The organism is Pseudomonas sp. R11F, assembly GCF_050312575.1.
Classification (GTDB): Bacteria; Pseudomonadota; Gammaproteobacteria; order Pseudomonadales; family Pseudomonadaceae; genus Aquipseudomonas; species Aquipseudomonas palleroniana.
Genome location: NZ_JBNPJU010000046.1, coordinates 227,334 through 342,335, shown reverse-complemented (window position 1 = coordinate 342,335; position 115,002 = coordinate 227,334). Strand labels below are relative to the sequence as shown.

Sequence of the window (115,002 nt, the reverse complement as noted above, 5' to 3'; positions counted from 1 at the left end):
CGGCAAAGGCGATCAGCAGCGCACCGACCAAGGCCCACAACGGGCCGGTGCTGGCTCTTTTGACATTGACCACCTTGGTGTTGCGCGAGCGCACGGAGGTGGCGGGAGTCGGCACGAAATCATCGTCATCCCCTTGATCGGCCCGCAGGGTGGGAACGTTGTCGAATTCGTCGTTGGCGTCGTTACGCATGAATCTACCTTGAATCAATGAGATGGCTAGCTGGAAGACCGAGCGCCGGGATTATAAACCGCGTTCCCCGCGCACTGGTCGACCCGGAACCACGAATTCGGTTCCCGATGTGTCGCTGCTGGTGAAACTACTTGAGGCCGGGGTCCTGGGCCTTCCACCAAGCGCAGAACTCGTCGAGCGCGGTCCACAGGCTGACCTTGGGCTCGTAGTCCAGATAATGCCTCGCCTGACTGATGTCGAGGGTGAAATCTTTGTTCATCACCTGCATGCCCAGGCGTGACAGCGCCGGCTCCGGACGACCCGGCCACATCGCGCAAAACGCTTCGTTCAACGCCGCCACGCTGTAGGACAAGCCGTAAGACCGATAACGGGTGACCTGCGGCAGGTCCATCTGGCGCATCACGTAGTTCACCACGTCCCACACCGGCACCGGCGTGCCGTTGCTGATGTTGTAGGCCCGGCCCAACGCCGAACCTGGGGCCAGCAAGCTGCTGAGGAGAGCTTCGTTCAGGTTGTGCACGCTGGTGAAGTCGACCTTGTTCAGCCCGTCGCCGACAATGGCCAGGCGATTCTTGCGCTGCATCTTCAGCAAACGCGGGAAGATGCTCATATCGCCGGCGCCGGTCACAAATCGAGGGCGCAAAGCCAGCACTTCCAGGCCGAACTCCTGGGCGCCGAAGACTTTCTGTTCCGCCAGGTATTTGGTGGCGGCATAGGGGTGCTTGAAACGCTTGGGCACCTGTTCTTCGGTCAACCCCAGATGATCGCGCCCGTCAAAGTAGATCGACGGTGACGACAAGTGCACCAGGCGCCCGACCCGTTGCTTGAGGCAGGCTTCAACGACATTTTCGGTGACCAGCACATTACCCTGATGAAAATCCTGGTACTTGCCCCACAGCCCGACAGCGCCGGCGCAGTGCACCACGGCTTCGACGTCGCGGCACAGCTCGCGCACCAGGTCGGCATCATTCAAATCACCCTGGATAAACTCGGCACCGCGCCTGACAAGGTGCTCGACCCCCTCGGCACGTCGCCCGTTGACCCGCACGTCCAGGCCCTGCTCCAGGGCGAAACGCGCAAAACGCCCGCCGATGAAGCCGCTTGCGCCGGTGACCAGAATTTTCATGAAGCCTCCTACGGATGCAGCTGCCAGCGTCAAGCCTCAAGCTACAAGTTAAAAACGATCCGCAAGCTTTTCTTGCAGCTTGCAGCTTGACGCTTGTTACTGCTGATAGGGCACCAACCATTGGCCACAGGCCTGGGCCAGATGGTCGGTCAACAGCCCCAACAACTGCCCGCCACTGCGCCAATGATGCCAGTACAGCGGCACATCGATGGGCTTATCTGGCAACAACTCGACCAGTACGCCTTTCTCCAATTGATCACGCACCTGTAATTCGGGCACCAGGCCCCAGCCCAGGCCGGCCTCTGTCAGGCGAATAAAACCTTCGGACGAGGGGCACAAATGGTGCTCAAAACCACCGTCCACACCGAGGGATGCCAGGTATCGGTGTTGCAGGAAATCATCCGGACCGAACACCAAAGCCGGCGTACGCGCCAGTTGTTCGGCCCGCACGCCCTCGGGAAAGTGCCTGGCAATAAAGGCCGGACTGGCCAGCGCGCGATAACGCATGGCGCCGAGCAACAGGCTGCGCGCTCCCGCCACAGGGCGTTCGCTGGCGCAGATACAGGCCGCCACTTCGCCGGCCCGCATGCGCTTGAGGCCCACGGTCTGGTCCTCCACCACCAAGTCCAGCAACAAATGCTGCTCGGCGCAGAAATCGCTGACCGCCTGCGCCCACCATGTGGCGAGGCTGTCGGCATTCAGGGCGATGCGCAGCCGCTCAGGCATACCTTCCTCGTCCAGTGCGGGCACCTGGCTTTGCAGGTCACGCTCCAGCAACCGCACTTGTTGGACGTGGTTGAGCAGCCGCCGGCCGATATCCGTAGGCGTCGGCGGCGTAGCCCGCACCAGCACCGGTTGGCCGATGCGCGCCTCGAGCAACTTGATACGCTGGGAAATCGCCGACTGCGACAACCCCAACACCTGCGCACCGCGCTCAAAGCCCGCCTGTTCCACCACCGCCGCCAGGGCGGAGAGCAATTTATAGTCGAACATCAGTTTCTCTAATGAGCGATCAGCAATATTGGTTTTTCTTATACAGCCTACCCGATGAAAATGACCAGCATTGCTTCGTCGTATTTCACCTCTTCACGTTCGAAAGGAACCTTCACATGGCTGGCGAAACCGCCCTGGCAACCCTGCTGCGCAGCATGAGCCCGCAGTTGCATGAGGGTGACTACGTGTTCTGCACCCTGCCCGACCGACGTATTCCCGAAGGCTGCGAGATCATCGGCAGCTTTCGCGAGCAGGAAGGCCTGACCCTGATCCTCGAGCGCCAACAAGCGCAACAAGCCGGCTTGGCTTTCGAGTATGTCGCGGCCTGGATCACCTTGAACGTGCATTCGGCCCTGGAAGCCGTGGGCCTGACCGCCGCTTTCGCCAGTGCGCTGGGCAAGGCCGGCATCAGTTGCAACGTGATCGCCGGCTACTACCACGACCACCTGTTTGTCGGCCGCGCCGACGCCGAGCGCGCGCTGGGGGTTTTACGGCAATTGGCAGCGGACGCGGACGCGGACGCGGAGTAAACCCTATGTGGCAAAGTTATGTGAACGGACTGCTGGTGGCGCTTGGCCTGATCATGGCGATCGGCACGCAGAACGCCTTTGTATTGGCGCAAAGCCTGCGCCGTGAGCATCACCTGCCGGTGGCGGCCCTGTGCATCGTGTGCGATGCCATCCTGGTGGCCGCCGGGGTGTTCGGCCTGGCCACGGTGCTGGCCCAGAACCCACTGCTGCTGGCGATTGCCCGCTGGGGCGGCGCGGCGTTCCTGTTGTGGTATGGCACCTCGGCGCTACGTCGGGCGTTTTCAAAGCAAAGCCTGGAACACGGCGACGCCTTCAAGGCGCGTTCACTGCGCGCTGTCTTGCTCAGTGCCTTGGCGGTGACGCTGCTCAACCCCCATGTGTATCTGGACACCGTGCTGTTGATAGGCTCCCTGGGCGCTCAGCAAACCGAACCGGGCGCCTATGTGGCCGGTGCGGCCAGCGCCTCGTTCCTGTGGTTCGCCAGCCTGGCGCTGGGCGCGGCGTGGCTGGCGCCCTGGTTGGCACGCCCGGCAACCTGGCGCCTGCTGGACCTTTTGGTCGCTGTGATGATGTTCAGCGTGGCCTATCAATTGATCAGCGCCTGACGAATATTCCAAAACGCTCTGGAACCTCTATCCCACACAGTTGTTGCGTGGTTTTGCCACACCCCCGGTGCTATGATCCGGACCCTGCGCCGCAAAGAGTTCAAACTCCCCGGCGCTTGTTTGGCCGCCCGTGATCGGCCTTGCGCTCACCGCAACTGACCTGATTAGGAGAATCATCATGGCTTTCGAATTGCCGCCGCTGCCGTACGCACACGATGCCCTGCAGCCGCACATTTCCAAGGAAACCTTGGAATACCACCACGACAAGCACCACAACACCTATGTCGTGAACCTGAACAACCTGGTGCCTGGCACCGAGTTCGAAGGCAAGACCCTGGAAGAGATCGTCAAATCCTCTTCGGGCGGCATCTTCAACAACGCCGCTCAGGTCTGGAACCACACCTTCTACTGGAACTGCCTGGCGCCAAACGCCGGCGGCCAACCGACCGGCGCCCTGGCTGAAGCCATCAACGCTGCGTTCGGTTCGTTCGACAAGTTCAAGGAAGAGTTCACCAAGACTTCCGTCGGCACCTTCGGTTCCGGTTGGGGCTGGCTGGTGAAAAAGGCTGACGGTTCCCTGGCCCTGGCCAGCACCATCGGCGCCGGCAACCCGCTGACCAGCGGCGACACCCCGCTGCTGACCTGCGACGTGTGGGAACACGCTTACTACATCGACTACCGCAACGTGCGTCCAAAGTATGTGGAAGCGTTCTGGAACCTGGTCAACTGGAAGTTCGTGGCTGAGCAGTTCGAAGGCAAGACCTTCACTGCCTAAGCAACACTTGCAGTAGAAAAAGCCCGGCGAATGCCGGGCTTTTTCATGGGCGACGGAACTGAGCGAACCGGCAACGCCACCCAGGCATGCAGAGGAATTCGCCTCTCATACCTGTCGGAGAATTAACTATGTCTATTGGAGCACTCGCCGCGCTGCCCCTCATCGGCGACGTCGCCAAAGCCGCTGGAGATATCACCAGCGCCGTCACCCCGCTTGTCCAACCCTTCGCCGATGTACTGGCCAAGGCGCTGGGCAACGCTCTGGAGCCTCAAAACAAAAACCTGGATTTTTCGAGTCTTCAAGAAACGACAAAGCGTACGTTGACCTTCTGATACCGACTGCGCCCCTTGCAGGCGGATGCAAATCCGCCCTGCACCACCTGATGACCGACTTCAAACCTGCTTTGCCCCAATGTTCCTTTGACTGACACCCCGAGATTGCCAATACTCATGGCATATTGAGGCTACCCGCATGGAACAAGGAATGACCCTTTGAAGCTGGAACTCAAAAACAGCTTGTCGGTGAAGTTGCTACGGGTTGTGCTGTTGTCGGCATTGATCGTGGGCGTGGCGTTGAGCGTGGCGCAGATCGTTTTCGATGCCTACAAGACACACCAGGCCGTGGCGGGCGATGCCCAACGCATTCTCGACATGTTTCGCGACCCCTCGACCCAGGCCGTCTACAGCCTGGATCGCGAGATGGGTATGCAGGTTATCGAGGGTCTGTTTCAGGACGACGCCGTGCGCATGGCCTCCATTGGCCATCCCAACGAAACCATGCTCGCGGAAAAAAGCCGCGCCTTGCAGCAATCGCCCACCCGTTGGCTGACCGATCTGATTCTGGGCCAGGAACGCACCTTTACCACCGCATTGGTCGGCAAAGGCCCCTACAGCGAATATTACGGCGACCTGAGCATCACCCTGGACACGGCCACCTACGGCAAAGGTTTTATTGTCAGCTCGGTGATCATCTTCGTGTCCGGCGTACTGCGCGCCTTGGCCATGGGCCTGGTGCTGTACCTGGTTTATCACTGGCTGCTGACCAAACCGCTGTCGCGGATTATCGAACATCTGACATCAATCAACCCGGACCGGCCCAGCGAACACAAAATCCCCCAACTCAAGGGCCATGAACGCAATGAGCTGGGGTTGTGGATCAACACGGCCAACCAGTTGCTCGAATCCATCGAGCGCAATACCCACCTGCGCCATGAGGCCGAATCCAGCCTGCTGCGCATGGCCCAGTACGACTTTCTCACCGGCCTGCCGAATCGGCAGAAGCTGCAGGAGCAGTTGGACAAGATCCTGACCGACGCCGGCCGCCGACAACGTCGCGTGGCAGTGCTGTGCGTCGGGCTGGATGACTTCAAGAGCGTCAACGAACAGTTTACCTACCAGGCCGGCGACAAATTGCTGCTGGCACTGGCCGACCGTCTGCGTGCCCACAGCGGCCGCCTCGGCGCCCTGGCCCGCCTGGGGGGCGACCAGTTCGCGCTGGTTCAGGCCGATATCGAGCAGCCTTACGAGGCCGCCGAGCTGGCACAAAGCATCCTGGATGACCTGGAGGAGGCCTTCGCCCTCGACCAGGACCAGATCCGCCTGCGCGCTACCATCGGCATCACGCTGTTTCCGGAAGACGGCGACAGCACTGAGAAGCTGCTGCAAAAAGCCGAACAAACGATGACCCTGGCCAAGAGCCGCTCGCGTAACCGCTATCAGTTCTACATCGCCAGCGTCGACAGCGAAATGCGCCGCCGCCGCGAACTGGAAAAAGACCTGCGCGATGCCCTGAGCCGGGACCAATTCCACTTGGTGTACCAACCCCAGATCAGTTACCGCGACCACCGCGTGGTCGGCGTGGAAGCGCTGATCCGCTGGCAGCATCCGGAACACGGCCTGGTACCACCCGACCTGTTTATCCCCCTGGCGGAACAGAACGGTACGATTATTCCGATTGGCGAGTGGGTACTCGACCAGGCATGCCGACAGTTGCGCGAATGGCACGACCTGGGTTTCACCGAGCTGCGCATGGCGGTCAACCTGTCCACCGTGCAGTTGCACCACACCGAATTGCCGCGGGTGGTCAACAACCTGATGCAGATCTACCGCTTGCCGCCCCGTAGCCTGGAGCTGGAAGTCACCGAGACCGGCCTGATGGAAGACATCAGCACCGCCGCCCAGCACTTATTGAGCCTGCGACGCTCCGGCGCGCTGATCGCCATCGATGACTTCGGTACCGGCTATTCGTCGCTGAGCTACCTGAAAAGCCTGCCTCTGGACAAGATGAAGATCGACAAGAGCTTCGTCCAGGACCTGCTCGATGATGACGACGATGCCACCATCGTGCGCGCCATCATCCAGTTGGGCAAAAGCCTGGGCATGCAGGTGATTGCCGAGGGCGTTGAAACTGCCGAGCAAGAGGCCTACATCATCGCCGAGGGCTGCCATGAGGGGCAGGGTTACTACTACAGCAAACCCCTGCCGGCCCGTGAGTTGGCGGTGTACTTGAAACAATCCGAGCGCAATAACGCGGCGATTCTTTGACCGTGCAAAGCAATACCAAATATTTCCCGCGTATAACGCTTTACACAAAATGCAAATCTTTCGCATTATGTCGCAGTTTTGCGCGCCCTCGCGTGCCCCAACCCCAACCGAAGCAGGATGTTCGCCATGATTCGTATGCCCCTGGCCACCGCCAGTCTGCTGGCCCTTGCCATTTCTCTCGCCGGTTGCGGCGAAGGTAAAGACAAGGCGGCCGCGCCTCAAGCACCCGCAGCCGCCAGCAGCACCGCACCTGCGGCGGCTCCGGCTGGCCAGGTCGACGAGGCAGCCGCCAAGGCCGTGGTCGCGCATTACGCCGACATGGTGTTCGCGGTGTACAGCGACGCCGAATCCACCGCGAAAACCCTGCAGACCGCAATCGACACCTTCCTCGCCAACCCGAACGACGAAACCCTGAAAGCCGCCCGCGCCGCTTGGGTTGCCGCCCGTGTGCCGTACCTGCAGAGCGAAGTGTTCCGTTTCGGCAACACCATCATCGACGACTGGGAAGGCCAAGTGAACGCCTGGCCTCTCGATGAAGGACTGATCGACTACGTCGACAAATCCTACGAGCACGCCTTGGGCAACCCGGGCGCCAACGCCAACATCATCGCCAACACCCAGATCCAGGTGGGCGAAGACAAGGTCGACGTGAAGGACATCACCCCGGAAAAACTCGCCAGCCTCAATGAACTGGGGGGGTCCGAAGCCAACGTCGCCACCGGCTATCACGCGATCGAGTTCCTGCTCTGGGGCCAGGACCTCAACGGCACCGGCCCAGGCGCGGGCAACCGCCCGGCGTCGGACTACATGACCGGCGACGGCGCCACCGGCGGCCACAACGAGCGTCGTCGCACCTACCTGCGCGCCGTGACCCAATTGCTGGTCAGCGACCTGGAAGAAATGGTCGGCAACTGGAAGCCCAACGTCGAAGACAATTACCGCGCCACCCTGGAGTCGGAACCTGCCACCGACGGCCTGCGTAAAATGTTGTTCGGCATGGGCAGCCTGTCCCTGGGTGAGCTGGCCGGTGAGCGCATGAAAGTCTCCCTGGAAGCCAACTCGCCGGAAGACGAGCAGGATTGCTTCAGCGACAACACCCACAACTCGCACTTCTACGATGCCAAAGGCATCCGCAACGTCTACCTGGGCGAGTACACCCGCACCGACGGCACCCAAATGACCGGCGCCAGCCTGTCGTCGCTGGTGGCCAAGGTTGACCCGGCGGCCGACGCTGCGCTGAAGGCTGACCTGGCTGCCACTGAAGCGAAGATCCAAGTCATGGTCGACCACGCCAACAACGGTGAGCACTACGACCAACTGATCGCCGCCGGCAATGACAAAGGCAACCAGATCGTGCGTGACGCGATTGCCGCGCTGGTCAAGCAGACCGGCGCGATCGAAACCGCCGCCGGCAAGCTGGGCATCAGCGACCTGAACCCGGATAACGCGGATCACGAGTTCTGATCCGAGCCGCATTGAACAAGGCGACCTTCGGGTCGCCTTTTTCATACGCCCTATCTACCACCACAAATCCCTTGTGGGAGGGGGCTTGCTCCCACATTTTGACCCGGGTCGCCCTGGCCCCCTCGGTTTACAAGACTCGCACCATGGGTAGAATGGCGCCACTCCCACATCCGAGCTTTCTTCATGGCGTTGCCGACCCTACGCATCATCGGTTTCATCATCGGCATCTTCCTGATCACCCTTGCGATCGCCATGGTCGTCCCGATGGCGACCCTGGTGATCTTCGAACGCACCAGCGACCTGCCCTCGTTCCTGTGGGCCAGCCTGATCACATTTCTCGCGGGCCTGGCCCTGGTCATCCCTGGCCGCCCCGAACACGTCCACCTGCGCCCTCGGGACATGTACCTGCTGACGGTCAGCAGCTGGCTGGTGGTGTGCATCTTCGCCGCGTTGCCGTTTCTGCTGACCCAGCACATCAGCTACACCGACTCGTTTTTTGAAAGCATGTCCGGCATCACCGCCACCGGTTCCACCGTGCTGAGCGGCCTGGACAGCATGTCCCCAGGCATATTGATGTGGCGCTCGCTGCTGCACTGGCTGGGCGGCATCGGCTTTATCGGCATGGCGGTGGCGATTCTGCCGCTGCTGCGCATTGGTGGCATGCGCCTGTTCCAGACCGAATCCTCTGACCGCTCGGAGAAGGTCATGCCGCGCTCGCACATGGTGGCGCGGCTCATCGTGGCCACTTACGTCGGGATCACCATCCTCGGCAGCCTGGCGTTCTGGTGGGCGGGAATGGGCTTGTTCGACGCGATCAACCATGCGATGTCGGCGATTTCGACCGGTGGCTTCTCCACCTCCGACGAATCCCTGGCGCACTGGAAACAACCGGCGGTGCACTGGGTTGCCGTGGCGGTAATGATCCTCGGCAGCTTGCCGTTCACCCTGTACGTGGCCACCTTGCGTGGCAACCGGCGAGCGCTGATCAAGGACCAGCAGGTGCAGGGCTTGCTGGCGTTGCTGGTCGTGACATGGCTGGTGCTGGGTACCTGGTATTGGTGGACCACCGATTTACATTGGTTGGATGCACTGCGCCATGTGGCGGTGAACGTCACCTCGGTGGTCACCACCACCGGCTTTGCGTTGGGGGACTACAGCATCTGGGGCAACTTCTCACTGATGTTGTTCTTCTACCTGGGTTTTATCGGCGGCTGCTCGGGCTCCACGGCCGGCGGGATCAAGATCTTCCGTTTCCAGGTCGCCTACATCCTGCTCAAGGCCAACTTGAACCAACTGATTCACCCGCGGGCGGTGATCAAGCAGAAGTACAACGGCCATCGCCTCGACGAAGAAATCGTGCGTTCGATTCTGACGTTCTCGTTTTTCTTCGCCATCACCATCTGTGCCATCGCCCTGGCCCTGTCGCTGCTGGGCCTGGACTGGATGACCGCATTGACCGGCGCGGCGAGCACGGTATCGGGCGTCGGCCCGGGCCTGGGTGAAACCATCGGCCCGGCCGGCAACTTCGCCAGCCTGCCCGATGCGGCCAAGTGGATCCTGTCGTTCGGCATGCTGCTGGGACGGCTGGAGATTATTACGGTGTTTGTATTGTGTATCCCGGCGTTCTGGCGTCACTGACCTGCGACCTCTGTAGCAGACGCATACGATATTCGCCGGGCGTGGCGTCAAACCAGCGCCGGAATGCGCGAAAGAAATTGCTCGGGTCGGCAAACCCCAGCAGGTAGGCAATTTCCAACAGGGTCATGCTGGGCTGCGCCAGGTATTGCTCGGCCAGTTCACGACGGGTGTCGTCGAGCAACGTCTGGAAACTGGTGCCCTCCTCCTGCAGGCGGCGCTGCAAGGTGCGTTGCGAAAGATGCAGAGTCTGGGCCACCGCTTCACGCTTGGGCTCGCCCTGGGGCAACAGGCGGCACAGCACCTGGCGGGCATTATGGGTCACGCGGCTCTCGGAAAACCGCGCCAGGTACTCACCGGCAAACCGATCGTGCAGCAGCGCCATCGCCTCGTTGGCCGTGGGCAACGGTGCATCCATATCGGCACGCTCGAAAATCAGCGCGTCGTAGGGTGCATTGAACTCCAAGGGCGCATGAAACGCTTGCTTGTAGGGCGCCAGGTCCACTGGCTGGTCGCCTTGCAACATGACTTTACGCGGTTGCAGGGTGCGTCCACTCAACCAGCCGCACAGCGCCAACGCACAGGCCAACGAGGCTTCGGCGCTCTGCCGGGTGGGCGGCAGATGATCACCGTGCACGGTCAGAATCAGTGCATAACCTTCGGACAACAGCCGAAAGCTCAGGTCGGCGCTTTCGGCGATGATGCGCTGGTAACGCACCAGGCGCATGAAGCCTTCAGCCAGCGTGTTGCTGGACATCAGCGCATAACCGGCCACATGAAACGACGCCGGGCGCACCACCTTGCCCATATTCAGGCCGATGGCCGGGTTGCCCGACAACTCCACGGCCCGCTGCCAGAGGCGGGTCATGGAGTCTTGCGTAAAGCGTGCATCAGGGTCACTGAGAGCGCTGTAATCCAGGCCCAACTGCTTGAATAACGCACGGCAATCCAGGCCGTCCATTTCCAATGCCTTGACTATACCCATCGCCCAGCTTGCAGAAGTGGTTCGTTCACTCATGGCGTCGTCTTCTAGAAAGCAGGCTTATCCGGCAACCAGCAAGCCAAGGATACTAAAGTGGCATCTATTGTCACTGGCTGTTACCACTGATCACTCTAGACTCAAATAAGCTACCCACCGAACATCTGCCGAGCGGCATCACCGTCAAAGGCCCGACCAGCATGGAAAACGTCAAGCAATTCAACAGCTTTGCCGAGTTTTACCCTTACTACCTGCGCGAGCACGGCAACAGCACCTGCCGTCGCCTGCATTTTATCGGCACCACCCTGGTGATCGGCATTCTGGCCTATGCCATCGGGCGCGGCTCGCTGGGCCTGCTGCTGGCCTTGCCCGTCGCCGGCTACAGCTTTGCGTGGATCGGCCACTTCTTCTTCGAAAAGAACCGCCCGGCAACCTTCCAACACCCGTTTTACAGCCTGTTGGGCGACTTCGTCATGTACCGCGACATGATTCTGGGCAAGGTGCCGTTCTGACCACGCGACCGTCTGGACGATGAAAGTTCATGCATCCAACGACATTAAAATCTTTTTGTCATTTTCAGTGCTGTATCCTGCCAAGGCTTTTTGAGAGCGCGCAATTACCTGCGATTGAAAACAGACCTTGCGAGGAGCGACCCACATGCACGAGATCCCTAATCTCCCCTTCCCAAGCCTGCACCCGACTGAGCAGCCAACACCGCAGCAGGCCGGCAACAAACAGCCTGAGACCCAACAAGCAAAACCAGCCGACAGCAAACGCCAAGGCTGAAGCCGTACCAGACCGTATGGAAAGCGCAACGTTGAAGCGCTTTCCACACGGCCTGCATCACCCGAGATACCCGCTATGACCGATACCCTCCCTGCTTCCCCCGACGCCGCCGTACTCGACGCTGCCTTGCAGATGGTCGAAGTCTGGAACCGCCTCAGCCCCGAAAAACAAGCCGTGCTGCTCAAGCGTTTCGGCACCCAGGAAAACGCCTTGGCGGCCTTGGTGACCACGCAGTTACTGGCGCCCGCTAAATTCTGATGGGGGCTTGATCCAGCCTTTTTGAGATTAGCCGCCCTGCCCGCCCCCAGCGACAGGTATCATTAGCAGCCTATCTTTACCTGCTGCGACAGTGGATCCCTCTCATGCCAGATACCCAGCGCCCCATGGCGGTCACGCTGCAAGTCGTTTCCATCGTGCTGTTCACCTTTATCGGTTACCTGAATATCGGCATCCCCCTGGCCGTGTTGCCGGGCTATGTGCATAGTCAGTTGGGCTATGGCGCGGTCATCGCTGGTTTGGTGATCAGCGTGCAATACCTGGCCACCCTGTTGAGCCGCCCGTACGCCGGCAAGATCATCGACAACCTGGGCAGCAAGCGCGCCGTGCTGATCGGCCTGGTCGGCTGCGGGCTGAGCGGCGTGTTCATGTTGCTGGCCGCCTGGTTCTCCAGCCTGCCGGCCGTGAGCCTGGGCAGCCTGCTGATCGGCCGACTGGTGCTGGGCAGCGCGGAAAGCCTGGTCGGGTCGGGTGCGATCGGCTGGGGCATCGGCCGGGTCGGCGCCGCGAATACGGCCAAGGTCATTTCATGGAATGGCATCGCCAGTTACGGCGCGCTGGCCGTCGGCGCGCCGCTGGGGGTGTTGCTGGTCAGCCAGTTCGGGCTGTGGAGCATGGGTGTCAGCATCGTCTTGCTGGCGGTGCTGGGCGTGCTGCTGGCCTGGAACAAGGAAGCCGCACCGATCGTGGCCGGTGTGCGCCTGCCGTTCATGAATGTGCTGGGCCGCGTGCTGCCCCACGGCTGCGCATTGGCGCTGGGCTCGATCGGCTTTGGCACCATCGCCACCTTTATCACCCTGTATTACACCACCCAGCACTGGGATAACGCGGTGTGGGCCTTGAGCCTGTTCGGCGCCAGCTTTATCGGCGCGCGCCTGCTGTTCGGTAACCTGATCAACCGTATCGGTGGTTTTCGCGTGGCGATTGCCTGCCTGTCGGTGGAGGTCCTCGGCCTGCTGTTGCTGTGGCTCGCACCGAATGCCCACCTGGCCCTGGCGGGAGCGGCGTTGAGCGGCTTCGGCTTTTCCCTGGTGTTTCCGGCGTTGGGTGTGGAGGCTGTCAACCTGGTGCCCGCGTCCAGCCGCGGTGCGGCGGTGGGGGCTTATTCGCTGTTTATCGACTTGTCGCTGGGCATCACCGGCCCGCTCGCCGGGGCGGTGGCATCAGGCTTCGGCTTTGCATCGATCTTCCTGTTCGCCGCCCTCGCAGCCGCAGGTGGCTTGCTGCTGAGTGTGTACCTGTACCGCCAGGCGCCCAAGGCTCGCGAGACACGGGACGCCTAGAAGTCGACCTTGCCGCGCCCGGCCTTGATACTGCCGCGCTTGGTCTTGGATTCCAGCCTGCGCTTCTTGGAGCCCAGCGTAGGCTTGGTCGGACGGCGCTTCTTCTCGACCTTGGCGGCGCTGAGAATCAGCTCCACCAGACGCTCCAGCGCATCCGCGCGGTTCTGTTCCTGAGTCCGGTATTGCTGGGCCTTGAGCACCAGTACACCTTCGTTGGTGATGCGGCTGTCACGCAGCGCCAGCAAGCGCTCCTTGTAAAACTCCGGCAAGGACGAGGCCGGAATATCAAAGCGCAGGTGCACCGCGCTCGACACCTTGTTGACGTTCTGCCCGCCGGCGCCTTGGGCGCGAATGGCAGTCAGCTCGATCTCGGCGTCGGGCAGGTGGACGGTGTTGGAAACCTTCAGCATTGCATTCTCATGATTGCGAAAACTCTCGATCGCCATAAACCCTGTTTGATCATTTGGGTTCAGGCGTTCTTTGATTGTCTCAGTATTTCACTCCACAACGTGTTTTTTCAGGCAAAACGGGAAAGCCGCCCGAACAATTGGCCTGGCGCTTAAACTCTGTTTTGATGTCGACAGCGCCAGACACAGGCGGGCCGTTGGCATCCAAGGAAAACTGGGACGCAAGGAGCATCAATGTGACGCTCCGTGCGAATCAATCAGGGAGACGTATGATCAACATTCGTGAAGCAACTAAAGCCGACCTCGACGCGCTACGGGAAGTCGGCTGTGCGACCTACCGAGAGCATTTTTCAAGCATCTGGTCGCCTGCCGGCATGCAGGACTTTCTCAATCAAGACTTCTCACCGAGCGCACTCGGCCAATCACTCGAATCCGGCGCGAGTCATTTGTGGCTTATTGCCTCAGACGACAGCGGTAAGGTCGTAGGCTTTTCCAAAGTCAACTGGTCAACACCTGCGCCGTTGACTGGCGAGGTGGGCGCAGAACTGCAAAAAATCTACTTCCTCCAATCCGAAGCAGGACGAGGGTATGGGAAACAGCTGCTGAGCTTCATTTGCAACCGAGCGATAGAACGCGGCGCGCGTTTGCTCTGGCTCGACGTACTCAAGACCAACTCGAATGCGCGCCGCTTCTATGAAGGTTCCGGTTTCCAGGAAATCGGTGAAATCCCTTTCAAAACCGATCTGGCTGAAATCGGCATGGTTGTCATGTGCCGTCGTCTGACAAGTCCCACGGTCAGCCTGGGCTAACGCGCTGATTGTCAGTTACCCCCTTAAACAACAAACCCGGCACATGGCCGGGTTTGCTTGATCACACCTTGCGCTTACTTCGCCACGGACACCGATACTGTCGCGTCCAGCGCCTGCTGCGCTCTGCGTTTGTGCTTGAGGGCGTAGCACGCCGCCATGAACGCCACCCATACCGGGATCGCATACACCGACACCTGGATGCCGGGAGTCAGCAACATGATCACCAGGATAAACGCCACGAACGCCAGGCAGAGGTAGTTGCCGTACGGGTACCACAGCGCCTTGAACAATGGCACCTGGCCGGTGCGGTTCATGTGCTGGCGGAACTTGAAGTGGGAGTAGCTGATCATCGCCCAGTTGATCACCAAGGTGGCCACTACCAGGGACATCAGCAGTTCCAGCGCATGTTGCGGGATCAGGTAGTTCATCAGTACCGCCACCAGGGTGATCGCCGATGAAGCGAGGATCGAACGCACCGGCACGCCGCGCTTGTCGATCTTTGCCAAAGCCCGTGGCGCATCGCCCTGCTCGGCCATGCCCAGCAGCATGCGGCTGTTGCAGTAGGTGCCGCTGTTGTACACCGACAGCGCTGCGGTCAACACCACGAAGTTGAGGATGTGCGCGGCGGTATTGCTGCCCAGCATCGAGAAGACTTGCACGAATGGGCTGCCGCTGTAGGCATCGCCGGAAGCATTGAGGGTTGCCAGCAGGCTGTCCCAGGGCGTCAGCGACAACAGCACCACCAAGGCACCGATGTAGAAAATCAGGATGCGATAGATCACCTGGTTGATCGCCTTGGGGATCACCGTGCGTGGTTTGTCGGCTTCGGCGGCGGTAAAGCCGAGCATTTCCAGGCCGCCGAACGAGAACATGATGATCGCCATGGCCATCACCAGGCCGCTCACGCCGCTGGGGAAAAAGCCACCGTGATCCCACAGGTTGCTGACCGAGGCTTGCGGGCCGCCGTTGCCGCTGACCAGCAGGTAGCTGCCCAGGGCGATCATGCCGACAATGGCCACGACCTTGATGATGGCGAACCAGAACTCCGCTTCACCAAAGACTTTGACGTTCGCCAGGTTGATCAGGTTGATCAGCACGAAAAACACCGCCGCCGAGACCCAGGTCGGGATCTCCGGCCACCAGTAGTGCACGTATTTGCCGACGGCGGTCAGCTCCGACATGCCCACCAGAATGTACAGAATCCAGCAGTTCCAGCCCGACAGGAAGCCGGCGAAACCGCCCCAGTACTTGTGGGCGAAGTGGCTGAAGGAGCCGGCAACCGGCTCTTCGACGATCATTTCGCCGAGCTGGCGCATGATCATGAAGGCGATGAAGCCACAGATGGCATAACCCAGGATCATCGACGGGCCGGCGGACTTGAGCACCCCGGCCGAGCCCAGGAACAGGCCGGTGCCGATGGCGCCCCCGAGGGCGATCAACTGGATATGCCGATTTTTCAGGCCGCGTTTCAGCTCGCCTGAAGAGGAATGGGGTCCACTCATGAAAAGGGTCTCACGCAAGGTTTGATGATGTTGAATGCACGTTGCTGTCTTGAATCTCGACTCAAGCAGCGCCGCTCAAACCCCAGCGCAGGCACCAGGAGTACAGCGTCTTTCTAACGGTCATGCGTCACCTGTTTGTTTTTATCTGTGACGAAATCGAACCCGACCGGCTCGTGGCCGGGCGGAGTGATCAGGGGTGATAACCCTGAGGTCTTGGCCTTTGGCGTGGGTACGCAAGGGAGTCACAGTAAAACGCGGCGCATTGTACACCGCTCGACAGCTTGAGGCCGACCTCTGCAAGCGACCGCGACAATCTGTCAGAGATTCCTTACGGCCAGCCCATGCCCCCCAATACCCGGCACAACCTGTAAATATGTCGTTACAACCCGTAAAACCAGCGTTACAGGCAGCTCAATCTGTCATCTAACGGAAAATTGTCGGTAGGAAAAACCTGATCAATCGGTTCAGCCAGCCTGCTGTTTTTTCAGAAAAAAAATCAACGCCAAAAAAACAGAACAAAAAATTCAAATGAGACCGTGTCAATAAATTTTTTGCATTCTGAAACGCTCTCGCCTAGGTTCTTGAACTTGCCCAGCGAAGCCCGCTGGCATGCCCGTTCTCAAACAACGTCCTCTAGGAGATACACCATGCAAGCACTGGAAAACGACCTGGAAACCGAACTGCAACTCGACGATTGGTTTGAAGCGCCGACCCATGAGGCCGCCGTTGAAATGATGCAAGCCGATGCCGTGGTGCCGTTCGGCACCGCGATGTGGCCTTTCTAAGAAACGGCAGGCATCCGGCAGGTGCTGTGCACGGCACCTGCCCCCCTTACCCAAGGCATCAAAGGACGTACGTCATGGACAAGGCCCGCGCCGTCGAACACTTTCTCTACTACCTCGCTCATCATCCGGCCCTGAACGGCCTGAACCGCCCGACCGTGCTACTCGGCCATACCGACCGCTACGACGCCATCGCCCAGGCAATCATCCAAGGCAGCGCCGCGCGCTTCAACTTCCAGGTACAGCGCCTGGACCTGGCGCCCAGCGAAGCCCTGGCCCAAGCCATCGAGGCCTGTGACCTCTACCTGTTTCTCTACGACTCTTCGACTCTGCCTAACCCACGCGCCGAAGGCCCGGACTTTATCCGCGCCCTGCAAGGCGTGATGGCCGAGCACTGGAAGAAATCCCTGTTGTTCAAGGATTATGGCGACTACTTCTACGACACTTTCAGCGTCGAGCCCCAGCGCATCGCCGACCTCAACGCCACGCTGATCCGGCGCATGTCCGATGCCCGCGTGCTGAGCTTTACCGACAAACACGGCTCACGCCTGGAGGCGCCGCTGAGCAGCATCAAGAAGTGGACCAATATCAACGGCGTGGGCAACCACGACCTGGCCCCCGGCGAAATCGCCACCCACAGCGAGGCCATCAATGGCCAGGTGCGCTTTGTCGGCACCTTCCTCAGCACCATCCCCTTTGCGCGCAAATATGGCGTTCTGCAATCGCCGTTGGAGCTATGGATCGAAAACTCGACCGTTTGCAGCGTGGCCAGTGACGTGCCCGGGCTGGCGGATGACTTCAACAAATACCTGAACGCCAACCCGTCCAACCGTCGTGTGGAGGAGCTGGGAATTGGCACCAATGAAGGGGTCAAGGATTTGTATGCGCGCAACGCCGGCTTCGAAGAGCGCCATTGCGGCTTGCACCTGGGCTTGGGCGGCGGGCAGAAAGGCAGCCATCACCTGGATTTGATCTTCGCCAGCGGGGTGCTGGCGCTGGATGACAAGCCGGTGTTTGACGGCGCCTTCGCCTTCTGAACACCGACTTCAACCTCCACAGAGATCAATTGTGGGAGGGGGCTTGCTCCCGATGGCAGTGGGTCAGTTTATGGAGGTGGTGGCTGGCACACCGCTATCGGGAGCAAGCCCCCTCCCACACTTTTTGACCTGATTCCAAAGCAAAAAAAACGCCATCACTTGGATTGGACGGCGCTTTTGCCTTCTGCACACTGACTTCAACCTCCACAGAGATCAACTGTGGGAGGGGGCTTGCTCCCGATGGCAGTGGGTCTGCTTATGAAGATGGTGCCTGGCGCACCGCTATCGGGAGCAAGCCCTCTCCCACACTTTTTGACCTGATTCCAAGGCAAAAAAAACGCCAACCCCTAGGGTTGGCGTTTTTGTGCAGCACTTACCTTACTGCGGCTTCTTGCGACCAAAACCCGGGCGCTGACCCGAACCGGCCGGTGCGCCACGGCGCTTGCCCGACGGCTCGTCGGCAACCAGTTTAGGGCCGGGGCGCTTGTTCGCCGCCGGCTTGGAAGGACGCTTGGTGTTGGCGCCGTCGGCGGGGCGATCCGCTTCACCACGGTTGCTGCGACCACCGGCCGGAGCCGGACGGGGCGCGCGTGGTGCACGTTCACCTTCCTGACGCGATGGCGCGGTTGGGCGACGCTCGCCTTCGATGTGCGGCTCACGGGAAATACGACCACCGGTTGCCGGCGCATTGAGTGCCGGGCGCAAGGTCCGGGCCACGCGTTCGGTACGGGCCACAGGGCGCGACGATTTACGCTGCATGCGCTCGAGCTTGTCTTTGCTCTTGGCGTTCATCTGTGGCATCGCCACTGGCGTCAGGCCGACTTCGGCACTGAGGATATCGACTTCGTACTGGCTCATTTCGCGCCAGCGCCCCATCGGCAGGTCGGAGTTCAAGAACACCGGGCCGAAACGCACGCGCTTCAGGCGGCTGACCACCAGGCCCTGGGATTCCCACAGGCGACGCACTTCACGGTTACGACCTTCCATCACCACGCAGTGGTACCAGTGGTTGAAACCTTCGCCACCTGGCGCCTGCTTGATGTCGGTGAACTTGGCCGGGCCGTCTTCCAGCACCACGCCCGCCTTGAGACGTTCGATCATCTCGTCATCGACTTCACCGCGTACACGCACCGCGTATTCACGATCCATCTCGTAGGACGGGTGCATCAGGCGGTTGGCCAGCTCACCGTCGGTGGTGAACATCAGCAAACCGGTGGTGTTGATGTCCAGGCGACCGATGTTGATCCAACGGCCTTCCTTCGGCTTGGGCATCTTGTCGAACACGGTCGGACGGCCTTCCGGGTCGTCACGGGTGCAGATCTCGCCATCGGGCTTGTTGTACATGATCACGCGGCGCACCGACTCGGCGGCCTCTTCACGCTTGATGACCTTGCCATCAATGGTGATTGCATCGTGCAGGTCGACGCGCTGGCCGAGAGTGGCCTCGACGCCGTTGACCTTGATGCGCTTCTGGGTGATCCAGGCTTCGACGTCGCGGCGCGAGCCCACGCCGATACGCGCCAGCACCTTTTGCAGTTTTTCGCCTGCTGGGCCGATTTCCTGGCTGTCGTTCTGGTCTTTGTCGTTCATCTTAAGCACCTCCCGGTGGGTCGATTCAGGCGTGGCCTGAAGAGTGTTGAAAGCGGGGCTTTGGCCGAATAGGTCGGCAAAGGGTCGCGAATCATACGCGCATGGCGCGTGTTGCGCACCACAGAGTAGTCGATTAGCGCCAAGTCATTCACTTTTCCGCCGACCGGTGAGGATTGTGGGAGGGGGCTTGCTCCCGATTGCGATGTGTCAGTCTCAATCTCCTTGACTGAGCCACCGCTATCGGGAGCAAGCCCCCTCTCACATAAGGTCCTTGAGTCAGTCTTCGAACTGGCGTCGCTCGGCCTCGATGGCTTCGGCCAGGGCTCGGGCTTCGTCCTCTTCGTCGCTCAGCGGCGGTTGTTCGAGGGCAGCGACGGCGGCCAGGAGCTTTTCCCGGGCCTGGGCAACGCCGAGGATGTCTTCCTCTGACTCTGGCTCTGGTTCTAGCTCTGGCTCAACCTGTTCCTGGGGTTGCGCCTGCACAGTATCCTCGCGCAGCAAATCGTCGAAGTCCGTCTTGATGCCCTGTTCCATGTCGTCCAGTTCCAGCAACAACGTATGGAAACTGGTTTCGTCCTTCGGCTCTTCCGGCTCGGCCGTGGCGTCCGCCAACTCCTGCAGGCCGGGGGGAACCGGGGCATCGTCGAAGTCGAGCACCGGCTCGGCCTCCATCTCGCGCAGTTCGGCCAAGGGCGGCAAGTCGTCGAGATTTTTCAGGTTGAAGTGGTCGAGAAACATCTTGGTGGTCGCGAACATCGCCGGCTTACCGGGTACGTCCCGGTAACCGACGATGCGAATCCACTCGCGCTCAAGCAACGTCTTGACGATATGGCTGTTGACCGCCACGCCCCGCACATCCTCGATCTCGCCCCGCGTGATCGGCTGGCGATAGGCGATCAGCGCCATGGTCTCCAGCATAGCCCGCGAATACCGCTGCGGGCGTTCCTCCCACAAGCGGCCGACCCATGGGGAAAATTTCTCACGGATCTGCAGGCGATAACCCGAAGCCACTTCCAGCAGCTCAAAGGCACGGCCCTCGCAGGACTTGCGCAGAATCTCCAGCGCCTTCTTGAACACCGGCGGCTCGGGGCGCTCGGCTTCTTCAAACAGTTCGAACAGGCGCTCCAGGGATTGCGGCTTGCCCGAGGCCAGGAGAAAAGCTTCCAGCAACGGCGCCAGTTCGCGGGGTTCAGTCAGATTCATCGATTCAGCTCTTTATTCGGCTCGCGCCCGCACGTGGATAGCCGCAAAAGGCTCATTCTGGACCAGCTCGACCAACGATTCCTTGACCAGTTCGAGGATCGCCATAAAGGTCACCACGACTCCCAGGCGCCCTTCTTCAGCGGTGAACAGTTCGACAAAGGGCACAAAACCACCGCCTTTCAGACGTTCAAGCACATCGCTCATGCGTTCGCGCGTCGACAGCGCCTCGCGACTGACCTGATGGCTTTCAAACATGTCGCCACGGCGCAGGACCTCGGCCATGGACATCAATAGCTCTTCCAGACTCACGTCCGGCAACAGCTTGCGCGCCCGTGCCTGCGGGGCATCCAGCTTGGGGACCACCACATCACGACCGACCCGGCTCAAGCCATCAATGCCTTCGGCGGCGGCCTTGAAGCGTTCGTACTCTTGCAGACGGCGGATCAGCTCGGCACGCGGGTCGTCCTCTTCGGCCTCCACCGTCTCCGAGCGCGGCAACAGCATGCGCGACTTGATCTCGGCGAGCATGGCCGCCATCACCAGGTATTCGGCGGCCAGTTCCAGGCGCACCGACTGCATCAGCTCGACATAGCCCATGTATTGGCGGGTGATTTCCGCCACCGGAATATCGAGGATGTTGATGTTCTGCTTGCGGATCAGGTACAGCAGCAAGTCGAGCGGGCCTTCGAAGGCTTCAAGAAAGACTTCCAAGGCGTCCGGCGGGATGTACAGGTCCAGCGGCATTTCCATGACCGCCTGGCCATACACCATGGCGAACGGCAGTTCCTGCTGGGCGCCCGCCTGGGGGTCAACGGTTTCCACGACTGACATTCAGGCCTCGACCATGAACGGCGCCGGGTCGCCACAGCCCACGCGGACCACTTCGGGCTCGCCGTCGGCCAGGTTGATCACGGTGGAGGCCTTGTTGCCGCCGTAGCCGCCGTCGATGATCAGGTCGACATGTTTTTCCAGCAAACGGCGCATCTCGTAGGGGTCATACAAGGGCTCTTCTTCACCCGGCAGGATCAGCGACACACTCATCAATGGCTCGCCCAGCTCAGCCAACAGCGCCAGGGCAATCGGATGCTCCGGCACCCGCAGGCCGATGGTGCGTTTTTTCGGGTGCAGCAACAGGCGCGGCACTTCGCGGGTGGCGTTGAGGATAAAGGTGTAGGGCCCCGGCGTGTGTGCCTTGAGCAGGCGGAAAGTGCCGGTGTCGACCTTGGCGAACAGCCCCAGTTGGGACAGGTCGCTGCAGATCAGTGCAAAGTTGTGGTTCTTGTCCAGATCCCGCAGGCGTCTGACCCGCTCGACCGCACTTTTGTCACCGATCTGGCAACCGATGGCGTAGGACGAGTCCGTGGGGTAGATCACCACACCGCCGGCGCGAATGATCTCCACGGCCTGTTTTATCAGGCGCGCTTGCGGGTTTTCCGGATGAATCTGGAAGAATTGGCTCACGTGTTCTACCTGTTCAGACGGTGGCAGTAATGGGGTCATGCTTGAATCGCCCCCACAGGAGCGGCAGGTCTTCCGGGACTTGGCGATACTCGCCGATCTCGGACCAGCCGCCTGGGCCATGAAAATCACTGCCGGCGCTGACCAGCAGACCAAATTCGCGGGCAAGGATCGCCAGGCTGCCGACTTGTTCGGCGGGCTGATGCCCATTGACCACTTCGATTGCGTGGCCACCCGCTCCAATATAGTCGCCAATCAGCTTGCGGCGCTTGCTGCGGGTGAAATCGTAATGCCAGGGGTGCGCCAGGCTGACCCAGGCACCGGAGGCGCGCAATGTCTCGACGGTGTCTTCCAGGGTCGGCCAATGCAGCTTCACATCGCCCAGCTTGCCGGCGCCCAGCCATTTGCGGAAGGCCTCGGCACGGTCTTTGACAAACCCTTCACGCACCATCCAGTCGGCAAAATGCGGCCGGGCCGGCGCGTTGCCGCTGTCACCCAGCTCCTGCTGGATGGCGCGGGCACCGTCGAGGGCATTGGGCATGCCTTTGAGGCTGAGTTTGCGGCTTATTTCTTCGGACCGCAGCCAGCGGCCGTCGTGCAATTGGGCGATGGCTTTCACCAATGGCGGGGCTGCCTGGTCGAAACCGTAGCCCAGCACATGAATAGTGGCGCCGCCCCAGGTGCAGGACAATTCCACACCGTTGACCAGTTGCATGCCCAGGGCATGAGCAGCTGCGCGGGCTTCATCCAGCCCCTCGAGGGTGTCGTGGTCGGTCAACGACAAGACTCGCACGCCTTTTTCAAACGCTCGCGCAACCAGTGCCGCGGGCGCCAGGGCGCCGTCGGAGGCTGTGCTGTGGCAGTGCAAATCAACATTCACGGGACTGTGTAACCTCAAGTCAGCTGGCGCTTTCGCTACCAAGGATGTTTGTTATTATGCCGCCACATCCAGCTTCTGGCTCTTACTGTGAAACAATTCATCGACTTCATCCCGCTGTTGCTGTTTTTCATCGTTTACAAACTCGACCCCAGGGTCATCGATCTAGCGGGCCACGAGCTGACCGTCGGAGGCATCTACAGCGCCACTGCCGTGCTGATCATCAGCTCCGTGGTGGTCTACGGCGCGATCTTCATTTCCCAGCGCAAACTGGAAAAAAGCCAATGGCTGACCCTGGTCGCCTGCCTGGTCTTCGGCAGCCTGACCCTGGCCTTCCACAGCGAAACCTTCCTCAAGTGGAAAGCCCCGGCGGTGAACTGGCTGTTCGCCCTGGCGTTCATCGGCAGCCACTACGTCGGCGACCGCCTGTTGATCAAGCGGATCATGGGCCATGCACTGACCCTGCCGGAGCCGGTCTGGACACGCCTGAACGTGGCCTGGATCGTGTTTTTCCTGTTCTGCGGCGCCGCCAACCTGTTCGTGGCCTTTACCTTCCAGGACTATTGGGTGGACTTCAAGGTGTTCGGCAGCCTGGCCATGACCGTGCTGTTCCTGGTCGGCCAGGGTATCTACCTGTCCCGTCACCTGCATGACACCGACCCTACCACGCCGAAAACCGAGGACTGACATGCTCTACGCAATCATTGCCACCGACGTCGCCAACTCCCTGGAAAAACGCCTGAGTGTGCGCCCAGCCCACGTGGAGCGCCTGCATGTGCTGCAAGCCGAAGGCCGCCTGGTGCTGGCAGGCCCGCACCCTGCGGTCGACAGCAACGACCCGGGCGCGGCCGGCTTCATTGGCAGCCTGATCGTCGCCGAGTTTGCGTCCCTGGCCGATGCCCAGGCGTGGGCGAAGGCCGATCCGTATGTCGCGGCCGGCGTCTACGCCGATGTGCTGATCAAGCCGTTCAAGCAAGTCCTGCCGTAATGCAAAGAGCGTCGAACCTAATCGGTTCGGCGTACTCCTAATGGCTCATTATTCCCGGTAACCTGCCGACAACGTTCTGAATATTCGTGTGGAATCAGGAGTTCCGATGCGCTTACGTCAGTTGTGTCTGTTGGCAGTGTTAACGATCGGGGCTACGGCCCACGCTGAAGAAACCTCGAGCACCGGCAGTTCCACGCCCCTGTCCTTGAGTGCCGGCAGCCAGATCACCGAGTTGCAGCAACGCTTGCAAGAAAGCGAACGACAACGGGAAGAACTGAGCAAACAACTGCAAAGCGCGGATGCCGCCCGCGAAAGCGCCCAACTGAATCGCTTGCGCCAGGAGAACCAACGCCTGGCCCAGCAACTCAAAGAAACACAGGGTGGCGCCTTGACGCGCTGGCTGACCGAACAACAACAGTGGTTCGTCACGGGTGCGGCCGTCGCGCTGATCGCCTTGCTGTGCGGGATCTTCGCCAGCGGTGGGCACCGTCGCCGTCGACAATGGCTAAATTGAGTAAGTCATGAGCGAGCTGTTACTGATAGATGATGACCAGGAGCTCTGTGAGCTGCTGAGCAGTTGGCTGAGCCAGGAAGGCTTTCACGTACGCGCCTGCCACGATGGCTTGAGCGCCCGCAAAGCCTTGGCCGACGCCGCCCCGGCGGCGGTGGTGCTTGACGTGATGCTGCCCGACGGCAGCGGCCTGGAATTGCTCAAGCAATTGCGCACCGACCATCCGGAGCTACCGGTACTGATGCTTTCGGCCCGTGGCGAACCGCTGGACCGTATCCTCGGCCTGGAACTGGGCGCCGACGATTACCTGGCCAAACCCTGCGACCCTCGGGAACTCACCGCCCGCCTGCGCGCCGTGCTGCGCCGCAGCCACCCTGCGGCCGTATCCACGCAGATGGAACTGGGTGACCTGTGCTTCAGCCCGGTGCGCGGCGTGGTCAGCATCGATGAACAGGAATTCTCTCTCACCGTCTCCGAAAGCCGTCTGCTGGAAGCCTTGCTGCGCCAGCCCGGCGAACCGCTGGACAAGCAGGAACTGGCGCAGATCGCACTGGGCCGCAAGCTGACGCTCTACGACCGCAGCCTGGATATGCACGTCAGCAACCTGCGCAAGAAGATCGGCCCGCACCCGGACGGTCGGCCACGGATCGTGGCACTGCGTAGCCGCGGTTATTATTACAGCCTTTAAGGCAGTTCTAAGTGGCAAGCTGCAAGCGGCAAGTGAAAAGCGCTGACTTGCCGCTTGCAGCTGACAACTTGCAGCTGCGCCTCTCCCTTACCAAACCTTTACCCTCTCCTGACGGCGCCTGACCTTGATCTCCTTAATCTACCCACATCCGGACTCACCGGAATAGAGACAGGAGAATCACCATGCGCAAGACCCTTATCGCTCTGATGTTCGCCGCTGCCCTGCCGACCGTTGCCATGGCCGCCATGCCGGAAGGCCCAGGCCCAGGCCCGATGGGCGGCCCTGAAGGTCATATGATGGGTGGCCCGGGCCACGGCGGTGAACACGGTCCCCGCGGCAGAGGCGGCCCATTCCGCGAGCTGGACCTGAGCAAGGAACAACGCCAGCAAATCGGTAAGTTGATGGGTGAGCAATGGCACGCTCGCAAAGACTTGGTCAAAAAGTACCTGGACAAACTCCCGGCCGCCGACCAGAAAGCCATGCAGGATGAAATCGAGGCGGGCAAGCTGAAAACCCAGGCCGACATCCGCGCCGTGCTGAAACCCGATCAGCAGAAGAAATTCGACGAGATCGTCAAGAAACAAGCCGAGCGCCGTGCCGAATGGAAGGAATTCCAAGCCTGGAAAGCCCAACAGCCGCAAAAAGCGCAATAATGCTCTAGCTTTACTTCCCCAGCCCAGCGGCGCACCCGCTGGGCTTTTCCTGTTTGAGGGTTTCCTGTGCGCTCATTGTTCTGGCGGATCCTGGCAAGTTTCTGGCTGGCCATCGCCTTGGTTGCCGGGTTATCGATCCTGCTTGGGCACATGCTTAATCAAGATGCCTGGATTCTCAGCCGCCACCCCGGCCTCAACAATCTGGCGCAGGAATGGACCCAGCTCTATGAGGCCCAGGGCGAAGACGCCGCGCAGGACTTGCTGCAGCAGCGCAAACGCCAGTACCACATCGATGTGCAAGTGCTGAACGAAAGCGGCGATCCGGTGGTGCGCGGCACCTTCCCGCGCCGCGCCGCCGCTTTCGAAGCCAGACAGAACGACAGCAAGGACGGCCACCTGCCGTGGCGGCGCCTGACCGCCGAGTACACCAGCGAAAAAACCGGTGACACTTACCTGCTGATCTACCGCATCCCCCACCCGGAACTGGACGCCTGGCATCGGGGCAGCCTGATGTGGCCGCTGAGCGCCTTGGCGATTGCCCTGGTGGTGCTGACCCTGTTCAGCCTGCTGGTGACGTTGTCCATCACCCGCCCGCTCAGCCGTCTGCGCGGGGCTGTGCACGATCTTGGCCAGACCACCTACCAGCAGAACAGCCTGGCGAAACTGGCCAACCGCCGCGATGAGTTCGGCGTACTGGCCAACGACTTCAACCGCATGGGCGCACGCCTGCAAAGCCTGATCGGCAGCCAACGCCAGTTGCTGCGCGATGTGTCCCACGAACTGCGTTCACCGTTGGCCCGCCTGCGCATCGCCCTGGCCCTGGCCGAACGCGCCAGCCCCGAAGAGCGCGAGCGCCTGTGGCCGCGCCTGACCCGCGAATGCGACCGCCTGGAAGCACTGATCAGCGAAATCCTGGTGCTTGCCCGCGTCGATGCCGACAACGCGAGTGCCGAAGAAATGGACCTGGTCCCGCTGCTCAAAACCCTGCAAAAGGACGCCCAGCTCGGTGCACCGGAGCAGGTAGTCGCGCTGAACGCCGACGCCGACCTGCACCTCAAAGGCTGGCCGACCATGATCGAACGGGCGGTGGATAACCTGTTGCGCAATGCCCAACGCTTCAACCCACCGGGGCAGCCTATCGAGTTGCAAGCCCAACGCCAGGGTGAGCGCATTCTGATCAGCGTGCGTGACCATGGCCCCGGCGTCGAAGCCGAGCACCTGAGCCAGCTGGGCGAACCGTTTTACCGCGCCCCCGGCCAGACCGCCCAGGGCCACGGTCTTGGCCTGGCCATTGCGCGCCGCGCCGCCGAACGCCATGGCGGCAGCCTGCTCCTGAGCAACCATCCCGACGGCGGTTTTATCGCCAGTATCGACCTGCCGTTGCAACCTGGGGTTGTCACGCCGGTGTGATGATCTTCTATAGTGGCCCTTCTCTTACGGAGGGCCTTTGATGATTGACTTGCTGACACCCATCCAAGCCGCACTCGATTTACCGCCGACCCCACTGGCCAGAACCTCGGCCGGTGCCCTGCCCTCGACCTTCGCCGTCACCGAACTGGCCGTTGCCAGCATCGGCGCCGCCGGCCAGGCCGTCGCGCAACTGGTCCAGCAACAGACCGGGCGCTTGCCTGCGGTCACGGTGGACCAGCGTCTGGCGTCCTTCTGGTTCTCGTCGTCGATTCGCCCGGTTGGCTGGCAGGTACCGCCGCTGTGGGACCCGGTAGCCGGTGACTATGCCAGTGCCGATGGCTGGATTCGTTTACACACCAACGCACCCCATCACCGCGCGGCCGCCGAAAGCATACTGGGCAAAGTCACCGACCGAACCGACATGGCCGGCAAAGTGGCAACCTGGAACGCCGCAGACCTGGAGCAGGCGATCGTCGATGCGGGCGGTTGCGCCGCGCAGATGCGTAGCTGGCAGGCCTGGCAAACCCATCCCCAAGGGTTGGCGGTGAATGCCGAGGCGTTGGTACAGCGACGTACCTTCGACACGGTGACTGAACAACCCTGGCTCGGCTCCGTCGCGCGCCCACTGGCGGGGATCAAGGTGCTGGACCTCACCCGGGTTTTGGCCGGCCCCGTGGCCAGCCGCTTCCTGGCTGGCCTCGGCGCCGATGTGCTGCGTATCGATTCACCCAGCTGGAACGAACCCGGCGTGGTGCCGGAGATGACCCTGGGCAAACGCTGCGCCCGTCTGGACCTGAAAAGCGCCGAAGGCCGGCAGATCTTCGAGACGCTGCTCAAAGACGCGGACATCCTGTTCCACGGCTATCGCGCCGACGCCCTGGAGCACCTGGGCTACAACGCCGAGGAACTGCAACGACTCGCCCCCGGCCTGATCGACGCGAGTCTCAACGCTTACGGCTGGAGCGGGCCGTGGCGCAATCGGCGGGGTTTCGACAGCCTGGTGCAGATGAGCAGCGGGATTGCCGAAGCCGGCATGGCCTGGCAACAGGCGGACAAACCGGTGCCGCTACCGGTACAGGCGCTGGATCATGCTACCGGGTATCTGCTGGCGGCCGGTGCGATTCAAGCCTTGAGTGAGCGCTTGAAAACCGGGCGTGGCGGTTCGGCGCGGTTGTCATTGGCCCGCACGGCGAAGTTGCTGGTGGACGCCGGGCAAGTGCCCGCGCAACCGGCGCTACGCGCTGAAGGGCCGGATGATCAAGGCTTGGTGGTGGAACCGACGGCCTGGGGCCCGGCGCACCGGTTGCTGGCGCCGTTGAGCATCAGCGGGACGCCATTGCAGTGGGAGTTGCCGGCTGGGGAACTGGGTTCGCATCGACCGCAGTGGTGACCTTAAGACTGCTATCGGGAGCAAGCCCCCTCCCACACTCGACTGCATTGCAAATCAAGTGTGGGAAGGGGCTTGCTCCCGATGAGGCCAGTACTGCCACAATCAATCCCCCCGGTTCAGCGACGTCCACAAATGCTGCGCCGCATAGGCCCTCAAAGGCCGCCATGCCTCGGCTCGGGCCAGCAATTGTCGCGCCGAAACCGGCCCGCCCTCTAACGCTGCCAACGCATTGATCAAGCCGACATCGCCGGAGGCAAACGCATCCGGCTCGCGCATCTGACGCATGGCGATGTAGTGCGCGGTCCAGTCGCCGATGCCCGGCAAGGCCACCAACCGCGCCACGCCTTCCTTGAGAGTGGCCTTGGGCTCGAATACTTGCGGATCGTCCAGCCACGCCTGGGCCACTCCCGACAAGGTCCGTCCCCGCGCCTTGGGCATGCCCAGGCTCGCCAGGTCCGCTGCGGCGAGGACCTGGGCCGTGGGGAACGCATGGGTGATGCCCGGGTGCGGTGTTTGCAGCGGCTGCCCATAGTGCGCCACCAACTTGCCTGCCAGGCGGATAGCCGCAACCACTGTGATCTGCTGCCCCAGCACCGCGCGAATCGCCAGCTCCAGCCCATCCCAAGTGCCTGGAACCCGAAGCCCCGGGCGAGCGGCGACCAATGCGGCCATCAGCGGATCGGCAGCCAATTGCGCGCCGATCAACTCGGGCTGGGCATCCAGATCAAACATCGCCCTCAAGCGTCGCTCGATCTCGGGCAGGGCCTGCGCGTCGGGAAACGCCACCTCAACCTCGAGCCAATCGCCCGACCCCGGCGCCACACAGATCCAACCCAACCGCCCATTCACACTGATGCTGCGCCGATACACGCCGTCGACCAGGGTTTCCAGGCCGGTAATTGCACGCATCGTCAGAAAATCCACCATCGCCGCCCAATCATAGGGCGGCTGATACACCAGTCTCACAACGACAACACCCCGCGGTACAAGCCATACGCCGCCAGGCCTGCGCCGGCGATCACGCCGCTGAAAATGCCTTTTTCCATCAGCGTGAACAAGGGGCGGCCCTGTTCGCGCTTGGCCTGGGCGAACAGAATCACCCCCGGTGCGTAAAGCAGTGCTGACAACAACAGGTATTTCAGGCCCGCGGCGTAGAGCAGCCAGAGGGCATAACCGAGGGCGATCAGCCCGACCAGTAAATCCTGCCGGCGTCGGCGCTGGGCGCCTTCATAGGTTTCGCCGCGCCCACTCAGCAACACGGCATAGGCCGCCGACCAGAGATAGGGCACCAGAATCATCGAAGACGCGAGGTAAATCAGGGTGGTGTAGGTGCTTTGGGAAAACAGCGTCACCACCAGAAAAGCCTGGATCATCACGTTGGTCAGCCACAAGGCGTTGACCGGCACCTGGTTGGCGTTTTCCTTTTTCAGGAAGGCCGGCATGGTCTTGTCCTGCGCCGTGGAGTAGAGGATCTCGGCGCAGAGCAACGCCCACGAGAGCAAGGCTCCCAGCAATGACACCGCCAGGCCGAGGCTGATCAGCATCGCGCCCCACGGGCCAACGATATGTTCCAGCACGCCGGCCAGGGACGGGTTTTGCAATTGTGCCAACTCCGGCCGGCTCATGATGCCCAGGGACAACACATTCACCAGCACCAACAGCGCCAGCACGCCAAGAAAGCCGATCACCGTGGCGCGCCCCACATCCACGCGTTTCTCGGCCCGCGCCGAATACACGCTGGCCCCCTCGATGCCGATAAACACAAACACGGTGACCAGCATCATGTGGCGCACCTGGTCGACCACGCTGCCGATCTTCGGGTTGCCCAGGCCCCAGATATCCCGGGTGAAGATATCCGCCTTGAACGCCACGGCGGCGATCACGATAAACATCAGCAGCGGCACGATCTTCGCCACGGTAGTGATCTGGTTGATGAACGCCGCCTCCTTGATCCCGCGCAGTACCAGAAAATGCACCGCCCACAGCAACAGCGACGCACAGCCGATGGCGACCGGCGTATTCCCCTGGCCGAACACCGGAAAAAAGTAGCCGAGGGTGCTGAACAGCAAGACGAAGTAGCCGACGTTGCCCATCCAGGCACTGATCCAATAGCCCCACGCCGATGAGAAGCCCATGTAGTCGCCAAACCCGGCCTTGGCATAGGCATACACTCCGGAATCCAGCTCGGGCTTGCGATTGGCCAGGGTCTGGAACACGAACGCGAGGGTCAGCATGCCGACGGCGGTGATGGCCCAACCAATCAATACGGCACCCACCTCGGCGCGGGCAGCCATGTTTTGCGGCAGAGAAAAGATCCCGCCGCCAATCATCGATCCCACCACCAAGGCAATCAGGGCACTGAGTCGCAGTTTCTGCGGCGATTGGGACATGAACACTCCTGATGAACAACAACTTGAGCTGAAAACTGTGCACTTCGCTCATTGACTCGGCGAGCGCAACGTTTATTAGAAACCGCGATAAAACTTACTTACTCATAACGTAGCGGCATTTCAACTAATCCGATTCGGGTTTATTTAGAATTTAAATACTGCAATCTATGGCCTATCGCCATCTTTCTGTCAAAAGTTTGCACAATCGAGAATACAGACTAGTTTAAAACATCCATACCGCTGCCCACTGATTAAGCACAAAGAAGAGAGCGCTCTAGAAAGCGTTTCTCCGAGGATTTTCATCGCCCGCGAATCGCCACCCTAAGTCATTAATTCACAATGGAATGTGCCAATGAAGTGATCTGAGTCAGCTGTTTGATTAGCGCACAGAATTATTCTGTGGTCTCTCTTCTCCTGCATTGGAGTCATGCAATGTCTGAAACTCCCGGAAAACTTAGGCTGGGTGCACTGGTTGCACTTGTCGTGGGTTCGATGATTGGCGGCGGGATCTTTTCTTTGCCGCAAAACATGGCCGCCAGCGCCGACGTCGGCGCCGTATTGATTGGCTGGTTCATCACCGCCATCGGCATGCTGACCCTCGCATTTGTGTTTCAGACCCTGGCCAATCGCAAGCCCGACCTCGACGGCGGGGTGTATGCCTACGCCAAAGCCGGGTTCGGCGACTACATGGGCTTCTCATCGGCGTGGGGCTATTGGATCAGCGCCTGGCTGGGCAACGTTGGCTACTTCGTCTTGCTGTTCAGTACCCTCGGTTACTTCTTCCCGATCTTCGGCGAGGGCAACACGCCGGCGGCCGTGATCGGCGCCTCGGTGCTGCTGTGGGCCGTGCATTTCCTGGTGCTGCGTGGCATCAAGGAAGCGGCGTTCATCAACCTGGTGACTACCGTCGCCAAGGTGGTGCCGCTGCTGCTGTTCGTGTTGATCGCCCTGTTCGCGTTCAAGCTGGAGATCTTCACCGCTGACATCTGGGGCGTGAAAAACCCCGACCTGGGCAGCGTGGCGAACCAGGTGCGCAACATGATGCTGGTCACCGTGTGGGTGTTCATCGGCATCGAAGGCGCGAGCATCTTCTCGTCCCGTGCGCAAAAGCGCAGTGACGTGGGCAAGGCCACCGTGATCGGCTTTATCACCGTGCTGCTGTTCTTGATGCTGGTGAACGTGCTGTCCCTGGGGATCATGACCCAGCCGGAACTGGCCAAGCTGCAGAACCCGTCGATGGCCGCCGTGCTGGAACATGTGGTGGGCCACTGGGGCGCGATACTGATCAGCGTCGGCTTGATCATCTCGCTGCTGGGAGCATTGCTGTCGTGGGTGCTGCTGTGTGCGGAGATCATGTTCGCCGCGGCCAAGGACCACACCATGCCGGAGTTTTTGCGCCGCGAAAACGCCAACCACGTGCCGGTCAACGCGCTGTGGTTGACCAACGCGATGGTGCAGCTGTTCCTGGTGATCACGCTGTTTTCCGCCAGCACCTACCTGTCGCTGATCTACCTCGCCACCTCGATGATCCTGGTGCCTTACCTGTGGTCGGCGGCCTACGCCCTGTTGCTGGCGGTACGCGGCGAGACCTACGAAAACGCCCTGCGCGAACGCAGGAAAGACCTGTGCATCGGCGCCATCGCCCTGATCTACGCGATCTGGCTGCTCTACGCCGGCGGCACCAAATATCTGTTGCTCTCCGCCCTGCTCTACGCCCCCGGCGCGATCCTGTTCGCCAAGGCCAAGCATGAACTGGGCAAACCGATTTTCACCAACGTCGAGAAGCTGATTTTCGCCGCTGTGGTCATAGGCGCCCTGCTGGCGGCCTACGGCCTCTACGACGGCTTCCTGACCCTATAGCGCTTTATCCAAAAGAAGTGTTTCTACTGGAGGATCTGTAATGACCACCGAAAAAGTGAAGTACGGCGTACATTCCGAAGCCGGCAAACTGCGCAAAGTCATGGTGTGCTCCCCAGGCTTGGCCCACCAGCGGCTGACCCCCAACAACTGCGATGAACTGCTGTTTGATGACGTACTGTGGGTCGCCCAGGCCAAGCGCGACCATTTTGATTTCGTCACCAAAATGCGCGAGCGGGACGTTGATGTGCTGGAAATGCACAACCTGCTCACCGATATCGTCGCGATCCCTGAAGCCCTGGATTGGATCCTGGAACGCAAGATCACCGCCAATACCGTGGGCCTGGGCCTGGTCGATGAAGTCGGCTCGTGGCTGCGCAGCCTTGAGCCGCGCAAGATCAGCGAATTCCTGATTGGCGGAGTGTCGGCCGATGACCTGCCGAGCAGCTTCGGTGGCAGGACCCTCGAGATGTTCCGCGACTTCCTCGGGCATTCGAGCTTCATCCTGCCGCCGCTGCCCAACACCCAGTTCACCCGCGACACCACCTGCTGGATCTACGGCGGTGTGACGCTGAACCCCATGTACTGGCCGGCGCGACGCCAAGAGACGCTGCTGACCACCGCCATCTACAAATTCCACCCTGAATTCACCAACGCGGACTTCCAGATCTGGTACGGCGACCCCGACCAGGAGCACGGTGCCTCCACCCTGGAAGGCGGCGACGTGATGCCTATCGGCAACGGCGTGGTGTTGATCGGCATGGGCGAGCGTTCGTCCCACCAGGCGATCGGCCAACTGGCGCGCAACCTGTTCAAGAACAAGGCGGTGGAGAAAGTGATCGTTGCCGGCCTGCCGAAATCCCGTGCGGCGATGCACCTGGACACCGTGTTCAGCTTCTGCGACCGCGACCTGGTCACCATCTTCCCCGAAGTGGTCAACCAGATCGTGCCCTTCACCCTGCGCCCTGACGAGAGCAAGCCCCACGGTATCGATATTCACCGGGAGAAAACCAACTTCCTCGACACCGTCGCCGCCGCCCTTGGCCTCAAGGCCCTGCGCGTGGTGGAAACCGGTGGCAACAGCTTCGCCGCCGAACGCGAGCAGTGGGACGACGGCAACAACGTCGTCGCCCTGGAGCCGGGCGTCGTGATCGGCTACGACCGCAACACCTCCACCAACACCCTGCTGCGCAAGGCCGGTGTGGAAGTCATCACCATCAGCGCCGGTGAACTGGGCCGTGGCCGTGGCGGCGGCCACTGCATGACCTGCCCGATCATCCGCGACCCTATCGACTACTAAACGACCATCTTCCCGGCGGCGTCCACCCGAAGCCGACCGGGCCGATTACCGAATCCAAGGAGAATCATCATGGCGTTCAACATCCACAACCGTAACCTGCTCAGCCTGGAACACCACACCCCGCGCGAGCTGCGCTACCTGCTGGACCTGTCCCGCGACCTCAAGCGCGCCAAGTACACCGGCACCGAACAGCAGCACTTGAAAGGCAACAACATTGCGCTGATCTTCGAAAAAACCTCGACACGCACCCGCTGCGCTTTCGAAGTGGCAGCCTATGACCAGGGCGCCAATGTCACCTACATCGACCCGAACTCCTCGCAGATCGGCCACAAAGAGAGCATGAAGGACACCGCCCGCGTGCTCGGGCGCATGTACGACGCCATTGAATACCGCGGTTTCAAGCAGGAAATCGTCGAGGAGCTGGCCAAGTTCGCCGGCGTGCCGGTGTTCAACGGCCTGACCGATGAATACCACCCCACCCAGATGATCGCTGACGTGCTGACCATGCGTGAACACGCTGACAAGCCCATCCACGAGATCAGCTACACCTACCTGGGTGACGCACGCAACAACATGGGCAATTCGCTGTTGCTGGTGGGCGCCAAGCTGGGCATGGACGTACGCATCTGCGCGCCCAAGGCTCTGTGGCCTCACGACGACCTGGTGGGCCGCTGCAAGCAATACGCGCAAGAAAGCGGCGCACGCATCACCCTCACCGATGACCCGAAAGCTGCGGTCAAAGGCGTGGACTTCATCCACACCGACGTATGGGTATCCATGGGCGAGCCCGTGGAAGCCTGGGCAGAGCGTATCGAGCAATTGCTGCCGTACCAGGTCAACAGCGAATTGATGAAAGCCACCGGCAACCCGCGCACCAAGTTCATGCACTGCCTGCCGGCGTTCCATAACAGCGATACCAAGGTCGGCAAGCAGATCGCCGAGCAGTACCCGCACCTGGCCAACGGCATTGAAGTGACCGATGACGTGTTCGAATCGCCAGCCTGCATCGCCTTCGAACAGGCGGAGAACCGCATGCACACCATCAAGGCGATCCTGGTCTCGACCCTGGCTGATTTGTAAACCATTGAAGGAACACGGATAAAACTGTGGGAGGGGGCTTGCTCCCGATGGCGGTGGGTCAGTTAACAAACTTGCTGAATGACACACCGCTATCGGGAGCAAGCCCCCTCCCACACTGTGTTCACAACGCAGAATTACAGAGGGACTTTTGTATGCGTATCGTCGTTGCACTGGGCGGTAACGCCCTGCTCCGCCGTGGCGAACCCATGACAGCGGACAATCAACGCGCCAATATCCGAATCGCCACCGAACAGATCGCCAAGATCCACCCCGGCAACGAGCTGGTGATCGCCCACGGCAATGGCCCGCAGGTTGGCCTGCTGTCGTTGCAGGCGGCGGCCTACACCCAGGTTTCACCGTACCCGCTGGACGTGTTGGGTGCCGAGACCGAAGGCATGATCGGCTACATCATCGAACAGGAACTGGGCAACCTGCTGGACTTCGAAGTGCCGTTCGCCACCCTGCTCACCCAGGTGGAAGTCGACGCCAAGGACCCGGCCTTCCAGAACCCGAGCAAACCCATCGGCCCGGTGTACTCCAAGGCCGAAGCCGAAAAACTGGCGGCCGAAAAAGGCTGGGCCATTGCTCCGGACGGCGACAAGTATCGTCGTGTGGTCGCCAGCCCACGCCCCAAACGTATCTTCGAAATCCGCCCGATCAAGTGGCTGCTGGAAAAAAGCAGCATCGTGATCTGCGCCGGCGGCGGCGGTATCCCGACGATGTACGGCGAAGACGGCAAGCTGCGCGGCATTGAGGCAGTGATCGACAAAGACCTGTGTTCCTCGCTGCTGGCCTCGCAACTGGACGCCGATTTGCTGGTGATCGCCACCGACGTCAACGCTGCCTTTATCGATTACGGCAAGCCGACCCAGAAAGCGATCGTCCAGGCCCATCCGGACGACATCGAAAAACTCGGCTTCGCCGCCGGCTCCATGGGCCCCAAGGTCCAGGCGGCCTGCGAGTTCGCCCGCCGAACTGGCAAAACCGCAGTCATCGGTTCACTCTCGGACATCGAAGCCATTGTCCAGGGCCACGCCGGTACACGCATCAGCACGGCAAAACCTGGCATCACCTATCAGTGAAGTAGAGGAGAGACGCCTATGGCTACCTTTGAACCCGGTCACTTGCACGTTGAACGTCACGCACTCAACAAGGATGACTACAGCTACAACCTGTGCATCGACTATGAAGTCAGCCAGGATCCAAAGGAAGGCAAAGGAATGCTGTTCAAGCTGCACGGTTCGGTGCAGGGCAAGGAACTCAAGGAAGAGTTCTACCTGCCCAAGGACCAGGCTTTCGACTTTGCGCGCCATGCGATGAACATTGCGCAAAAGTACGGGATGCCGAAGATCGCCGTACTCAATGGCTCGATGCACAAGCAATACGACTTGATGTTCGAGGATGTACGGCATCAGTTGGATGTGAAGTCCGGCGATCCGGTCAAACCAGAGCACCTGGCCTGACCGCCACGACCAAGCTCTTGTAGTGAGCGGGCTTGCCCCGCTCACTACAAGAGCGCCCTCCCACAGTTTGAACTCGATCGTCTGCAAGGCATACTGGCCACCTTCCGCATCACAGAACCCAACACCACCCCATGCGTATCCACGTCAGCTTCATCGACCGCGTCGGCATTACCCAGGAAGTCCTGGCCCTGCTCGGTGGGCGCAATCTCAACCTGGATGCGGTGGAAATGGTACCGCCCAACGTCTACATCGACGCACCGACCCTCAGCGCCGAGGTGCTGGAAGAGCTGCGCGATGCGCTGTTCAGCGTGCAGGGGGTGCAAGCGGTGACGGTGGTGGACATCCTCCCGGGCCAGCGTCGCCACCTGCAGCTCGACGCCCTGCTGGCCGCCATGACCGACCCGGTATTGGCCCTGGACAGTGCCGGCAAGATCCTGCTGGCCAACCCGGCACTGATCGCCTTGTATGGTCGCGAACCCGCCGGGGAAAGCATCAGCGAGCTGTTCAACGACCCGGCACTGCTGGAGACCTTGCTGGAACAGGGCTTTCGTTTGCCCTTGCGCGAGATCAGCGTCAACGGCCAGACCCTGCTGCTGGACGCTACGCCGATCACCGACGCCGGCGCCCTGCTGACCCTCTACCCACCCAACCGCATCGGTGAACAGCTGTCGGCCTTGCACCACGACCATGCCGAAGGTTTTGATGCGCTGCTGGGCGAGTCTGCGGTGATCCGCACCCTCAAGGCGCGCGCGCAGCGGGTGGCCGCCCTGGATGCACCGCTGTTGATCCAGGGCGAAACCGGCACCGGCAAAGAGTTGGTGGCGCGGGCCTGCCATGCGAGCAGTGCGCGACACAGTGCGCCGTTTTTGGCCCTGAACTGCGCGGCATTGCCGGAGAACCTCGCCGAGAGTGAGTTGTTCGGCTACGCCCCGGGCGCCTTCACCGGTGCCCAGCGCGGCGGCAAGCCGGGGCTGATGGAACTGGCCAACCAGGGCACGGTGTTCCTGGATGAGATCGGCGAGATGTCGCCGTATTTGCAGGCCAAGTTGCTGCGGTTTCTCAACGATGGCAGTTTCCGTCGTGTGGGCGGCGACCGTGAAGTGCGGGTCAACGTGCGCATCCTCAGCGCCACCCACCGTGACCTGGAGAAGATGGTCAGCGAAGGCACCTTTCGCGAAGACCTGTTTTATCGACTCAATGTGCTCAACGTCGAAGTGCCGCCATTGCGCGAACGCGGCCAGGACATCCTGCTGCTCGCCCGCTATTTCATGCAGCAGGCTTGCGCGCAGATCCAGCGCCCGGTGTGCCGCCTGGCGCCCGGCACCTACCCGGCGCTGCTCGGCAACCGCTGGCCGGGCAATGTGCGCCAACTGCAAAACGTGATCTTCCGCGCCGCCGCCATCTGCGAAAGCAGCCTGGTGGACATCGGCGACCTGGACATCGCCGGCACGTCGGTAGCACGCCAGAGCGACGGCGAAGTCGACAGCCTGGAACAGGCCGTGGAAGACTTCGAGCGCAACCTGCTGGAGACGCTCTACACCAGCTACCCCTCGACCCGCCAACTGGCGAGCCGCCTGCAAACCTCCCACACGGCCATCGCCCATCGCCTGCGTAAATACGGCATCCCCAACAAACCCTGACTGAACAGCGATCCAATTGTGGGAGGGGGCTTGCTCCCGATGGCGGCAAATCAGACACCTCATGTGTTGGCTGATACACCGCTATCGGGAGCAAGCCCCCTCCCACAGGTGAGCGCACTGCAAATTAGGTCCAGGAACGACATCGGCTGTACTGAAAGCGCTACAGCGTAACGATATCGCTACAACCCTGTTTTTTGCGCGCCATGCAAGGCTTTGATCCGCATAGGCTTTTTTTCGCAGGTCGCGCTGTAGCGAAATCGCTACAGCCAAAACGCATAACCCTATAACCAGTTTTCTTAACAGACTGATTTATAACGGTTTTATAAGATTGGCCGCAATATTGCTAAGCAACTCCCCATTATTCCAATCCCGTCCACCAGACGAATCTGGCCCTGAGGAGTTTCCATGAGCGAGTTGCGTTTCACTGAAGATCACGAATGGCTGCGCGCCGAAGCTGACGGCAGCGTCACCGTGGGTATCACCGCTTTTGCGCAGAATGCGCTGGGTGACGTGGTTTTCGTGCAACTGCCGGAGTTGCAGAGCTACGACAAGGGTGCCGAAGCGTCCACCGTGGAATCGGTAAAAGCCGCCAGCGGTGTGTACATGCCGCTGACCGGCGAAGTGCTGGCAGTGAACGAAGCCTTGAGCGACAGCCCGGAACTGGTCAACGAAGACCCGATGGGCGAAGGCTGGTTCTTCCGCTTCAAACCGGCTGATGCCGGTGCACTGGCTAAGCTGTTGGATCAGGATGCGTACGACCGCCTGATCAAAGCCAACGCTGACGCTTGAGGAGCCCGCCATGACGATCAATCTCAGCACCGCCAACGAATTCATTGCCCGCCACATCGGCCCGCGCCAGGCGGATGAGCAGCAAATGCTCGCCAGCTTGGGTTTCGATTCCCTGGAAGCCCTGAGCGCCAGCGTAATCCCGGAAAGCATCAAGGGCACCAGCGTGCTCGGCCTGGAAGATGGCCTGAGCGAGGCCGAGGCCCTGGCCAAGATCAAGGCCATCGCCGGCAAGAACCAGCTGTTCAAGACCTACATCGGCCAGGGTTACTACAACTGCCACACCCCCTCGCCGATCCTGCGCAACCTTCTGGAAAACCCGGCCTGGTACACCGCCTACACCCCCTACCAGCCGGAAATTTCCCAAGGCCGCCTGGAAGCACTGCTGAACTTCCAGACCTTGATCAGCGACCTCACCGGCCTGCCGATCGCCAACGCTTCCCTGCTCGACGAAGCCACCGCTGCCGCCGAAGCCATGACCTTCTGCAAGCGCCTGAGCAAGAACAAGGGCAGCAATGCCTTCTTTGCCTCGGTGCACAGCCATCCACAAACCCTCGACGTCCTGCGTACGCGTGCCGAGCCGCTGGGCATTGACGTGGTGGTGGGCGATGAGCGCGAACTGACCGACGTCAGCCCGTTCTTCGGCGCCCTGCTGCAATACCCGGCCAGTAACGGTGACGTGTTCGACTACCGTGAGCTGACCGAGCGTTTCCACGCCGCCAACGCCCTGGTGGCCGTGGCGGCTGACCTGCTGGCCCTGACGCTGCTGACCCCACCGGGTGAGTTCGGCGCAGACGTGGCGATCGGCAGCGCACAGCGCTTCGGCGTCCCCCTGGGCTTTGGTGGCCCGCACGCGGCGTACTTCTCCACCAAGGATGCGTTCAAGCGCGATATGCCGGGGCGTCTGGTCGGCGTGTCCGTGGACCGTTTCGGCAAGCCGGCCCTGCGCCTGGCCATGCAAACCCGCGAGCAACACATCCGCCGCGAAAAGGCCACCAGCAACATCTGCACCGCCCAAGTGCTGCTGGCCAACATCGCCAGCATGTACGCCGTGTACCACGGTCCAAAAGGCCTGACCCAGATCGCGCAGCGCGTTCACCAGTTGACCGCGATCCTGGCCAAGGGCCTGACCGCCCTGGGCCAACAGGTCGAACAAGCGAATTTCTTCGACACCCTGACCCTCAACACCGGCGCCAACACCGCAGCCCTGCACGACAAGGCCCGCGCCCAGCGCATCAACCTGCGTGTGGTGGATGCCGAGCGTCTGGGAGTCTCGGTGGATGAAACCACCACCCAGGCCGATATCGAAACCCTGTGGGCGATCTTCGCCGACGGCAAAGCCTTGCCGGACTTCAACGCCAGCGTTGAAAGCAGCCTGCCGGCCGCCCTGCTGCGCCAGTCGCCGATCCTCAGCCACCCGGTGTTCAACCGCTATCACTCGGAAACCGAGCTGATGCGCTACCTGCGCAAGCTGGCCGACAAGGACCTGGCACTGGATCGCACCATGATCCCGCTGGGCTCGTGCACCATGAAGCTCAATGCCGCCAGCGAAATGATCCCGGTGACCTGGGCCGAATTCGGTGCCTTGCACCCCTTCGCCCCGGCCGAACAAAGCGCCGGCTACCAGCAACTGACGTCCGAGCTGGAAGCCATGCTCTGCGCAGCCACCGGCTACGACGCGATTTCGCTGCAACCGAACGCCGGTTCCCAGGGTGAATACGCTGGCCTGCTGGCCATCCGTGCCTATCACCAAAGCCGTGGCGAAGAGCGCCGCGACATCTGCCTGATCCCCTCGTCGGCCCACGGCACCAACCCCGCGACCGCCAACATGGCCGGCATGCGCGTGGTCGTCACCGCGTGCGACGCGCGTGGCAACGTGGATATCGAAGACCTGCGGGCCAAGGCCATCGAGCATCGCGACCACCTCGCCGCGCTGATGATCACCTACCCGTCTACCCACGGCGTGTTCGAAGAAGGCATCCGCGAGATCTGCGGCATCATTCATGACAACGGCGGCCAGGTGTACATCGACGGCGCCAACATGAATGCCATGGTCGGGCTGTGCGCGCCGGGCAAGTTCGGCGGCGACGTGTCCCACCTGAACCTGCATAAAACCTTCTGCATCCCCCATGGCGGTGGCGGCCCGGGCGTTGGCCCAATTGGCGTGAAATCCCACCTGACGCCATTCCTGCCGGGCCATGCGGCCATGGAACGCAAGGAAGGTGCGGTGTGCGCGGCGCCGTTCGGCAGCGCGAGCATTTTGCCGATCACCTGGATGTACATCAGCATGATGGGCGGCGCGGGCCTCAAGCGCGCTTCGCAGTTGGCGATCCTCAACGCCAACTACATTTCCCGTCGCCTGGAAGAGCACTACCCAGTGCTGTACACCGGCAGCAACGGCCTGGTCGCGCACGAATGCATCCTGGATCTGCGCCCGCTGAAAGACAGCAGCGGCATCAGCGTGGACGACGTGGCCAAGCGCCTGATCGACTTCGGCTTCCACGCGCCGACCATGTCGTTCCCGGTCGCCGGGACCTTGATGATCGAGCCGACCGAAAGTGAATCCAAGGAAGAACTGGATCGCTTCTGCAACGCGATGATCGCCATCCGTGAAGAAATCCGCGCGGTGGAAAACGGTACCCTCGACAAGGACGACAACCCGCTCAAGAACGCGCCGCACACCGCGGCGGAACTGGTGGGTGAATGGTCGCATCCGTACAGCCGTGAACAAGCGGTGTACCCGGTGGCGTCGTTGATCGAAGGCAAGTACTGGCCACCGGTGGGTCGTGTGGACAACGTGTTTGGCGACCGTAACCTGGTGTGTGCGTGCCCTTCGATCGAGAGCTACGCATAACCGAAAGGTCAACTCGGTCCCCTGTGGGAGGGGGCTTGCTCCCGATAGCGGTGGGTCAGCTACAGATAAGCTGGCTGAACCACTGCAATCGGGAGCAAGCCCCCTCCCACACTGACCCAGCCAAATAATAAGAAACCGGAGAACAACCATGTCCCTCAGCGTGTTCGACCTGTTCAAGATTGGCATCGGCCCCTCCAGTTCCCACACCGTCGGCCCGATGCGCGCCGCCGCTCGTTTTGTCGAGGGGCTCAAGCGTGACAACCTGCTGAGTGCCACCGCCTGCGTCAAGGTGGAACTCTATGGCTCCCTCGGCGCCACCGGCAAAGGCCACGGCAGCGACAAGGCCGTGCTGCTGGGCCTGGAAGGCGAACACCCGGATACCGTGAATACCGACACCGTGGCTGCCCGCCTGGCCCACATGCGCCAAGATGGCCGCCTGAATCTGCTCGGTGAACACAGCATTGTGTTCAACGAGAAAGAACACTTGGCGATGATTCGCAAACCCCTCGCCTACCACCCCAACGGCATGATCTTTCGCGCCTTCGACGCCGCCGGCATCCAGATCCGCAGCCGCGAGTACTACTCGGTCGGTGGTGGTTTCGTGGTGGATGAAGACGCGGCCGGCGCCGACCGGATTGTCGAAGACGCCACGGCCCTGACCTTCCCGTTCAAGAACGCCAAGGAGTTGCTGGGCCATTGCACCACCTATGGGTTGTCCATCAGCCAGGTGATGTTGACCAACGAAAGTGCCTGGCGGCCCGAAGTGCAAACCCGCCTCGGCCTGCTGAAGATCTGGCAAGTGATGCAGGACTGCGTGGACGCCGGTTGTCGCAACGAAGGGATTTTGCCCGGTGGCTTGAAGGTCAAGCGCCGTGCGGCCGCCCTGCACCGGCAGTTGTGCAAGAACCCGGAGTCCTCGCTGCGCGACCCACTGTCGGTGCTCGACTGGGTCAACCTCTACGCCTTGGCGGTCAACGAAGAAAACGCCAACGGCGGGCGCGTGGTCACGGCGCCCACCAATGGTGCAGCCGGGATCGTGCCGGCGGTGCTGCATTACTACATGCGCTTTATTCCGGGCGCGAATGAAGATGGCGTGGTGCGCTTTCTGCTCACCGCCGCCGCCATCGGCATTTTGTACAAGGAAAACGCCTCGATCTCAGGCGCCGAAGTTGGTTGCCAGGGCGAGGTCGGCGTGGCCTGTTCCATGGCGGCCGGTGCGTTGTGCGAGGTATTGGGCGGCACGGTATCCCAGGTAGAAAACGCCGCCGAGATCGGGATGGAGCACAACCTCGGCCTGACCTGCGACCCGATCGGCGGGCTGGTGCAGGTGCCCTGTATCGAGCGCAACGCGATGGGCTCGGTCAAGGCGATCAATGCCGTGCGCATGGCCTTGCGTGGCGATGGGCAGCACTTTGTGTCCCTCGACAAGGTGATCCGCACCATGCGCCAGACCGGCGCCGACATGAAAAGCAAATACAAGGAAACCGCCCGTGGCGGTTTAGCCGTCAACATTATCGAGTGCTGACGCCCCACGGCGCGCCGGCACGTTTTTCAGGAGCTGAATATGTCCACCGAAACCCTGTTGAAAACCCCACTGCATGCGCTGCACATCGAACTCGGCGCACGCATGGTGCCCTTCGCCGGCTACGACATGCCGGTACAGTACCCGTTGGGCGTGATGAAGGAGCACCTGCACACCCGTGAACAGGCCGGGTTGTTCGACGTGTCCCACATGGGCCAGATCCGCCTCACCGGCGCCAATGCCGCCAAAGCCCTGGAAACCCTGGTACCGGTCGACATCATCGACCTGCCGGTCGGCATGCAACGCTACGCGATGTTCACCAATGAGCAAGGCGGCATCCTCGACGACCTGATGGTGGCCAACCTGGGTAACGACGAACTGTTCCTGGTGGTCAACGCCGCCTGCAAGGACCAGGACCTGGCGCACCTGCGCAAGCATATCGGCGAGCAGTGCAGCATCGAGCCGCTGTTCGAAGAACGCGCCCTGCTGGCCCTGCAAGGCCCGGCGGCAGTGAAGGTGTTGGCGCGCCTGGCGCCGCAGGTCACCCAGATGACTTTCATGCAGTTCGCCAGCCTGCGCCTGCTGGGCGTGGACTGCTATGTCAGTCGCTCCGGCTACACCGGTGAAGACGGCTTCGAAATCTCGGTGCCGGCCGCCAACGCTGAAAGCCTGGCCCGCAGCCTGCTGGCCGAAACCGAAGTACAGCCCATCGGCCTGGGTGCCCGCGACTCGCTGCGCCTGGAAGCCGGCCTGTGCCTGTATGGCCATGACATGAACACTGACACCACGCCGATCGAAGCGAGCCTGTTGTGGGCGATCTCCAAGGCTCGTCGGGCCGACGGCGCACGTGCCGGTGGGTTCCCCGGCGCAGATCGCATCTTCACCCAGCAGCAAACCGGCGTGAGCCGCAAGCGCGTTGGCCTGCTGCCCCAGGAGCGCACACCGGTGCGTGAAGGTGCGGAAATCGTCGACGCCCACGGCACCGTGATCGGCAGCGTGTGCAGCGGTGGCTTTGGTCCAAGTTTGGGCGGCCCACTGGCCATGGGTTACCTGGACAGCACACACACCGCACTGGACACCGAAGTCTCTGCGTTGGTGCGTGGGAAAAAGGTGCCACTTCGTGTAAGTAAAATGCCATTTGTGCCACAACGTTACTATCGTGGCTGAGTGACTGTTCCTATAAGTAACGCGATTGCGTTAACGTGCACTAAACTGTAACGCAACCGCCATAAAACAGTGCATTGACGATAGTCAATGCACTAGAAGTAAACCTATAACAAGTGATCCTTTCTATCGAATAAGCCAACCGGGCACTGTTGACCAAAGTGTCATGAAGCCAAGCAAAACCTGGGCTTTTGGCGGGGCTTGTATTTTCTGTCTTAGTTGGCGTAGAGTTTGGTTACTGTGTTTGCATGGGTCGCTTTGAACCTGGACCTGGGCAGTAGCCAAAGTTTGCTACAACCCGTTCGACGTCTCTTACTTTCCTGCAACTCAGCCCAGTACTCTTTCATGTGAAAGGGGCTGTCATTAATTTTTAGCGTCAAAGGAAAGAAGAAAATGTCAGATCGTCAGAGCGGCACCGTCAAGTGGTTTAACGACGAAAAAGGGTTTGGTTTTATCACTCCAGAAAGCGGTCCGGATCTGTTCGTGCATTTCCGCGCTATCCAGGGCAACGGCTTCAAGAGCCTGAAAGAAGGCCAGAAAGTCACCTTCAAAGCCGTGCAGGGCCAAAAAGGCATGCAGGCTGATGAAGTACAAGCAGAAGGCTGATCCTTCCTGCGACAAAAAGCCCCTGATGGTGACATCAGGGGCTTTTTTATGCGCGTTTGTTCGTAGAATGGCTTTTTTATCTTGAGAGCCCTGCCATGTCCAAACCCCTGCTGAGTCCCCAAGGCGAATTCCCCGCCGTTGGCCTGGGCCGTCGACTGGCAGCAATGTTCTATGACTTCCTGCTGTGCACCGCCTTGCTGATCGTTACGGCGTTTATCTACAAGCTGGTGTGGATCGCCTTTATCGGCGAAGCCAGGATGCGCACCCTCACCGAGTCCGGGGCACTGGACGGTGACCCGTTGCTGTCGACCCTTCTGTTCTTTGTGCTGTTTGGGTTCTTCGCCAAGTTCTGGACCCATTCGGGGCAAACCCTGGGCATGCAGGTATGGGGCGTGCGCGTACAGAACGCCGACGGCTCACGCATCAGCCTGTGGCAGGCGCTGCTGCGCTTTGTGGTCGCGATTGCGTCGTGGTTGTGCGTGGGGCTGGGGTTTGTCTGGTCGCTGTTCGACAAGCGTAAACGCAGCTGGCATGACATCTATTCGGATACGCAGTTGGTGCGAATCCCGAAGCAAAAGAAATAATCCCAGGGACACCTATCAACTGTGGGAGGGGCAAGTCCCCTCCCACAGTTTGACCTGACTCAAGTCAGGCGTTACCGGCCAGTTTGAGACGCGCCGCCTGGGTGAACTCCAGCATGCGCTTGAGCGGCCGCACGGCCTGCGGGATCACCGAAGGCTCGACGAAGATCTCATTGCGGCCCTCACGCAGGCATTGCAGCGTGCGTTCCAGCGTGTTCATCGCCATCCAGGGGCAGTGTGCGCAACTACGGCACGCGGCACCGTTGCCGGCGGTAGGCGCTTCGACAAAGACCTTGTCCGGGCACAGCTGCTGCATCTTGTAGAAGATGCCGCGGTCGGTGGCGACGATAAAGGTCTTGTTCGGCAAACGCTGGGCAGCGGCAATCAGTTGGCTGGTCGACCCCACGGCGTCGGCCAGTTCGATCACCGACGTCGGCGACTCCGGGTGCACCAGGATGGCGGCATCCGGGTACAACGCCTTCATGTCCTCCAATTGCTTGGACTTGAACTCTTCGTGGACGATGCAGGCACCGTCCCACAGCAGCATGTCGGCCCCGGTCTGGCGCTGGATGTAGGTGCCCAGGTGCTTGTCCGGCCCCCAGATGATCGTCTCGCCGTTGTCCATCAGGCTCTCGACGATTTCCAGCGCGCAACTTGAAGTCACGACCCAGTCCGCCCGGGCCTTGACCGCCGCCGAGGTGTTGGCATACACCACCACGGTGCGTTCGGGATGCTGATCGCAGAACGCCGAAAACTCATCCACCGGGCAGCCCAGGTCCAGGGAGCACGTGGCTTCCAGGGTCGGCATGAGAATGCGCTTTTCAGGGGTGAGGATTTTCGCGGTCTCACCCATGAAACGCACACCGGCGACCAGTACGGTCTTGGCCGGGTGAGCGGCGCCGAAGCGGGCCATTTCCAGGGAATCGGAAACGCAGCCACCGGTTTCTTCGGCCAGGGCCTGAATCACCGGGTCACAATAGAAGTGGGCAACCAGTACCGCGTCTTGAGCTTTAAGCTCAGCGGCGATGGCGGTTCGCAGGCTCGCCTCTTCATCGGCGCTAAGGGCCTTGGGCTGCTTGGCGTCGAGGTGGGCTTGAACCAGTAGGCGTTCGGAAATTTGCGTCATGTTCGCAAGACCTGCAGGCGCAGTTGCGCGAAAGTCGAGTGTACCACCGGCTCTGGAGCCCTTCGGGCACCGCCGGACGAAGTGATTGTATTCATCAAGCACGGGTGAAGCTGCGCAAGGCTACAGAATATCCAATGGATTCAAAAGCCTAATCTGGCTTTCTAAAGGCGCGCCTGTCGGGCAATAACGGCGGGTCCGTCCTGCAGCAGAATCGAGTCTTGCAGACTGGCCGGGATTTCCTGGGATTTTTTGCCGGCCCGGGCCGCATGCTCAAGCAGCGCCAGGTAATCGCGCCTGGATGAACCTCCGAAATTGACAGCGCGGGGCGGCAACATTGACGCAAAAGAGCCATGTCCAAACTGGCTGATTGCCGTAGCCCCTGCTCAGAAGCGGCAAGCAGTGGGTCAGCACACTGCCGATAAACGCGGCGATTAAGATGATTCAACGCAACAATCAAAACCACCCCGCAAGCTACTTCCCGCCAGACTCTCCCGAGAACAAAGACCAAAAAGGCATAAACCCAGCCTGAGCGCACCAAAACTGTGCGATTTTTTACTAAATAACGCGGCATTCCTCACGTTTTTTGCAATAAATCCTACAACCCATGTAACAATTCGTTTAATGATGGCTCAAGTATGGCAAGTCCCCCGGCTTCACGATTTGGCTCAGGGGCATCGTTTGTGTGATTACGTTAAGGAAGTCGAGTGCCGAGTCAGCCCTCAACCGAACGCCTGTGGGGTATCCAGAAACTGGGCATCGCCCTGCTCTGCCTGTGCGCGCTACCGGCAGGTGCCGCCGATGGGCCGCAGCCCGATCTGGAAGCCCTGCGTTTGCAGCAACAACAACAGCGCGATCTGCAGCAATTACAACTGGAGCAGCGCCAGCGCCAACTGCAACGCGGCAGTTTCGCTCCCGCCGTGGCCACGCCGGCCTTGCCTGCGACCGCCAAAGATGAGCGTTGCTGGCCCCTGAGCGGCACGCGCCTGGCTGGTGTCACCTTGTTCAGCAAGGCGCAGTTGAACAAACGCATCGAACCCTACGTGGCCCCCTGCATGGGCGTCGCCCAGATCAACCGCCTGTTGGCCGAGATTACCCGCCTGTATGTCGACGCCGGCTACATCGCCAGTCGTCCGTACCTGGTCAGTAAGCCGACCGCCGGCCAGCCGCTGGCTATTCACGTCGAAGAAGGCTACCTCGAAGCCATCGAGCTGGCTGACCAGAGCCTGCCGGTGTCGCTGGGCGGAGCGTTCCCCGGCATGCTGGGCAAGCCGCTGAACCTGCGCGACCTGGAACAGGGCCTGGACCAACTCAACCGCCTGCGCTCGGTCGACCTCACCGCCGACATCGCACCAGGCGGCGCGCCCGGCGCCTCGCGCATCCTCCTGCGCCCACGCAGCAGCGCCTCGCGCTGGGCGCTGGGGCTTGGGCTGGATAACCTCGGCAGCGCCGGCACCGGGCGCGATCGCAACGCCGTCAACCTGAACCTGGACAGCCCACTGGAGCTCAACGACTCGCTCAACCTGAGCTTCAGCGACACCCTCAACCATGGCCCGCGCTACAGCCGCAGTCACAGTCTGTTTTATTCGATCCCCTACGGGTACTGGACCTACAGCCTGTTCGCCAGCCATGTCGAATACCGCTCGCCCTATACCGTCGGCCGCACGACGCTCTACAACGGCGGGCGCACCGATCAGGTCAGTCTGCGCAGCGACCGGGTGTTGTGGCGCGACCAAGGCCATCAACTCAGCGCCAACCTGCAATTGGCCTACAAGGACGTCGACAGCTACCTGCAAAAAGCCCACCTGGAGATTCAGAGCCCCACGCTGACCGTAGCCCAGGCCGGGGTGAACCTGTTCTGGCTCAACAGTGCCGTGTGGAACCTCGACGTCAATTACGCCCAGGGCCTGACCTGGTTCGGCGCTGATCGTGACGCTGACTCAACACAGAAGAATCTGCCCAAGGCGCAATTTCACAAGTACCGCGCCAACCTGACTCAATGGCGCAACGGCCAATGGGTCGGGCAACCGTGGCAGTGGCAGAGCCAGTTGTCCGCGCAATACAGCCCCGACGCGTTGCCCGCTATTGAACAACTGCTGGGCACCGACGATTCGGCGGTACGTGGCTATCGCGAAAACAGTGCGTCCGGCGCCATCGGCGCGCTGTGGCGCAACACCCTGAGCCTGCCGCTCAACAACAATCTTCCAGTGAAGATCACCCCACGACTTGGCCTCGACAACGGCTGGGTCAAGCGTGAACACGGTGCCCCGGGACAACGCCTGAGCGGTGCCAGTGCCGGGCTCAACCTGAGCTGGAAGAACGTACAGCTCGACTTCGATTACCAACGCAGCCTCAACACACCCGCAGGTTTCGGCCAGGAGCCCGAAGTCTGGCTGACACGCCTCAGCCTGCAGATTTAACCCGGATCAGCCTGAAACAACCGCTGCACCTGACCACCACAGTGACGTTGCAACGAACAACGCACGTTGCGGATCAGCCAACACAGAGCGAAATCTTATATGCCCAATGACACCCCCACGTTTCACCTCTCTCCCCAGGGCAAACTGCGCTGGGCCATCGCCAGCCTGTTCCTGCTGCCCCAACTGGTACTGGCCGGTGGCGTGATCGTCGCCGAAGGGCCCGGCGGTACGCCGCAGCTGCAAAACCAGGGCGGCGTGCCGATCGTCAACATCGTCGCGCCGAATGCCGGCGGCCTGTCGCATAACCAGTTCCTGGACTACAACGTCGACCGCCAGGGCCTGGTGTTGAACAATGCCTTGCAGGCCGGCCAATCCCAGCTCGCCGGGCAGTTGGCGGCCAACCCGCAGTTCCAGGGCCAGGCGGCCAGTGTGATCCTCAATGAAGTGATCAGCCGCAACGCCTCGAACCTCAACGGCGCCCAGGAGATTTTCGGCCACGCCGCCGATTACGTGCTTGCCAACCCGAACGGTATTTCCGTGAATGGCGGCAGTTTCATCAACACCCCGAATGCCAATCTGGTGGTGGGCCACCCAGAACTCAACGACGGCAAACTGCAAGCCTTGAGCACCCGCGACGCCCACGGCCAACTGACGGTGCACGGCCAGGGCCTGCAAAACCGCGAAGGCTCGATCAACCTGATCGCGCCGCGCATTGACAGCGACGGTCGCCTCAGCGCCCGTGACCAATTGAACCTGACGGTCGGCCGCAACCAGGTCGACTTCGCCAGTGGGCAAGTCCGCCAGGTGGACCCGGCCGGCAAGGCCCAGGACCAGCGTATCGACGCCAGCCTGTTCGGTGCGATGCAAGCCGGGCGCATCAACATCATCAGCACCGCCGAAGGCGCGGGCGTGCGGGTGGGTGCGGTGCAAGTGCAAGGCCGCGACGGGGTGAAGATCAGCTCGGCCGGCGACCTCGATATCAGCGGGCAGGTCCACGCCAACAGCCTCGACGCTACCCGTGCCGGCGTGCAGAGTCATCAGGGCGATGTGGACGTGCAGGCGACCCGGGACTTGAGCCTGGCCGCCGCCGATGTCGGCGGGCGTAATGTCAAACTCGATGCCGGACGCAACCTGACCCTCAGCAGCCTGGAAAGCCGCAAGCTCCAGCAAAAGCGTGAGCAGTGGAACAACAGCAACTTCCTGTTCACCTACGAAACCTACGACCGCACCACCACCGACAACGACTCGCGCCAGCACGGCAATAACGTCGTCGCCCAGCAGGATGCTGCACTGTCGTCCGGCGCCACCACCCAGATCAACGCCAGCCATGTGAACGCGGGGGCGGACTTGCGCGTCAACAGCGGCGCCGACCTGCAGGTGAATGCCGCCACCGAAACCCATGAAACCACCGATCAAGGCAAGCATCGCAAGCACCTGTGGACAGCCAACTGGGACAAGTCCACCCGCGAACAACGCAGCGTCACCAGCAACCTCAAGGCCGGCAATGCGCTGGAACTGAACAGCCAACAGACCCTGCAATTGCAAGGCGCCGAGCTGAAAACCCCTGGCGACATTCAATTGGCCGCCCGCCACGTGGCTATCACCAGCGCCGCCCGCACTCAGAGCAGCAGCGACAATGCGTACTCCGGCGACCTGGTCGGCGGCAGCTTCTTCGGCCAGAACGGCGATGGCAACCAAGGCAAGACCTTGAACACCGCGAGCCAGGTGAATGCCGACGGCAAGTTGATCGTCAAGGCGGACGACGTCCGCATCAGTGGCAGCCAGGCGCGGGGCGGCAAACAGGCCAGTGTCATCAGTGACAAGGGCTCGCTGGTGATCGACGGCGTACAGAACACCTCCCACGACAATCGCTACAGCAACGACAGCAAGTTCTTCGGTATCTCCAAAGATGAAAGCCGCAAGAACCTCAAGGACAGCACGGTCGTCGCCAGCCACCTGCGCTCGGACAGCAACCTGAAGCTGCAAAGCGCCAAGGACATCGAAGTCAGCGGCTCAAAAGTCTCGGCCGCCGCTGAACTGCAGGCCGATGCCAAGGGTGATATCAAGATCGCGTCGGCTGAAAATACCGCCCACGACACTACCGAAACGCACACGCGCGGTTTTGCTGCTTACGCCAAGGAAACGGCCCCTGGCACCCGCCAGTACCGGGCGGGCGTGAACTATGCAGACCAGCAGCAAACCCGCAAGACCGACACCACCCGGCAGCAGGCGTCCAGCCTCAGCGGCGACAGCCTGGTCGTGACGGCCGGGGGCGATGTGAGCATCAAGGGTTCCGACCTCAAGGCCACCGGTGGCGATGCGACCTTGAGCGGTAAAAATGTCGAACTGTTGGCGACCGACGACACCGTCCACAGCGACACGGACAAGACCACCCTCGGCGGTGGCGTCTACTACACCGGCGGCCTGGACAGAGCCGGTAACGGCGCACAGTTCAGCCATCAAAGCAGCCATGACACCCGCAGCACGACCACGGCGCAAACCAGCAGCCTGGCGGCGACGGGCAAACTGACCGTCAACGCCGGCAACACCCTCACCAGCCAGGGCGCACAGGTCAAGGCCGGTTCCGAGTTGCAGGTCAACGCGAATCAGGTCGATAACCAGGCGGCGCACAACAGCCAGACCAGTACCCACAAGGAGAATGGCTGGACGGCCGACATCGGCGCCAATCTCGAATACCGAGGCCTCACCCGGCCAATCGAAAAAGCCGTCGAAGGGGTAGCCCAGGCCAAATTCCATCAGCCTGGCCTGCTGGATGCGCTCGAACAACCCAACGTCGGGCTGGATGTGGAAGTCGGCCATACCCACAAGACCGGCACACAGCAGGACAGCACAGCGGTGGTCAGCCAGTTCAGTGGCGGTGCGGTGCAGGTCAACGTCGCGGGTAAATTGCAGGATGAAGGTACTCAATACCAGGCCACCCAGGGCGCGCTGAAGATCCAGGCTGACGAGCATGTCGCCACGGCGGCGACCAATACCCACAGCAATAGCGAGCAGGGTGTAGACGCCAAGGTTGGCGTACGGGTCTATACCACCACCGGTGAAGACCTGAACGTGCGTGGCAGCGGCAGTGGCGGCAGCAGCGATGTGCGCGAATCGCGCAGCACAGCGGTGGTTGGCAGCTACGTCGCCACTCAAGGCGTGAACATCGAGGCCAAGGGCGACGCGCGGTATACAGGCAGTCAATTCGATGGCGGCCAGGCGGGCGTCAACCTCAAGACGGGCGGTGAGTTGGCGCTGAATCAGGCCAACGACAGCCAAAGTACCGCCAGCAACAGCCTGCGCGGCAGTGGTTCGCTGACGGTCGGCACGGCGCCAGGCACCAGCGGTACCAACGTCAACCTCGGTGCCGGCGTGCAATTGGACCACAAACAGCTGGACACGCAAGACAGCCAGGCCCGGGTTGCGACGATTCAGGGCAGCGGTCCGATCCAACTCAGCAGCGGCGGCGACATGACCCTGCAAGGCACCCGGATCGGTAGCAGCACCGATAAAACCGGCGACATCAGCCTCAGTGCCGGCGGCAAGCTGGACCTGCAAGCTGCCACCCACTCCCATCTGAGCCATGGCAGCAACCTGGGCGGCGGCCTGACCGTCGGCGCCGGCAAGACCAGCAGCGCCGAAAGCAGCAGCACGACCGGCAGCCTGAGCGCCAATTTCAACCTGGGCAAGGTGGCGGAAAATGATAGCGGCGTGAGCGTCGGGCAGTTGCACAGCAACGGCAATATCGCCCTGCACAGTGGCGCCGACGCAACCAATGCCATCCACTTGCAAGGCACTCAGGTGACGGCGGCCAGCATCAATCTCACTGCGCAAAACGGCGGCATCCTGCAAGAGTCGGCGCAATCCACGCAGGCCCACAACAGTTGGGGCGTGACCCTGGGCGCGGGCGGCAGTGGCGGAACAACCACCTTGGCCGATGCCGGTGAGCACGACACCCCCAAGACCCAGCACGGCATCAATGCGCGGGCCAAGGTCGACGTAGATCACCTGCAAGGCACTACGCAACACAACAGCCTGGTCAAGGCGGCTAACGTGGTCATCGACAGTGCCGGTGATACCCGCCTGGCAGGGGCACGTATCGAAGCCGATCAGGTGAGTGGCAACGTGGGCGGCGACCTCATCGTCGAGAGCCGCAAGGACCAGGTCAACAGCACCCAGGTCAATGTCGACGCCAAGCTCGATGTCGAGAAGAACCAGCCCGGCGTGGTCAACAAGCTGGCCAAGGCCACCGGCCCGCTCAAGGACAAGGTGCAGGCCAAGGCGGAAGGTGCGTTCGACAAGCACCGGGAGAAGCTCGAAAACGCAGTCGACAAAGGCGTCGACCACCTGGCGTCGGCCAAGGACAGCGTGGTCAACGCCAAGGAACGCTTGGCTGAAAAACTCACGCGCAGCGGCAGTTACGACGTCAACCCTGAGCCCCGCGGAGCCTTCGGCACTCGCGTGGACCAAGCCAAGGCCTATCTCGCCGACAAGAAGGATGCGTTGGGGACTCGCCTGTCCAGCTTCAAAGACAAGGTTTGGCCAAAAACCAGTGACAGCTACACCGTCAGCGGCAAGAACACCACCGGCAGCTCGGTGGCTGATACCACGCAAAACGTGCTGTTCGGTGACAAGAGCGGCAACACCAACTACACCCCAACGCTGAATCTGGACGTCAGCCATGTGGTCAAGGACAGCGTCGCTCAGGCATCGGGCATTCTCGGTACCCACGGCGTCAGCTTGCAGGTGAATGGCGATACTCGCCTCACAGGCAGCCGGATCAGCGCGCAGAACGGCATGGTCGATCTGGGGTGGTCCACGGTCACGGCGACAACCTTGGCAGGTAGCGACTATCGCGCCGATCTCGGGCTGAATCTGTCGAAGTCACCGGTCAACCTGCTGTTGGGTGCCAAGGACGAACTGACGCAGAAACTGGACGACGCCACGCGCAAGGATCAGGCATTCAATCTGGGGCCGCTGCGGGTCGGCGGGCACAGTGATAGCCAGGCGTTGCAGGCCGGGATCGATCAGGGCATCAACTAAGTAGCACTGCTTCGGTGGAAATGGGCAAGCCTGGCTCCACCGAAGCAAACATTTCTAAATGTTTCTTCATAAAGCCAATGGGTCATTAAACAGACATATATCAGGAATTAAATCGTCACGTCTTAGACAGGTGGACCCTTCCACTTACCCCTTCCCACGAGGTGTTGTCGTGATGTTGCCGACTAAAAAAAGTCTGTCTGTTTTGTTGACCGCCCTGTGCCTGAGCGGCGTGGCCCACGCCACTGACGTGACCGGTGCCGGCTCCAGCTTCGTCTACCCGGTGCTGTCCAAGTGGTCCCAGGACTACAGCAAAACCTCCAGCAACCGTATCAACTATCAATCGATTGGCTCCGGTGGCGGCATTGCCCAGATCAAGGCAGCGACCGTCGACTTCGGTGCTTCCGACGCCCCGCTGTCGGCCGAAGATCTCAAAACCGCCGGCCTGGGCCAGTTCCCCAGCGTGATCGGCGGTATTGTCCCGGTCATGAACGTCGAAGGCCTGACGGCAGGTCAGCTTAAGCTCGACGGCGATACCCTGGCGAAAATTTTCCTCGGTGATATCAAGGCCTGGAACGACCCGGCCATCGCAGCGCTTAACCCCGGCGTGAAACTGCCAAGCGCAAACATCACCGTCGTGCACCGTTCCGACGGCTCCGGCACGTCGTACAACTTCACCAACTACCTGGCCAAAGTCAGCGACAGCTGGAAAACCAAAGTGGGTTTCGGCACCACCGTACCCTGGCCGGTCGGCGTTGGCGGCAAGGGCAACGAAGGCGTTTCGGCCTACGTGAAGCAGATCAAGAACTCGATCGGCTTTGTGGAATACGCCTACGCCCTGCAGAACAAGATGGCCTACGCCTCGCTGAAGAATGCTTCAGGCAAGTTCGTCGAACCTGACGCCAAGGCGTTCCAGGCCGCAGCCGATACCGCCGACTGGGCCGGCGCCAAGGACTTCAACCTGATCATGACCAACGCGCCGGGCGAAGGCGCGTGGCCGATCACGGCCACCACCTGGATCATCATGTACAAGCAGCCCAAGAATGCCGAACAAAGCCAGGCAGCCTTCAACTTCTTCAAATGGTCCCTGGAAAAAGGCCAGCAACAGGCCGCAGCGCTGGATTACGTAGCACTGCCGTCCTCCCTGGTGACGCGAATCGAAGATTACTGGAAGTCTGACTTCACTCACTGATTCGCCCTGCAACCCCTTCCTCCTTCACTTGCGGTGATCGAGGAAGGCGGTGAGTACATCTGATATGAACGACACGGTCCAACCCCTGGTTATGCCTACTCACGCGAGCGACACACGGGGCGACAGCCGCGCCGCCCGCGATCAACGCCACGACCTTTGGTTCAAGCGCTCGATGTTTGGCGCAGCCATGCTGGTGTTGGTGTTGCTGGGCGCCATTGCAGCCTCCACGCTCTGGGGCGGAGGCTTGGCGTTCAAGACCTTCGGTTTCGATTTCCTTACCAGCACCGAGTGGGATGCCGTCAATAACCACTTTGGTGCCGTGGTGCCGATTTACGGCACGCTGGTCACCTCGTTCCTGGCTTTGCTGATCGCTGTTCCGGTGAGTTTCGGCATTGCGATTTTTCTCACAGAGGTCGCGCCGCCCTGGCTGAAGATGCCGGTGGCATCGGCCATCGAATTACTGGCGGGTATTCCTTCGATCATCTATGGCATGTGGGGCCTGTTCGTGTTCGGGCCCTTTATGGCCGAACATCTCTCGCCGCTGATCAACGACTACCTAGGTGCCCTGCCCTTTGTCGGATCGCTGTTCCAGGGCCCGCCACTGGGGATCGGCATGCTGACCGCCGGCATCGTGCTGGCGGTGATGATCATGCCGTTTATCACGTCGGTGATGCATGAAGTGTTTCGCAGCGTGCCCACGCAATTGAAAGAATCGGCCTACGCCTTGGGCAGCACCACTTGGGAAGTGGTGTGGGACATCGTCCTGCCCTATACGCGCTCGGCAGTGGTCGGCGGCATCTTCCTCGGCCTGGGCCGCGCCCTTGGCGAGACCATGGCCGTCACCTTCGTACTGGGCAACGCGCAACAGTTTTCCGCCTCACTGTTGATGCCCAGCAGTTCGATTGCGTCGGTGATCGCCAATGAATTCAGCGAGGCCTACACCGACCTGCACCGTTCCGCGCTGATCGCCCTGGGCTTCCTGCTGTTTATCGTGACCTTCGTCGTGCTGGCGGCGGCGCGCTTGCTGCTGATGCGCCTGTCACGCAAGGAGGGCCTATGAAGAGCAACGAACGCCTGTATCGCAGACGTGCGCTGAAAAACGGCGTGGCCATGTTCCTCAGCTGCGGCGCGACAGCCTTCGGTTTGCTGTGGCTGGCGTGGATTCTGCTGACCACCGTCATCAATGGCTTCCAGGCCCTCAACCTGCGCCTGTTTACCCAGATGACGCCACCACCCGGTACCGAAGGTGGCTTGGCCAACGCGTTTTACGGCAGTGCGCTGATGTCCGGGATTGCCTTGCTGATCGGCACGCCCATCGGGTTGATGGCCGGCATCTGGCTGGCGGAATTCGCACGGCATTCGCGCCTGGGCACCACGGTGCGCTTTATCAACGACATCCTGCTGTCAGCCCCGTCGATCGTGCTGGGGTTGTTTGTCTATACCGCCGTTATTCTGCCGCTGAACCAACTGAGCCATCACCAGCTGGGGTTTTCCGCGATCGCCGGTGCCTTGGCCCTGGCGCTGCTGGTGATTCCAGTGGTGGTACGCACCACCGATGAAATGCTTCAGTTGCAACCCTCGACCCTGCGCGAAGCGGCCCTGGCGCTCGGTGTGCCGCAGTGGAAGTTGACACTGCAGATCGTGCTGCGAGCGGCCAAGGCCGGTGTCGTCACCGGCATCCTGCTCGCCCTGGCCCGGATCACCGGGGAAACCGCGCCCCTGCTTTTCACCGCCTTCGGCAACCAGTTCTGGAGCAGCAACCTGCTCAAGCCGATCGCCAGCGTCCCGGTGGTTATCTTCCAGTACGCCATGAGCCCATTCGACGACTGGCACTCACTCGCCTGGGCCGGCGCCCTGGTCCTGACGCTGTTCGTGCTGGTACTCAGCCTGATATCTCGCCTGATTCTTTTACGCAATAGGTCCCACTGATGGACACCACCCGTATCGAACCCGAAAAAACCAAAATCCAAGTCCGTGGGCTGGAGTTTTTCTACAACCAGCAACGCTCCCTGAAATCCATCGACATGGATATCCCGGAAAAACGCATCACCGCCATTATCGGTCCTTCGGGCTGCGGCAAATCCACGCTGTTGCGCGTGTTCAACCGCATCTACTCGATGTACCCCAAGCAGGAGGCCCGTGGCGAAGTGTTGCTCAATAACGAGAACATCCTCGCCCCCGGCTACTCGATGAACCGCCTGCGCAGTCACGTCGGCATGGTGTTCCAGAAACCCGTGCCCTTTCCGATGTCGATCTACGACAACATTGCCTACGCCGTACGCCACCACGAAAAGCTCTCACGGCGGGAAATGGACGAACGCGTCGAGCAGGCCCTGCGCGGCGGTGCCCTGTGGGATGAAGTGAAGGACAAACTCAACCAGAGCGCACAAAGCCTCTCCGGCGGCCAGCAACAGCGGTTGTGCATCGCCCGCACCATCGCGCTGCGCCCGCAGGTATTGCTGCTGGACGAGCCCACTTCGGCACTCGACCCGATCTCCACCGGGCGCATCGAGCAACTGATCACCGAACTGAAGACCCAATACACAGTGATCATCGTGACCCACAACATGCAGCAAGCGGCGCGGGTATCGGACAACACCGCGTTCATGTTCATGGGGGAACTGATTGAGTATGGCAATACCGATGAAATCTTCACCAAGCCCAGGATGAAGCAGACGGAGGACTATATTACCGGGCGGTTTGGCTGAAACCCTGCGCGCCGCCCATTGCAGGCGGCGCTTATTCACAAGGCAAAAAAAAACCCGGAAATCCTCACTTTCGTGGGCCTTCCGGATTTTCTAAACCGCCAAATATGGTGGGTCGTGTGGGATTCGAACCTACGACCAATTGGTTAAAAGCCAACTGCTCTACCAACTGAGCTAACGACCCGCTGTGTGGTGGCGCGTATAATACTGATTTTTAAGGACTATTCAACACTTTATTTAAAATAAATCAGAAATAATGCGTTGGGTGCGTAATTCCGGCCATTTTGACGCCTTCCGCACGCCGTCGGCAGGCGTTCTATTCCCACAAGCATGGCCGGCATCATCAGGCCGGTAGCAGGATGACCGCGCCCTTTTTGTTAAGCAGAGCGACCGACCCTGTCAGCGACCTGGTTCGTCGTTCCACAGGTATTTATGCAACTGCAACTGCAGGCGCACCGGCAGGTTATCGGCCACGACCCAGTCAGCCAGATCACGGGCGTTCAAGTCATGGTGGCTTGGCGAAAACAGCACCTCGCCCGCCCGTCGCTCCAGGCCGTATTGAATCAGCTTGGACGTCGCCCAGTCATAATCCTCACGGGAGCAGATCACGAACTTGACTTGATCGTTAGGCGTCAGCAGGTCCATGTTCGCGTACAGGTTGCGGTGCGCCTCCTTGGAGCCTGGGGTCTTGAGATCGACCACGCGGCTTACACGCGGGTCAACGGCCGAGATATCCAGGGCGCCACTGGTCTCCAGCGAGACCTCGTAACCGGCATCACATAGCTGCTTGAGCAAAGGGATAGCATTGGGTTGAGCCAGGGGTTCGCCACCCGTCACACAGACGTAGCGCGGCTTGAAACCCGCAACCTGCTCCAGGATGTCGTCCAGGGTGCGCACCGTGCCGCCACTGAAGGCGTAGGCGCTGTCGCAGTATTGGCAACGCAAAGGGCAGCCGGTCAACCGTACAAATACGGTGGGCAGGCCAGCGGTTCGCGTTTCACCCTGCAAAGAGTAAAAAACTTCGGTAATGCGTAATGTGTCTTGCATAGTCGCCACGGGCGTAACAGCTGAACAGGCTGTCCGCCTCCGTCAGGCACTTCAAGGGATCGCGACAACGCGTCAACCCCAGGAAGCGTGTTTCAATAAAAGGGCGTGGATTCTAACGAAAAAACCCGCGTCAGGCGCGGGTTTCTTCTAAACGGCTGCGTGGCTTACAAGCGTTGCAGATCCCGTTGAGCCAACTGTGCGGCGGAAGTGCCCGGATATTGGGCAACCACCTGCTGCAGAATGCCCTTGACCTTGTCGGCATGACCCAGGCGGCGTTCTACGTCAGCCAGCTTGTACAGCGAATCCGGCACCTTGGCATGCTTGGGGTACAGCTGGCTGACCTTGGCAAACGCCTGGCCCGCTGCTTGTAAATCACCCTTGGCCAGGTTGACCTCGCCCAGCCAGTATTGAGCATTGCCCGCGTATTGGCTGTTCGGATATTTGCGCAGGAATGCGGTAAAAGCCTGGCTGGCCTTATCGAAATCCTTGGCCTTGATCAGGTCGAAGGCTGCATCGTAATACAGCTTTTCCTTCGCCGGATCACCCGGTTCACTGCTGGCGGCAGGGGCTTGGCTGGCAGCCGCGGCCCCTGCTGCTGCACCACCGGCGGCAGCGCTTGGCGCGCCACCGGTAGAAGAATTATCAGGAGTAGCGGCTGGTGTAGCGCCGGCTCCAATGCGTCGATCAAGATCCTGGTAACGCTCCAGGCCTTCTTGCTTCAGCTGGTTCACTTGGTTTTGCAGTACTTCAATGGCGCCTTGTTGCTGCGCAATTTGATCCTGCATACGTTGCAGCTGGTTGAACAGTTCGCCCTGTGCCGAGGGGGCGGACGTAGCCGCTCCCCCAGCATAGGCGCCGTTCGTGCCATAACCTGCCGGCGGATAACTGCTCCCGCTATTGTTATAGCCAGAGTTGCTATCTTCCACAGGAACCGCAGCCCACACCGCAAGCGGCGCGAGGCTGAGAGCCAATACAGTCAGAGCACGACGGCACGTTCGCATGACGAATTACTTACGCAGTTCGACGCGACGGTTTTGAGCCCAGGACTGCTCGTCGTGGCCAGTAGCAACTGGACGCTCTTTACCGTAGGAAACCAGTTCCAGTTGGCCTGGAGCAACACCTTGCAGTACCAGGTAGCGCTGAACGGCTTTCGCACGACGCTCGCCCAGTGCCATGTTGTACTCACGAGTACCACGTTCGTCAGTGTTACCTTCCAGAACAACGCGAGCGCCGTTAGCTTTCAGGTCCTTGGCGTGAACGTCCAGAGCGCGCATGGCTTCTGGCTTCAGGTCAGAACTGTCGTATTCGAAGTAGAAAGTGGTGATAGCGCGCAGAGCAGCTTCTTCGCTCAGGGAGCCGTCAACTGCACCAGTGTTAGCGCCGTAACCAGCGTTTGGATCAACAGCTGCGCCTTCACCGGCATTGTCGCCGCCTTTAGACGAGCAACCAACGGCTACGGACAGAGCCAGAGCCAGAGCAGCAAACTTACCAAACTTCAGCATTTCCATCGTGAAACTCCTAATGAACCCCAGTGTGTTAAGCAAATCTTTTTGTAGCGCCGCGTCAGTTCAGGTAAGGGGACCAGGATGGTTCTCTGACTTCGCCTTGTGCGGTAGGAAGCGGGAGCCTTACACGTCCATTAATGGACACGAGCATCAAGACTCCCCGGCCCTGCTGGCGGGTGGCGTAGATTACCATGGTGCCGTTGGGCGCAACAGTGGCTGACTCATCAAGGTTGGTATCTGTAAGGATTTTTACGGTTCCGCGCTGCAAATCCTGGGCCGCAACCCGGAAATTAGTGAAACCATCCTGACGGTGAATCATCACCAACGTCTTTTCATCGGCCGAAAGCTTAGGGTTGGCGTTGTAGTTACCGATAAAAGTAACGCGCTCTGCGCCCCCGCCATTCACGTTCGCCTTATAGACCTGTGGCTTGCCGCCACGGTCGGAGGTGAAGTAGATGGTCGAACCATCCTTGCCCCAGAACGGTTCGGTGTTGATGCCAGGGCCTGCGGTCACGCGATTGATCTGGCGCGAAGCCATGTTCATCACGTAGATGTCCGGGTTACCGTCCTTGGACAGTACGAACGCCAGGCGCGAACCATCCGGAGACCAGGCCGGGGCACCGTTGAGGCCTTCAAAGTTGGTGATCTGCTCACGACGGCCAGTATCGATGTGCTGGACGAAGATACGTGGACGTTTCTGTTCAAACGACACATAGGCAATACGCTTGCCGTCCGGCGCAAAACGCGGCGACAGGATTGGCTCACGCGATTGCAGCAAAGTCACGGCGCGAGCACCGTCGTAGTCCGAACGCTGCAAGGTATAACGGGTGTTGTCTACCGAGAAACGCTCAGCGGTTACGTACAGCAGGCGTGTCGAGAAAGCACCTTTGATACCGGTGAGCTTTTCAAACGACTGGTCCGAGATGTAGTGAGCCATGTCACGCAGTTGTTCGGCGGTGCCCGAAACGCTGCCGGTCAGGACCTGCTGCTCGGTGGCCACGTTGAACAATGCGTACTGGATCTGCAGGCGACCGCCGGCCGGCGTGATGCTGCCGACCATCAGGTACTGGGCGCCCACGGCCTTCCAGTCGCGGAAGATGACTTCGCTGGCCTGGGTCGGCTGGCTGATCATGTTGCCTTTCGGAATCGGCGCGTAGTAACCGGAGTTGCGCAGGTCGTCGCTGACGATCTGGGCCATGTCGTCCGGCAATACGCTGCCGCCCTGCCAGCCAAACGGTACCACCGCGATCGGAGTGGCCCGATCGCTGCCGCTGGTGACCAGGATGTTCTTTTCATCCGCCGCCGCTATCCCTGCCATACAGCAAATAACGACAAGCATTCCTCGAAGAAGGTTTCTCACAAGGCTAGATCCTCAGGTGTGAATGTCATCTTGAATGAACGATAGGGAGCGAAGTCGCTTGGTTTCATTCCCTGCATCTCGGTCAACCGGCCAATATTCTTGACTGCGGCAACCGCTGAACTGTCGAACGAACCGTCACCACTGGACTTGGCCACGCTGACCGAAGTCACCGTACCGTCCGGCAACATGCCGATCTGCAGCACTACTGTCATGCCTTTGCGTGCCGAAGGTGGACGTGTCCAGCCTTCTGCTGCCCGTGCCCGAATCAGGTCGTCGAAACTGCCCGCGACTTCATCACCACGTTCATCGGCCAGGGCTTGCTGACGTTGAGGCGTGTCGGAAAGCAAATCTGCCAAGGCCTGGGCCTTTTTCTCTTCGGCGGATTTACGTGCTGCTTCCTGGGCCTTTTTCTTCTGGGCGTCGGCGGCAGCTTTCTTCTTCGCTTCGTCGGCGACTTTCTTCTTCGCCTCGTCTGCTTCAGCTTTTTTCTTGGCGTCTTCGGCGGCTTTCTTCTTCGCGTCTTCGACTATCTTTTTCTTGGCCTCTTCAGCGGCCTTTTTCTTGGCCTCTTCTTCGGCAGCCTTTTTGGCTTCTTCTTCAGATTTCTTCTTGGCTATATCAGCCAATTGTTTCTCTTCGGCCTTTTTCGCTTCGGCAGCTTTCTCGGCTTTCTTGGCTTCATCAGCCTTTTTCGCCTCGTCCGCTTTCTTGGCTTCGTCAGCCTTTTTCGATTCCTCGGCCTTTTGAGCCGCCTCTTCTTTCTTTTGTTCCGCAGCAGCCTTCACCGCTTCCTGCTCGACCTTCTTCTGTTCCATCTGCTCGACTTCAGTCTGGCGCGCAGCCGACTTCTGGGCTTCACCCGCAATCTTCTGATTGGTCTGGGTGGTGGCCTGACTTTTCGATTTCAGCTGATACAGGGTCGCCTGCACGATCGGCTTGGCTGGCGGCAGGTCCGGGGTCATGGCAAAGCTGACGAACAGCATGCCAAACACCAGGACGTGCAGGGCGATTGCCCAGACGCTAGGCCAGAAGTAGCTTTCCGAGGCGGACGGCTCTCGCTGTTGCTGCATCAGGGCGCCTCGGTAATCAAGCCAACGTTACCGACGCCGGCCTTCTGCAGCCCGCCCATGGCACCCATGACGGAGCCGTAGTCGACCGCCTTGTCACCGCGGATGAAGACCTGGGTGTGCTTGCCGCCTTCGTTGCCAGCGCGAATGATCTTGGTCACCGCATCGGTCATCGCCGGCAAGGTCATCGCCTTGTCCTGCTGCTTCTGCGTGTCGACTTCGCTGCCAAGGTTCCAGTAATAGGTCTTGTCGGACTTGATCGAAATGGTCAGCACCTGGGTGTTGTTGTCCTGGGGCAAGGCTTCGCTGGAAACCTTGGGCAGGTCAACCTTCACACCCTGGTTGAGCATCGGCGCGGTCACCATGAAGATCACCAGCAGCACCAGCATCACGTCGATGTAAGGCACCACGTTCATCTCGGCGACCGGCTTGCGCTTGGTTCGAGCTCGAGTGATTAAAGCCATCGGGAAGTACCTGCTTATTCTTCGCTGGTGTGCACTTTACGGTGCAGGATCGCCTGGAACTCGTCGGCGAAGGTGTAGTAACGGCCAATCAGGTTTTCGCCGCGAGCGGCAAAACGGTTGTAGGCGATTACTGCGGGGATGGCAGCGAACAGGCCGATCGCGGTGGCGACCAGGGCTTCGGCGATACCCGGGGCCACGGTGGCCAGGGTCGCTTGCTGCGCCTGGGCCAGGCCACGGAAGGAGTTCATGATCCCCCATACGGTACCGAACAGGCCGATGTACGGGCTGACCGAACCTACGGTGGCGAGGAACGGCAGGCTTTGCTCCAGCTTCTCTTCTTCGCGGGAGATAGCGACGCGCATGGCACGGGCCACGCCTTCCATCACCGCTTCCGGGTCAACACCTGGCTGCTGGCGCAGACGGGAGAACTCCTTGAAACCGGCGCGGAAGATCTGCTCGACGCCGGAGTCCGGGTCCGGGTTGCTGCCGGCCTGGCGGTACAGTTTGGACAGGTCGATACCCGACCAGAAGCGCTCTTCAAAGCTCTCCAGGGCACGTCGACCGGCACGCAGCAGGTTGCTGCGCTGAAAAATCATGACCCAAGAGGTAACCGATGCGGCTACCAGGGTCAGCATGACCAGTTGAACCACGACACTGGCATTGCTGACCAGGCTCCACATGGAGGAATGGTCGACGACGGTAGGTTCCACGCTAAATCTCCTGCTTTGATTGTTTACCCGCGCCGCTTACGCCGGCAAAGGCCGCACGCAGAGCTTCGGGAATGGCCCGGGGTTTCAAACTATTGGTGCGCACACAGGCCACCAGGAACTGCCCCTCACAGAGCAGCGTTGCATCCGTAGCCCGCCTGACCTGCTGCTTGAAACGCAGGCTGACACGGTTCAATTCGATTACTTCAGCGCTTACCAGCAGCTCATCGTCCAACCGCGCCGGCGCGTGATAGCGCGCCTCGCTGGAATGCACGACAAACAACAGGTCCTCTCCCGCCAGCTCGGATTGGGCAAAGCCCAGCTCTCGTAGCCGCTCGGTGCGGGCCCGCTCCATGAACTTGAGGTAATTGACGTAATACACGATGCCGCCGGCATCGGTGTCTTCGTAATAAACGCGACAGCGATGTACGAACGACTGATCCCCGTTTTGCGCGCGCATACTCTAGTGCTTACTCCTCAGGTTGCCAATCCGGCTGGGCAACTGTTTTTTCGTTGTCTGAAACATTTCTACTGACTGAATGACGACACCAGCCACTAGGACAGCACAAACCTCGGATAAATCGTCTGGCGTGAAGCTTTTAATCGTCCACTGCATCGAGAAATTCGTCTACTACAGGCATCTCGCCCAATCGTGACGGAATGTTTAGCCCAAAGTGCAAATAGGCATGCCGCGTCACCACTCGCCCTCTTGGCGTACGCATGATGTAACCCTGTTGGATCAGGTACGGCTCGAGTACGTCCTCGATGGTATGACGTTCTTCACTGATCGCAGCCGCCAGGCTGTCCACACCGACCGGGCCACCGTCGAACTTCTCGATCAGGGTCAAGAGTAGACGCCGATCCTGGTGATCGAAGCCATGTTCATCCACATCCAGCAGGTTCAAGGCCAGGTCCGCGACGGCCTTGGTGATATGCCCCTTGGCCCGCACCTCGGCAAAGTCGCGAACCCGGCGCAGCAAGCGGTTGGCAATCCGTGGCGTGCCCCGGGCCCGACGGGCAATTTCAAACGCACCGTCCGGGTCCAGCGGCAAGCCGAGAATGCTCGCCGAACGGCTGACAATGGTCGCCAGATCGGCAGTGCTATAGAACTCCAGACGTTGAACAATGCCGAAACGGTCTCGCAACGGGTTGGTCAGCATGCCGGCGCGCGTGGTCGCCCCCACGAGGGTAAAGGGCGGCAGGTCGAGCTTGATCGAACGTGCGGCCGGGCCTTCGCCGATCATGATATCCAGCTGGAAATCTTCCATGGCCGGGTACAGCACTTCCTCGACAATCGGCGACAACCGATGGATTTCGTCGATAAACAGCACGTCGTGGGGTTCAAGATTGGTCAGCAAGGCCGCCAAGTCACCCGGACGCTCCAGCACGGGCCCCGAGGTCGACTTGATCGACACGCCCATTTCCTGGGCGATGATATTGGCCAATGTGGTTTTACCCAGCCCCGGTGGCCCGAAGATCAGCGTGTGGTCCAGGGACTCAGTGCGCCCGCGTGCAGCCTGGATGAACAGCTCCATTTGCTCGCGCACGGTCGGCTGGCCGATGTATTCGGCCAGGCTCAGGGGGCGAATAGCCCGGTCTTGGACTTCTTCACGGTCACGCGGGCCGGTGGCCGCGATCAGACGATCAGCTTCAATCACTTAAATCATTCCCTTCAGGGCTCGGCGGATCATGTCTTCGGCGCTCAGGTTCTTGTCCTTGATGGCCGACACCGCCTTGCTCGCTTCCTGGGGCTTGTAGCCCAGGGAAATCAGCGCATTGACGGCATCGCTTTCTGCACTGGCGACCTGGGCCGCCGGCATATCCGGCTGGTTCGGCACGAGCGCGAACATGCTCGGTACGACCTCCCAGGCTTTGAAACGATCCTTGAGTTCCACCAGCAGGCGTTCCGCAGTTTTCTTACCGACACCCGGCACCTTGGTCAAGGCCGAGGTGTCCTGGGCCGAAACCGCACGGACCAACTCGTCCACCTCCAGGCTGGACATCAAGGCCAAGGCAAGTTTGGGCCCCACGCCATTCAGGCGGATCAGCTCGCGGAAGAAGTCGCGGTCGCGCTTGCCGATGAAACCATAGAGTAATTGCGCGTCCTCACGAACCACCAGGTGAGTGTGCAACGTAATCGGCTCGCCGACCGACGGCAGGCGATAGAGGGTGGTCATGGGCACTTCCAGCTCATACCCCAGCCCATTGACGTCCAGAATCAGGTTCGGCGGCTGTTTCTCAGCCAGGGTGCCGCGCAAGCGTCCAATCACGGTTCAGATCCTTAAAGCTTGGGGTCAGATCAAAGCCTGACCGTAAATAACGATTGCGCTGATGCTATCAGAGACGCAGCCGCCCGCCACGACTGCGTGCGGTGCCGAGACCATGGGGCAGCAGACTGGAACGGGTGTGCGCATGGCAAATGGCAATGGCCAGGGCGTCGGAGGCGTCGATTTGCGGTTTGGCGGTGAGCTTGAGCATGTGCATGACCATCATTTGTACTTGCTCTTTATTGGCCGCGCCGGTGCCGACCACGGCCTGCTTGACCTGGGTCGCGGTGTATTCGGCGATCTCCATACCCTCCTCGGCACCGGCGACGATGGCGGCGCCACGGGCCTGGCCGAGTTTCAGGGCTGAGTCGGCATTTTTTGCCATGAACACTTTTTCGATGCCCATCGTCACCGGGCCATAGGTCTGGATGACCTCACGCACGCCGCGATAAACGATCTGCAGGCGCTCGGCCAACTCGCCCGCACCGGTGCGGATACAACCCGAGGCCACATACACGCAGCCACGCGGGGTCTGCTGCACCACGCCAAAACCGGTGATGCGTGAACCGGGGTCGATACCTAGGATTAAAGTCATAACGCCTGCAGGTTAAATAAAACAAATGTTGATACATCAACGTGCCAATGTGGGAGGGGGCTTGCTGCCGATAGCGGGGTGTCAGTTATCCATAAGTCGACTGAACCACCGTTATCGGGAGCAAGCCCCCTCCCACATGGACCTACATCGCTTTTCAGCCTAGCTGTTCGGCGACGGATTCCGGGATGTCCGCGTTGGAATACACGTTCTGCACATCATCCAGGTCTTCAAGCATATCCAGCATCTTCAGCACTTTCTGCGCGCCGTCCAGGTCCAGCTCGGCGCTGGTGGTCGGCAGCATCACGATTTCCGCGTCGGTGCCTTTGAAACCAGCGGCGTCCAAGGCGTTGCGCACAGCGTAGAAACTGGCGAACGAGGTGAACACGTCGATGGAGCCATCTTCGTTGGTCACCACATCGTCGGCGTCCGCCTCCATCGCGGCCTCCATCAGCGCATCTTCGTCCGTTCCCGGTGCGAAGCTGATCTGCCCCTTGCGCTCGAACAGGTAAGCCACCGAACCGTCGGTACCGAGGTTGCCGCCGCACTTGCTGAATGCGTGGCGCACGGCCGCGGCGGTGCGGTTGCGGTTGTCGGTCATGCACTCGACCATTACCGCCACACCGCCCGGGCCGTAGCCTTCGTAGCTCAGTTCGACCATGTCGTCTGTGTCGGCGGCGCCGGCGCCACGGGCCACGGCGCGGTCAATGATGTCACGGCTCATGTTCGCGCCTAGGGCCTTGTCGAGCGCCAAACGCAAGCGCGGGTTGGAACCCGGATCACCACCGCCCTGACGGGCCGCGACGGTCAGTTCACGAATCCACTTGGTGAAGATCTTGCCCTTCTTGGCATCCTGACGCTCTTTGCGGTGCTTGATGTTCGCCCACTTGGAATGGCCAGCCATAACACAACTCCGAAATTCTGTAGAAACCTTATCAACCCCGCCCCAGGGCGGACTTTTCTTTTTAAAGTGCAGCCCTTGTAACGCAAAGGCGCATCCGAAGATGCGCCTTTTTAGACTGCGTAAACCTCAGTGCGCTTTCACGCAGCGGCCTTACTCAGCTTTCGGCGTCTCACGCAGGCGAATGTGCAGCTCGCGCAGTGCCTTGGCATCCACCACACCCGGCGCCTGGGTCATGACGTCCGCAGCGCTCTGGGTTTTCGGGAAGGCAATCACTTCACGGATCGACTGGGCGCCGGTCATCAGCATCACCAGGCGGTCCAGACCGAACGCCAGGCCACCATGGGGCGGCGCGCCGTACTTCAGGGCGTCGAGCAGGAAGCCGAACTTCTCTTCCTGTTCCGCTTCGTTGATGCCCAACAGGCGGAACACCGCTTGCTGCATCTCTTTACGGTGGATACGGATCGAACCGCCGCCCAACTCCGTGCCGTTGAGCACCATGTCGTAGGCACGGGACAGAGCGCCCGCCGGGTTGGCTTCCAGCTCGGCCGGCGAGCACTTCGGCGCGGTGAACGGGTGGTGCAAGGCGCTGAAGCTGCCGTCGTCGTTCTCTTCGAACATCGGGAAGTCAACGACCCACATCGGGGCCCACTCACAGGTCAGCAGGTTCAGGTCATGACCGAGCTTGATACGCAGTGCGCCCAAGGCTTCGCTGACGATCTTGGCCTTGTCGGCACCGAAGAACACGATGTCGCCGTCGACTGCACCGACGCGATCGAGGATCGCGTTCAGGTTCTCCAGCGGAATGTTTTTCACGATCGGCGATTGCAGGCCATCAACACCGTTGGCGCGCTCGTTGACCTTGATGTACGCCAGGCCCTTGGCACCGTAGATGCCGACGAACTTAGTGTAGTCGTCGATCTGCTTGCGCGGCATGCTCGCGCCGCCAGGCACGCGCAGGGCGGCAATACGGCATTTCGGATCGTTGGCCGGGCCACTGAACACCTTGAAATCAACTTCTTTGAGTTGATCGGCCACGTCCACCAGTTCCAGCGGGTTACGCAGGTCTGGCTTGTCGGAACCGTAGCGGCGCATGGCTTCTTCGAAGGTCATGTGCGGGAACTCGCCGAACTCCAGGCCCAGCACTTCCTTGAACAGGTTGCGGATCATTTGTTCGGTCAGGCCCATGATCTCTTTTTCATCGAGGAAGCTGGTCTCGATGTCGATCTGGGTGAATTCGGGCTGGCGGTCGGCGCGCAGGTCTTCGTCGCGGAAGCACTTGGCGATCTGGTAGTAACGGTCGAAGCCGGCCACCATCAGCAGTTGCTTGAACAACTGCGGCGATTGCGGCAGGGCGAAGAACGACCCCGCGTGGGTACGGCTAGGCACCAGGTAGTCACGTGCGCCTTCCGGCGTGGCACGGGTCAGGATCGGTGTTTCAACGTCGAGGAAGCCGTTCTCGTCGAGGAAGCGACGGATGCTGGTGGTCATGCGCGAACGCAGGCGCAGCTTCTCAGCCATTTCCGGGCGACGCAGGTCCAGGAAGCGGTAGCGCAGGCGGGTTTCTTCGCCCACGTCGGAGTATTCGTTGAGTGGGAACGGCGGGGTTTCCGCCTCGTTCAACACTTCCAGCTCATAGCCCAGCACTTCAATACCGCCGGACGCCATGTTCTTGTTCACGGCACCAGCCGGACGCAGGCGCACCTTGCCGGTGATCTTCACGACGTATTCGCTGCGCACACGGTCGGCGGCGGCGAAGCTCTCGGCGCGGTCCGGGTCGAACACCACCTGGGCCAGACCATCACGATCACGGATATCGAGGAAGATCACCCCGCCGTGGTCGCGACGACGGTGAACCCATCCGCAAAGGGTGATTTCCTGACCTTCCAGGGTCTCGTTCAGTTGGCCGCAATAGTGGCTGCGCATCATGGTAGTGGTTTCACTTCTCGTAATTCGAAATTCGGTGGAGGCCCGCCTCGTCACCGTACATTAAAGCAGGGGACGGATAATGCAGGAGCCTGCGCGTAGAGTTCAACTCAGTCTGCTTTGTCGCCGCCCGCCAGGTTCTTCTTCGAACCGGTCTTGAAGTCGGTTTCGTACCAGCCGCTGCCACTCAGGCGAAAGCCCGGCATCGACAACATCTTCTTCAGCTCAGGCGCCTGGCAGGCAGGGCAATCGACCAGCGGTGCTGCGCTGATCTTTTGAATGGCTTCCAACTGATGACCACAGGAAGCACATTGATAGTCGTACATGGGCATGGAGATGTCTCGGCGATCAGATCGTTACGGCGCCACGCCTGCTCACTGCTCCTTGGAGCACGAAGAAAGCCGGCATGCGCGGCAAAGCGCGGGATTATATCTGGTAAATCGGCACAGCGCAGCCGCCTTTCTGCCCGAAGCCCGGCCCGCCTTGACAGTGGGCCGGCTTCGCTACCGCCGGGCTAATCGGGGGGCATGAGGGCAACGCGGCCTTTTAACAGGTGAACCACGCATACCACCCTGACCAGCCCGCTGAAGTTTTTCACCCCCCCATACCGCAAGTGCACTTCCCGATCGACATAGGACAACAATGCACTGACCGAGCAGGCATTGATCCTGGCTATTTCCGTGAGGATATTCCAATAGATCTGTTCAAGCCGCAGGCAGGTGGAAAACCCATTGAGCCTCACCGACCGCGACAGCGGCTTGGCCAGCCCCATGTCGAACCCCTTGGCGAAGGGGTCGACCTTTATCTTGTGAAAACCGCAGGTCTCCATCACTCCCTTACCCATTCCGCGTGACATACACCTGACACTCCATTGCCAAACAGCAGCCCATGGGCTTGTCCCATTGGGCAGTGGGCCTATAAAACAGCAGGACGCGAGGAGCAGCCAGAAGACACGGCGTTGATAATCGTAGGACAACGCCAGGAAGTGCACGGAAACAAGCGGGCAGCGCCAGGAAGGCGCCACCCGGGAATTAACCCTTACTGGTTTTCAAGCAGGGAGCGCAACATCCATGCGGTTTTCTCGTGGACCTGCATGCGCTGGGTCAACAAGTCCGCCGTCGGCTCGTCGCTGACCTTGTCGAGCAATGGGAAGATGCCCCGCGCGGTGCGCGTTACCGCTTCCTGGCCGGCGACCAGTTGCTTGATCATCTCTTCGGCGCTCGGCACACCCTCCTCCTCCTTGATGGAAGAAAGACGGGCGTAGATCGAATAAGCACCCGGTGCCGGGAACCCCAGGGCACGGATGCGCTCGGCAATGGAGTCCACCGCCAGCGCCAGTTCGTTGTACTGCTCTTCAAACATCAAGTGCAGCGTACGGAACATGGGGCCGGTGACGTTCCAATGGAAATTGTGGGTTTTCAGATACAACACATAGGTATCGGACAGCAGCCGTGAAAGTCCGTCGACGATGGATTTACGATCTTCTTCACTGATACCAATATCGATTGCCATGTTTTTCCCCTTCAATTGACGAGCATTCATTGATCAGGTGCAGGACCACTCTAGCAAGAGTGCCGGCGGCGTGCAGCCCGCCCTCCCGAGGTGGAGTGCGGCAAATCGTCCCTGTGCGGCTTGTCGGCCCGCGACCGGCAAGCCTTCAGGGAGTAGGAAAATGCCGAAAATGCCGCTCAAAAAACCCGCACCTGTCTAGGACAAGCGTTTGACGCAGAAATGTCCAAGCAGCCGCAACACCCCGAAATGCTTGATTTGAGTAGGCACAGCCTTTGCTGTTAAATAGGTGACGTGGGGCGGCCGTTCATTTCTGCGGCACATCCCATAGGCTGATACCCGCGCACGTGCTCAACGCCTCCCATTGTTCAGAAGCGAACCGTGCCGGTCAGCTCTTCCTTAGTGTTCCGTCTTAACGTGAGTTAATCAAAATGTTGAAAATCGTCCACCTGCTAACGGGCGTTGCAGCTTTGCTGCTGTCGTTTATCCCGAGCCTGCAGCCTGAAAGCCTGCCCTATCTGGAACAACACGATGCCCTGTACCTGGCCTTGTTCGGCCTTCTCAACCTGGCGCTCGCACCGGTAATTCCTTACTGGAACAAAGGCACGCGTCATCAACTGCAAAACCTGGTCAGCGCGCTGCTGGTACTGACCGTTGTCGTTCAAACCCTCACCCTCCTGGCACCGATGCCTGAAGTGGGCGGCCATCCGGCCATCCTGCTCAGCCTGGTGATTGCTGTGGTCGCCATCGTTCTTCACCTGGCCATCAGCTTCTACCGCTCGTCCCCTGCGGCCGCGTCGCAAAACTACGACATGACCAACCGGGATACCGGTACCGTCAAGTGGTTCAACACGTCCAAAGGCTTCGGCTTTATTTCCCGCGACTCGGGCGACGATATTTTCGTCCACTTCCGGGCTATCCGTGGCGAAGGCCATCGCGTCCTGGTCGAAGGCCAGCGCGTGGAGTTCTCTGTCATGAACCGTGACAAAGGCCTGCAAGCCGAAGATGTCATCGCTGCACTGCCGCGTCGCTGACCCCAGCCTGCGCAGCAAAAAAAACCGCGACCCAGCCTGCTGGATCGCGGTTTTTTTATTCGCGCCGATTGATCAATAGTGCGGCGGCGGCGCTTCTTCTTCAGACGTCTCGAACTGGCCACCCATTTCTTCCTGGCGCTTGAGCAGCGCGGTCATCTGCAGTTGCAGGCGCTCGACGGCCCGCTGCTGGGTAACCAGAATGTCATTGAGGGTTTCGATGGTGTCGTCCTGGAAGGCCAGGCGGCTTTCCAGGTCAGTGACGCGGTCTTGCAGGTCCATGGTTCAATCCTGGGTAAAAATGAAGCTGGCAGGCAATAGCTCGCGCAATCGACTGCGGATAGCCGCCACTTGCTCTTCAGTGTAAGGCTGCGCCGGATGCTTGCCCCAGACCGGTGCAGGCCAGGCGGCGTCATCGCGTTTACGCACGATCACATGCACGTGCAACTGGCTGACCACATTGCCCAATGCACCAATGTTCATCTTATCGGCCGCCAGCCCTTCATTGAGCAGCTGCGCCAGGGCGGTGGTTTCCTGCCACAGGGTCTGCTGATCGGCAACATCCAGTTGAAACACTTCACTGATACCTTCAATACGCGGAACCAGGATGAACCAGGGGTAATGGGCATCGTTGGACAGCAGCAGGCGGCAAAGCGGGAAATCCCCTATGACCTTCGTGTCTTGTTGCAGGCGTTGATCCAAGGCGAACACGTGAGTACTCCGTTGCGCAGGTCGATTTCAGGCGCCCAGCATACCTTCGATTGCAGGTGGCTTCACGGCGAATGCGCTGGGCCTTGAGTCAACCGACGAAAATTCATGCCCTGTTTCGATGCAAGCAAATAGTTGAGCTACGCTGATCCTGGTCGCTAGCAGTTGCACCAAAATGACCCACTTGTGCCTCAAAGAGATCCGCCGATTACCCACCAAGGAGTGTGAACCGGTAACGTTTTGCTCTGGCACAGGATTCATGGACCACCGAAGGGGTAAACGGCACGTGCGTCAAGCCCAAACCAAACGGCGTAAAAAGCCCGTGCTTATGCGGTTTTTACAGGGCCGTAATGTTTTTCACGAAAAAATGACATTCGGTTACCCCTTTGTGCACGCTTGTTGCATTCACACCCACATCGTCGGCAACGACACTCGCCTGGAAGCCGGTGTTTCGCGATAAAAAACAGCAGCGTTTCAATGCACGCCAAGGATGAGTTCAAACTTCGAAGGGTGGTTTGAAAGAGTATTGAAGTTGTCAGCCCAGTTACAGTCGGGCTGTGAATTTGCGACATGGAGCTAGCGATTTACGACAGCCTCGTAAAGAAGCTGAAAGGATAGATGGGTAAGTATCGTCAATAACGTCTGCGTGATATAACTTTGCGCCGACACAAAAAAGAAAGAGCCGCCCAGATAAAAATACAGGTGGGACGGCAGTACTCTTCCTAAAACCAAAGGAGCAAATCACGATGCGCGTGATGAAGTGGAGCATGATCGCCCTGGCTGTTTCAGCAGGCACCTCGCAGTTCGCAATGGCGTCCGCCCAGGACGACTCCAAGGGCTTTATCGAGGACAGTACAGCCAGCATTCTGACTCGTACTCTGTACTTCAGCCGTGACTTCCGTAACAACGCGCCAGGCACCCAGAGCCGCCGCGAAGAAACGGGTCTTGGCTTCCACGGTCTGTTCAGCTCGGGCTACACCCAAGGCACCATCGGGGTCGGTGTCGATGCCATCGGCTTGCTGGGCCTCAAACTCGACAGCGGCAAGGGCCGCGCCGGTACCGGCCTGTTCCCTAACGGCTCCGACGGCCGTGCGCAGGACGACTATTCCAAGGGTGGCGCAGCCATCAAGTTCCGTATTTCCGATACGGTCCTGAAAGTGGGCGACCAATACACCACCGCTCCGGTATTCGCATCCGACGACAGCCGCCTGCTGCCAGAGCTGCCGCAAGGTATCTCGATCACCAGCAACGAGATCAAGGGCCTGAAACTGGAAGCCGGTCACTTCACCTCGATCGTTGCCCAGGACCACACCTACAAGGACAGTATCGCCAGCGCCGAGCCAGGCACCGGTACCGGCCTGCGCGATGCCAACTTCGTCGGCGGCGTGTACTCCTGGACGCCTGAGTTCACCACCAGCCTCTACTACTCGAAAGTAGAAGACTACTGGAAGAAGCTCTACGCCAACGTGAACTGGACTCACGCGCTCGACAAAGATCAGTCGGTAGCCGTTGACTTCAACATCTACAGCACCAAAAGCGACGGTGCCGGCCTGCAACGCGCAGAAAAAGACGGCACCACCAAACTGGATAACCGTGCCTACAGCTTGCAAGGCGCGTATACCTACCAGGCTCACACATTCACCTTGGCCTACCAGAAGGTCAGCGGTGACGGTGACTACGGCTATGGCGTAGACGGTGGCGGCACGATTTTCCTGGCCAACTCCGTCGCCCGTTCCGACTTCAACGCTGAAGACGAGAAATCCTGGCAAGCTCGCTATGACCTGAACATGGCCACCTTCGGCGTGCCAGGCCTGAGCTTCATGACTCGTTACGTCAGCGGTAGCGGCGCCAACACCGGCACCACGTCGAACGGTAAAGAGTGGGAACGCGACATCGAAGCCAAATACGTGATCCAGAGCGGCCCGGCCAAAGACCTGAGCCTGCGCGTACGTCAAGCGACCTATCGTTCGTCTGACGGCGTGTACTACGGTTCGGCGTCCATCGACGAACTGCGTCTGATCGCGCAATACCCGCTGAACATCTTGTAATTAGCCGCTTGATTACAATGATGACCTAAGGCATCCGCCTTAACTAAAAAGCCGCTCCCCTGTTCACAAGGGAGCGGCTTTTTTATTGCAGTTATATTTCACTGGAAAAATAGCAAGCTAACTAACCAGACAAAAACCCGCACACCTGACCTGACCGCTCAGCCAAGTTTTGCAGCATCACACTTAGTTACTTCGTAGCACTTTCCTGCATTACACGAATAACCCGCTGCGGAAACGGAATATCAATACCTGCCGCTTTCAAACGATCACGCGCCAGTTCATTGAGCATGAACATCACATCCCAATAATCCGCCGTCTTGGTCCAGCAGCGCAGCGAAACGGTGATCGAACTGTCGCCCAAGGTCGACACCACGGCTACCGCCGCCGGGTCGGCCAGTACGCGAGGGTCCTTGGCCAGTTCCAGCAGCACTTCACGGGCTTTCTGCAGATCAGCGTCATAGTCCACACCCACATCAAACACCACCTTGCGGGTCGGCTGACGGTTGGTGTTGGTGATGATGCCGTTGGACAGGCTGCCATTCGGGATGATCACCGTCTTGTTGTCGCCGGTGCGCAACACGGTGTGGAAGATCTGGATACTGTCGACGGTACCCGAGGTGCCCTGGGCTTCGATCCAGTCACCAATGCGGAACGGGCGGAACAACAGAATCAGCACGCCACCGGCAAAGTTCGCCAGGCTGCCTTGCAATGCCAAGCCAATGGCCAAGGTCGCGGCACCAATCGCCGCCACGAACGAGGTGGTTGCCACGCCGATCATGGAGGCCACGTTGACCACCAGCATCACCTTGAGCGCGATGTTCGCAAGGCTGGTGATGAAGTGCTGCAGCGCCAGGTCCGCATTGCGCAGCGCCAGCAAACGCCCGACCCGATGGGTCAAGACGTTGATCAGCCACCAGCCGATGGCCAGGGTGACCACCGCCAGTAAAAACCGGCTGCCGTATTCCATGATCATCGGGACCCACGACTGCGAGGTCTTGATCAACTGATCCACTTCTGCGTTTAAATCCATGTAGCTTCTCCTGTTGGGCGGTGTGCGGCTTTATCAACTGCCTGAAAACGCAAATGAGCCCCTTGGGGCTCAATGGCAGGCGCAGGTTCCGGGGCGTGGGACGTCAAAAACGCCGACGGGTTCCCCGCAGAGCCATCAGTCGCGGAAGTTATTGAACTGCAGCGGCATGTCGAAGGACTTGGCGCGCAGCGCTGCGATCGCTTCTTGCAGGTCATCACGTTTCTTGCCCGTGACCCGCACCTGCTCACCCTGGATGGCAGCCTGCACTTTGAGCTTGGCATCCTTGATGTGGGCGACGATTTTCTTGGCCAGCTCTTTGTCGATGCCTTCCTTGAGGACGGCTTCCTGCTTCATCAGCTTGCCCGAAGCGTAGGCGTCCTTGATTTCAAGGCATTGCGCGTCGATCTTGCGTTTAACCAGGGACAGCTTGAGGATCTCGATCATCGCTTCCAGCTGGAAATCGGCTTCAGCGGTCAGGTTGACGGTCAGTTCCTTTTCCTTGAATTCGAAGCTGCCCTTGCCTTTCAAGTCATAGCGACGGTCCAGCTCCTTGACGGCGTTCTCGACGGCGTTGGTGACTTCGTGTTTGTCCAGTTCGGATACCACGTCGAACGAAGGCATGTCATTTCTCCAATATAAGGGGCGGGCTCAGTAGAGATGGAGCGCGCCCGAGCTAAAATGCCGGGGCATTATAGCGGTTCTTTCGCCGCGTTCACTGCGAGCAGCCCTACGGAGTAAAAACTGATGTCGACCACCTGGCATATTCTCGGCGCCGGCAGCCTGGGCACCCTCTGGGCTGCGCGCCTGGCACGCGCTGGCCTGCCCGTACGGCTGATCCTGCGCGATGATGCACGCCTGGCCAGCTATCGGGCGGGGCCGGGGTTGACGCTGGTCGAACAAGGCATAGCGCACACCTATCCGGTAATCGGCGAAACGCCTGACAGCCCGGAACCGATTCATCGCCTGCTGGTGGCGTGCAAAGCCTACGACGCGCAAAGCGCAGTAGCCCAGTTGCAACATCGATTGGTACCGGACGCCGAACTGGTCCTGCTGCAAAACGGCCTCGGCAGCCAGGACGCCGTCGCCGCCCAACTGCCCCAGGCCCGCTGCATCTTTGCCTCCAGCACCGAAGGCGCATTCCGCGACGGCGACTGGCGCGTGGTATTTGCCGGCCATGGCTATACGTGGCTGGGCGATGCCGCCCACCCCACGCCACCGCTGTGGCTGGATGACCTGCACGCCGCGGGCATCCCCCACGAGTGGAGCACCGCGATTCTCACGCGTCTATGGCGCAAGCTGGCCCTCAACTGTGCGATCAATCCTTTGACCGTGCTGTACCAGTGCCGCAACGGTGGCCTGCAAAGCCATCAATGTGAAGTGGCGACCCTGTGCGCCGAGCTGACCGAGTTACTCGAATGCAGCGGCCAGCCGGCCGCTGCCGAGCATTTGCACAGTGAAGTGGAACGGGTGATCCAGGCCACCGCCGCCAACTACTCGTCCATGTACCAGGATGTAGCCAACCGCCGCCGTACCGAAATCAGCTACCTGCTGGGCTACGCCTGCGAAGCCGCTGCCCGCCATCAATTGGCCCTGCCGCACCTGCAACAGGTACAGGCGCGCCTGGTCGAGCACTTGCGTGCACACGGATTGGCCAGCGACTGAGGCACGCGCTACCCTGCCTACCTGTCTATCACCTGGGAAAACCCTGATGCCACTGCGCCAGCGTCTTGAAAATCTACCGGTAGGGCAGAAACTGCTGGCCGCCTTGCTGGTGTTGTTGACCACCGTATTGTTGGTGGCCAACCTGACGTTCATCAGCGCGGCTTACTGGATCTCCCAGGAAAGCATGGCGCCCCAGGCGCTGCAGGCCATCGGGCGGTTGGTGTCCAACCCGTCACTGGCCGCTGAAGCCCTCGAATCGCCTACCAAGGCCGAAGCCCTGCTCAATGAACTGACCAGCTATTCACCGCTGCGCGCCGCTGCGTTGTATGACGGCGAAGGCACTCGCCTGGCGCAGATGCAGCACGCCAATCGCCTGCACCTGCCGGATAATTACCGGCATATCGAGGCTTGGCGCCTCACTGAGTTTCGCAGCAACCAGGTCATCACCCTGCCCCGTCCCGGCCAGCCTCCCGGGCATCTGCTGCTGGTGGCCAGCAGCGAACTGCCAATGGCGTTTTATACCGGCACGCTGACGGCCAGCCTGGGCATCCTGATTTTCAGCGTGCTGCTGTGGCTGGTCATTGCCCGACAGATCAAGCGCCTGATCACTCGCCCCATCCACGAACTGGAAGAGCTGTCGCGTCAGGTGACTCGCGAAGAGAACTATTCCTTGCGCGCCGGGCGCGGCAACCATGACGAGATCGGCAGCCTGGCGGAAGCCTTCAACACGATGCTGTCGCGCATCGAAGCCCGCGAGCAGCAGCTCAAACGCGCCCGTGATGACTCCCAAGCCGCTTACGACCAAGCCCAGGGCCTGGCCGAGGAGACCCGTCATACCAACCGCAAACTCGAGCTGGAAGTACAGGTTCGCAGCAAGATCGAGAAAAAACTCACCGGTTTCCAGAACTACCTGAACAGCATCATCGACTCGATGCCGTCGGCGCTGATCGCCTTGGACGAACAACTCTACGTCACCCAGTGGAACCAGGAAGCCAGCGCCCTTTCCGGGACACGCCTGGATGAGGCGCTGAATCAACCGATCTTTCTCGCCTTCCAGCCGCTCAAACCCTACCTGAGGCAACTCAAGGCCGCGGTCGAGCAGCACAGCGTGGAACGCATCGAGCGCGTCACCTGGGTCAAGGATGACGAGCCCAAGCATTACGCCCTGACGTTTTACCCGTTGATGGGCGGTGCCGGGCGCGGCGTGGTAATCCGGATCGACGACATCACCCAGCGCCTGTCGCTGGAGGAAATGATGGTGCAGTCGGAAAAAATGCTCTCCGTCGGCGGGCTTGCCGCAGGCATGGCCCATGAGATCAACAACCCGCTGGGAGCCATCCTGCACAATGTCCAGAACATTCGCCGCCGCCTGTCTCCCGACCTGCCCAAGAACCTGGAACACGCCGAACAGGCAGGCATCGAGCTGGACACCGTCAACCGCTACCTGCAAAGCCGCGAAGTGCCGCAGTTGCTCGACGGCATCCAACAAGCCGGCGCTCGGGCTGCGAAGATCGTCACCCACATGCTCAGTTTCAGCCGCCGCAGCAATCGGCAGATGGCGCCCTGCGATCTGCCGGCGCTGATCGACCAGGCAGTGGAAATTGCCGGTAACGACTTTGACCTGACCATCGGCTTCGACTTCAAGGGCCAGGCGATCATCCGCCAATTCGATCCACTGCTAGGCCCGGTACCGGGCACCGCCAACGAGCTGGAACAGGTGTTGCTCAACTTGCTGAAAAACGCCGCCCAGGCCATTCACCTGCGTGAAGACGACAGCGAGCCGGGGCGCATTATCTTGCGCACCCGCCTCAACCCGCCGTGGGCCGAAATCCAGGTGGAAGACAATGGCATCGGCATGAGCGAAAGCGTGCGCAAACGCACCTTCGAACCGTTCTTCACCACCAAGGAAATCGGCCAGGGCACCGGGCTTGGGCTGTCGGTCTCGTACTTCATCATCACCAACAACCACAAGGGCCAGATGGAAGTACAGTCGACCCTCGGCCAAGGTACCTGCTTCACGCTGCGCCTGCCCTTGGCGGGCAGCCAATTGCCACCCTACGAACTCACGCAACCGGAGCAATGACCATGGGCTTTCGCCTGTCGAAGATCTACACCCGTACCGGCGACCAAGGCGAGACCGGCCTCGGCGACGGCCGTCGCGTGCCCAAGGACCATCCGCGGGTGGAGGCCATTGGCGAGGTCGACACCTTGAACAGTCAATTGGGCCTGCTGCTGGCCAATCTTGAGGAACAGAGCGGCAAGCACCCTGAACTCAAGGATGTGATCGAGGTGCTGACGCCTTGTCAGCATCGGTTGTTCGACCTGGGCGGTGAACTGGCAATGCCGGTGTACAAAGCCTTGAATGCAGCCGAAGTGGATCGGCTGGAAGCGGCGATTGACCGCTGGAATGAAGAAGTCGGGCCGCTGGAGAACTTCATCCTGCCGGGTGGTTCGGCGCTGATCGCGCAAGCTCATGTATGTCGCAGCCTGGCGCGCAGTGCAGAACGGCGCTGTCAGCAGTTGAATGCGCTTGAGCCGCTGGAAGGCGTGGGGCTTGCGTATATCAATCGGTTATCGGATCTGTTGTTTGTGGCGGCGCGGGTGATTGCCAGGCGCCAGGGTGTTTCGGAGGTTCTGTGGCAGGCGGCGGCTAAACCACACTGAGGGTTGTGTAGTGACTGATCGGGCCCTATCGGGAGCAAGCCCCCTCCCACAAAAGCAACTTGTTCAACTGTGGGAGGGGGCTTGCTCCCGATGAGGCATCAATGGCTGATCAGACTTCCGGCCAGAACGCCCGGATCCCTGCCACACCCTGAGCCCCGGCTTCCCAGGCCTGCTCTCGCTCGGCGGGCCCAAGCCCACCCAACAGAAACACCGGCTTGCTGAACCCACTGATCAACTGCGCCGCCTGCTCCCAGCCCAACGGCTGTGCATCTGGATGGGTCAGGGTCGGCTGCACCGGCGACAGCGTGACGAAATCCACATCCATCATTTGCGCCAGAGCCAGTTCTTCGGCGTTGTGGCACGAGGCCGCCAGCCAGCGGTCCTTCGGCAACGGTCGCCCCTTGCTCGCGTATTTACGCAGTTGCGCCGAAGTCATGTGCCAACCGGCCGAAGGAAAGTCCCCCAGCCACTCGAACGGCCCCTTGAGCATCAACTGGGCCTTGCCGGCACACAGGCCAACCGCATCCACCGCCAGGTCACGATACTTGGGGTCGTAACCGTTGGGCGCACGCAGTTGAACCAGCTTGATACCACCGGCAATGGCTTTCTGAAGGCCGCGCAGCAGCGTGGGAGTTTCCAGCTCACCCGGGGTGATCAGGTACTCGGCAGGCAAGCGCGCAGCGGCAACGATCGGTGCATTGGCCGCCGGGAACTCATAGTTGATCAAGTCCCGAGGCGCTACCCATTCCAGCGGTTGCCCTTCGGCACCATGAGGCTCGCCGGTGAACGCCGAGACCTCCCAGACATCCAGTAACACCTGCTTGTCCGGGTAGTCGTGTTGCACCTTGATCAGCGGCCGGGCCGTGGTGACCCGGATGCCCAGCTCTTCGTGCAGCTCGCGCGACAAGGCGGTTGCCACCGACTCATCGGCCTCCACCTTGCCCCCAGGAAACTCCCAGAGGCCGCCCTGATGCTGGGTATCGGCACGGCGCGCCAGCAGAATCCTGCCGTCGGCACCGCGGATCACCGCTGCTGCTACATGCACTCGTTTCACCGCGTTTATCCTCTTGGCTATCAGGTACGGTATTCCGCGTTGATCTTCACGTACTCGTGGGACAGGTCGGTGGTCCAGATGGTTTCGCTGCACTCGCCACGACCCAGCTCGATACGGATGGTGATTTCTTCCTGCTGCATCACCGCCGAGCCCTGGGCTTCGGTGTAGGTTTCAGCACGGGCACCGCGGCTGGCAATGCACACATCGCCCAGGAACACGTCGATCTTGCTCACGTCCAGGTCCGGCACGCCGGCACGGCCAACGGCCGCCAGGATGCGCCCCCAGTTCGGGTCTGAGGCGAACAGTGCGGTCTTGATCAGCGGTGAGTGGGCCACGGTATAGCCCACATCCAGGCATTCCTGGTGGTTGCCGCCGCCGTTGACTTCAACGGTGACGAACTTGGTAGCGCCCTCGCCGTCGCGCACGATGGCCTGGGCCACGTCCATGCACACTTCAAACACCGCCTTTTTCAGCGCGTCGAACAGGGGGCCTTCGGTGGTGGTGATTTCCGGCAGGTTGGCCTTGCCGGTTGCGATCAACATGCAGCAATCGTTGGTGGAGGTGTCACCGTCGATGGTGATGCGGTTGAACGACTTGTTGGCGCCATCCAGCATCAGCTTGTGCAGCACCTCGCGGGAAACCTTGGCATCGGTGGCGATGTAGCCGAGCATTGTGGCCATGTTCGGACGGATCATGCCGGCGCCCTTGCTGATGCCGGTCACCGTGACGGTCACGCCTTCGTGCACGAACTGACGGCTCGCGCCCTTGGGCAGAGTGTCGGTGGTCATGATGCCGGTGGCGGCGGCAGCCCAGTTATCCACAGACAGGTCGTCCAGGGCAGCTTGCAAGGCGCCTTCGATTTTTTCCACCGGCAGTGGCTCACCGATCACGCCGGTGGAGTACGGCAGCACTTGGCTGGCGTCTACGCCCGCCAATTGGGCCAGCTTGGCGCACGTGCGCGCAGCGGCAACCAGGCCTGGCTCGCCGGTACCGGCGTTGGCATTGCCGGTGTTGGTCAGCAGATAACGAATCGAACCGGCAACGCGCTGCTTGGCCAGGATCACCGGTGCCGCGCAGAACGCGTTGAGGGTGAACACGCCCGCGACGGTCGAGCCTTCGGCACAGCGCATCACCACCACATCCTTGCGCCCCGGACGCTTGATGCCGGCCGAAGCGATACCGAGTTCGAAACCGGCAACCGGGTGCAATGTGGGCAAAGGACCAAGACCAACAGCCATGAATGCGCTCCTCAAAAATAGGGGGTGTCTGTGCCGTCGTAAGCGACGGTGAAATTAATGGCAAAACGCCGCGACGGCAAAAGCCGGTCGCGGCGCGGAGTATTGCAGCGTCGGGCGAAAATCTTATTCGATCTGGCCGTGGCAGTGTTTGAATTTCTTGCCCGAACCGCAGTAGCACAGTTCGTTGCGGCCCAGCTTCTGATCGTTGCGAACCGGCGTTTGAGCCAGTGCCACATCCACCTCTTCGCCCAAGACTTCAGGCGCTTCCAGGCCCGGTGCCTCGTCATGCTGGAACTGCATGCGGGCGGCCAGCGCTTCGGCTTCCTGACGCAGGCGAGCTTCTTCCTCGGCCGGATCTTCGCGACGCACCTGAACGTGGGACAGCACGCGAATCGAATCGCGCTTGATCGAGTCCAGCAGTTCGGAGAACAGCGTGAACGACTCGCGCTTGTACTCCTGCTTCGGGTTCTTCTGGGCGTAGCCACGCAAGTGGATGCCGTGACGCAGGTGATCCATGGTCGACAGGTGGTCTTTCCACAGGTCGTCCAGCACGCGCAGTACGATTTGTTTTTCGAAGGTGCGCAGTGCTTCGGCACTCGCCTGCTCTTCTTTTTCGTTGTACGCGGCCAGCAGCTCGGTCATCAGCTTCTCGCGCAGCGTCTCTTCGTACAGGTGATCGTCTTCGTCCAGCCACTGCTGAACCGGCAGGTCAACACCGAAGTCGCTCTTCAAGGCCGCTTCCAGGCCGGCGACATCCCACTGCTCAGGCAGGGACTGTGGCGGGATATGGGCGCTGACGGTGGCGTTGAGCACGTCCTGACGGAAATCGGCGATGGTCTCGCCAATGTTGTCGGCGGCCAGCAACGTGTTACGCATGTGATAGATCACTTTACGCTGTTCGTTGTTGACGTCGTCGAACTCGAGCAGTTGCTTACGAATGTCGAAGTTGCGGCCTTCGACCTTGCGCTGCGCCTTCTCGATGGCGTTGGTCACCATGCGGTGCTCGATCGCCTCGCCGGACTGCATCCCCAGGGCTTTCATGAAGTTCTTCACCCGGTCCGAGGCGAAGATACGCATCAGGCTATCTTCCAGGGACAGGTAGAAACGGCTGGAACCGGCGTCACCCTGGCGACCGGCACGGCCACGCAGCTGGTTGTCGATACGACGCGATTCATGACGCTCGGACGCAATCACCTGCAAGCCACCGGATTCCAGCACGGCCTGATGGCGTTTCTGCCAGTCGGCCTTGATCTGGGCGATCTGCTCGGGGCTCGGGTTTTCCAGTGCCGCGACTTCCACTTCCCAGTTACCGCCCAACAGGATGTCGGTACCACGACCGGCCATGTTGGTGGCAATGGTCAGCGCGCCTGGGCGACCGGCCTGGGCGATGATCTCGGCTTCTTTTTCGTGGAACTTGGCGTTGAGGACCTTGTGCTCGATACCTTCCTTGTTGAGCAGGTTGGACACGTGCTCGGAAGTCTCGATGGTAGCGGTACCCACCAGGATCGGGCGGCCTTTGGCCATGCCGTCCTTGATATCGTTGATGATTGCCGCGTATTTCTCTTCGGCAGTCAGGAATACCAGGTCGTTGAAATCCTTACGCGCCAGCGGCTTGTTCGGTGGAATCACCATCACGGCCAGGTTGTAGATCTGGTGGAACTCGAACGCTTCGGTGTCGGCCGTACCGGTCATGCCGGACAGCTTGTTGTACAGACGGAAGTAGTTCTGGAAGGTCGTCGACGCCAACGTCTGGCTTTCAGCCTGGATGTTGAGGTTTTCCTTGGCTTCGATGGCCTGGTGCAGGCCTTCGGACAGACGGCGACCCGGCATGGTACGCCCGGTGTGTTCGTCGACCAGCACGACCTGGCCGTCCTGCACGATGTATTCAATGTTGCGATGGAACAGCTTGTGGGCACGCAGGCCGGCGTAAACGTGGGTCAACAGGCCCAGGTTGTGTGCCGAGTACAGGCTTTCGCCCTCAGCCAGCAGGCCGATCTGGGTCAGCATGTCTTCGACGAACTGGTGACCGGCTTCGTTGAGTTCGACCTGACGGGTCTTCTCGTCGATCGTGAAGTGACCTTCTTTGGTCACGACGCCTTCCACTTCTTCGATGTGCTGGGTCAGACGCGGAATCAGTTTGTTGATTTCGGTGTACAGGCGCGAGCTGTCTTCGGCCTGGCCGGAGATGATCAGCGGAGTACGGGCTTCGTCGATCAGGATGGAGTCGACTTCGTCGATCACGGCAAAGTTGAGTTCACGCTGGAATTTTTCTTCCATGCTGAACGCCATGTTGTCGCGCAGATAGTCGAAACCGAATTCGTTGTTGGTACCGTAGGTGATATCGGCAGCGTAGGCGGCGCGCTTCTCTTCCGGCGGCTGGAACGGCGTTACCACGCCGACGGTCAGGCCGAGGAATTCATAGAGCGGGCGCATCCAGTTGGCGTCCCGGCGAGCCAGGTAGTCGTTCACCGTCACCACGTGCACGCCCTTGCCGGACAGTGCGTTGAGGTAAACGCCCAGGGTTGCCACCAGGGTCTTGCCTTCACCGGTACGCATTTCGGCAATCATGCCTTCATGCAAGGTCATGCCGCCGATCAACTGAACGTCGAAGTGGCGCATGCCCATGACACGCTTACCGGCTTCACGGGCGACCGCAAAGGCTTCGGGAAGCAGTTTGTCGAGGGTTTCACCTTTGGCTATGCGGGCCTTGAACTCTTGGGTCTTGGCGCGCAATTGGTCGTCCGAAAGGGCAACCATCTGCTCTTCGAGGGCATTGACCAGTTGCACCGTCTTGAGCATGCGTTTGACTTCGCGCTCATTCTTGCTTCCAAAAAGTTTCTTTAACAAAGGCGCAAACATATCGGCAGGTTCTTCCACACATAGGGATGGAGGGCGCACCGTGAGTGGCCCGAGCAGCCCTCACGGCCGCATGCGAACGCGCATTCTACCCGGAATCGTGGGTGAGGAAAGTGGCGTTATTGCACGAGGCAGGCATGGCACTGTGAGAGGCCCTTTTTAAAATAAGGGCTTTTACTGGAACTTCAACCCATGGAAGGCAGAAGTTACCGATTGATTTTACGGGAAAACTACGCGGACGCATGGCCAGGGGGCTTACGGGCGCTTTCTGTTAAGATGACCACTCTGTTACTTCAGGTGTCTAGATATGGCGTTACGCCATCAACCAGCCCGCGCGCCCGGCGCGTTGCTTCGCGAAGCCAAGCCGTTGAAAGCCATCTTTGGCCATGCGCAACGCCTGGGCCTGCTGCAACGCCTGCTCGAAAGCCAGTTGCAACCGGCCGTGCGTGAACATTGTCATGTAGCGTCGTGGCGAGAAGGCCATTTGCTGCTGATTGTCACCGATGGCCATTGGGCCACCCGGTTGCGCTATCAACAAAAACGCCTGCAACGACAACTGATGGCCTTTGACGAGTTTGCCGGCCTGACGCGCATCCAGTTCAAAGTGCAGCCCCCAGCCGTGCAGCCACGCGCAGTGGGGCATACGGTGGACCTCTCGGAAAACGCGGCCGAAACCATTCAGGCTACGGCCGATGAGATCAGTGATCCGGGCCTGCGCGCGGCGCTGGAGCGGCTGGCCGCCCACGCCAGACGCAAACCCTGACCGCTATTTGCGCTTGCCGCCGCCCAACAGCGACCCCAACAACCCACGCACCAACTGGCGGCCCATCTGATTGGCGGCCTGCTGCATCGCTGATTTCAGCGCCTTGCCTGCCGTCGTGCCCAGAAACGCGCCGGCCTTGTCGGTAAAGCTCGGCTCTTCGGCCGCCGGCTTGCTTGGTTCCTCGGGCCCCAGGTCCTTGCGAGCCATCAGCACTTCATAGGCCGACTCACGATCTATCGGTTTGTCGTAGCGCCCGAGCAAAGATGAACGGGCGATCAACGCAGCCCGTTCGGTCTCAGTGAGCGGCCCGATCCGCGATTGTGGTGGCGCGACCAGTACCCGCTGGACAACTTCCGGTGTGCCTTTTTCCTGCAAGGTGCCCACCAGCGCCTCGCCGGTGCCCAGTTCGGTCAGCACCGCCAAGGTATCGAACGCCGGGTTGGGGCGAAAACCCTCGGCCACCGCCCGCAGGGATTTCTGTTCCTTGGTGGTGAAGGCTCGCAAACCGTGTTGTATGCGCAGCCCCAGTTGTGCGAGCACCGTGTCAGGCAAGTCACCCGGGGATTGCGTGACAAAGTACACGCCCACCCCTTTGGAGCGAATCAGGCGCACCACTTGCTCCAAACGGTCCTGCAGGGCCTTGGGCGTGTCCGCGAACAACAAATGCGCTTCGTCGAAAAACAACGCCAAGAGCGGCTTGTCGGCATCGCCACGCTCAGGCATCTGCTCGAACAACTCAGCCAGAAGCCACAACAGGAAGGTCGCGTAGACCTTCGGCGCCTCATGTACCAGGCGGCTGGCGTCCAGCAGGTGGATCCGCCCACGCCCGTCGCCGTCGGGCTGCAAAATATCTTCGAGCTGCAGGGCCGGCTCGCCAAACAAGGCTTCGGCACCCTGCTGCTCCAGCACCGCCAGGCGCCGCAACAGCGCCTGGCTGGAGCCGGTGGTCATCAACGCCGCATCGTCGCCCAGCAGTTCCGGGTGATAGCGCAGGTGGTTGAGCAGGGCCTTGAGGTCCTTGAGATCCAACAGCAGCAAGCCCTCACGATCCGCTACCTTGAAAGTGGCATAGAGCGCCGACTGTTGGCTGTCAGTGAGTTCCAGCAGGCTGCCGAGCAACAACGGCCCCATTTCGCTGATGGTCGTACGCAACGGATGGCCGGATTGCCCGTGGATATCCCACAGCGTGACCGGGTAAGCCTGCGCGGTGTAATTGAGGAAAGGCATGCCTGCAATGCGCTCGGCGACCTTACCCTGGGGGAAGGCTGCGGCACCCAGGCCACAGAGGTCACCCTTGATGTCGGCGGCGAATACCGCCACGCCCGCATCGCTGAAGGCTTCCGCGAGGCGCTGCAGGGTGACGGTCTTGCCCGTGCCCGTGGCACCGGCAATCAGGCCATGGCGGTTGGCCAGGCGCATGGCCTGAGCAATGGGCTGGCCGTCAGGGCCGGCACCGATAAGAAGTTGCGTGGAGTCAGGCATTTCGTCACCTATGGTTAATCTTTAGTGCAGCCAAGCCGATACAGGCCAATGTGAGACCCACAAAGTCTAAAAATAGGTCGGAGGGTTCCTACAAAAACCCACAGAGCTATCACCAGAAGTACCACACCTTTTTTGACGCTGCCATTTTGCGCCTCCCAAAAGGACGCGCTTTGGATATTTAAGACCTTAGCGGACCCTACAAGCCATGAATAAAAACCTGCGCTTCAGCCACAAAATCCTGCTTGCAGCCGCCCTTATCGTCATCGCCGCCTTCGCGCTGTTTACCCTCTATAACGACTACCTGCAACGCAACGCGATCCGCGACGACCTGAATAACTACCTGCATGAAATGGGCGGTGTCACCGCCAGCAACATTCAAACCTGGCTTGCCGGGCGTATTGTGCTGGTGGAAAACGCCGCACAAAACATCGCCATCAATCCCGAACCGTCCGCCGTCGCCAACTTGCTGGAACAGAAAGCGCTGACCTCTTCCTTTATGGCGACCTACGTCGGCGACAGTAAAGGGGCCTTTACCATCCGCCCCGATGCCAAGATGCCGGACGGCTTCGATCCGCGCGTCCGCCCCTGGTACAAAGGCGCCCAGAGCAGCAACGGTTCGACCCTGACCGAACCCTATATCGATGCGGCCACCGGGCAGTTGATCATTTCCATCGCCACCCCCAGCGCCAAGGGCGGCCAGAGTATTGGTGTGGTGGGCGGCGACCTGAGCCTGCAAACCCTGGTGGATAACATCAGCGCGCTGAACTTCGGCGGCATGGGCTACGCGTTCCTGGTCAGTGCCGACGGTAAAGTGCTGGTGCACCCGGACAAAAACCTGGTCATGAAGACTCTGGCAGAGGTGTACCCGAAGAACACCCCCAAGATCAGCGCCGACTTCAGCGAAGTCGAGGCCAACGGCAAAACCAATATCGTGACCTTTACACCGATCAAGGGTTTGCCATCGGTGAACTGGTACCTGGGCGTTTCGGTAGATAAAGACAAATCCTTCGCGATGCTCAGCCAGTTCCGCACGTCGGCGGTGATCGCCACGATCATCGCCGTGGTGATCATCATCGCCCTTCTGGGCATGCTGATCCGCGTCTTGCTGCAACCGTTGAATGTGATGACCCGGGCCATGCAGGACATCGCCGATGGCGAGGGCGACCTGACCCGACGCCTGACCATCCAGAACCATGACGAATTCGGCACCCTGGGCGAGGCGTTCAACCGGTTCGTGGAGCGTATCCATACTTCAATTCGCGAAGTGTCCTCGGCCACCGAACAGGTCAACGAAGTGGCCTTGCGGGTGGTCAGTGCCTCCAACTCGTCGATGGTCAACTCGGACGAACAGGCTAATCGCACCAACAGCGTCGCCGCCGCCATCAACCAACTGGGCGCCGCCGCCCAGGAAATCGCGCGCAACGCGGCACAGGCTTCGCAGCAAGCCAGTGACGCGCGGAGTTTGGCCGAAGACGGTCAGCAAGTGGTGGAAAGCAACATCAAGGCGATGAACCAACTGTCCGAGATGATCAGCGCTTCTGGCAACAATATCGAAGCGCTTAACAGCAAGACGGTCAATATCGGTCAGATCCTCGAGGTGATCACCAGCATCTCCCAGCAGACCAACCTGTTGGCGCTCAACGCCGCCATCGAAGCGGCGCGGGCCGGTGAGGCCGGCCGAGGATTTGCGGTCGTGGCCGACGAAGTGCGCAACCTGGCTCATCGCACCCAGGAATCGGCGCAACAAGTGCAGAAAATGATTGAGGAGCTTCAGATCGGCGCTCGGGACTCCGTCAGCACCATGAGTGAAAGCCAGCGCCACAGCCAGGACAGCGTGGAGATCGCCAACCTGGCCGGCGAACGGTTGAGCAGCGTGACCCAGCGCATTGGCGAGATAGACGGTATGAACCAGTCAGTCGCTACCGCCACCGAAGAGCAGACCTCCGTGGTGGAGTCGATCAACATGGACATCACCGAAATCAACACCCTCAACCAGGAAGGTGTGGAAAACCTGCAATCAACCCTGCGCGCCTGTACCGACCTGGAGCAACAGGCATCGCGCTTGAAGCAACTGGTGGGCAGTTTCCGGATCTGACGCCCAGGCCCGTCGCTGATACAGCGGCGGGCCGCTATTTTGTCGGGGGCTCGTCTTTACGCCGCTCCTGTTCCCACAACTCGGCGGCGCCAGGAAACTCGGTGCCGTCTTCTGCGTCCAGCGCGTCCGGGTCATACCGGCTCAAACAGCCTTCCCCCAATGTTGCCGGGGCTTTTGATGTGGCTTTATCCAGCGGGTCGCTCATCACTCAGTCCTGCGCAGATGTAAAAAGGGCCTGGGTCGATTTAACGCCCAAGCCCTTCTGACTTCAATCACAACGCTGGATCAGAACACGACGGTCTTGTTGCCGTGTACCAGTACGCGATCTTCCAGGTGATAACGCAGGCCACGCGCCAGCACCATCTTCTCGACGTCACGGCCGAAACGCACCATGTCTTCAATACTGTCACTGTGGCTGACACGCACCACGTCCTGCTCGATGATCGGACCTGCGTCCAGCTCTTCGGTAACGTAGTGGCAAGTTGCGCCAATCAACTTCACGCCGCGCAGGGATGCCTGGTGATACGGCTTGGCCCCGACGAACGACGGCAGGAAACTGTGGTGAATGTTGATCACCTTGCCGGCGTATTCGCGGCACAGTTCCGGCGGCAGGATCTGCATGTAGCGCGCCAGCACCACCACGTCGGCCTCGTGCTGCTTGACCAGACGCGAGACCTCGGCGAACGCGGGCTCCTTGTCCTGCGGATTGACCGGTACGTGGTAGTACGGGATGCCGTGCCATTCGACCATGCTGCGCAGGTCGTCATGGTTGGAGATCACACAGGCGATCTCGCAATCGAGCTCATCGCTGTGCCAGCGGTGCAGCAGGTCGGCGAGGCAGTGGGACTCACGACTGGCCATCAGCACGACACGCTTTTTCTGTTCGGTGTCGGTGATGTGCCAGGTCATCGAGAACTCTTCGGCGATCGGCGCAAACGCCTCGCGGAAGGCCTCAAGACCAAAGGGCAGCGTGTCGGCACGGATTTCGTGCCGCATGAAAAACCAACCGCTGAGATCGTCCGAGTGATGGCTCGCTTCGGTGATCCAGCCATTATGGGAGGCCAGAAAGTTACTGACTTTGGCAACGATGCCAACCCGGTCCGGGCAAGCAATCACCAGCCGAAAAGTGCGCATTAGGGGGAAACTCCAGAACTTCGCAAAGGCCGCCATTCTAGCGATTGCGCAGAAAAACTGCAGTATTCCTTGCACCTTATTCTGAATCCAGACCGAGAGGACACCCCTTAATAGCGTAAGGTTTTACCTCGTCTATATGACCGTACAACGGCCAGCGCAAGGAATTATCAAAAAACAAACAGGATTATCTTTAGGCCGGCGACCGACTAATTAACTCGACTGCGCAGCTTTACCACAAACATTCAAAGTAATTCACATAAATGCCTGCTTAAATGTTTACTTGATGAAATTGCCTGACTATTATTGGCTCACTGTCCCTGTCAATCAGCGCTCTACATAAGGTAGTCCCCATGTCACTGATCAACGAATACCGCGCCACCGAAGAAGCTATCAAAGAGCTGCAAGCGCGTTTGAAAAACCTGTCCCAAGACGACAAGCTGAAAACCGAGCTGGAATTCGAAGGCAAACTGCGCACTCTGATGGGCGAATACTCCAAGTCCTTGCGCGACATCATCGCGCTGCTGGATCCAGAGTCGAAAGTTAAAGCACCGCGTGGCGCCGTGAAAACCACCGGTACCAAGCGTGCGCGCAAGGTCAAGCAATACAAGAACCCGCACAACGGCGAAGTGATTGAAACCAAAGGCGGCAACCACAAGACGCTGAAAGAGTGGAAAGCCAAGTGGGGCGGCGACGTGGTTGAAGGCTGGGCTACTCTGCTGGGCTAAGCCGAGTCGGGCTCTCGCCTGATACGCGATACATAAAAAAACGCCAGCTTGCTGGCGTTTTTTTATGTCTGAATATTCTGCAATTTCTGACTACGAGTTCAAACGCGCTGCCAGCGAATCGGCATACTCCTGCCATTGGCCCAGTACCTGGCACTGAAACGGTGTAGCACTAACAGCCAACTCCTCGCACGCCTGTTTAAATGCCAGCAGAGTATTCGGTGCCCCCCATTGCGGATTTGACAAACGCTGCTGACAGAAAAGTTTCCAACGTTGTTGCTCGTCCTTGTCCAGGGTTTCAGGAAAGTTACGGGCACGGTAGCGAAATAATAATTCCGGCAAGCGATGATCATCGAAAGGCCACTGCTGGCGTGCTAGTTGTGCAGGCTCTGCCGCACGGACTTGTTCACATAAGCGGCGATCGCGGTCGCCAATAAAACCATCGTAGAGCTGCTGCTCCGGGTCGGCACTCGGTGCAAAATCCTCCTCGCTGTAAATGGCGGCCAACTTGTCACGCCAAACTTCCTGTGCGTCAGTTAGTCGCAGCGCCCGCGCCTGACAGGTGTCCATATCCAACTGAAGCCGCTCACGATCCTGCGCCCGCAATACATTCAGTGGGGCAACGACCGGGCAACGGTTGATATGCAACAACTTGAGCGGAATCGGTAGCTCACCTTCCTTCAAGTCATCACGGCGCGTATAGAGGCGCTGACGCAACACATCGGCATCCAGGTCCAGCAAGGCCTGGGGGTCGAGCCCAAGGTCACAGACGATCAATGCATTGCGATTGCGCGGGTGCCAGGCCAGCGGCAGCACCACCCCCACGTAGTGGCGCTCGGCGGAAAAGCGCCCGGAGATATGCACCATCGGTTGCAACAGACGCACCTGGTCCATCACCCGCTGCTTACTGCGCAATTGAAACAGCCATTCGTACAGCTTGGGCTGTTTTTCTCGCACCAACCGCGCCAAGGCGATGGTCGCACGCACGTCGGACAATGCATCATGGGCCTGCCCGTGATCGATACCATTGGCCTGGGTCAGCCGCTCAAGCTTGAGGGTGACCCGCCCATCCTGCTCCGGCCAGACAATCCCCTCGGGACGCAGGGCGTAGGCGGTGCGAACCACATCAATCAGATCCCAGCGACTGTTACCCCCCTGCCACTCGCGCGCGTAAGGGTCGAAAAAATTTCGATACAAGCTGTAGCGCGTCATTTCATCGTCGAACCGCAGGGTGTTATAGCCGGCACCGCACGTACCGGGCGCAGCCAGCTCGGTATGCACCCGCGTCATGAAATCGGCTTCGGCCAAGCCCTTCTCCGCCAGTACGCCCGGAGTAATACCCGTGATCGCGCATGCCGCCGGATGGGGCAGGATATCGTCGCTGGGCTGACAATAAAGATTGAGCGGCGGGCCGATCTCGTTGAGTTCGAGGTCGGTACGAATGCCGGCCACCTGGAGCGGACGATCGCTGCGCGGGTTGATGCCGGTGGTTTCATAGTCGTACCAGAAAATGGAGGTCACGGGCTATTCCTGTACTGAAGATCGACAAAGTCTAGGCGCAGCGAGGCGTCCGGGGCCAGCGATACATGCACTGTACAAACATCCAGCAAAACCTTGAATGGTTGCTTCCGGCGTCGACACTGCTAGCATCCGTGTCTCTGAACCGCTCAGCACTGCCAAGGATCGCAATGTCATCAGCCCCGCTGGACACCCGCTACCAGATCGAGACCCCGGAGGGTATCGACCTGCCCTTGCGCCCCGCCGGCTTGCTGGTACGTGTATTAGCCTTTGCTTTTGACCTGGGTTTGCGTGGGCTGCTCATGGGCCTCCTGCTCGTGCCACTGGCGTTGCTCGGCAACATCGGCATCGGCCTGGGCTCGTTGCTGCTGTTCCTGGTCAGTTGGTGGTACATGGTGCTGTTTGAAGTCCTCAACCAAGGAAGCTCCCCAGGCAAGCAGGTCATGGGCCTGCGTGTCGTACAGGACGACGGTACTCCCATCGGCTGGTCGTCCTCCCTGATCCGCAACCTGTTGCGCTTTGTCGACATGCTGCCTTTCGGCTACTTCCTCGGCGCCATCAGTTGCCTGCAACATCCCCATTTCAAACGGCTCGGCGACCTGGCCGCCGGGACGCTGGTGGTCTATCGCGAGCAGCCGCTGGTTCGGCCCCGCATACCTCAAGCCGCCCCCCTGCGCCTGCCCTTTGCACTGGACCTGAACGAACAACGTGCAATCCTAGCTTTCGCCGAACGCCAGGGCGAACTGTCGGCCGAGCGCGTGCATGAACTGGCCGCAATCCTTGCCGTGCCCCTGCACGTGTCCCCGGCTCGTGCTGCCGAACAACTCAATGGCGTGGCCCGTGGCCTGTTGGGGCCGACATGAAGCAGAGCCAATTTGAAAGCCGCCACCAGCAGCAATGGCAAGCCTTCGCCAAACAACTGGAGCAGTTGGAACAAGGTAAAGCCAAGGCCGCTGATGTCACCGACTTCCCCTATCAGTACCGGCGGTTGTGCCAACACCTGGCCCTGGCCCAGGAGCGCGGCTATAGCAGTTACCTGGTGGACCCGCTGCAGCAACTTGCGCTGCGTGGCCACCAGCAACTCTATCGTCATCGCAGCCAATTGGCGGCGAACGTACTGGCTTTCATCCTGGCCGACTTCCCTCGCCTGGTACGCGAACAGTGGCGCTTTGTGCTGATCGCCAGCCTGTTGTTCTTCGGCAGCCTGGTGGCTATAGCCGTGCTGGTCTATCTGTTCCCCGACCTGATCTACAGCATCGTCAGCCCCCAACAGGTCGCTGAAATGCAAGGCATGTACGACCCCGATGCCAGCCACCTGGGCCGTGCGGCCGAACGGGCCTCCAGCGAAGACTGGATGATGTTCGGCTACTACGTGATGCACAACATCGGCATCGCCTTCCAGACGTTTGCCGCCGGCTTGCTGTTCGGCGTGGGCAGCGTGTTCTTCCTGATTTTCAACGGGCTGATCATCGGGGCGATATCCGGACACCTGACCGAAATCGGTTACGGCCAGACGTTCTGGTCATTTGTGATCGGTCACGGTGCATTCGAACTCAGTGGCATCGCCCTGGCCGGTGCGGCAGGCTTGCAACTGGGCTGGTCGTTGATAGCCCCCAGGCATCTGACGCGCAGCGAATCCCTGCGCCTGGCAGCGCGCAAAAGCGTGCAGATGCTCTGTGGCGTGATGATATTCCTGTTGATCGCGGCGTTCATCGAAGCGTACTGGTCATCCATCGCCACGATCGCCCCCTGGATCAAATACCTCATGGGCGCCACATTCTGGTGTTTGGTGGTCGCTTATCTGAGCCTGGCTGGACGGACCCGTCATGCGCCTGACTGACGCCAGCGTGACCATTCGCCCGCGTACCTCCTGGGAAGCCATGGACCTTGGTGGATTGATGGCCAGAGAACATCGTCGTCTGCTGATGAGCAGTTGGGCGATGGTCACTTTGCCGATATTTACCTTGCTCACGGTGTTGCTCTGGGAGTATCCGTCTTTTTCCCTGTTGCTGTTCTGGTGGCTCAAGCCGGCCTTCGACCGCCTCCCGCTGTACATCCTTTCCAAGGCGCTATTTGGTGAAATACCAGGCATCAGGCAGGCCGTACGCCATTGGCCGCGCCTGCTCAAGGGCCAACTGCTGGCCAGCCTGACCTGGCGCCGACTGAGCCTGAGCCGCAGCTTTGTATTGCCGGTCAGCCAGCTTGAGGGCCTGGACGGCCCGGCACGTCAGAAGCGCCTGGGGGTATTGCTGCAACATAACGCTGGAGCCGCACGCTGGCTGACCCTCATAGGGATGCACCTGGAAATCGGCCTATGGCTGGGTTGCATGGCCCTGTTCTACCTGTTCATTCCAAAACAGATAGAAATGGATTGGGACTGGCAACGAATGGCATTGGCAGCAGACGCCAACGAACTGTGGCTGGACCATCTGGGCAACGCCTTCTACGCCCTGATCCTGGTGTTCTGGGAACCTATCTACGTCGCCTGCGGCTTCAGCCTGTACCTCAATCGCCGTACCGTCCTGGAAGCCTGGGACCTGGAGCTGATATTCCGCAACCTGCGCCAACGCCTGAGTAGCATCGTACCGCTACTGCTGCTGGTGGTCGGGTTGATGCTCACACCCTTCACTCCACCCGCCATGGCGAACGAACCGGTTGTTTCCAAACCGCTCAGCACTCACTCGGCCAGCCAATCCATTCAGTCGGTGCTGGAAAACCCTCCCTTCAAGAACCCTGAAACCGTCACCCGTTATCGCTTTGGTGAAGAAAAAACAGCCGTCAAAAGCAAAGCAAAAGGCGATGGTAAATTGCCAGCCTGGTTGCAGGCACTCTTGGATAACCTCAACAGCAATGCCTTCAAACACATTGCCCAAGGCTTGGAGATACTGCTGTGGAGCCTGGTGCTCGGCGCAGTCGCCCTGCTGCTGTGGCGCTACCGTGAATGGCTGCGCACATTCGTCAGCCGTGGCCGGCAGCCTTTACCCAAAACGCTCAAACCGGTTCCCGCTCAGTTGTTCGGGTTGGAACTGGGAGTTGAAACCTTGCCGGAAGACATCGCCGGCGCTGCCGAGCAGCTATGGGCCAGCCAACCACGGGAAGCACTGGGCTTGTTGTATCGCGGCCTGCTCAGCCGATTACTGCATGAATTCAATTTGCCGCTGAAAAGCGCCGATACCGAAGGCCAGGTACTGGAACACATTCATCATTTGAGGCAACCGCAATTGCTGGCCTTCAGTGATGAGCTGACGCGCCACTGGCAAAACCTTGCATACGGTCACCGCCTTCCTCCCGCCGCCACCCAACAACAGCTTTGCAACGATTGGCGCGCACTCTTCAGTTCGGGAGTGCGCCCATGAACAGGCCGTTACTGTGGGTCGCGCTGCTGCTGGCTGGGCTGCTGGGAGCCGGCGCTTTATACGCCTGGCACAAGGCGATCCCTTATGAAGAAGTGGTGGACCACGGTCCGTCTGCGCAAGCGCTGGCCAATCCCTACCTGGCAGCCGAGTACTTTCTACGCAGCCAAGGCCTGGCAGCGGAACATGCCTATGGCATCGAACGGCTAACCGATCGCCCAGCTAAAGGCCAAAGCCTGTTACTGCTGGGTGAGCGCAGCAACATGACCCCGCGCCAGGTTGAACAACTGCTGGATTGGGCAAAAGCCGGTGGCCACCTGCTGGTGGTGGCCGAGGCGTTATGGGATGAGGAAACGGGCAAAAGCGGCGACCTGCTGCTCGATCGCCTGAATATCCATCAGGCCCTGAGTGACACGTTCGACGAGCCGGCATCACCGCGTAAAAAGAAAGCACCGGACCTGACCAAGCTTTACGTCGACAACGAAACCGCCCCGGCCTACTTCAGTTTCGATACCGACTTCAACCTCACCGACCCGAGACACCTTGCCCAGTTTTCAGCCAATAGCGCCAAGTCCAGCCACCTGATGCAACTTGACCTGGGGCAAGGTCATGTAACGGTGGTCACCGACAGCGACCTGTGGAAAACCCCGAATATCGGCAAGCACGATAACGCCTGGCTGCTGTGGTACCTCAACCAGAACACCGACGTCACCTTGCTGTTCAACAGCGACGTGGAAAACTTGCTGACCCTGTTGATGCGTTATTTCCCACAGGCATTGGTAGCGCTCGTCGCACTGATAAGCCTGGCGCTCTGGCACGTCGGCATGCGCCAAGGCCCGATACAGGCGCCCGTCCCCCGAGCGCGCCGGCAGTTGCAGGAACACTTGAAGGCCAGCGCCGATTTCCTGCTGCGTCGCGGTGGGCAGGCCGCACTGTTGCAAGCGCTCCAACGCGACATCCTGCGCACCGCCCGCAAGCGCCATCCAGGCTTTGAACACCTGGACACGGCAGCACAATGGCAGGTACTGGAAAACCTGACTCGACAACCCTCCGATGCCATCCGCCAGGCACTCGGCCCACTCCCGTTGAAACGGCTCTCCAGCGCCGATTTCAGCCGCCAGGTGACCAGCCTGCAAACTCTCAGGAATGCCTTATGAGCGAATACCCACCGTCCACCGTCCTGAACACCACAAGCCTGCAGCAGGCCAGCCAGCAAGCCCAGGCTTTGCGCATTGAATTGCGCAAAGCCGTGATCGGCCAGGATCAGGTCATTGATGACGTGCTCACGGCATTGATCGCGGGAGGCCATGTATTGCTCGAAGGGGTGCCTGGCCTGGGCAAGACCCTGCTGGTCCGGGCACTGGCCCGCTGCTTTGGTGGCGATTTCGCACGCATCCAGTTCACCCCCGACCTGATGCCCAGCGACGTCACCGGGCATGCCGTGTACGACCTGCAAAGCCAACAGTTCAAGTTGCGCAAGGGGCCGTTGTTTACGCACCTGCTACTGGCCGATGAAATCAACCGTGCTCCCGCCAAGACGCAAGCGGCGCTGCTTGAGGCCATGCAGGAGCGCCAAGTCACGCTTGAAGGGGAAGCCTTGCCCATCGGCCAACCGTTCATGGTGCTGGCGACCCAGAACCCCATCGAACAGGAAGGTACTTACCCGCTGCCGGAAGCCGAGCTGGATCGCTTCATGCTCAAGGTGCGCATGGATTATCCCGATGCTCGACAAGAGCTGGATATGGTGCGCGAAGTGACCCGGTCATCCAGGGCCGACATGCTGGACGTGCAACCATTACGCACTGTGCTGCAGGCTGACGATGTGGTGCAGTTGCAACAGATAGCCAGTGAGATGCCCCTGGATGAACAAGTCCTCGATTATGCGGTACGGATAGCGCGTGCCACACGCAGCTGGCCAGGGCTGACCATCGGCGCCGGCCCACGGGCCTCGATCGCTCTGGTACGTGGAGCTCGTGCCCGGGCCCTGTTGCGCGGCGGGGAGTTCGTCACGCCAGACGACATCAAGGGCTGCGCCCTGGCGGTACTGCGTCACCGGGTACGTATTGCGCCTGAGCTGGACATAGAAGGATTGGAAGTGGACCAGGTACTCAAGCAGTTGCTTGATCAGATTGCGGCACCAAGGCAATGACCCGGCAATGAAACCAACCCGTCTGCTTCTGACCTGGCTTGGCGTGCTGCTGGGCTTGAATATTGTGCTGGGTGCTGCGGCAGCCTTGCAGCTCAAGGTGCCCGACACGTTGCATTCGGTGGCCTGGGGCTTGTTGCTGGCGTTGCTGCTGCTCTCGCTGCTGGACGCTTTACGCCTGCGCCGCCGCCCTTCGCCGCGAATAGAACGGCAATTACCCGGCAGCCTGGCGTTGGGACGCTGGGGGGAAGTCAGGCTGGCAGTGCAGCACAGTTATCCACAACCCATCACCTTGACGGTGTTCGATCACGTACCGGATGGCTTGAGCCTGGAGAACCTGCCGCAGTCCATAGAGTTGCGACCTGGCGAGCGCTGCGAGCTGGGCTATCGCGTTCGCCCCTTGCGACGAGGGCATTTCAGCTTCAGTCGTTGCGAAATCCACCTGCCTAGCCACTTAGGGCTATGGTCGGCTCGACGCTTGATCGACGCTCGGGACGCTACCCGCGTTTACCCGGATTTCGCCCGATTGTACGGCGCACAGTTGCAGGGTGTGGATAACTGGCTGAGCCAACTCGGCGTACGTCAACGCCCGCGACGAGGGTTGGGGCTTGAGTTTCATCAGCTGCGCGAGTTTCGCGAGGGTGACAGCCTGCGCCAGATCGATTGGAAAGCGACGGCACGGCAGCGCACGCCAATCGCCCGCGAATACCAGGATGAGCGCGACCAGCAAATCGTGTTCATGCTCGACTGCGGTCGGCGCATGCGCAGCCAGGACGACGAGCTCTCCCATTTCGATCACGCCCTCAACGCCTGCCTGTTGCTCAGCTACGTCGCGTTGCGACAGGGCGATGCCGTGGGTCTGTGCACCTTTGCCAGTGACCAGCCGCGTTACCTGGCACCGGTCAAGGGTAGTGGCCAACTGAACGTATTGCTCAATACGGTTTACGACCTGGATACCACCCGTAAAACAGCCGACTATGAGGCCGCCGCAAGCCATCTGCTGGCTCGACAAAAGCGTCGAGCGCTGGTGATCGTGGTGACCAACCTAAGGGATGAAGACGATGAGGCACTCATGACTGCCGTCAACCGTATCAGTCGGCAGCACCGGGTGATGGTCGCCAGCCTGCGAGAACATGTCCTCGATGAACTGCGCCAAGTCCCCGTGCAGACCCTGTCGGAAGCATTGGCCTACAGTGGCGCGATTGATTACCTCAACACGCGCAATGAACTGCATGATCGTTTGAACGCCCATGGGCTATCGGTGCTCGATGCCCTGCCGTCCGAGTTGGGAGCCAAATTGGTCACGCGTTATCAGAGCTGGAAAAAAGCCGGGGCTTTCTAAAAAAAACGTACGGCCCGATCGAGGACAAGCGCCGACCGAGCCGACAACACGTCGTGTTCAAGCGGAGGCCTGCAGCGGATCGAAGCTGAAATAATGCAACAACGCAGTGATCAACTGCCGATACTCTTCGGATGCCTGACGTATGCAGAAGCCGGAATCATAATGCTGTGGGTTGATGTCCTCATAACTCCACAAACAGGTGGCCGTCAGGTCAACGTACTGAAACTCGCCGTCAGATCCGGGGATCTTCAAGCGCAACTCAAAATCCGCATCGACCATCATGGGTAATTGGCTGATCAACATCAGCCCTTCTTCAGAGAGGTTGCCCAGAAAGCCGACAGGCTTGTCGGTCAGACGATTGAACACCTGCAAAAAACAAGATAACTGATGCCGTTCGATCCTTCGTTCGGTAATCATGATGAAATCGCCATCCAGTGGCCATGAATCTGGCCGTGCCAGTGATTCGGAACGAGCCCATTGCCCGCTCTGCCTGGATATCGGTGTGGCAACAGCTACTGCATTGCCACTAAACAACGGCCGAATCCGGGCGCCTCATCCGTTTGAATGGAAACTTGTACAAACGGACATTCAAAGGATAGCCCACGCCTGGCAACAGGCCAGCAATCAAATCACAAATATCATTACAAAGATGCGGGACGTGGCTGTGCCACGCTGGCACCCGAGTAGTGCCCCAACTGCTGCAAGGTATCGAGCCGGGCGCGGGCACGATAGGCGTACTCACTCGATGGGTATTGGCTGATGATGAACTGGTAGGTTTGCGCCGCATCGACGAACAGTTTCTGCCGCTCCAGGCATTGCCCGCGCAACATCGAGACCTCCGGTTGCACATAACGGCGGGTACGGCTTTCACGGTCGACCTGGGACAGCTCAAGGGTGACACGCTCGCAATCACCCACCCCGTAGGCACGGTAGGCATTGTTCAAATGATGGTCCATCGACCAGCGGGTACAGCCGACTACACTGACGGCCAAGGCGGCAACGAGCAAAATTCGCATGGGGGTTCTCCTGTCTTGTGCAGTGTATCGACCCCTTGTCGAAAATCTTCAAGGGCGTTCGCCTATTCAGCCGCAACGAAAACAAGTCAATCGCCGATAAGTAGTGCAAACGAACAATGACTACAACGAAAGAGCATAGTAGCCTTCCCCAGCGCTTGAACTCAGGAGTCTGTGCATGTCCGTCCGTCGTACCAAAATCGTCGCCACCCTTGGCCCGGCCAGCAACTCGCCGGAAGTCCTCGAACAGCTGATTCTGGCTGGTTTGGACGTCGCCCGTCTGAACTTCTCCCACGGCACCCCGGACGAGCACAAGGCTCGCGCCAAACTGGTGCGTGACCTGGCCGCCAAGCACGGTCGCTTCGTTGCATTGCTGGGTGACCTGCAAGGCCCGAAAATTCGTATCGCCAAATTCACCAATAAGCGTATTGAGCTGAAGATCGGTGACACCTTCACCTTTTCCACCAGCCATCCGCTGACCGAAGGCAACCAGCAAGTCGTGGGTATCGACTACCCGGACCTGGTCAAGGACTGCGGCGTCGGTGACGAGCTGCTGCTGGACGACGGTCGCGTAGTGATGCGCGTCGAAACCGCGACCCCGACTGAACTGCACTGCACCGTGATCATCGGCGGCCCGCTGTCCGACCACAAAGGCATCAACCGTCGCGGTGGTGGCCTGACGGCGCCGGCGCTGACTGACAAAGACAAGGCCGACATCAAGCTCGCCGCCGAAATGGAAGTGGACTACCTCGCCGTGTCCTTCCCGCGCGACGCCGCTGATATGGAATACGCGCGTAAACTGCGTGACGAAGCCGGCGGCACCGCCTGGCTGGTGGCGAAGATCGAACGCGCCGAAGCCGTGGCCGATGACGAAACCCTCGACGGCCTGATCAACGCCTCCGACGCGGTGATGGTTGCCCGTGGTGACCTGGGCGTGGAAATCGGCGACGCCGAGCTGATCGGTATCCAGAAGAAAATCATCCTGCACGCCCGTCGCCACAACAAAGCGGTGATCGTGGCGACCCAGATGATGGAGTCGATGATCCAGAACCCGATGCCGACCCGTGCCGAAGTGTCCGACGTGGCCAACGCCGTGCTCGACTACACCGACGCCGTGATGCTCTCGGCTGAAAGCGCCGCCGGCCCGTACCCGCTGGAAGCCGTTCAAGCCATGGCGCGTATCTGCGTCGGTGCCGAAAAGCACCCGACCAGCAAGACCTCCAGCCACCGTATCGGCAAAGTGTTCGAAAGCTGCGACCAGAGCATCGCCCTGGCCGCCATGTACACCGCCAACCACTTCCCGGGCGTGAAAGCGATCATCGCCTTGACCGAAAGTGGCTACACGCCGTTGATCATGTCGCGCATCCGCTCCTCGGTGCCGATCTACGCGTTCACCCCCCACCGCGAAGCCCAGGCCCGCGCGGCGATGTTCCGTGGCGTATACACCATTCCGTTCGATCCGGCCTCGCTGGCACCCAACGAAGTCAGCCAGAAGGCGATCGACGAACTGGTCAAGCGCGGCGTCGTCGAGAAAGGCGACTGGGTCATCCTGACCAAGGGCGACAGCTACCACACCACCGGTGGCACGAATGGCATGAAGATCCTGCATGTGGGCGACCCGCAGGTCTGAGTGACACGCTGAAAAACAAAAGCCCCGCCATGTGAATGGCGGGGCTTTTTGCTTTGCAGATCGGATTTTGTATTGGCTTCATAGCCCCATCGGGAGCAAGCCCCCTCCCACACTTGAATGTGTTCACAAATCACAATGTGGGAGGGGGCTTGCTCCCGATGAGGCCCACCCAGACAACACACCTTCATCGCAGCAGCGCAATTCAGCCCTCAACCACGGGGCACAAACACATCGGCCAGCAGTTGATTACGCGGTAAACCGGCCAGGAACAGCCGCTTGGAAAACGCCTCGACACTGGCAGGATGCCCGCAGAGTAGAGCCAGGGTTTGCCGCGAACCAAGCCGCAGTTGCGCCAATGCCTGGGCCAGCTCAGCCGCCGTCCATAGTTCCACAGTCAAGTTGGGATGCTGCGCGGCCAGCTCCGCCAGGGGACCGGCCAAGTAATGAGCCTGCGCATCATGGGCCAGGTGAATCACGCGGATGGCGCCTTGATGATCCTGGCGCAACGCCTCACGCAGCACACCCCACAAAGGCCCCAAGCCGGTGCCGGAAGCCAGCAGCCACAACGGCCGGGTGTGCCAGTCGGGATCGTATTGCAGCGCTCCCCCGCGCAACTCACCCAATCGCAGCGCATCGCCCACCTGCAACTGCCGGGCAATATCGCTGAACTCACCCGGCTGGCGGCAATCGAGGTGAAACTCCAGGAACGGATCTTCCTGGGGCAAGCTGGCCAGGGAATAGGGCCGCGCTACCTGCCCCGCCCACAACACCAGATGTTGCCCGGCCCGATAACGCAGGCCGTGTTCCGGTTGCAGACGCAGGCGCAGCACATTTGTGTTCAACCAGTCGGCGCCCACCACCCGGGCCGCCAAACCGTCACGCAGCGGATCAAAGGTCTCAACCTCAAGATCGCCGATAACCTGGCACTGACACGCCAAACGCCAGCCGTCCTGGCGTTGCGCCGGGCTCAAGGCGTCTGGCTGCTGGTCGTCGACCTGTCCCAGGCATCGCACCAGGCACGCATGGCAACTGCCCGCCCGACAACTGTAGGGCACGCCCACACCCGCCTGGTTCAGGGCATCCAGCAGGTTGCTGCCGGTGGTGACCGACCAGTGGCGCTCACCGACGTACAGTTCAGGCATGGGAGGACTCAATCATAAGGGGCACACAGGGAATCACGCCTGCGACAGTTTGACCATAGTCGGGTGTATCGGCCACCGTGCCGGGTTATACTGCCGCGCCTTTTTAGCGTCGCGCCTGCACCACTTTGGCGTGCCTTGGAAAGGTGGTTTCAGCCGACCGATGCAACACTGAAGCCACCTTTATTGAATGTTCCCTTATAGAGGAGCGCGACTCATGACCGTGATCAAGCAAGACGACCTGATTCAGAGCGTTGCCGACGCCCTGCAATTCATTTCCTACTACCACCCCGTTGACTTCATCCAGGCCATGCACGAAGCCTACCTGCGCGAAGAATCGCCAGCGGCCCGTGACTCCATCGCCCAGATCCTGATCAACTCGCGCATGTGCGCCACCGGCCACCGCCCGATCTGCCAGGACACCGGTATCGTCACCGTGTTCGTGCGCGTGGGCATGGACGTACGTTGGGATGGCGCCACCATGGGCCTGGACGACATGATCAACGAAGGCGTGCGTCGCGCCTACAACCTGCCGGAAAACGTCCTGCGTGCATCGATCCTTGCCGACCCGGCAGGCGCGCGCAAGAACACCAAGGACAACACCCCGGCCGTGATCCACTACTCCATCGTCCCGGGTAACACTGTGGAAGTGGATGTAGCAGCCAAGGGCGGCGGTTCCGAGAACAAGTCGAAGATGGCGATGCTCAACCCGTCCGACTCGATCGTCGACTGGGTACTGAAGACCGTTCCGACCATGGGCGCCGGCTGGTGCCCTCCGGGCATGCTGGGCATTGGCATCGGCGGCACCGCCGAAAAAGCCGCCGTCATGGCCAAGGAAGTGTTGATGGAATCCATCGACATCCACGAGCTGAAAAAGCGCGGCCCGCAGAACCGTATCGAAGAGATGCGCCTGGAGCTGTTCGAGAAGGTCAACCAACTGGGCATCGGCGCCCAGGGCCTCGGCGGCCTGACCACCGTGCTCGACGTGAAGATCATGGACTACCCGACCCACGCCGCGTCCTTGCCGGTGTGCATGATCCCCAACTGCGCCGCCACCCGTCACGCCCACTTCGTGCTCGACGGTTCCGGCCCGGCATCGCTGGAAGCGCCACCGTTGGACGCCTACCCGGAGATCGTCTGGGAAGCCGGCCCGTCGGCCCGCCGCGTCAACCTCGACACCCTGACCCCGGAAGAAGTGCAGAGCTGGAAGCCGGGCGAAACCGTATTGCTCAACGGCAAGATGCTCACCGGTCGCGACGCGGCGCACAAGCGCATGGTCGAGATGCTGAACAAGGGCGAAACCCTGCCGGTGGACCTCAAGGGCCGCTTCATCTACTACGTCGGCCCGGTTGATCCGGTGCGCGAAGAAGTGGTTGGCCCGGCAGGCCCGACCACCGCGACGCGGATGGACAAGTTCACCCGTCAGATCCTCGAACAAACCGGCCTGCTGGGCATGATCGGCAAATCCGAGCGCGGTCCAACCGCCATTGAAGCGATCAAGGACCACAAAGCCGTGTACCTGATGGCCGTCGGCGGCGCCGCTTACCTGGTGGCCCAGGCCATCAAGAAGTCGCGCGTCGTGGCTTTCGCCGAACTGGGCATGGAAGCGATCTACGAGTTCGAGGTCAAAGACATGCCGGTCACCGTCGCGGTGGACAGCAAGGGCGAGTCCGTCCACATCACCGGTCCTGCCATCTGGCAGAAAAAGATCAGTGACAGCCTGGCGGTAGAAGTCCAGTAAGCCCGCTCACTACACCCGATGGCGCATGGTATGGTGCTCACCCCTTACCGTGCCTGCCCATCACCGTATGATCGCGATCCCTCGCCCCCTTCGCCTGACTTTCTACTGCCTGTTGATCATCGCCGGTGCGCTGCTCGCCGCGACCTTCGCCACCCGCCATGCCGAACGCCAGGCCCTGGTGGACGACGCTTCACGCGCCAAACAACAGCTCACGCTGTATGGCAATTCCCTGCACACCCTGATCGAACGTTACCGTGCCCTGCCCGCCGTGCTGGCGCTGGACTCGGAAATGATCAACGCGTTGAAGGGCCCGCTGGATGCCACCACCCAGGCTGTGCTCAACCGCAAGCTGGAACGCATCAACAGTGCGGCGCAGTCCTCTACCCTGGAACTGATGGACCGCACCGGCCTTGCTGTCGCTGCCAGTAACTGGAACCTGCCCAGCAGCTATGTCGGGCATAACTACGCATTTCGTCCCTATTTCAGCCAGACCCTGAGCCAGGGCGCCGGGCGCTTTTATGCGGTGGGCGTGACCACCGGTATTCCCGGCTATTTTCTCTCCAGCGCGGTAGTGGACGAACACGAGCAGTTTCTCGGTGCCATGGTGGTGAAGCTGGAGTTCCCCGAGCTTGAGCGCGAATGGGCCCAGGGCAATGACCTGCTGCTGGTCAGCGACGCGCGCGGCATCGTATTTATCGCCAACCAGCCGGGCTGGCGTTATCGCAACCTGCGCCCGTTGTCGGACGGCGACCTCGCCGAGCTCCAGGCCACACGCCAATACGACAAAAAGCGCTTGCAGCCGCTGGAGACCCAAACCCTGCAGCGTTTCGATGACAACAGCCATCTGATGCGCGTCAATGGCCCCGACGGCAGCGCCGATTACATCTGGGAATCGCTGCCGCTGAAGGCCGAAGGCTGGACGCTGCACCTGCTGCGCAAACCCCAGCCCGCCCTTGAAGACCAGCGTAATGCCGGCCTCGCCGCTGCCGGCTCCTGGCTGGCATTGGTGTTCCTGACGCTGTTTCTGACCCAGCGCTGGCGCCTGGCCCGTTTGCGCCAGCGCAGCCGCGAAGAGCTCGAACAGCTTGTGGCGCAACGCACCCAAGCCTTGCGCATGGCCCAGGACGGTTTGGTGCAATCGGCCAAGCTGGCGGCATTGGGCCAGATGTCCGCCGCCCTCGCCCATGAAATCAACCAGCCTCTGACCGCCCAGCGTATGCAATTGGCAACCCTGCGCCTGCTGCTGGATCATGGCCGCGTGGACGATGCCTACCAAGCGCTCACCCCACTGGACGACATGCTCACACGCATGGCTGCGCTGACCGGCCACCTCAAGACGTTCGCCCGTAAAAGCCCCAGTGGCCTGCGTGAACGCCTGGACCTGGCCACGGTGGTTGACCAGTCCCTGCACCTGCTCGACGCGCGCCTGCGTAATGAGGCCATCGGCGTGGTGCTGGACCTGACCCGCCCCGCCTGGGTACGCGGCGATGCGATCCGCCTGGAACAGGTACTGATCAACCTGTTGCGCAACGCCCTTGACGCCATGGCCGATAAACCGCGCAAACGCCTGGAAATCCGCCTACAGGCCGATCAGCAGCTGTGGCAACTGACCGTCAGCGACAGTGGCGGCGGGATTGACGATGAGCATTTGAGCTGCGTGTTCGACCCCTTCTTCACCACCAAGCCGGTAGGTGACGGGCTGGGCCTGGGGCTGGCGGTGTCTTACGCTATCGTGCACGAACTGGGCGGGCGCCTGATCGCCGGCAACCGTGGCGACGGCGCGGTGTTCACCCTGACCTTGCCTATCGCACTGGAGACACCCGACCTATGTTGAACGCGGTGATTGTGGTCGATGACGAAGCCAGCATCCGCACGGCCGTCGAGCAATGGCTGAGCCTGTCGGGGTTTGACGTGCAGTTGTTCAGCCGCGCCGAGGCCTGCCTGGCGCAACTGCCCAGGGACTTTCCCGGTGTCATCTTGAGCGACGTGCGCATGCCCGGGCTCAGCGGCCTGGAGCTGCTGGCCGAAGTGCAGCGCCGCGATGCCGACCTGCCGGTGATCCTGCTGACGGGCCACGGCGACGTGCCGATGGCGGTAGAAGCCATGCGTGACGGTGCCTACGATTTCCTCGAGAAACCCTTCAGCCCCGATACCCTGCTCAATAGCCTGCGTCGCGCCCTGGACAAACGCGGGCTGATCCTGGAGAACCGCCGCCTGCACCAGCAGGCCGATCACCGGGCACAGCTTGAATCCAGCCTGCTCGGCGTATCCCGGGGCTTGCAGACGTTGCGCCGGCAGGTGCTGGACCTGGCCAGCTTGCCGGTCAATGTGCTGATCCGTGGCGAGACCGGCAGCGGCAAGGAGCTGGTTGCCCGTTGCCTGCATGATTTCGGCCCGCGGGCAAAGAAGCCATTTGTGGCGCTCAACTGTGCGGCGATCCCCGAGCAGCTGTTTGAAGCCGAGCTGTTCGGCCACGAAAGCGGCGCCTTCACCGGCGCCCAGGGCAAGCGTATCGGCAAGTTGGAATACGCTCACGGCGGCACACTGTTCCTGGATGAAATCGAAAGCATGCCCCTGGCCCAGCAGGTGAAACTGCTGCGTGTGTTGCAAGAGCAGAAACTGGAGCGGCTGGGCTCCAACCAGAGCATCCACGTCGACCTGCGCATCATTGCCGCCACCAAACCCGACCTGCTGGAAGAGGCCCGCGCCGGGCGCTTTCGCGAAGACCTGGCTTATCGCCTGAACGTCGCACAGTTGCGCCTGCCGCCCTTGCGTGAGCGCCGTGAAGATATTCCATTGTTGTTCGATCACTTTGCCCAAAATGCCGCCGAGCGCCTTGGCCGCAGCGCCGAACCGCTCGGCGGCGCGCAATTGGGACGCCTGCTCAGCCATGACTGGCCGGGCAACGTGCGCGAACTGGCCAACGTTGCCGAACGCCAGGTGCTGGGGCTTGGCGAACCTGAGCCTGAGGGTATCGAGGCCGGGCAATCGCTGGCCGCGCAGCAAGAAGCCTTCGAGGCTCATTGCCTGAAGGCCGCATTGACCCGGCACAAGGGCGATATCAAGGCGGTCCTGGCGGAACTGCAACTGCCGCGCCGGACTTTCAATGAAAAGATGCAGCGTCATGGGTTGGTGCGGGAGATGTTTCTCTAAGCCAGGCTTTGCGGTGCCTTTCAGGCCGTCATCGGGGGCAAGCCCCCTCCCACACTTGAATGTGTTCACAAATCACAATGTGGGAGGGGCTTGCTCCCGACGAGGCCTGCTGCCATAAGCGGATTTCCGCTCAGCCATCAAGAATCATCGGCGACTTTCCGCTCAAAATAATCCTGCAACCCTTCTAGACCGGGCCTTCATCCCCTTGGCACAGCTCCTGCTATAGCCGAACCAGGCTGCGCACGCGCTGCTCCATAAAAACAACTAGATGAAGGATCCTTCAATGGATAACTCCAACACCCTGCCTCTGGGGTCGGCGGCCGTGCCGGCAAAAGAGCGCACCACCTCCAGCCGGATCAAATCGATTTTCAGTGGCTCCGTCGGCAACATGGTCGAGTGGTACGACTGGTACGTCTACGCCGCCTTCTCGCTGTACTTCGCCAAGACCTTCTTCCCGGCAGGCTCCTCCACCGCGCAATTGATGAACACCGCTGCGATCTTCGCCGTGGGCTTCCTGATGCGCCCTATCGGCGGCTGGCTGATGGGGATGTACGCCGACTACAAGGGCCGCAAGGCTGCACTGATGGCCTCGGTACTGCTGATGTGCTTCGGCTCGCTGCTGATCGCCCTGAGCCCTGGCTACGACACCATCGGCATCGGCGCGCCGATCCTGCTGGTCTTCGCCCGCCTGCTGCAAGGTTTGTCGGTCGGTGGCGAATACGGCACTTCGGCCACTTACCTGAGTGAAATGGCGACCAAGGAGCGTCGCGGTTTCTTCTCCAGCTTCCAGTACGTGACCCTGATCTCCGGCCAGCTCATCGCGCTGGCGGTATTGATCGTGCTGCAACAAGTACTGACCACCGAGCAACTGTATGCCTGGGGCTGGCGCATCCCGTTCGCCATCGGCGCCCTGTGCGCGGTTGTCGCGCTGTACCTGCGTCGTGGCATGGAAGAAACCGAGTCGTTCACCAAGAAGGAGAAAGCCAAGGAAAGCGCGATGCGCACGTTGCTGCGCCATCCCAAGGAGCTGATGACCGTCGTCGGCCTGACCATGGGCGGCACCCTGGCGTTCTACACCTACACCACCTACATGCAGAAATACCTGGTGAACACCGTCGGCATGAGCATCTCCGACTCCACCACCATCTCGGCGGCGACGCTGTTCCTGTTCATGTGCCTGCAACCCCTGGTCGGCGGGCTGTCGGACAAGGTTGGCCGTCGGCCGATCCTGATTGCCTTCGGCATCCTCGGCACGCTCTGCACCGTACCGATCCTCACCACCTTGCACACCATCCAGACCTGGTGGGGTGCGTTCTTCCTGATCATGGCGGCGTTGATCATCGTCAGCGGGTACACCTCGATCAATGCCGTGGTGAAAGCCGAGCTGTTCCCCACCGAGATTCGTGCCTTGGGCGTGGGCCTGCCGTATGCGTTGACCGTGTCGATCTTCGGCGGTACCGCTGAATACATCGCGCTGTGGTTCAAGAGTATCGGTATGGAAACCGGCTACTACTGGTACGTGACTGCGTGTATCGCGGTGTCGTTGTTGGTCTATGTGACCATGAAAGACACCCGCAAGCACTCGCGCATCACCACCGACTAAAACGGTGCGAGGGGGCTTGCTGCCGAAGGCGGTGTGTCAGCCATAAATCGGTTGACTGAACCGCTGCTATCGGGAGCAAGCCCCCTCCCACATTGAGTTTTATCTTGCCTGGATAATAGGATCAGGACAGCTCTGCGGCTGCCTGACGCCCATATCGCCGCTGCGCATACGACGCCCCGGCAATCATCACCATCAGCACACCCGCCAATACCGCCGACGAACCGATGGTGCCGAAATCCAGCCCACCCTTTTCATAGGGTTTGGTGAGGAAGTCACCCAGCGTCGCACCAAACGGCCGGGTCAAGACAAACGCCACCCAGAACAACAGCACCGACGAGATCCGGGTGAAGTACTTGAGCGCCACTACCCCGGCAATCGCCGAGCCGATCAACAAGGCGCCACCGGCGAAGCCGAGCCCCGAGTCATCGGCCAGGAAGTCGCCCAGCGCGGTACCCAAGGTGTTGGAGAACAGGATGGCCATCCAGTAGAACAACTCGCCCCGGAAGGTTTGCACTTTGTTCACGTTCAGCGAGTCGCCGCTGACATGCCACAACGCGAAGATGATCATCAGGATCGCGATCAGGATCATGGAGCCCGTGGCGTAGCCCAGCCCCAGGGTGCGGTCCATGAAGTCAGACATGGTGGTGCCCGCGGTGCTGGTGGACAAAATCACGATCCAGTACAGCACAGGGTTGTAGGTTTTCGACCAGAGTTGCGTCAGCAAGGTGACGAGGAACACGCTGATCAAGATCATCGAGCTGATGGCGTAGCCAACGTTGAGGGTCATCGACAACAAATCCCCGGCGGTTTCGCCCAGGGTGGTTGCGCAGATTTTCATGACCCAGAACGCCAGGGTGATCTGAGGAAGTTTGTTCATGGTACAGAAGGCTCCGAAGCTCAGTCTTTCAACGCGCCGACTTAGAGGGGTGTCGGCCTGGCGCGCAGACTGAATGCAGAGCTGTGAAAATTCGGTGGGCAATCAATGAAAATTCCATACGGCTGATGGAAATTCAGCGCCATGCCTTGCAGTATGGCCTCCATCCCGAAGCCAATAGCAGGAACCCCCGGTCATGTCTGACGATATTCATTTCTACGAGCCTGCCAACGGTCACGGCCTGCCCCATGACCCGTTCAATGCCATCGTCGGGCCAAGGCCGATCGGCTGGATTTCTTCCCACGATCGCGAAGGTCGCCTGAACCTGGCGCCCTACAGTTTCTTCAATGCGTTCAACTACATTCCGCCGATCATTGGTTTTTCCAGCGTCGGCCGTAAAGACAGCCTTAACAACATCGAACAGACCGGCGAGTTTGTCTGGAACCTGGCCACCCGCCCGTTGGCCGAGCAGATGAACCAGAGTTGCGCCGCCGTATCGCCGGAGGTGAACGAATTCGAGTTATCCGGCCTGACGCCGGTGGCCTCGAAAATCGTTGGCGTACCGCGGGTGGGCGAGAGCCCGGTCTCGTTTGAATGCAAGGTGACCCAGATCATTCAACTGCAGCGCGCCGACAAGCAACTGGTGCCGAGCTGGCTGGTACTGGGCGAAGTGGTCGCGGTGCACATCGCCAAGTGGTTGCTCAAGGATGGCATCTACGACACCGCCGCCGCCGAACCGATCCTGCGCGGTGGCGGCCCGGCGGATTACTTCCAGTTGGGGCCAGAGGCGCTGTTCAAGATGTATCGCCCTGGTGCCAATAGCCGCTGATGGCATGCAATAAAACCTGTGGGAGGGGGCTTGCTCCCGATAGCGTTGGTGAAGTCAACACAGCATCGACTGACTCTCTGCTATCAGGAGCCCCCTCCCTGATCGACGGCGCGTTCTAGTTTGCGGCAGTTGCCCAAGCCAGTTGGCCGTCTTCGTCTACGTCGACCAGGTATTCAAGTTGCAGCGCGGCTGCATCGTCGGCGTCGGAGGCGGTCTTGAACTTCTGGCCATCAAGGATCTTGTGAAACCTGGGTGCGCCCATGCCATCGAGTGCCTTGACGGCGACGGCGGCGCTGTAGCCCCCTTCCCCCGGTACTACGGCGGAAACGGCTTCGTGGTGGGCAAATTGTTTACGTGCCATGTTGCAGGTCCTGGCCAATGGAAAGTCGGCCATTCTAACCCTCAACCGGCGAGTTGCAGGTACTCGCCGTAGGCATGTACGGCAGATGCATCGGTGAAGGTCTGGAAGTCCATGCTGCGCACTACCATGTCGTTCAACAACTCGGTAAAGATCATCAGGGCCGGCGAGTTGAAGTAGGCGCTCATCGCCTGTTCGCTACTCCAGAAACCCGAGATCAGCCAGACATCGGGGTCGACCTGGGAATGCTGCAACGAAAACTGCAGGCAACCCTGAGCCTGACGGCCCGGTTCGATCAAACTGCTCAAGCGTGCACCGAGTTCGGTGCTGCACCCGGTACGGGCACGGATAAAGGCCATATGGCTCGCGGGAATGGGGGTGGACATGTTCGACTCTCCCGTTGAGAAGTGATACTCGGCAAACACGCTGAGGGCGGGCTGCCACAGGATCAAAGATAACGGCGCGGGTGCAAACGCGGTTAGTCAATTCCTGCAGGCTTATTGCACAATCCTGCGAGAAGCGTAGATAAGCCACTCGGCCCGCAGGTGGTGTTCCAGGCACACACTCAGTGTTTCAGGGAGATGACGGGCCTTGCGCTTGCCTGATTCACGCCATATCGCAGGATCAGGCAAGGATTGTGCAGAATCGACGTAACACTTTTTGAAAAGCGCCCACTAAGCTGAGCCCATCGAAGAAGCGTGTAGAGGTCACTCCATGTCGTCGCCTGAACATCCGCTGATTCCCCTCGATGCCGAGATGGAAAAGCAGCGCGCCGAACTGGCCAGCATCGTGCAACGCCATACCTGGGAAGACGGTTCCTATGGCACGGCTATCACCTCGCTGTATCTGAACCGCCACAACACACCGCGCGATTTCATGCCGGTGCTGGTGGAGCCGGCCTTGTGCATCCTCGCCAGCGGCAGCAAGGAAGTCCGCCTGGCCGACGAAATCTTTGCCTACGACCCACTCAACTACCTGGTGTTCTCGGTCGCTATGCCCGTGGCGGGACGGATCATCGATGCCACGCCGCACGATCCCAACCTGTCAGTACGCATCAATATCGACCCGGCGCAGCTCACTGCCCTGATCGCCGAGGCCGGGCCGATGGGCGTGCCCTCGCGCCCCACCTCCCGTGGCATGTACGTCGACCGCATCGACAGCCAACTGCTCGACGCGGTGCTGCGCTTGACGCGCCTGCTGGACTCGCCCAAAGACATCGCCATGCTCGCGCCATTGATCAACCGCGAGATCCTCTATCGGCTATTGCGTGGCCCGCAGGGCTATCGGCTGTATGAAATCGCCGTCGCCAACAGCCAGAGCCATCGGGTCAGCCAGGCAATCACCTGGTTGAACGGCAACTACGAACAACCGCTGCGTATCGATGACCTGGCCAAGGAAGTGAACCTGAGCGTTTCGACCTTGCACCATCGCTTCAAGGCGATCACCGCGATGAGCCCGCTGCAATATCAGAAGCAGTTGCGCTTGCAGGAAGCGCGGCGGCTGATGATCGCCGAAGGGCTGGAAGCGTCGGCGGCAGGGTATCGAGTCGGGTATGAAAGCCCGTCGCAGTTCAGCCGCGAGTACAGCCGGTTGTTTGGGGCACCGCCTTTAAGAGACCTGGCCCGATTGCGCCAGAGCATCTGAGCCCATGCAGATCAAAAATGTGGGAGGGGGCTTGCTCCCGATAGCGGTGTGACAGTCAGCTTATCTTTAGCTGGCCCAGCGCAATCGGGAGCAAGTCCTCCCACATTTTGACCTCATGTATTCAGTCCAGTCCACGAGGCAGTTGCAAGGTCACCCGCAGGCCCCCCTCACGCAGGTTCTGCAGGCTCACTTCCCCGCCATGGCTGTGCGCGATGTTGCGCGCAATCCCCAGGCCCAGGCCGTAGCCCTGTTGCTGCCCGGCCAGGCGGAAATGCGGTTCGAAGACTTGCTCCAGGCGCTGCTCCGGTACGCCGGGGCCTTCGTCGTCGACGTGCAGGATAAAGTCCACGCCATCGTCCTCGATATGCAAGTGAGCTTTCTGCCCGTACTTCAAGGCGTTGTCGATCAGGTTGCCGATGCAGCGCTTGAGCGCCAGCGGCTTGCCCGGATAAGGCGCCAGGGCACGGCCGTCCTGGGTGATGCGGCCATTGCCATTGGGCGCCAGGTACGGCTCCACCAGGCAGTCGAGCACGTGATTCAAATCCACCGGTTCGATGTTTTCGTGGATGTCAGTGTCTTTCACACATTGCAGCGCGCCCTTTACCAGCAGCTCC

107 protein-coding genes, 1 tRNA gene and 1 pseudogene (2 of these 109 running past the window's edge) are annotated in these 115,002 nt (G+C 60.4%); 60 read left to right on the top strand and 49 right to left on the bottom strand.

The features are described 5' to 3' along the window. The 3 genes from ACQRBV_RS13890 to ACQRBV_RS13880 all read right to left on the bottom strand — a co-directional run. Positions 1-190: the 5' portion of an ATPase gene (locus ACQRBV_RS13890; protein ID WP_411984768.1), read on the bottom strand. The gene continues 635 nt to the left of window position 1, outside the view; only the first 190 of its 825 coding nucleotides appear in the window; it begins with the start codon at positions 188-190; the stop codon falls past the left edge of the window. A 127-nt stretch (positions 191-317) separates the two neighbouring features. After that, positions 318-1,316 (bottom strand): NAD-dependent epimerase/dehydratase family protein, encoded by a 999-nt coding sequence (locus tag ACQRBV_RS13885; protein WP_090368932.1) that lies wholly within the window; start codon positions 1,314-1,316, stop codon positions 318-320. 96 nt (positions 1,317-1,412) lie between these two features. Beyond that, entirely contained in the window at positions 1,413-2,309 is an 897-nt protein-coding gene (locus ACQRBV_RS13880; RefSeq protein ID WP_060754136.1) for a LysR family transcriptional regulator ArgP, read from the bottom strand. A 116-nt stretch (positions 2,310-2,425) separates the two neighbouring features. On the opposite strand from ACQRBV_RS13880, the gene ACQRBV_RS13875 reads away from it, so the two are divergent. From ACQRBV_RS13875 to ACQRBV_RS13845, 7 genes are all read left to right on the top strand, one after another. Continuing rightward, the gene (locus ACQRBV_RS13875; protein ID WP_411984769.1) at positions 2,426-2,839 is read left to right on the top strand and encodes an ACT domain-containing protein; all 414 of its coding nucleotides are present in this window, start codon (positions 2,426-2,428) and stop codon (positions 2,837-2,839) included. A gap of 5 nt (positions 2,840-2,844) precedes the next feature. After that, positions 2,845-3,444 (top strand): LysE/ArgO family amino acid transporter, encoded by a 600-nt coding sequence (locus ACQRBV_RS13870; RefSeq protein ID WP_060754138.1) that lies wholly within the window; start codon positions 2,845-2,847, stop codon positions 3,442-3,444. A gap of 178 nt (positions 3,445-3,622) precedes the next feature. Further along, positions 3,623-4,219: a superoxide dismutase gene (locus ACQRBV_RS13865; RefSeq protein WP_003212997.1), complete on the top strand. Its 597-nt coding sequence runs from the start codon at positions 3,623-3,625 to the stop codon at positions 4,217-4,219. A 128-nt stretch (positions 4,220-4,347) separates the two neighbouring features. Then, positions 4,348-4,551, top strand: a complete 204-nt coding sequence (locus ACQRBV_RS13860) for a hypothetical protein (RefSeq protein ID WP_104994666.1) — start codon at positions 4,348-4,350, stop codon at positions 4,549-4,551. A gap of 159 nt (positions 4,552-4,710) precedes the next feature. Beyond that, the gene (locus ACQRBV_RS13855; protein ID WP_411984770.1) at positions 4,711-6,762 is read left to right on the top strand and encodes a putative bifunctional diguanylate cyclase/phosphodiesterase; all 2,052 of its coding nucleotides are present in this window, start codon (positions 4,711-4,713) and stop codon (positions 6,760-6,762) included. A 126-nt stretch (positions 6,763-6,888) separates the two neighbouring features. Continuing rightward, complete coding sequence (locus ACQRBV_RS13850; RefSeq protein WP_060754141.1) at positions 6,889-8,226, top strand: imelysin family protein; 1,338 nt, start codon at positions 6,889-6,891, stop codon at positions 8,224-8,226. Positions 8,227-8,409: 183 nt separating this feature from the next. Then, a complete protein-coding gene (locus ACQRBV_RS13845; RefSeq protein ID WP_060754142.1) occupies positions 8,410-9,864 on the top strand; it encodes a TrkH family potassium uptake protein in 1,455 nt (484 codons plus the stop codon). Here the strand turns inward: ACQRBV_RS13845 and ACQRBV_RS13840 are convergent. Beyond that, positions 9,821-10,879, bottom strand: a complete 1,059-nt coding sequence (locus ACQRBV_RS13840) for an AraC family transcriptional regulator (protein WP_411984771.1) — start codon at positions 10,877-10,879, stop codon at positions 9,821-9,823. The two genes, ACQRBV_RS13845 and ACQRBV_RS13840, sit on opposite strands and share 44 nt — an antisense overlap. A 161-nt stretch (positions 10,880-11,040) precedes the next feature. Between ACQRBV_RS13840 and ACQRBV_RS13835 the strand changes: the two genes are divergently transcribed. The 3 genes from ACQRBV_RS13835 to ACQRBV_RS13825 all read left to right on the top strand — a co-directional run bounded on the left by ACQRBV_RS13835 (position 11,041) and on the right by ACQRBV_RS13825 (position 13,185). After that, complete coding sequence (locus ACQRBV_RS13835; RefSeq protein WP_060754144.1) at positions 11,041-11,352, top strand: DUF962 domain-containing protein; 312 nt, start codon at positions 11,041-11,043, stop codon at positions 11,350-11,352. A 349-nt stretch (positions 11,353-11,701) separates the two neighbouring features. Next, positions 11,702-11,884 carry a hypothetical protein gene (locus tag ACQRBV_RS13830; RefSeq protein WP_411984772.1) on the top strand — a complete coding sequence of 61 codons (183 nt, stop codon included), beginning with the start codon at positions 11,702-11,704 and terminating at the stop codon, positions 11,882-11,884. A 104-nt stretch (positions 11,885-11,988) separates the two neighbouring features. Beyond that, entirely contained in the window at positions 11,989-13,185 is a 1,197-nt protein-coding gene (locus ACQRBV_RS13825; RefSeq protein WP_060754146.1) for an MFS transporter, read from the top strand. Here ACQRBV_RS13825 and arfB read toward each other — a convergent pair. Beyond that, the gene (arfB, locus tag ACQRBV_RS13820) at positions 13,182-13,595 is read right to left on the bottom strand and encodes an alternative ribosome rescue aminoacyl-tRNA hydrolase ArfB (RefSeq protein WP_411984773.1); all 414 of its coding nucleotides are present in this window, start codon (positions 13,593-13,595) and stop codon (positions 13,182-13,184) included. The genes ACQRBV_RS13825 and arfB overlap by 4 nt on opposite strands. Positions 13,596-13,861: 266 nt before the next feature. Between arfB and ACQRBV_RS13815 the strand changes: the two genes are divergently transcribed. Further along, positions 13,862-14,401: a GNAT family N-acetyltransferase gene (locus tag ACQRBV_RS13815; RefSeq protein WP_060754148.1), complete on the top strand. Its 540-nt coding sequence runs from the start codon at positions 13,862-13,864 to the stop codon at positions 14,399-14,401. A gap of 74 nt (positions 14,402-14,475) precedes the next feature. On the opposite strand, the gene ACQRBV_RS13810 is transcribed toward ACQRBV_RS13815, so the two are convergent. Continuing rightward, the gene (locus ACQRBV_RS13810) at positions 14,476-15,903 is read right to left on the bottom strand and encodes an amino acid permease (RefSeq protein ID WP_411984774.1); all 1,428 of its coding nucleotides are present in this window, start codon (positions 15,901-15,903) and stop codon (positions 14,476-14,478) included. A 647-nt stretch (positions 15,904-16,550) separates the two neighbouring features. Here ACQRBV_RS13810 and ACQRBV_RS13805 point away from each other — a divergent pair. Both ACQRBV_RS13805 and ACQRBV_RS13800 read left to right on the top strand, forming a co-directional pair. Continuing rightward, positions 16,551-16,688, top strand: a complete 138-nt coding sequence (locus ACQRBV_RS13805) for a hypothetical protein (RefSeq protein WP_003175756.1) — start codon at positions 16,551-16,553, stop codon at positions 16,686-16,688. 74 nt (positions 16,689-16,762) lie between these two features. Continuing rightward, positions 16,763-17,722: a hypothetical protein gene (locus ACQRBV_RS13800; RefSeq protein ID WP_060754150.1), complete on the top strand. Its 960-nt coding sequence runs from the start codon at positions 16,763-16,765 to the stop codon at positions 17,720-17,722. A gap of 378 nt (positions 17,723-18,100) precedes the next feature. On the opposite strand, the gene rluB is transcribed toward ACQRBV_RS13800, so the two are convergent. The 5 genes from rluB to ACQRBV_RS13775 all read right to left on the bottom strand — a co-directional run bounded on the left by rluB (position 18,101) and on the right by ACQRBV_RS13775 (position 22,853). Continuing rightward, on the bottom strand, positions 18,101-19,312 hold the full coding sequence (gene rluB / locus ACQRBV_RS13795; protein ID WP_411984775.1) for a 23S rRNA pseudouridine(2605) synthase RluB: 1,212 nt from the start codon (positions 19,310-19,312) through the stop codon (positions 18,101-18,103). A 276-nt stretch (positions 19,313-19,588) separates the two neighbouring features. Beyond that, positions 19,589-20,515, bottom strand: a complete 927-nt coding sequence (gene scpB / locus ACQRBV_RS13790; protein WP_244385175.1) for an SMC-Scp complex subunit ScpB — start codon at positions 20,513-20,515, stop codon at positions 19,589-19,591. 12 nt (positions 20,516-20,527) lie between these two features. Continuing rightward, entirely contained in the window at positions 20,528-21,226 is a 699-nt protein-coding gene (locus ACQRBV_RS13785; RefSeq protein WP_174554055.1) for a segregation and condensation protein A, read from the bottom strand. Between the two features lie 120 nt (positions 21,227-21,346). Further along, entirely contained in the window at positions 21,347-21,976 is a 630-nt protein-coding gene (locus tag ACQRBV_RS13780) for an L-threonylcarbamoyladenylate synthase (RefSeq protein ID WP_060754154.1), read from the bottom strand. 13 nt (positions 21,977-21,989) lie between these two features. Beyond that, positions 21,990-22,853, bottom strand: a complete 864-nt coding sequence (locus ACQRBV_RS13775) for a PHP domain-containing protein (RefSeq protein ID WP_060754155.1) — start codon at positions 22,851-22,853, stop codon at positions 21,990-21,992. An 87-nt stretch (positions 22,854-22,940) separates the two neighbouring features. Between ACQRBV_RS13775 and ACQRBV_RS13770 the strand changes: the two genes are divergently transcribed. From ACQRBV_RS13770 to ACQRBV_RS13740, 7 genes are all read left to right on the top strand, one after another. After that, complete coding sequence (locus ACQRBV_RS13770) at positions 22,941-23,537, top strand: septation protein A (RefSeq protein ID WP_411984776.1); 597 nt, start codon at positions 22,941-22,943, stop codon at positions 23,535-23,537. Between the two features lies 1 nt (position 23,538). Next, positions 23,539-23,838: a YciI family protein gene (locus tag ACQRBV_RS13765; protein ID WP_060754157.1), complete on the top strand. Its 300-nt coding sequence runs from the start codon at positions 23,539-23,541 to the stop codon at positions 23,836-23,838. Between the two features lie 106 nt (positions 23,839-23,944). Continuing rightward, entirely contained in the window at positions 23,945-24,352 is a 408-nt protein-coding gene (locus ACQRBV_RS13760; RefSeq protein WP_060754158.1) for a hypothetical protein, read from the top strand. A 7-nt stretch (positions 24,353-24,359) separates the two neighbouring features. Further along, on the top strand, positions 24,360-25,037 hold the full coding sequence (locus tag ACQRBV_RS13755; RefSeq protein ID WP_090368910.1) for a response regulator transcription factor: 678 nt from the start codon (positions 24,360-24,362) through the stop codon (positions 25,035-25,037). A gap of 182 nt (positions 25,038-25,219) precedes the next feature. After that, positions 25,220-25,690, top strand: a complete 471-nt coding sequence (locus tag ACQRBV_RS13750) for an LTXXQ domain protein (RefSeq protein WP_060754160.1) — start codon at positions 25,220-25,222, stop codon at positions 25,688-25,690. Between the two features lie 66 nt (positions 25,691-25,756). Further along, positions 25,757-27,100, top strand: coding sequence for a sensor histidine kinase (locus tag ACQRBV_RS13745; protein ID WP_244385174.1), 1,344 nt, complete (start codon positions 25,757-25,759; stop codon positions 27,098-27,100). Positions 27,101-27,140: 40 nt separating this feature from the next. Next, entirely contained in the window at positions 27,141-28,490 is a 1,350-nt protein-coding gene (locus ACQRBV_RS13740) for a CoA transferase (protein ID WP_411984777.1), read from the top strand. Positions 28,491-28,592: 102 nt separating this feature from the next. Here ACQRBV_RS13740 and ACQRBV_RS13735 read toward each other — a convergent pair whose 3' ends face one another. After that, positions 28,593-29,456 (bottom strand): DNA-3-methyladenine glycosylase family protein, encoded by an 864-nt coding sequence (locus ACQRBV_RS13735; RefSeq protein WP_411984778.1) that lies wholly within the window; start codon positions 29,454-29,456, stop codon positions 28,593-28,595. Further along, positions 29,453-30,880 (bottom strand): arginine-ornithine antiporter, encoded by a 1,428-nt coding sequence (arcD, locus tag ACQRBV_RS13730; protein WP_090368899.1) that lies wholly within the window; start codon positions 30,878-30,880, stop codon positions 29,453-29,455. Before arcD (ACQRBV_RS13730) ends, ACQRBV_RS13735 begins: the two co-directional genes overlap by 4 nt. Before the next feature lie 432 nt (positions 30,881-31,312). On the opposite strand from arcD (ACQRBV_RS13730), the gene arcD (ACQRBV_RS13725) reads away from it, so the two are divergent. The 12 genes from arcD (ACQRBV_RS13725) (at position 31,313) to ACQRBV_RS13670 (ending at position 45,736) form a co-directional block, all read left to right on the top strand. Further along, on the top strand, positions 31,313-32,740 hold the full coding sequence (arcD, locus tag ACQRBV_RS13725) for an arginine-ornithine antiporter (RefSeq protein ID WP_060754165.1): 1,428 nt from the start codon (positions 31,313-31,315) through the stop codon (positions 32,738-32,740). Between the two features lie 40 nt (positions 32,741-32,780). Continuing rightward, positions 32,781-34,037, top strand: coding sequence for an arginine deiminase (arcA, locus tag ACQRBV_RS13720; protein ID WP_060754166.1), 1,257 nt, complete (start codon positions 32,781-32,783; stop codon positions 34,035-34,037). Positions 34,038-34,106: 69 nt separating this feature from the next. Beyond that, complete coding sequence (locus tag ACQRBV_RS13715; RefSeq protein WP_411984779.1) at positions 34,107-35,117, top strand: ornithine carbamoyltransferase; 1,011 nt, start codon at positions 34,107-34,109, stop codon at positions 35,115-35,117. 152 nt (positions 35,118-35,269) lie between these two features. Then, the gene (gene arcC / locus ACQRBV_RS13710) at positions 35,270-36,199 is read left to right on the top strand and encodes a carbamate kinase (protein ID WP_411984780.1); all 930 of its coding nucleotides are present in this window, start codon (positions 35,270-35,272) and stop codon (positions 36,197-36,199) included. An 18-nt stretch (positions 36,200-36,217) separates the two neighbouring features. After that, complete coding sequence (locus ACQRBV_RS13705) at positions 36,218-36,580, top strand: DUF5064 family protein (protein ID WP_090368893.1); 363 nt, start codon at positions 36,218-36,220, stop codon at positions 36,578-36,580. A 131-nt stretch (positions 36,581-36,711) separates the two neighbouring features. After that, positions 36,712-38,220 carry a sigma-54-dependent transcriptional regulator gene (locus ACQRBV_RS13700; RefSeq protein WP_104994680.1) on the top strand — a complete coding sequence of 503 codons (1,509 nt, stop codon included), beginning with the start codon at positions 36,712-36,714 and terminating at the stop codon, positions 38,218-38,220. A 405-nt stretch (positions 38,221-38,625) separates the two neighbouring features. Then, positions 38,626-39,009, top strand: a complete 384-nt coding sequence (gcvH, locus tag ACQRBV_RS13695) for a glycine cleavage system protein GcvH (RefSeq protein ID WP_090368891.1) — start codon at positions 38,626-38,628, stop codon at positions 39,007-39,009. Between the two features lie 10 nt (positions 39,010-39,019). After that, positions 39,020-41,860: an aminomethyl-transferring glycine dehydrogenase gene (gene gcvP / locus ACQRBV_RS13690; RefSeq protein WP_161549374.1), complete on the top strand. Its 2,841-nt coding sequence runs from the start codon at positions 39,020-39,022 to the stop codon at positions 41,858-41,860. A gap of 148 nt (positions 41,861-42,008) precedes the next feature. After that, complete coding sequence (locus tag ACQRBV_RS13685; RefSeq protein ID WP_104994682.1) at positions 42,009-43,385, top strand: L-serine ammonia-lyase; 1,377 nt, start codon at positions 42,009-42,011, stop codon at positions 43,383-43,385. A gap of 39 nt (positions 43,386-43,424) precedes the next feature. Next, positions 43,425-44,549: a glycine cleavage system aminomethyltransferase GcvT gene (gene gcvT / locus ACQRBV_RS13680; RefSeq protein WP_060754174.1), complete on the top strand. Its 1,125-nt coding sequence runs from the start codon at positions 43,425-43,427 to the stop codon at positions 44,547-44,549. A 390-nt stretch (positions 44,550-44,939) separates the two neighbouring features. Then, positions 44,940-45,152 carry a cold-shock protein gene (locus ACQRBV_RS13675; protein WP_034109143.1) on the top strand — a complete coding sequence of 71 codons (213 nt, stop codon included), beginning with the start codon at positions 44,940-44,942 and terminating at the stop codon, positions 45,150-45,152. Positions 45,153-45,247: 95 nt separating this feature from the next. Beyond that, positions 45,248-45,736 carry an RDD family protein gene (locus ACQRBV_RS13670; RefSeq protein ID WP_104994683.1) on the top strand — a complete coding sequence of 163 codons (489 nt, stop codon included), beginning with the start codon at positions 45,248-45,250 and terminating at the stop codon, positions 45,734-45,736. 64 nt (positions 45,737-45,800) lie between these two features. Here ACQRBV_RS13670 and nadA read toward each other — a convergent pair whose 3' ends face one another. Continuing rightward, on the bottom strand, positions 45,801-46,859 hold the full coding sequence (gene nadA, locus ACQRBV_RS13665; protein WP_411984781.1) for a quinolinate synthase NadA: 1,059 nt from the start codon (positions 46,857-46,859) through the stop codon (positions 45,801-45,803). Between the two features lie 704 nt (positions 46,860-47,563). Between nadA and ACQRBV_RS13660 the strand changes: the two genes are divergently transcribed. The 6 genes from ACQRBV_RS13660 (at position 47,564) to pstB (ending at position 58,216) form a co-directional block, all read left to right on the top strand. Continuing rightward, a complete protein-coding gene (locus ACQRBV_RS13660) occupies positions 47,564-49,276 on the top strand; it encodes a ShlB/FhaC/HecB family hemolysin secretion/activation protein (RefSeq protein WP_411984782.1) in 1,713 nt (570 codons plus the stop codon). Positions 49,277-49,375: 99 nt separating this feature from the next. Further along, positions 49,376-54,319 carry a hemagglutinin repeat-containing protein gene (locus ACQRBV_RS13655; RefSeq protein WP_411984783.1) on the top strand — a complete coding sequence of 1,648 codons (4,944 nt, stop codon included), beginning with the start codon at positions 49,376-49,378 and terminating at the stop codon, positions 54,317-54,319. Positions 54,320-54,491: 172 nt separating this feature from the next. Then, complete coding sequence (pstS, locus tag ACQRBV_RS13650) at positions 54,492-55,508, top strand: phosphate ABC transporter substrate-binding protein PstS (protein WP_081086997.1); 1,017 nt, start codon at positions 54,492-54,494, stop codon at positions 55,506-55,508. A gap of 64 nt (positions 55,509-55,572) precedes the next feature. After that, positions 55,573-56,568, top strand: a complete 996-nt coding sequence (gene pstC / locus ACQRBV_RS13645; RefSeq protein ID WP_104994687.1) for a phosphate ABC transporter permease subunit PstC — start codon at positions 55,573-55,575, stop codon at positions 56,566-56,568. Then, positions 56,565-57,437, top strand: a complete 873-nt coding sequence (gene pstA, locus ACQRBV_RS13640) for a phosphate ABC transporter permease PstA (protein ID WP_411984784.1) — start codon at positions 56,565-56,567, stop codon at positions 57,435-57,437. Before pstC ends, pstA begins: the two co-directional genes overlap by 4 nt. Beyond that, entirely contained in the window at positions 57,437-58,216 is a 780-nt protein-coding gene (gene pstB, locus ACQRBV_RS13635; protein WP_198760647.1) for a phosphate ABC transporter ATP-binding protein PstB, read from the top strand. Before pstA ends, pstB begins: the two co-directional genes overlap by 1 nt. 105 nt (positions 58,217-58,321) lie before the next feature. Here pstB and ACQRBV_RS13630 read toward each other — a convergent pair. From ACQRBV_RS13630 to ACQRBV_RS13550, 17 genes are all read right to left on the bottom strand, one after another. Continuing rightward, positions 58,322-58,397: transfer RNA gene (locus tag ACQRBV_RS13630), tRNA-Lys, on the bottom strand. A 215-nt stretch (positions 58,398-58,612) separates the two neighbouring features. Further along, on the bottom strand, positions 58,613-59,260 hold the full coding sequence (gene queE, locus ACQRBV_RS13625) for a 7-carboxy-7-deazaguanine synthase QueE (RefSeq protein ID WP_104994690.1): 648 nt from the start codon (positions 59,258-59,260) through the stop codon (positions 58,613-58,615). Between the two features lie 164 nt (positions 59,261-59,424). Then, on the bottom strand, positions 59,425-60,261 hold the full coding sequence (ybgF, locus tag ACQRBV_RS13620; protein WP_060754184.1) for a tol-pal system protein YbgF: 837 nt from the start codon (positions 60,259-60,261) through the stop codon (positions 59,425-59,427). 6 nt (positions 60,262-60,267) lie between these two features. Next, on the bottom strand, positions 60,268-60,768 hold the full coding sequence (pal, locus tag ACQRBV_RS13615) for a peptidoglycan-associated lipoprotein Pal (protein ID WP_003209827.1): 501 nt from the start codon (positions 60,766-60,768) through the stop codon (positions 60,268-60,270). A gap of 55 nt (positions 60,769-60,823) precedes the next feature. Further along, on the bottom strand, positions 60,824-62,104 hold the full coding sequence (gene tolB / locus ACQRBV_RS13610; RefSeq protein ID WP_060754185.1) for a Tol-Pal system beta propeller repeat protein TolB: 1,281 nt from the start codon (positions 62,102-62,104) through the stop codon (positions 60,824-60,826). Positions 62,105-62,121: 17 nt separating this feature from the next. Continuing rightward, on the bottom strand, positions 62,122-63,195 hold the full coding sequence (gene tolA, locus ACQRBV_RS13605) for a cell envelope integrity protein TolA (RefSeq protein WP_060754186.1): 1,074 nt from the start codon (positions 63,193-63,195) through the stop codon (positions 62,122-62,124). Next, complete coding sequence (gene tolR, locus ACQRBV_RS13600; protein WP_161549410.1) at positions 63,195-63,647, bottom strand: protein TolR; 453 nt, start codon at positions 63,645-63,647, stop codon at positions 63,195-63,197. The genes tolA and tolR overlap by 1 nt, the downstream gene beginning before the upstream one ends. Before the next feature lie 23 nt (positions 63,648-63,670). Further along, entirely contained in the window at positions 63,671-64,366 is a 696-nt protein-coding gene (tolQ, locus tag ACQRBV_RS13595; protein ID WP_060754188.1) for a protein TolQ, read from the bottom strand. A 1-nt stretch (position 64,367) separates the two neighbouring features. Next, complete coding sequence (gene ybgC, locus ACQRBV_RS13590; RefSeq protein WP_060754189.1) at positions 64,368-64,823, bottom strand: tol-pal system-associated acyl-CoA thioesterase; 456 nt, start codon at positions 64,821-64,823, stop codon at positions 64,368-64,370. Positions 64,824-64,962: 139 nt separating this feature from the next. Further along, positions 64,963-66,021 carry a Holliday junction branch migration DNA helicase RuvB gene (ruvB, locus tag ACQRBV_RS13585; protein WP_090368863.1) on the bottom strand — a complete coding sequence of 353 codons (1,059 nt, stop codon included), beginning with the start codon at positions 66,019-66,021 and terminating at the stop codon, positions 64,963-64,965. Beyond that, positions 66,022-66,633 (bottom strand): Holliday junction branch migration protein RuvA, encoded by a 612-nt coding sequence (gene ruvA, locus ACQRBV_RS13580; protein WP_411984785.1) that lies wholly within the window; start codon positions 66,631-66,633, stop codon positions 66,022-66,024. Positions 66,634-66,700: 67 nt separating this feature from the next. Next, positions 66,701-67,225 carry a crossover junction endodeoxyribonuclease RuvC gene (gene ruvC / locus ACQRBV_RS13575; RefSeq protein WP_025854762.1) on the bottom strand — a complete coding sequence of 175 codons (525 nt, stop codon included), beginning with the start codon at positions 67,223-67,225 and terminating at the stop codon, positions 66,701-66,703. A gap of 154 nt (positions 67,226-67,379) precedes the next feature. Beyond that, positions 67,380-68,126, bottom strand: coding sequence for a YebC/PmpR family DNA-binding transcriptional regulator (locus tag ACQRBV_RS13570; protein WP_060754191.1), 747 nt, complete (start codon positions 68,124-68,126; stop codon positions 67,380-67,382). Positions 68,127-68,276: 150 nt separating this feature from the next. After that, complete coding sequence (gene aspS, locus ACQRBV_RS13565) at positions 68,277-70,052, bottom strand: aspartate--tRNA ligase (protein ID WP_060754192.1); 1,776 nt, start codon at positions 70,050-70,052, stop codon at positions 68,277-68,279. Between the two features lie 107 nt (positions 70,053-70,159). After that, entirely contained in the window at positions 70,160-70,381 is a 222-nt protein-coding gene (locus ACQRBV_RS13560) for an FmdB family zinc ribbon protein (protein ID WP_010208103.1), read from the bottom strand. A 182-nt stretch (positions 70,382-70,563) separates the two neighbouring features. Then, positions 70,564-70,905, bottom strand: coding sequence for a ribbon-helix-helix domain-containing protein (locus ACQRBV_RS13555; RefSeq protein WP_060754193.1), 342 nt, complete (start codon positions 70,903-70,905; stop codon positions 70,564-70,566). 182 nt (positions 70,906-71,087) lie between these two features. Then, positions 71,088-71,561 carry a Dps family protein gene (locus tag ACQRBV_RS13550; RefSeq protein WP_003193874.1) on the bottom strand — a complete coding sequence of 158 codons (474 nt, stop codon included), beginning with the start codon at positions 71,559-71,561 and terminating at the stop codon, positions 71,088-71,090. A gap of 428 nt (positions 71,562-71,989) precedes the next feature. Here ACQRBV_RS13550 and ACQRBV_RS13545 point away from each other — a divergent pair, with 428 nt between their 5' ends. Then, a complete protein-coding gene (locus ACQRBV_RS13545; RefSeq protein WP_090368859.1) occupies positions 71,990-72,592 on the top strand; it encodes a cold-shock protein in 603 nt (200 codons plus the stop codon). Positions 72,593-72,664: 72 nt separating this feature from the next. Here ACQRBV_RS13545 and ACQRBV_RS13540 read toward each other — a convergent pair whose 3' ends face one another. Both ACQRBV_RS13540 and ACQRBV_RS13535 read right to left on the bottom strand, forming a co-directional pair. Continuing rightward, complete coding sequence (locus ACQRBV_RS13540; RefSeq protein WP_015885618.1) at positions 72,665-72,871, bottom strand: SlyX family protein; 207 nt, start codon at positions 72,869-72,871, stop codon at positions 72,665-72,667. Between the two features lie 3 nt (positions 72,872-72,874). Continuing rightward, positions 72,875-73,300, bottom strand: coding sequence for an HIT domain-containing protein (locus ACQRBV_RS13535; protein ID WP_060754196.1), 426 nt, complete (start codon positions 73,298-73,300; stop codon positions 72,875-72,877). Between the two features lie 743 nt (positions 73,301-74,043). Between ACQRBV_RS13535 and ACQRBV_RS13530 the strand changes: the two genes are divergently transcribed. Continuing rightward, positions 74,044-75,345 (top strand): OprD family porin, encoded by a 1,302-nt coding sequence (locus ACQRBV_RS13530; protein WP_244385168.1) that lies wholly within the window; start codon positions 74,044-74,046, stop codon positions 75,343-75,345. Between the two features lie 187 nt (positions 75,346-75,532). Here ACQRBV_RS13530 and ACQRBV_RS13525 read toward each other — a convergent pair whose 3' ends face one another. Together ACQRBV_RS13525 and ACQRBV_RS13520 are read right to left on the bottom strand one after the other, a co-directional pair. Next, the gene (locus tag ACQRBV_RS13525; RefSeq protein ID WP_060754198.1) at positions 75,533-76,375 is read right to left on the bottom strand and encodes a mechanosensitive ion channel family protein; all 843 of its coding nucleotides are present in this window, start codon (positions 76,373-76,375) and stop codon (positions 75,533-75,535) included. Between the two features lie 135 nt (positions 76,376-76,510). Further along, a complete protein-coding gene (locus tag ACQRBV_RS13520; RefSeq protein ID WP_060754199.1) occupies positions 76,511-76,996 on the bottom strand; it encodes a YajQ family cyclic di-GMP-binding protein in 486 nt (161 codons plus the stop codon). Between the two features lie 123 nt (positions 76,997-77,119). Here ACQRBV_RS13520 and ACQRBV_RS13515 point away from each other — a divergent pair, with 123 nt between their 5' ends. The 3 genes from ACQRBV_RS13515 to ACQRBV_RS13505 are packed head-to-tail and all read left to right on the top strand — an operon-like array spanning position 77,120 to position 80,701. After that, entirely contained in the window at positions 77,120-78,037 is a 918-nt protein-coding gene (locus ACQRBV_RS13515; protein ID WP_205344702.1) for a putative 2-dehydropantoate 2-reductase, read from the top strand. Positions 78,038-78,083: 46 nt separating this feature from the next. Beyond that, positions 78,084-80,120, top strand: coding sequence for a sensor histidine kinase (locus tag ACQRBV_RS13510; RefSeq protein ID WP_411984786.1), 2,037 nt, complete (start codon positions 78,084-78,086; stop codon positions 80,118-80,120). A gap of 2 nt (positions 80,121-80,122) precedes the next feature. After that, positions 80,123-80,701 (top strand): cob(I)yrinic acid a,c-diamide adenosyltransferase, encoded by a 579-nt coding sequence (locus tag ACQRBV_RS13505; protein ID WP_411984787.1) that lies wholly within the window; start codon positions 80,123-80,125, stop codon positions 80,699-80,701. Positions 80,702-80,810: 109 nt separating this feature from the next. Here ACQRBV_RS13505 and ACQRBV_RS13500 read toward each other — a convergent pair whose 3' ends face one another. The 3 genes from ACQRBV_RS13500 to secA all read right to left on the bottom strand — a co-directional run bounded on the left by ACQRBV_RS13500 (position 80,811) and on the right by secA (position 85,852). Continuing rightward, entirely contained in the window at positions 80,811-81,755 is a 945-nt protein-coding gene (locus tag ACQRBV_RS13500; protein WP_060754203.1) for a Nudix family hydrolase, read from the bottom strand. 20 nt (positions 81,756-81,775) lie between these two features. Continuing rightward, the gene (gene argJ / locus ACQRBV_RS13495) at positions 81,776-82,993 is read right to left on the bottom strand and encodes a bifunctional glutamate N-acetyltransferase/amino-acid acetyltransferase ArgJ (RefSeq protein ID WP_060754204.1); all 1,218 of its coding nucleotides are present in this window, start codon (positions 82,991-82,993) and stop codon (positions 81,776-81,778) included. Between the two features lie 123 nt (positions 82,994-83,116). Further along, positions 83,117-85,852, bottom strand: coding sequence for a preprotein translocase subunit SecA (secA, locus tag ACQRBV_RS13490; protein WP_198760573.1), 2,736 nt, complete (start codon positions 85,850-85,852; stop codon positions 83,117-83,119). A 304-nt stretch (positions 85,853-86,156) separates the two neighbouring features. Here secA and ACQRBV_RS13485 point away from each other — a divergent pair, with 304 nt between their 5' ends. After that, positions 86,157-86,612, top strand: coding sequence for a DUF721 domain-containing protein (locus tag ACQRBV_RS13485; RefSeq protein WP_411984788.1), 456 nt, complete (start codon positions 86,157-86,159; stop codon positions 86,610-86,612). Positions 86,613-86,615: 3 nt separating this feature from the next. Here ACQRBV_RS13485 and ACQRBV_RS13480 read toward each other — a convergent pair whose 3' ends face one another. Then, positions 86,616-88,094, bottom strand: a complete 1,479-nt coding sequence (locus ACQRBV_RS13480; protein ID WP_411984789.1) for a helicase HerA-like domain-containing protein — start codon at positions 88,092-88,094, stop codon at positions 86,616-86,618. A gap of 205 nt (positions 88,095-88,299) precedes the next feature. Here ACQRBV_RS13480 and ACQRBV_RS13475 point away from each other — a divergent pair. After that, a pseudogene (locus ACQRBV_RS13475) lies at positions 88,300-89,331 on the top strand (HAMP domain-containing protein); the annotation flags it as partial. 93 nt (positions 89,332-89,424) lie between these two features. Further along, the gene (locus ACQRBV_RS13470; protein ID WP_411984851.1) at positions 89,425-90,189 is read left to right on the top strand and encodes a methyl-accepting chemotaxis protein; all 765 of its coding nucleotides are present in this window, start codon (positions 89,425-89,427) and stop codon (positions 90,187-90,189) included. Positions 90,190-90,223: 34 nt separating this feature from the next. Here the strand turns inward: ACQRBV_RS13470 and ACQRBV_RS13465 are convergent, their stop codons facing one another. Then, positions 90,224-90,394, bottom strand: a complete 171-nt coding sequence (locus tag ACQRBV_RS13465; protein WP_411984790.1) for a hypothetical protein — start codon at positions 90,392-90,394, stop codon at positions 90,224-90,226. An 80-nt stretch (positions 90,395-90,474) separates the two neighbouring features. Then, positions 90,475-91,323, bottom strand: a complete 849-nt coding sequence (gene purU, locus ACQRBV_RS13460; protein WP_005790961.1) for a formyltetrahydrofolate deformylase — start codon at positions 91,321-91,323, stop codon at positions 90,475-90,477. Positions 91,324-91,673: 350 nt separating this feature from the next. Here purU and mvaT point away from each other — a divergent pair, with 350 nt between their 5' ends. Next, positions 91,674-92,048: a histone-like nucleoid-structuring protein MvaT gene (gene mvaT / locus ACQRBV_RS13455; protein WP_003175830.1), complete on the top strand. Its 375-nt coding sequence runs from the start codon at positions 91,674-91,676 to the stop codon at positions 92,046-92,048. Between the two features lie 90 nt (positions 92,049-92,138). On the opposite strand, the gene sbcB is transcribed toward mvaT, so the two are convergent. Beyond that, complete coding sequence (gene sbcB / locus ACQRBV_RS13450; RefSeq protein WP_411984791.1) at positions 92,139-93,566, bottom strand: exodeoxyribonuclease I; 1,428 nt, start codon at positions 93,564-93,566, stop codon at positions 92,139-92,141. Between the two features lie 167 nt (positions 93,567-93,733). Here sbcB and ACQRBV_RS13445 point away from each other — a divergent pair, with 167 nt between their 5' ends. The 6 genes from ACQRBV_RS13445 to ACQRBV_RS13420 are packed head-to-tail and all read left to right on the top strand — an operon-like array spanning position 93,734 to position 100,404. Continuing rightward, on the top strand, positions 93,734-94,426 hold the full coding sequence (locus ACQRBV_RS13445; RefSeq protein ID WP_060754210.1) for an RDD family protein: 693 nt from the start codon (positions 93,734-93,736) through the stop codon (positions 94,424-94,426). After that, positions 94,423-95,403: a stage II sporulation protein M gene (locus ACQRBV_RS13440; protein ID WP_411984792.1), complete on the top strand. Its 981-nt coding sequence runs from the start codon at positions 94,423-94,425 to the stop codon at positions 95,401-95,403. Before ACQRBV_RS13445 ends, ACQRBV_RS13440 begins: the two co-directional genes overlap by 4 nt. Then, positions 95,390-96,919, top strand: a complete 1,530-nt coding sequence (locus ACQRBV_RS13435; protein ID WP_411984793.1) for a DUF4129 domain-containing protein — start codon at positions 95,390-95,392, stop codon at positions 96,917-96,919. The genes ACQRBV_RS13440 and ACQRBV_RS13435 overlap by 14 nt, the downstream gene beginning before the upstream one ends. Next, positions 96,916-98,073, top strand: coding sequence for a DUF4350 domain-containing protein (locus ACQRBV_RS13430; RefSeq protein WP_411984794.1), 1,158 nt, complete (start codon positions 96,916-96,918; stop codon positions 98,071-98,073). Before ACQRBV_RS13435 ends, ACQRBV_RS13430 begins: the two co-directional genes overlap by 4 nt. Beyond that, positions 98,070-99,065: an AAA family ATPase gene (locus ACQRBV_RS13425; protein WP_411984795.1), complete on the top strand. Its 996-nt coding sequence runs from the start codon at positions 98,070-98,072 to the stop codon at positions 99,063-99,065. The genes ACQRBV_RS13430 and ACQRBV_RS13425 overlap by 4 nt, the downstream gene beginning before the upstream one ends. Positions 99,066-99,072: 7 nt before the next feature. Beyond that, positions 99,073-100,404 carry a DUF58 domain-containing protein gene (locus ACQRBV_RS13420; protein WP_060754215.1) on the top strand — a complete coding sequence of 444 codons (1,332 nt, stop codon included), beginning with the start codon at positions 99,073-99,075 and terminating at the stop codon, positions 100,402-100,404. A 57-nt stretch (positions 100,405-100,461) separates the two neighbouring features. On the opposite strand, the gene ACQRBV_RS13415 is transcribed toward ACQRBV_RS13420, so the two are convergent. Together ACQRBV_RS13415 and ACQRBV_RS13410 are read right to left on the bottom strand one after the other, a co-directional pair. Continuing rightward, the gene (locus ACQRBV_RS13415) at positions 100,462-100,821 is read right to left on the bottom strand and encodes a PilZ domain-containing protein (RefSeq protein ID WP_060754216.1); all 360 of its coding nucleotides are present in this window, start codon (positions 100,819-100,821) and stop codon (positions 100,462-100,464) included. A gap of 224 nt (positions 100,822-101,045) precedes the next feature. Next, on the bottom strand, positions 101,046-101,420 hold the full coding sequence (locus tag ACQRBV_RS13410) for a tetratricopeptide repeat protein (RefSeq protein ID WP_060754217.1): 375 nt from the start codon (positions 101,418-101,420) through the stop codon (positions 101,046-101,048). A gap of 175 nt (positions 101,421-101,595) precedes the next feature. Here ACQRBV_RS13410 and pyk point away from each other — a divergent pair, with 175 nt between their 5' ends. Beyond that, positions 101,596-103,047 carry a pyruvate kinase gene (pyk, locus tag ACQRBV_RS13405; protein WP_060754218.1) on the top strand — a complete coding sequence of 484 codons (1,452 nt, stop codon included), beginning with the start codon at positions 101,596-101,598 and terminating at the stop codon, positions 103,045-103,047. 209 nt (positions 103,048-103,256) lie between these two features. On the opposite strand, the gene ACQRBV_RS13400 is transcribed toward pyk, so the two are convergent. Continuing rightward, on the bottom strand, positions 103,257-104,189 hold the full coding sequence (locus ACQRBV_RS13400; RefSeq protein WP_090368827.1) for an iron-sulfur-binding ferredoxin reductase: 933 nt from the start codon (positions 104,187-104,189) through the stop codon (positions 103,257-103,259). 214 nt (positions 104,190-104,403) lie between these two features. Between ACQRBV_RS13400 and ACQRBV_RS13395 the strand changes: the two genes are divergently transcribed. The 4 genes from ACQRBV_RS13395 (at position 104,404) to ACQRBV_RS13380 (ending at position 110,683) form a co-directional block, all read left to right on the top strand. Then, positions 104,404-105,927 carry a fumarate hydratase gene (locus ACQRBV_RS13395; RefSeq protein WP_104994706.1) on the top strand — a complete coding sequence of 508 codons (1,524 nt, stop codon included), beginning with the start codon at positions 104,404-104,406 and terminating at the stop codon, positions 105,925-105,927. A gap of 67 nt (positions 105,928-105,994) precedes the next feature. After that, positions 105,995-107,761, top strand: coding sequence for an ATP-binding protein (locus ACQRBV_RS13390; protein ID WP_411984796.1), 1,767 nt, complete (start codon positions 105,995-105,997; stop codon positions 107,759-107,761). Continuing rightward, positions 107,755-109,080 (top strand): sigma-54-dependent transcriptional regulator, encoded by a 1,326-nt coding sequence (locus ACQRBV_RS13385; RefSeq protein ID WP_060754222.1) that lies wholly within the window; start codon positions 107,755-107,757, stop codon positions 109,078-109,080. The genes ACQRBV_RS13390 and ACQRBV_RS13385 overlap by 7 nt, the downstream gene beginning before the upstream one ends. Before the next feature lie 283 nt (positions 109,081-109,363). Further along, positions 109,364-110,683: an MFS transporter gene (locus tag ACQRBV_RS13380; protein ID WP_060754223.1), complete on the top strand. Its 1,320-nt coding sequence runs from the start codon at positions 109,364-109,366 to the stop codon at positions 110,681-110,683. A 121-nt stretch (positions 110,684-110,804) separates the two neighbouring features. Here ACQRBV_RS13380 and ACQRBV_RS13375 read toward each other — a convergent pair whose 3' ends face one another. Then, on the bottom strand, positions 110,805-111,560 hold the full coding sequence (locus tag ACQRBV_RS13375) for a COG4705 family protein (protein ID WP_411984797.1): 756 nt from the start codon (positions 111,558-111,560) through the stop codon (positions 110,805-110,807). Positions 111,561-111,753: 193 nt separating this feature from the next. Here ACQRBV_RS13375 and ACQRBV_RS13370 point away from each other — a divergent pair, with 193 nt between their 5' ends. Further along, entirely contained in the window at positions 111,754-112,386 is a 633-nt protein-coding gene (locus ACQRBV_RS13370; protein WP_060754225.1) for a flavin reductase family protein, read from the top strand. A gap of 115 nt (positions 112,387-112,501) precedes the next feature. Here the strand turns inward: ACQRBV_RS13370 and ACQRBV_RS13365 are convergent, their stop codons facing one another. Both ACQRBV_RS13365 and ACQRBV_RS13360 read right to left on the bottom strand, forming a co-directional pair. Next, positions 112,502-112,780, bottom strand: coding sequence for a hypothetical protein (locus ACQRBV_RS13365; RefSeq protein WP_060754226.1), 279 nt, complete (start codon positions 112,778-112,780; stop codon positions 112,502-112,504). 8 nt (positions 112,781-112,788) lie between these two features. After that, on the bottom strand, positions 112,789-113,130 hold the full coding sequence (locus tag ACQRBV_RS13360; protein WP_060754227.1) for an antibiotic biosynthesis monooxygenase family protein: 342 nt from the start codon (positions 113,128-113,130) through the stop codon (positions 112,789-112,791). Positions 113,131-113,458: 328 nt separating this feature from the next. Here ACQRBV_RS13360 and ACQRBV_RS13355 point away from each other — a divergent pair, with 328 nt between their 5' ends. Then, on the top strand, positions 113,459-114,388 hold the full coding sequence (locus tag ACQRBV_RS13355; RefSeq protein WP_060754228.1) for an AraC family transcriptional regulator: 930 nt from the start codon (positions 113,459-113,461) through the stop codon (positions 114,386-114,388). A 121-nt stretch (positions 114,389-114,509) separates the two neighbouring features. Here the strand turns inward: ACQRBV_RS13355 and ACQRBV_RS13350 are convergent, their stop codons facing one another. Continuing rightward, positions 114,510-115,002, bottom strand: the 3' end of a protein-coding gene (locus tag ACQRBV_RS13350; protein ID WP_199777944.1) for an ATP-binding protein. 935 nt of this gene lie beyond the right edge of the window; only the last 493 of its 1,428 coding nucleotides appear in the window; its start codon lies off the right edge, out of view; the stop codon is at positions 114,510-114,512.

Bases quoted from the DNA above. Each gene is read 5' to 3' on its own strand.
- rluB (WP_411984775.1), bottom strand. From the start codon at position 19,312: ATGAACGACAAAGACCAGAACGACAGCCAGGAAATCGGCCCAGCAGGC.
- ACQRBV_RS13715 (WP_411984779.1), top strand. From the start codon at position 34,107: ATGGCGTTCAACATCCACAACCGTAACCTGCTCAGCCTGGAACACCAC.
- ACQRBV_RS13375 (WP_411984797.1), bottom strand. From the start codon at position 111,560: ATGAACAAACTTCCTCAGATCACCCTGGCGTTCTGGGTCATGAAAATC.
- ACQRBV_RS13430 (WP_411984794.1), top strand. From the start codon at position 96,916: ATGAACAGGCCGTTACTGTGGGTCGCGCTGCTGCTGGCTGGGCTGCTG.
- pyk (WP_060754218.1), top strand. From the start codon at position 101,596: ATGTCCGTCCGTCGTACCAAAATCGTCGCCACCCTTGGCCCGGCCAGC.
- tolA (WP_060754186.1), bottom strand. From the start codon at position 63,195: ATGCAGCAACAGCGAGAGCCGTCCGCCTCGGAAAGCTACTTCTGGCCT.
- ACQRBV_RS13880 (WP_060754136.1), bottom strand. From the start codon at position 2,309: ATGTTCGACTATAAATTGCTCTCCGCCCTGGCGGCGGTGGTGGAACAG.
- ACQRBV_RS13705 (WP_090368893.1), top strand. From the start codon at position 36,218: ATGGCTACCTTTGAACCCGGTCACTTGCACGTTGAACGTCACGCACTC.
- ACQRBV_RS13390 (WP_411984796.1), top strand. From the start codon at position 105,995: ATGATCGCGATCCCTCGCCCCCTTCGCCTGACTTTCTACTGCCTGTTG.
- ACQRBV_RS13800 (WP_060754150.1), top strand. From the start codon at position 16,763: ATGGACAAGGCCCGCGCCGTCGAACACTTTCTCTACTACCTCGCTCAT.
- ybgC (WP_060754189.1), bottom strand. From the start codon at position 64,823: ATGCGCGCGCAAAACGGGGATCAGTCGTTCGTACATCGCTGTCGCGTT.
- ACQRBV_RS13440 (WP_411984792.1), top strand. From the start codon at position 94,423: ATGAAGCAGAGCCAATTTGAAAGCCGCCACCAGCAGCAATGGCAAGCC.
- ACQRBV_RS13520 (WP_060754199.1), bottom strand. From the start codon at position 76,996: ATGCCTTCGTTCGACGTGGTATCCGAACTGGACAAACACGAAGTCACC.
- arcC (WP_411984780.1), top strand. From the start codon at position 35,270: ATGCGTATCGTCGTTGCACTGGGCGGTAACGCCCTGCTCCGCCGTGGC.
- ACQRBV_RS13360 (WP_060754227.1), bottom strand. From the start codon at position 113,130: ATGTCCACCCCCATTCCCGCGAGCCATATGGCCTTTATCCGTGCCCGT.
- secA (WP_198760573.1), bottom strand. From the start codon at position 85,852: ATGTTTGCGCCTTTGTTAAAGAAACTTTTTGGAAGCAAGAATGAGCGC.
- ACQRBV_RS13570 (WP_060754191.1), bottom strand. From the start codon at position 68,126: ATGGCTGGCCATTCCAAGTGGGCGAACATCAAGCACCGCAAAGAGCGT.
- ACQRBV_RS13470 (WP_411984851.1), top strand. From the start codon at position 89,425: ATGGTCAACTCGGACGAACAGGCTAATCGCACCAACAGCGTCGCCGCC.
- ACQRBV_RS13545 (WP_090368859.1), top strand. From the start codon at position 71,990: ATGTTGAAAATCGTCCACCTGCTAACGGGCGTTGCAGCTTTGCTGCTG.
- arfB (WP_411984773.1), bottom strand. From the start codon at position 13,595: ATGCTGAAGGTTTCCAACACCGTCCACCTGCCCGACGCCGAGATCGAG.
- ACQRBV_RS13415 (WP_060754216.1), bottom strand. From the start codon at position 100,821: ATGATTACCGAACGAAGGATCGAACGGCATCAGTTATCTTGTTTTTTG.
- gcvP (WP_161549374.1), top strand. From the start codon at position 39,020: ATGACGATCAATCTCAGCACCGCCAACGAATTCATTGCCCGCCACATC.
- ACQRBV_RS13875 (WP_411984769.1), top strand. From the start codon at position 2,426: ATGGCTGGCGAAACCGCCCTGGCAACCCTGCTGCGCAGCATGAGCCCG.
- ACQRBV_RS13850 (WP_060754141.1), top strand. From the start codon at position 6,889: ATGATTCGTATGCCCCTGGCCACCGCCAGTCTGCTGGCCCTTGCCATT.
- ACQRBV_RS13395 (WP_104994706.1), top strand. From the start codon at position 104,404: ATGACCGTGATCAAGCAAGACGACCTGATTCAGAGCGTTGCCGACGCC.
- ACQRBV_RS13480 (WP_411984789.1), bottom strand. From the start codon at position 88,094: ATGCCTGACTCCACGCAACTTCTTATCGGTGCCGGCCCTGACGGCCAG.
- arcD (WP_090368899.1), bottom strand. From the start codon at position 30,880: ATGTCCCAATCGCCGCAGAAACTGCGACTCAGTGCCCTGATTGCCTTG.
- purU (WP_005790961.1), bottom strand. From the start codon at position 91,323: ATGCGCACTTTTCGGCTGGTGATTGCTTGCCCGGACCGGGTTGGCATC.
- ruvC (WP_025854762.1), bottom strand. From the start codon at position 67,225: ATGACTTTAATCCTAGGTATCGACCCCGGTTCACGCATCACCGGTTTT.
- ACQRBV_RS13380 (WP_060754223.1), top strand. From the start codon at position 109,364: ATGGATAACTCCAACACCCTGCCTCTGGGGTCGGCGGCCGTGCCGGCA.
- ACQRBV_RS13485 (WP_411984788.1), top strand. From the start codon at position 86,157: ATGGCGTTACGCCATCAACCAGCCCGCGCGCCCGGCGCGTTGCTTCGC.
- ACQRBV_RS13835 (WP_060754144.1), top strand. From the start codon at position 11,041: ATGGAAAACGTCAAGCAATTCAACAGCTTTGCCGAGTTTTACCCTTAC.
- ACQRBV_RS13505 (WP_411984787.1), top strand. From the start codon at position 80,123: ATGGGCTTTCGCCTGTCGAAGATCTACACCCGTACCGGCGACCAAGGC.
- ACQRBV_RS13810 (WP_411984774.1), bottom strand. From the start codon at position 15,903: ATGAGTGGACCCCATTCCTCTTCAGGCGAGCTGAAACGCGGCCTGAAA.
- ACQRBV_RS13870 (WP_060754138.1), top strand. From the start codon at position 2,845: ATGTGGCAAAGTTATGTGAACGGACTGCTGGTGGCGCTTGGCCTGATC.
- ACQRBV_RS13685 (WP_104994682.1), top strand. From the start codon at position 42,009: ATGTCCCTCAGCGTGTTCGACCTGTTCAAGATTGGCATCGGCCCCTCC.
- ACQRBV_RS13755 (WP_090368910.1), top strand. From the start codon at position 24,360: ATGAGCGAGCTGTTACTGATAGATGATGACCAGGAGCTCTGTGAGCTG.
- ACQRBV_RS13370 (WP_060754225.1), top strand. From the start codon at position 111,754: ATGTCTGACGATATTCATTTCTACGAGCCTGCCAACGGTCACGGCCTG.
- ACQRBV_RS13760 (WP_060754158.1), top strand. From the start codon at position 23,945: ATGCGCTTACGTCAGTTGTGTCTGTTGGCAGTGTTAACGATCGGGGCT.
- ACQRBV_RS13765 (WP_060754157.1), top strand. From the start codon at position 23,539: ATGCTCTACGCAATCATTGCCACCGACGTCGCCAACTCCCTGGAAAAA.
- ACQRBV_RS13465 (WP_411984790.1), bottom strand. From the start codon at position 90,394: ATGAGCGACCCGCTGGATAAAGCCACATCAAAAGCCCCGGCAACATTG.
- ACQRBV_RS13840 (WP_411984771.1), bottom strand. From the start codon at position 10,879: ATGAGTGAACGAACCACTTCTGCAAGCTGGGCGATGGGTATAGTCAAG.
- ACQRBV_RS13815 (WP_060754148.1), top strand. From the start codon at position 13,862: ATGATCAACATTCGTGAAGCAACTAAAGCCGACCTCGACGCGCTACGG.
- ACQRBV_RS13860 (WP_104994666.1), top strand. From the start codon at position 4,348: ATGTCTATTGGAGCACTCGCCGCGCTGCCCCTCATCGGCGACGTCGCC.
- ACQRBV_RS13555 (WP_060754193.1), bottom strand. From the start codon at position 70,905: ATGTCACGCGGAATGGGTAAGGGAGTGATGGAGACCTGCGGTTTTCAC.
- ACQRBV_RS13550 (WP_003193874.1), bottom strand. From the start codon at position 71,561: ATGGCAATCGATATTGGTATCAGTGAAGAAGATCGTAAATCCATCGTC.
- ACQRBV_RS13825 (WP_060754146.1), top strand. From the start codon at position 11,989: ATGCCAGATACCCAGCGCCCCATGGCGGTCACGCTGCAAGTCGTTTCC.
- pstB (WP_198760647.1), top strand. From the start codon at position 57,437: ATGGACACCACCCGTATCGAACCCGAAAAAACCAAAATCCAAGTCCGT.
- ACQRBV_RS13560 (WP_010208103.1), bottom strand. From the start codon at position 70,381: ATGCCCATGTACGACTATCAATGTGCTTCCTGTGGTCATCAGTTGGAA.
- pstC (WP_104994687.1), top strand. From the start codon at position 55,573: ATGAACGACACGGTCCAACCCCTGGTTATGCCTACTCACGCGAGCGAC.
- tolB (WP_060754185.1), bottom strand. From the start codon at position 62,104: ATGCTTGTCGTTATTTGCTGTATGGCAGGGATAGCGGCGGCGGATGAA.
- pstS (WP_081086997.1), top strand. From the start codon at position 54,492: ATGTTGCCGACTAAAAAAAGTCTGTCTGTTTTGTTGACCGCCCTGTGC.
- ACQRBV_RS13805 (WP_003175756.1), top strand. From the start codon at position 16,551: ATGCAAGCACTGGAAAACGACCTGGAAACCGAACTGCAACTCGACGAT.
- ACQRBV_RS13540 (WP_015885618.1), bottom strand. From the start codon at position 72,871: ATGGACCTGCAAGACCGCGTCACTGACCTGGAAAGCCGCCTGGCCTTC.
- ACQRBV_RS13830 (WP_411984772.1), top strand. From the start codon at position 11,702: ATGACCGATACCCTCCCTGCTTCCCCCGACGCCGCCGTACTCGACGCT.
- gcvT (WP_060754174.1), top strand. From the start codon at position 43,425: ATGTCCACCGAAACCCTGTTGAAAACCCCACTGCATGCGCTGCACATC.
- ACQRBV_RS13435 (WP_411984793.1), top strand. From the start codon at position 95,390: ATGCGCCTGACTGACGCCAGCGTGACCATTCGCCCGCGTACCTCCTGG.
- ACQRBV_RS13525 (WP_060754198.1), bottom strand. From the start codon at position 76,375: ATGGATTTAAACGCAGAAGTGGATCAGTTGATCAAGACCTCGCAGTCG.
- queE (WP_104994690.1), bottom strand. From the start codon at position 59,260: ATGCAAGACACATTACGCATTACCGAAGTTTTTTACTCTTTGCAGGGT.
- ACQRBV_RS13845 (WP_060754142.1), top strand. From the start codon at position 8,410: ATGGCGTTGCCGACCCTACGCATCATCGGTTTCATCATCGGCATCTTC.
- ACQRBV_RS13445 (WP_060754210.1), top strand. From the start codon at position 93,734: ATGTCATCAGCCCCGCTGGACACCCGCTACCAGATCGAGACCCCGGAG.
- ACQRBV_RS13865 (WP_003212997.1), top strand. From the start codon at position 3,623: ATGGCTTTCGAATTGCCGCCGCTGCCGTACGCACACGATGCCCTGCAG.
- argJ (WP_060754204.1), bottom strand. From the start codon at position 82,993: ATGGCTGTTGGTCTTGGTCCTTTGCCCACATTGCACCCGGTTGCCGGT.
- nadA (WP_411984781.1), bottom strand. From the start codon at position 46,859: ATGACGCAAATTTCCGAACGCCTACTGGTTCAAGCCCACCTCGACGCC.
- ACQRBV_RS13510 (WP_411984786.1), top strand. From the start codon at position 78,084: ATGCCACTGCGCCAGCGTCTTGAAAATCTACCGGTAGGGCAGAAACTG.
- ACQRBV_RS13700 (WP_104994680.1), top strand. From the start codon at position 36,712: ATGCGTATCCACGTCAGCTTCATCGACCGCGTCGGCATTACCCAGGAA.
- ACQRBV_RS13885 (WP_090368932.1), bottom strand. From the start codon at position 1,316: ATGAAAATTCTGGTCACCGGCGCAAGCGGCTTCATCGGCGGGCGTTTT.
- ACQRBV_RS13410 (WP_060754217.1), bottom strand. From the start codon at position 101,420: ATGCGAATTTTGCTCGTTGCCGCCTTGGCCGTCAGTGTAGTCGGCTGT.
- gcvH (WP_090368891.1), top strand. From the start codon at position 38,626: ATGAGCGAGTTGCGTTTCACTGAAGATCACGAATGGCTGCGCGCCGAA.
- mvaT (WP_003175830.1), top strand. From the start codon at position 91,674: ATGTCACTGATCAACGAATACCGCGCCACCGAAGAAGCTATCAAAGAG.
- aspS (WP_060754192.1), bottom strand. From the start codon at position 70,052: ATGATGCGCAGCCACTATTGCGGCCAACTGAACGAGACCCTGGAAGGT.
- arcD (WP_060754165.1), top strand. From the start codon at position 31,313: ATGTCTGAAACTCCCGGAAAACTTAGGCTGGGTGCACTGGTTGCACTT.
- ACQRBV_RS13675 (WP_034109143.1), top strand. From the start codon at position 44,940: ATGTCAGATCGTCAGAGCGGCACCGTCAAGTGGTTTAACGACGAAAAA.
- ACQRBV_RS13355 (WP_060754228.1), top strand. From the start codon at position 113,459: ATGTCGTCGCCTGAACATCCGCTGATTCCCCTCGATGCCGAGATGGAA.
- ACQRBV_RS13425 (WP_411984795.1), top strand. From the start codon at position 98,070: ATGAGCGAATACCCACCGTCCACCGTCCTGAACACCACAAGCCTGCAG.
- arcA (WP_060754166.1), top strand. From the start codon at position 32,781: ATGACCACCGAAAAAGTGAAGTACGGCGTACATTCCGAAGCCGGCAAA.
- ACQRBV_RS13740 (WP_411984777.1), top strand. From the start codon at position 27,141: ATGATTGACTTGCTGACACCCATCCAAGCCGCACTCGATTTACCGCCG.
- pal (WP_003209827.1), bottom strand. From the start codon at position 60,768: ATGGAAATGCTGAAGTTTGGTAAGTTTGCTGCTCTGGCTCTGGCTCTG.
- ACQRBV_RS13530 (WP_244385168.1), top strand. From the start codon at position 74,044: ATGCGCGTGATGAAGTGGAGCATGATCGCCCTGGCTGTTTCAGCAGGC.
- pstA (WP_411984784.1), top strand. From the start codon at position 56,565: ATGAAGAGCAACGAACGCCTGTATCGCAGACGTGCGCTGAAAAACGGC.
- ACQRBV_RS13400 (WP_090368827.1), bottom strand. From the start codon at position 104,189: ATGCCTGAACTGTACGTCGGTGAGCGCCACTGGTCGGTCACCACCGGC.
- ACQRBV_RS13420 (WP_060754215.1), top strand. From the start codon at position 99,073: ATGAAACCAACCCGTCTGCTTCTGACCTGGCTTGGCGTGCTGCTGGGC.
- ACQRBV_RS13670 (WP_104994683.1), top strand. From the start codon at position 45,248: ATGTCCAAACCCCTGCTGAGTCCCCAAGGCGAATTCCCCGCCGTTGGC.
- ACQRBV_RS13385 (WP_060754222.1), top strand. From the start codon at position 107,755: ATGTTGAACGCGGTGATTGTGGTCGATGACGAAGCCAGCATCCGCACG.
- ybgF (WP_060754184.1), bottom strand. From the start codon at position 60,261: ATGCGAACGTGCCGTCGTGCTCTGACTGTATTGGCTCTCAGCCTCGCG.
- ACQRBV_RS13750 (WP_060754160.1), top strand. From the start codon at position 25,220: ATGCGCAAGACCCTTATCGCTCTGATGTTCGCCGCTGCCCTGCCGACC.
- ACQRBV_RS13515 (WP_205344702.1), top strand. From the start codon at position 77,120: ATGTCGACCACCTGGCATATTCTCGGCGCCGGCAGCCTGGGCACCCTC.
- scpB (WP_244385175.1), bottom strand. From the start codon at position 20,515: ATGAATCTGACTGAACCCCGCGAACTGGCGCCGTTGCTGGAAGCTTTT.
- ACQRBV_RS13365 (WP_060754226.1), bottom strand. From the start codon at position 112,780: ATGGCCGACTTTCCATTGGCCAGGACCTGCAACATGGCACGTAAACAA.
- ACQRBV_RS13655 (WP_411984783.1), top strand. From the start codon at position 49,376: ATGCCCAATGACACCCCCACGTTTCACCTCTCTCCCCAGGGCAAACTG.